This window comes from Nonomuraea sp. CA-218870 (assembly GCF_050936535.1).
In the GTDB taxonomy this organism is placed as follows: domain Bacteria; phylum Actinomycetota; class Actinomycetes; order Streptosporangiales; family Streptosporangiaceae; genus Nonomuraea; species Nonomuraea corallina.
On record NZ_JBNJMN010000001.1, the window covers coordinates 1,219,573 to 1,328,849 of the forward strand.

Annotated in this window: 115 protein-coding genes and 1 tRNA gene (2 of these 116 only partly in view); 52 read left to right on the plus strand and 64 right to left on the minus strand. The window is 71.9% G+C overall.

The window, feature by feature from the left end; all coding sequences use genetic code 11:
• On the plus strand, positions 1 to 544 hold the 3' portion of the coding sequence (locus ACQEUU_RS06180) for an aldehyde dehydrogenase family protein (RefSeq protein WP_433061469.1). Its footprint begins 302 nt before the window's first position; only the last 544 of its 846 coding nucleotides appear in the window; its start codon lies beyond the left edge, outside the window; its stop codon occupies positions 542 to 544.
• A 19-nt stretch (positions 545 to 563) separates the two neighbouring features.
• Positions 564 to 1,868 (plus strand): FG-GAP-like repeat-containing protein, encoded by a 1,305-nt coding sequence (locus ACQEUU_RS06185; RefSeq protein ID WP_433061472.1) that lies wholly within the window; start codon positions 564 to 566, stop codon positions 1,866 to 1,868.
• Positions 1,869 to 1,874: 6 nt separating this feature from the next.
• Here ACQEUU_RS06185 and ACQEUU_RS06190 read toward each other — a convergent pair whose 3' ends face one another.
• Genes ACQEUU_RS06190 through ACQEUU_RS06200 form a run of 3 tightly spaced genes read right to left on the minus strand, consistent with a single transcriptional unit; the run spans position 1,875 to position 4,357 of the window.
• Positions 1,875 to 3,317, minus strand: a complete 1,443-nt coding sequence (locus ACQEUU_RS06190; protein WP_433061475.1) for an amidase — start codon at positions 3,315 to 3,317, stop codon at positions 1,875 to 1,877.
• A 19-nt stretch (positions 3,318 to 3,336) separates the two neighbouring features.
• On the minus strand, positions 3,337 to 3,516 hold the full coding sequence (locus ACQEUU_RS06195) for a hypothetical protein (RefSeq protein ID WP_433061478.1): 180 nt from the start codon (positions 3,514 to 3,516) through the stop codon (positions 3,337 to 3,339).
• Entirely contained in the window at positions 3,509 to 4,357 is an 849-nt protein-coding gene (locus ACQEUU_RS06200) for an SPFH domain-containing protein (protein ID WP_433061481.1), read from the minus strand. Before ACQEUU_RS06200 ends, ACQEUU_RS06195 begins: the two co-directional genes overlap by 8 nt.
• 57 nt (positions 4,358 to 4,414) lie before the next feature.
• On the opposite strand from ACQEUU_RS06200, the gene ACQEUU_RS06205 reads away from it, so the two are divergent.
• Positions 4,415 to 5,629, plus strand: a complete 1,215-nt coding sequence (locus ACQEUU_RS06205) for a threonine synthase (RefSeq protein WP_433061484.1) — start codon at positions 4,415 to 4,417, stop codon at positions 5,627 to 5,629.
• On the opposite strand, the gene ACQEUU_RS06210 is transcribed toward ACQEUU_RS06205, so the two are convergent.
• The 3 genes from ACQEUU_RS06210 to ACQEUU_RS06220 are packed head-to-tail and all read right to left on the minus strand — an operon-like array spanning position 5,589 to position 9,035.
• Complete coding sequence (locus ACQEUU_RS06210; protein ID WP_433061487.1) at positions 5,589 to 6,239, minus strand: hypothetical protein; 651 nt, start codon at positions 6,237 to 6,239, stop codon at positions 5,589 to 5,591. The two genes, ACQEUU_RS06205 and ACQEUU_RS06210, sit on opposite strands and share 41 nt — an antisense overlap.
• Positions 6,236 to 8,707, minus strand: a complete 2,472-nt coding sequence (hrpB, locus tag ACQEUU_RS06215; RefSeq protein ID WP_433061490.1) for an ATP-dependent helicase HrpB — start codon at positions 8,705 to 8,707, stop codon at positions 6,236 to 6,238. Before hrpB ends, ACQEUU_RS06210 begins: the two co-directional genes overlap by 4 nt.
• Positions 8,694 to 9,035, minus strand: a complete 342-nt coding sequence (locus ACQEUU_RS06220; protein ID WP_433061493.1) for an ArsR/SmtB family transcription factor — start codon at positions 9,033 to 9,035, stop codon at positions 8,694 to 8,696. The genes hrpB and ACQEUU_RS06220 overlap by 14 nt, the downstream gene beginning before the upstream one ends.
• 88 nt (positions 9,036 to 9,123) lie before the next feature.
• On the opposite strand from ACQEUU_RS06220, the gene ACQEUU_RS06225 reads away from it, so the two are divergent.
• Positions 9,124 to 10,317, plus strand: coding sequence for an MFS transporter (locus ACQEUU_RS06225; RefSeq protein ID WP_433061496.1), 1,194 nt, complete (start codon positions 9,124 to 9,126; stop codon positions 10,315 to 10,317).
• On the opposite strand, the gene ACQEUU_RS06230 is transcribed toward ACQEUU_RS06225, so the two are convergent.
• Together ACQEUU_RS06230 and ACQEUU_RS06235 are read right to left on the minus strand one after the other, a co-directional pair.
• Complete coding sequence (locus ACQEUU_RS06230; RefSeq protein ID WP_433061499.1) at positions 10,274 to 11,104, minus strand: undecaprenyl-diphosphate phosphatase; 831 nt, start codon at positions 11,102 to 11,104, stop codon at positions 10,274 to 10,276. The two genes, ACQEUU_RS06225 and ACQEUU_RS06230, sit on opposite strands and share 44 nt — an antisense overlap.
• A 99-nt stretch (positions 11,105 to 11,203) precedes the next feature.
• Positions 11,204 to 12,019, minus strand: a complete 816-nt coding sequence (locus ACQEUU_RS06235) for an NmrA family NAD(P)-binding protein (protein WP_433061502.1) — start codon at positions 12,017 to 12,019, stop codon at positions 11,204 to 11,206.
• 74 nt (positions 12,020 to 12,093) lie between these two features.
• Here ACQEUU_RS06235 and ACQEUU_RS06240 point away from each other — a divergent pair, with 74 nt between their 5' ends.
• The 4 genes from ACQEUU_RS06240 to lipB are packed head-to-tail and all read left to right on the plus strand — an operon-like array spanning position 12,094 to position 14,439.
• The gene (locus tag ACQEUU_RS06240; protein ID WP_433061505.1) at positions 12,094 to 13,032 is read left to right on the plus strand and encodes an AraC family transcriptional regulator; all 939 of its coding nucleotides are present in this window, start codon (positions 12,094 to 12,096) and stop codon (positions 13,030 to 13,032) included.
• On the plus strand, positions 13,029 to 13,553 hold the full coding sequence (locus tag ACQEUU_RS06245) for an HAD domain-containing protein (RefSeq protein ID WP_433061507.1): 525 nt from the start codon (positions 13,029 to 13,031) through the stop codon (positions 13,551 to 13,553). The genes ACQEUU_RS06240 and ACQEUU_RS06245 overlap by 4 nt, the downstream gene beginning before the upstream one ends.
• Positions 13,554 to 13,603: 50 nt before the next feature.
• Entirely contained in the window at positions 13,604 to 13,786 is a 183-nt protein-coding gene (locus ACQEUU_RS06250; protein ID WP_433061510.1) for a PspC domain-containing protein, read from the plus strand.
• A gap of 17 nt (positions 13,787 to 13,803) precedes the next feature.
• Positions 13,804 to 14,439 (plus strand): lipoyl(octanoyl) transferase LipB, encoded by a 636-nt coding sequence (lipB, locus tag ACQEUU_RS06255; RefSeq protein ID WP_433061513.1) that lies wholly within the window; start codon positions 13,804 to 13,806, stop codon positions 14,437 to 14,439.
• A 1-nt stretch (position 14,440) separates the two neighbouring features.
• On the opposite strand, the gene ACQEUU_RS06260 is transcribed toward lipB, so the two are convergent.
• From ACQEUU_RS06260 to ACQEUU_RS06275, 4 genes are all read right to left on the minus strand, one after another.
• Positions 14,441 to 14,830 (minus strand): type II toxin-antitoxin system VapC family toxin, encoded by a 390-nt coding sequence (locus ACQEUU_RS06260; protein WP_433061515.1) that lies wholly within the window; start codon positions 14,828 to 14,830, stop codon positions 14,441 to 14,443.
• Complete coding sequence (locus ACQEUU_RS06265) at positions 14,827 to 15,054, minus strand: FitA-like ribbon-helix-helix domain-containing protein (RefSeq protein WP_433061517.1); 228 nt, start codon at positions 15,052 to 15,054, stop codon at positions 14,827 to 14,829. Before ACQEUU_RS06265 ends, ACQEUU_RS06260 begins: the two co-directional genes overlap by 4 nt.
• Before the next feature lie 98 nt (positions 15,055 to 15,152).
• Positions 15,153 to 16,685, minus strand: coding sequence for an amino acid permease (locus tag ACQEUU_RS06270; RefSeq protein ID WP_433061520.1), 1,533 nt, complete (start codon positions 16,683 to 16,685; stop codon positions 15,153 to 15,155).
• A gap of 151 nt (positions 16,686 to 16,836) precedes the next feature.
• Positions 16,837 to 17,382, minus strand: a complete 546-nt coding sequence (locus ACQEUU_RS06275) for a type 1 glutamine amidotransferase domain-containing protein (protein WP_433061522.1) — start codon at positions 17,380 to 17,382, stop codon at positions 16,837 to 16,839.
• Between the two features lie 119 nt (positions 17,383 to 17,501).
• Between ACQEUU_RS06275 and ACQEUU_RS06280 the strand changes: the two genes are divergently transcribed.
• From ACQEUU_RS06280 to ACQEUU_RS06305, 6 genes are all read left to right on the plus strand, one after another.
• Entirely contained in the window at positions 17,502 to 19,127 is a 1,626-nt protein-coding gene (locus ACQEUU_RS06280; RefSeq protein WP_433061525.1) for an ABC-F family ATP-binding cassette domain-containing protein, read from the plus strand.
• 120 nt (positions 19,128 to 19,247) lie between these two features.
• Complete coding sequence (locus ACQEUU_RS06285; protein ID WP_433061528.1) at positions 19,248 to 21,056, plus strand: ABC transporter substrate-binding protein; 1,809 nt, start codon at positions 19,248 to 19,250, stop codon at positions 21,054 to 21,056.
• On the plus strand, positions 21,053 to 22,099 hold the full coding sequence (locus tag ACQEUU_RS06290; protein ID WP_433061530.1) for an ABC transporter permease: 1,047 nt from the start codon (positions 21,053 to 21,055) through the stop codon (positions 22,097 to 22,099). Before ACQEUU_RS06285 ends, ACQEUU_RS06290 begins: the two co-directional genes overlap by 4 nt.
• The gene (locus ACQEUU_RS06295) at positions 22,096 to 22,980 is read left to right on the plus strand and encodes an ABC transporter permease (RefSeq protein ID WP_433061533.1); all 885 of its coding nucleotides are present in this window, start codon (positions 22,096 to 22,098) and stop codon (positions 22,978 to 22,980) included. Before ACQEUU_RS06290 ends, ACQEUU_RS06295 begins: the two co-directional genes overlap by 4 nt.
• Entirely contained in the window at positions 22,977 to 23,978 is a 1,002-nt protein-coding gene (locus tag ACQEUU_RS06300) for an ABC transporter ATP-binding protein (RefSeq protein WP_433061535.1), read from the plus strand. The genes ACQEUU_RS06295 and ACQEUU_RS06300 overlap by 4 nt, the downstream gene beginning before the upstream one ends.
• Complete coding sequence (locus tag ACQEUU_RS06305) at positions 23,975 to 24,979, plus strand: ABC transporter ATP-binding protein (RefSeq protein WP_433061538.1); 1,005 nt, start codon at positions 23,975 to 23,977, stop codon at positions 24,977 to 24,979. Before ACQEUU_RS06300 ends, ACQEUU_RS06305 begins: the two co-directional genes overlap by 4 nt.
• Positions 24,980 to 25,005: 26 nt before the next feature.
• On the opposite strand, the gene ACQEUU_RS06310 is transcribed toward ACQEUU_RS06305, so the two are convergent.
• The gene (locus ACQEUU_RS06310) at positions 25,006 to 25,644 is read right to left on the minus strand and encodes a maleylpyruvate isomerase N-terminal domain-containing protein (protein ID WP_433061541.1); all 639 of its coding nucleotides are present in this window, start codon (positions 25,642 to 25,644) and stop codon (positions 25,006 to 25,008) included.
• Between the two features lie 666 nt (positions 25,645 to 26,310).
• Between ACQEUU_RS06310 and ACQEUU_RS06315 the strand changes: the two genes are divergently transcribed.
• The gene (locus ACQEUU_RS06315; protein WP_433061544.1) at positions 26,311 to 27,081 is read left to right on the plus strand and encodes an SDR family oxidoreductase; all 771 of its coding nucleotides are present in this window, start codon (positions 26,311 to 26,313) and stop codon (positions 27,079 to 27,081) included.
• Positions 27,082 to 27,108: 27 nt separating this feature from the next.
• Here the strand turns inward: ACQEUU_RS06315 and ACQEUU_RS06320 are convergent, their stop codons facing one another.
• Both ACQEUU_RS06320 and ACQEUU_RS06325 read right to left on the minus strand, forming a co-directional pair.
• Entirely contained in the window at positions 27,109 to 28,050 is a 942-nt protein-coding gene (locus ACQEUU_RS06320) for a ribose-phosphate diphosphokinase (RefSeq protein ID WP_433061547.1), read from the minus strand.
• 20 nt (positions 28,051 to 28,070) lie between these two features.
• Entirely contained in the window at positions 28,071 to 28,712 is a 642-nt protein-coding gene (locus tag ACQEUU_RS06325; RefSeq protein WP_433061549.1) for an HAD family hydrolase, read from the minus strand.
• A 123-nt stretch (positions 28,713 to 28,835) separates the two neighbouring features.
• Between ACQEUU_RS06325 and ACQEUU_RS06330 the strand changes: the two genes are divergently transcribed.
• Positions 28,836 to 30,554, plus strand: a complete 1,719-nt coding sequence (locus tag ACQEUU_RS06330) for an alkyl/aryl-sulfatase (protein ID WP_433061552.1) — start codon at positions 28,836 to 28,838, stop codon at positions 30,552 to 30,554.
• Here ACQEUU_RS06330 and ACQEUU_RS06335 read toward each other — a convergent pair.
• Positions 30,493 to 30,831 (minus strand): hypothetical protein, encoded by a 339-nt coding sequence (locus ACQEUU_RS06335; protein WP_433061555.1) that lies wholly within the window; start codon positions 30,829 to 30,831, stop codon positions 30,493 to 30,495. The genes ACQEUU_RS06330 and ACQEUU_RS06335 overlap by 62 nt on opposite strands.
• A gap of 170 nt (positions 30,832 to 31,001) precedes the next feature.
• Between ACQEUU_RS06335 and ACQEUU_RS06340 the strand changes: the two genes are divergently transcribed.
• Entirely contained in the window at positions 31,002 to 32,375 is a 1,374-nt protein-coding gene (locus ACQEUU_RS06340; RefSeq protein ID WP_433061558.1) for an MFS transporter, read from the plus strand.
• A gap of 7 nt (positions 32,376 to 32,382) precedes the next feature.
• Here ACQEUU_RS06340 and ACQEUU_RS06345 read toward each other — a convergent pair whose 3' ends face one another.
• Together ACQEUU_RS06345 and ACQEUU_RS06350 are read right to left on the minus strand one after the other, a co-directional pair.
• The gene (locus ACQEUU_RS06345; RefSeq protein WP_433061560.1) at positions 32,383 to 33,360 is read right to left on the minus strand and encodes an NAD-dependent epimerase/dehydratase family protein; all 978 of its coding nucleotides are present in this window, start codon (positions 33,358 to 33,360) and stop codon (positions 32,383 to 32,385) included.
• A gap of 201 nt (positions 33,361 to 33,561) precedes the next feature.
• Positions 33,562 to 35,349 carry a bifunctional metallophosphatase/5'-nucleotidase gene (locus tag ACQEUU_RS06350; protein ID WP_433061563.1) on the minus strand — a complete coding sequence of 596 codons (1,788 nt, stop codon included), beginning with the start codon at positions 35,347 to 35,349 and terminating at the stop codon, positions 33,562 to 33,564.
• Between the two features lie 108 nt (positions 35,350 to 35,457).
• Between ACQEUU_RS06350 and mshD the strand changes: the two genes are divergently transcribed.
• Complete coding sequence (gene mshD, locus ACQEUU_RS06355) at positions 35,458 to 36,420, plus strand: mycothiol synthase (protein ID WP_433061565.1); 963 nt, start codon at positions 35,458 to 35,460, stop codon at positions 36,418 to 36,420.
• Here mshD and ACQEUU_RS06360 read toward each other — a convergent pair.
• The 3 genes from ACQEUU_RS06360 to dcd form a co-directional block, all read right to left on the minus strand.
• Positions 36,353 to 37,357 carry an anion permease gene (locus ACQEUU_RS06360; protein WP_433061568.1) on the minus strand — a complete coding sequence of 335 codons (1,005 nt, stop codon included), beginning with the start codon at positions 37,355 to 37,357 and terminating at the stop codon, positions 36,353 to 36,355. The genes mshD and ACQEUU_RS06360 overlap by 68 nt on opposite strands.
• A gap of 5 nt (positions 37,358 to 37,362) precedes the next feature.
• Positions 37,363 to 37,980: a DUF47 domain-containing protein gene (locus tag ACQEUU_RS06365; protein ID WP_270153475.1), complete on the minus strand. Its 618-nt coding sequence runs from the start codon at positions 37,978 to 37,980 to the stop codon at positions 37,363 to 37,365.
• A 158-nt stretch (positions 37,981 to 38,138) separates the two neighbouring features.
• Positions 38,139 to 38,714, minus strand: a complete 576-nt coding sequence (dcd, locus tag ACQEUU_RS06370; protein WP_433061572.1) for a dCTP deaminase — start codon at positions 38,712 to 38,714, stop codon at positions 38,139 to 38,141.
• An 86-nt stretch (positions 38,715 to 38,800) separates the two neighbouring features.
• On the opposite strand from dcd, the gene ACQEUU_RS06375 reads away from it, so the two are divergent.
• A tRNA-Gly gene (locus tag ACQEUU_RS06375) sits at positions 38,801 to 38,874 on the plus strand.
• Between the two features lie 7 nt (positions 38,875 to 38,881).
• Here ACQEUU_RS06375 and ACQEUU_RS06380 read toward each other — a convergent pair.
• Positions 38,882 to 39,307 (minus strand): type II toxin-antitoxin system VapC family toxin, encoded by a 426-nt coding sequence (locus ACQEUU_RS06380; protein WP_433061575.1) that lies wholly within the window; start codon positions 39,305 to 39,307, stop codon positions 38,882 to 38,884.
• The gene (locus ACQEUU_RS06385; protein ID WP_433061578.1) at positions 39,304 to 39,549 is read right to left on the minus strand and encodes a hypothetical protein; all 246 of its coding nucleotides are present in this window, start codon (positions 39,547 to 39,549) and stop codon (positions 39,304 to 39,306) included. Before ACQEUU_RS06385 ends, ACQEUU_RS06380 begins: the two co-directional genes overlap by 4 nt.
• Before the next feature lie 531 nt (positions 39,550 to 40,080).
• On the opposite strand from ACQEUU_RS06385, the gene ACQEUU_RS06390 reads away from it, so the two are divergent.
• Positions 40,081 to 40,527, plus strand: a complete 447-nt coding sequence (locus ACQEUU_RS06390) for a cytidine deaminase (RefSeq protein WP_433061580.1) — start codon at positions 40,081 to 40,083, stop codon at positions 40,525 to 40,527.
• Positions 40,528 to 41,401: 874 nt separating this feature from the next.
• Here the strand turns inward: ACQEUU_RS06390 and ACQEUU_RS06395 are convergent.
• The 9 genes from ACQEUU_RS06395 to ACQEUU_RS06435 all read right to left on the minus strand — a co-directional run bounded on the left by ACQEUU_RS06395 (position 41,402) and on the right by ACQEUU_RS06435 (position 47,900).
• Positions 41,402 to 42,010: a TIGR03086 family metal-binding protein gene (locus ACQEUU_RS06395; protein ID WP_433061583.1), complete on the minus strand. Its 609-nt coding sequence runs from the start codon at positions 42,008 to 42,010 to the stop codon at positions 41,402 to 41,404.
• Positions 42,011 to 42,329: 319 nt separating this feature from the next.
• The gene (locus tag ACQEUU_RS06400; RefSeq protein WP_433061586.1) at positions 42,330 to 42,605 is read right to left on the minus strand and encodes a hypothetical protein; all 276 of its coding nucleotides are present in this window, start codon (positions 42,603 to 42,605) and stop codon (positions 42,330 to 42,332) included.
• 80 nt (positions 42,606 to 42,685) lie between these two features.
• Positions 42,686 to 43,156 carry a hemerythrin domain-containing protein gene (locus tag ACQEUU_RS06405; protein WP_433061589.1) on the minus strand — a complete coding sequence of 157 codons (471 nt, stop codon included), beginning with the start codon at positions 43,154 to 43,156 and terminating at the stop codon, positions 42,686 to 42,688.
• A 118-nt stretch (positions 43,157 to 43,274) separates the two neighbouring features.
• Positions 43,275 to 44,495, minus strand: coding sequence for an NAD(P)/FAD-dependent oxidoreductase (locus tag ACQEUU_RS06410; protein ID WP_433061591.1), 1,221 nt, complete (start codon positions 44,493 to 44,495; stop codon positions 43,275 to 43,277).
• Complete coding sequence (locus ACQEUU_RS06415; RefSeq protein ID WP_433061593.1) at positions 44,492 to 44,689, minus strand: ferredoxin; 198 nt, start codon at positions 44,687 to 44,689, stop codon at positions 44,492 to 44,494. Before ACQEUU_RS06415 ends, ACQEUU_RS06410 begins: the two co-directional genes overlap by 4 nt.
• A 29-nt stretch (positions 44,690 to 44,718) precedes the next feature.
• Positions 44,719 to 45,501, minus strand: coding sequence for a 3-(cis-5,6-dihydroxycyclohexa-1,3-dien-1-yl)propanoate dehydrogenase (gene hcaB, locus ACQEUU_RS06420; RefSeq protein ID WP_433061596.1), 783 nt, complete (start codon positions 45,499 to 45,501; stop codon positions 44,719 to 44,721).
• A gap of 103 nt (positions 45,502 to 45,604) precedes the next feature.
• Positions 45,605 to 45,910: a hypothetical protein gene (locus ACQEUU_RS06425; RefSeq protein ID WP_433061599.1), complete on the minus strand. Its 306-nt coding sequence runs from the start codon at positions 45,908 to 45,910 to the stop codon at positions 45,605 to 45,607.
• On the minus strand, positions 45,907 to 46,497 hold the full coding sequence (locus ACQEUU_RS06430; protein WP_433061602.1) for a 3-phenylpropionate/cinnamic acid dioxygenase subunit beta: 591 nt from the start codon (positions 46,495 to 46,497) through the stop codon (positions 45,907 to 45,909). Before ACQEUU_RS06430 ends, ACQEUU_RS06425 begins: the two co-directional genes overlap by 4 nt.
• Positions 46,494 to 47,900 (minus strand): Rieske 2Fe-2S domain-containing protein, encoded by a 1,407-nt coding sequence (locus ACQEUU_RS06435; RefSeq protein ID WP_433061605.1) that lies wholly within the window; start codon positions 47,898 to 47,900, stop codon positions 46,494 to 46,496. Before ACQEUU_RS06435 ends, ACQEUU_RS06430 begins: the two co-directional genes overlap by 4 nt.
• 426 nt (positions 47,901 to 48,326) lie before the next feature.
• On the opposite strand from ACQEUU_RS06435, the gene ACQEUU_RS06440 reads away from it, so the two are divergent.
• The 3 genes from ACQEUU_RS06440 (at position 48,327) to ACQEUU_RS06450 (ending at position 50,833) form a co-directional block, all read left to right on the plus strand.
• The gene (locus tag ACQEUU_RS06440; protein WP_433061608.1) at positions 48,327 to 49,112 is read left to right on the plus strand and encodes an IclR family transcriptional regulator; all 786 of its coding nucleotides are present in this window, start codon (positions 48,327 to 48,329) and stop codon (positions 49,110 to 49,112) included.
• Between the two features lie 158 nt (positions 49,113 to 49,270).
• Positions 49,271 to 50,011: an SDR family NAD(P)-dependent oxidoreductase gene (locus ACQEUU_RS06445; RefSeq protein ID WP_433061611.1), complete on the plus strand. Its 741-nt coding sequence runs from the start codon at positions 49,271 to 49,273 to the stop codon at positions 50,009 to 50,011.
• 135 nt (positions 50,012 to 50,146) lie between these two features.
• On the plus strand, positions 50,147 to 50,833 hold the full coding sequence (locus tag ACQEUU_RS06450) for a TetR/AcrR family transcriptional regulator (protein WP_433061613.1): 687 nt from the start codon (positions 50,147 to 50,149) through the stop codon (positions 50,831 to 50,833).
• On the opposite strand, the gene ACQEUU_RS06455 is transcribed toward ACQEUU_RS06450, so the two are convergent.
• The 4 genes from ACQEUU_RS06455 to ACQEUU_RS06470 are packed head-to-tail and all read right to left on the minus strand — an operon-like array spanning position 50,830 to position 54,234.
• Positions 50,830 to 51,618, minus strand: a complete 789-nt coding sequence (locus ACQEUU_RS06455; protein ID WP_433061615.1) for an ABC transporter permease — start codon at positions 51,616 to 51,618, stop codon at positions 50,830 to 50,832. The two genes, ACQEUU_RS06450 and ACQEUU_RS06455, sit on opposite strands and share 4 nt — an antisense overlap.
• Complete coding sequence (locus ACQEUU_RS06460; protein ID WP_433061618.1) at positions 51,615 to 52,409, minus strand: ABC transporter permease; 795 nt, start codon at positions 52,407 to 52,409, stop codon at positions 51,615 to 51,617. Before ACQEUU_RS06460 ends, ACQEUU_RS06455 begins: the two co-directional genes overlap by 4 nt.
• The gene (locus ACQEUU_RS06465) at positions 52,406 to 53,206 is read right to left on the minus strand and encodes an ABC transporter ATP-binding protein (protein WP_270153447.1); all 801 of its coding nucleotides are present in this window, start codon (positions 53,204 to 53,206) and stop codon (positions 52,406 to 52,408) included. The genes ACQEUU_RS06460 and ACQEUU_RS06465 overlap by 4 nt, the downstream gene beginning before the upstream one ends.
• A complete protein-coding gene (locus ACQEUU_RS06470; protein ID WP_433061622.1) occupies positions 53,203 to 54,234 on the minus strand; it encodes an ABC transporter substrate-binding protein in 1,032 nt (343 codons plus the stop codon). Before ACQEUU_RS06470 ends, ACQEUU_RS06465 begins: the two co-directional genes overlap by 4 nt.
• A 482-nt stretch (positions 54,235 to 54,716) precedes the next feature.
• On the opposite strand from ACQEUU_RS06470, the gene ACQEUU_RS06475 reads away from it, so the two are divergent.
• Together ACQEUU_RS06475 and ACQEUU_RS06480 are read left to right on the plus strand one after the other, a co-directional pair.
• Complete coding sequence (locus ACQEUU_RS06475; protein ID WP_433061624.1) at positions 54,717 to 55,478, plus strand: class II aldolase/adducin family protein; 762 nt, start codon at positions 54,717 to 54,719, stop codon at positions 55,476 to 55,478.
• On the plus strand, positions 55,475 to 57,121 hold the full coding sequence (locus ACQEUU_RS06480) for a long-chain fatty acid--CoA ligase (RefSeq protein WP_433061627.1): 1,647 nt from the start codon (positions 55,475 to 55,477) through the stop codon (positions 57,119 to 57,121). The genes ACQEUU_RS06475 and ACQEUU_RS06480 overlap by 4 nt, the downstream gene beginning before the upstream one ends.
• A gap of 76 nt (positions 57,122 to 57,197) precedes the next feature.
• Here the strand turns inward: ACQEUU_RS06480 and ACQEUU_RS06485 are convergent, their stop codons facing one another.
• Positions 57,198 to 58,322 carry an alpha/beta hydrolase family protein gene (locus ACQEUU_RS06485; protein WP_433061630.1) on the minus strand — a complete coding sequence of 375 codons (1,125 nt, stop codon included), beginning with the start codon at positions 58,320 to 58,322 and terminating at the stop codon, positions 57,198 to 57,200.
• A 477-nt stretch (positions 58,323 to 58,799) separates the two neighbouring features.
• Between ACQEUU_RS06485 and ACQEUU_RS06490 the strand changes: the two genes are divergently transcribed.
• A complete protein-coding gene (locus tag ACQEUU_RS06490) occupies positions 58,800 to 59,027 on the plus strand; it encodes a hypothetical protein (RefSeq protein ID WP_433061633.1) in 228 nt (75 codons plus the stop codon).
• 3 nt (positions 59,028 to 59,030) lie between these two features.
• On the opposite strand, the gene ACQEUU_RS06495 is transcribed toward ACQEUU_RS06490, so the two are convergent.
• The 3 genes from ACQEUU_RS06495 to ACQEUU_RS06505 form a co-directional block, all read right to left on the minus strand.
• The gene (locus ACQEUU_RS06495; RefSeq protein ID WP_433061635.1) at positions 59,031 to 59,723 is read right to left on the minus strand and encodes a DNA alkylation repair protein; all 693 of its coding nucleotides are present in this window, start codon (positions 59,721 to 59,723) and stop codon (positions 59,031 to 59,033) included.
• A complete protein-coding gene (locus tag ACQEUU_RS06500; RefSeq protein WP_433061637.1) occupies positions 59,720 to 59,914 on the minus strand; it encodes a hypothetical protein in 195 nt (64 codons plus the stop codon). Before ACQEUU_RS06500 ends, ACQEUU_RS06495 begins: the two co-directional genes overlap by 4 nt.
• A gap of 104 nt (positions 59,915 to 60,018) precedes the next feature.
• On the minus strand, positions 60,019 to 60,837 hold the full coding sequence (locus tag ACQEUU_RS06505; RefSeq protein ID WP_433061639.1) for an oxidoreductase: 819 nt from the start codon (positions 60,835 to 60,837) through the stop codon (positions 60,019 to 60,021).
• A gap of 218 nt (positions 60,838 to 61,055) precedes the next feature.
• Between ACQEUU_RS06505 and ACQEUU_RS06510 the strand changes: the two genes are divergently transcribed.
• Both ACQEUU_RS06510 and ACQEUU_RS06515 read left to right on the plus strand, forming a co-directional pair.
• Positions 61,056 to 61,760, plus strand: coding sequence for a helix-turn-helix domain-containing protein (locus ACQEUU_RS06510; protein WP_433061641.1), 705 nt, complete (start codon positions 61,056 to 61,058; stop codon positions 61,758 to 61,760).
• Positions 61,761 to 61,832: 72 nt separating this feature from the next.
• Entirely contained in the window at positions 61,833 to 62,378 is a 546-nt protein-coding gene (locus tag ACQEUU_RS06515; protein ID WP_433061643.1) for a dihydrofolate reductase family protein, read from the plus strand.
• Between the two features lie 9 nt (positions 62,379 to 62,387).
• Here ACQEUU_RS06515 and ACQEUU_RS06520 read toward each other — a convergent pair whose 3' ends face one another.
• The 3 genes from ACQEUU_RS06520 to ACQEUU_RS06530 all read right to left on the minus strand — a co-directional run bounded on the left by ACQEUU_RS06520 (position 62,388) and on the right by ACQEUU_RS06530 (position 65,205).
• The gene (locus ACQEUU_RS06520; protein ID WP_433061646.1) at positions 62,388 to 63,395 is read right to left on the minus strand and encodes a 1-aminocyclopropane-1-carboxylate deaminase; all 1,008 of its coding nucleotides are present in this window, start codon (positions 63,393 to 63,395) and stop codon (positions 62,388 to 62,390) included.
• A 92-nt stretch (positions 63,396 to 63,487) separates the two neighbouring features.
• Positions 63,488 to 64,123, minus strand: coding sequence for a response regulator (locus ACQEUU_RS06525; protein WP_433061649.1), 636 nt, complete (start codon positions 64,121 to 64,123; stop codon positions 63,488 to 63,490).
• Positions 64,120 to 65,205, minus strand: a complete 1,086-nt coding sequence (locus ACQEUU_RS06530) for a sensor histidine kinase (protein WP_433061652.1) — start codon at positions 65,203 to 65,205, stop codon at positions 64,120 to 64,122. Before ACQEUU_RS06530 ends, ACQEUU_RS06525 begins: the two co-directional genes overlap by 4 nt.
• Positions 65,206 to 65,329: 124 nt before the next feature.
• On the opposite strand from ACQEUU_RS06530, the gene ACQEUU_RS06535 reads away from it, so the two are divergent.
• Entirely contained in the window at positions 65,330 to 66,106 is a 777-nt protein-coding gene (locus tag ACQEUU_RS06535; protein WP_433061655.1) for a lysostaphin resistance A-like protein, read from the plus strand.
• Between the two features lies 1 nt (position 66,107).
• Here ACQEUU_RS06535 and ACQEUU_RS06540 read toward each other — a convergent pair whose 3' ends face one another.
• Complete coding sequence (locus ACQEUU_RS06540; RefSeq protein ID WP_433061658.1) at positions 66,108 to 66,965, minus strand: amidohydrolase family protein; 858 nt, start codon at positions 66,963 to 66,965, stop codon at positions 66,108 to 66,110.
• A gap of 102 nt (positions 66,966 to 67,067) precedes the next feature.
• Positions 67,068 to 67,976, minus strand: a complete 909-nt coding sequence (locus ACQEUU_RS06545) for a LysR family transcriptional regulator (RefSeq protein ID WP_433061660.1) — start codon at positions 67,974 to 67,976, stop codon at positions 67,068 to 67,070.
• A 70-nt stretch (positions 67,977 to 68,046) separates the two neighbouring features.
• On the opposite strand from ACQEUU_RS06545, the gene ACQEUU_RS06550 reads away from it, so the two are divergent.
• The 7 genes from ACQEUU_RS06550 (at position 68,047) to ACQEUU_RS06580 (ending at position 75,569) form a co-directional block, all read left to right on the plus strand.
• Entirely contained in the window at positions 68,047 to 68,883 is an 837-nt protein-coding gene (locus ACQEUU_RS06550) for an SDR family NAD(P)-dependent oxidoreductase (protein WP_433061663.1), read from the plus strand.
• A gap of 193 nt (positions 68,884 to 69,076) precedes the next feature.
• Complete coding sequence (locus ACQEUU_RS06555; protein WP_433061666.1) at positions 69,077 to 70,504, plus strand: aldehyde dehydrogenase; 1,428 nt, start codon at positions 69,077 to 69,079, stop codon at positions 70,502 to 70,504.
• Between the two features lie 47 nt (positions 70,505 to 70,551).
• Positions 70,552 to 71,586, plus strand: a complete 1,035-nt coding sequence (locus ACQEUU_RS06560; protein ID WP_433061669.1) for an RNA polymerase subunit sigma-70 — start codon at positions 70,552 to 70,554, stop codon at positions 71,584 to 71,586.
• Between the two features lie 75 nt (positions 71,587 to 71,661).
• Positions 71,662 to 72,426, plus strand: a complete 765-nt coding sequence (locus ACQEUU_RS06565; protein ID WP_433061672.1) for an alpha/beta fold hydrolase — start codon at positions 71,662 to 71,664, stop codon at positions 72,424 to 72,426.
• A gap of 93 nt (positions 72,427 to 72,519) precedes the next feature.
• The gene (locus tag ACQEUU_RS06570; protein WP_433061675.1) at positions 72,520 to 72,918 is read left to right on the plus strand and encodes a hypothetical protein; all 399 of its coding nucleotides are present in this window, start codon (positions 72,520 to 72,522) and stop codon (positions 72,916 to 72,918) included.
• Between the two features lie 188 nt (positions 72,919 to 73,106).
• Complete coding sequence (locus ACQEUU_RS06575) at positions 73,107 to 73,433, plus strand: hypothetical protein (protein ID WP_270153414.1); 327 nt, start codon at positions 73,107 to 73,109, stop codon at positions 73,431 to 73,433.
• A gap of 3 nt (positions 73,434 to 73,436) precedes the next feature.
• Entirely contained in the window at positions 73,437 to 75,569 is a 2,133-nt protein-coding gene (locus tag ACQEUU_RS06580; RefSeq protein ID WP_433061678.1) for a carbon starvation CstA family protein, read from the plus strand.
• A 55-nt stretch (positions 75,570 to 75,624) separates the two neighbouring features.
• Here the strand turns inward: ACQEUU_RS06580 and ACQEUU_RS06585 are convergent, their stop codons facing one another.
• Both ACQEUU_RS06585 and ACQEUU_RS06590 read right to left on the minus strand, forming a co-directional pair.
• Entirely contained in the window at positions 75,625 to 76,194 is a 570-nt protein-coding gene (locus ACQEUU_RS06585; RefSeq protein WP_433061680.1) for a DUF305 domain-containing protein, read from the minus strand.
• Between the two features lie 33 nt (positions 76,195 to 76,227).
• On the minus strand, positions 76,228 to 77,142 hold the full coding sequence (locus ACQEUU_RS06590; RefSeq protein ID WP_433061682.1) for a MerR family transcriptional regulator: 915 nt from the start codon (positions 77,140 to 77,142) through the stop codon (positions 76,228 to 76,230).
• Between the two features lie 38 nt (positions 77,143 to 77,180).
• Here ACQEUU_RS06590 and rplK point away from each other — a divergent pair, with 38 nt between their 5' ends.
• Both rplK and ACQEUU_RS06600 read left to right on the plus strand, forming a co-directional pair.
• Positions 77,181 to 77,606: a 50S ribosomal protein L11 gene (rplK, locus tag ACQEUU_RS06595; protein WP_433061685.1), complete on the plus strand. Its 426-nt coding sequence runs from the start codon at positions 77,181 to 77,183 to the stop codon at positions 77,604 to 77,606.
• A gap of 57 nt (positions 77,607 to 77,663) precedes the next feature.
• A complete protein-coding gene (locus ACQEUU_RS06600; RefSeq protein WP_433061687.1) occupies positions 77,664 to 78,608 on the plus strand; it encodes a DNA polymerase domain-containing protein in 945 nt (314 codons plus the stop codon).
• Positions 78,609 to 78,710: 102 nt separating this feature from the next.
• Here the strand turns inward: ACQEUU_RS06600 and ACQEUU_RS06605 are convergent, their stop codons facing one another.
• Genes ACQEUU_RS06605 through ACQEUU_RS06625 form a run of 5 tightly spaced genes read right to left on the minus strand, consistent with a single transcriptional unit; the run spans position 78,711 to position 83,071 of the window.
• A complete protein-coding gene (locus ACQEUU_RS06605; RefSeq protein WP_433061690.1) occupies positions 78,711 to 79,316 on the minus strand; it encodes an energy-coupling factor transporter transmembrane component T family protein in 606 nt (201 codons plus the stop codon).
• A complete protein-coding gene (locus ACQEUU_RS06610; protein ID WP_433061693.1) occupies positions 79,313 to 79,987 on the minus strand; it encodes an energy-coupling factor ABC transporter ATP-binding protein in 675 nt (224 codons plus the stop codon). The genes ACQEUU_RS06605 and ACQEUU_RS06610 overlap by 4 nt, the downstream gene beginning before the upstream one ends.
• The gene (locus ACQEUU_RS06615) at positions 79,988 to 81,130 is read right to left on the minus strand and encodes a thiolase family protein (RefSeq protein WP_433061696.1); all 1,143 of its coding nucleotides are present in this window, start codon (positions 81,128 to 81,130) and stop codon (positions 79,988 to 79,990) included.
• Positions 81,127 to 82,464, minus strand: a complete 1,338-nt coding sequence (locus tag ACQEUU_RS06620; protein WP_433061699.1) for a class I adenylate-forming enzyme family protein — start codon at positions 82,462 to 82,464, stop codon at positions 81,127 to 81,129. Before ACQEUU_RS06620 ends, ACQEUU_RS06615 begins: the two co-directional genes overlap by 4 nt.
• Before the next feature lie 7 nt (positions 82,465 to 82,471).
• Positions 82,472 to 83,071: a biotin transporter BioY gene (locus ACQEUU_RS06625; RefSeq protein ID WP_433061701.1), complete on the minus strand. Its 600-nt coding sequence runs from the start codon at positions 83,069 to 83,071 to the stop codon at positions 82,472 to 82,474.
• A gap of 191 nt (positions 83,072 to 83,262) precedes the next feature.
• Between ACQEUU_RS06625 and ACQEUU_RS06630 the strand changes: the two genes are divergently transcribed.
• Positions 83,263 to 83,895 (plus strand): DedA family protein, encoded by a 633-nt coding sequence (locus ACQEUU_RS06630; protein ID WP_433061704.1) that lies wholly within the window; start codon positions 83,263 to 83,265, stop codon positions 83,893 to 83,895.
• A gap of 69 nt (positions 83,896 to 83,964) precedes the next feature.
• Positions 83,965 to 84,786, plus strand: coding sequence for a type IV toxin-antitoxin system AbiEi family antitoxin domain-containing protein (locus tag ACQEUU_RS06635; RefSeq protein ID WP_433061707.1), 822 nt, complete (start codon positions 83,965 to 83,967; stop codon positions 84,784 to 84,786).
• Here the strand turns inward: ACQEUU_RS06635 and ACQEUU_RS06640 are convergent.
• From ACQEUU_RS06640 to ACQEUU_RS06670, 7 genes are all read right to left on the minus strand, one after another.
• Positions 84,765 to 85,025, minus strand: a complete 261-nt coding sequence (locus ACQEUU_RS06640) for a hypothetical protein (protein ID WP_433061709.1) — start codon at positions 85,023 to 85,025, stop codon at positions 84,765 to 84,767. The genes ACQEUU_RS06635 and ACQEUU_RS06640 overlap by 22 nt on opposite strands.
• Entirely contained in the window at positions 85,022 to 91,912 is a 6,891-nt protein-coding gene (locus ACQEUU_RS06645) for a nucleotidyl transferase AbiEii/AbiGii toxin family protein (RefSeq protein WP_433061712.1), read from the minus strand. Before ACQEUU_RS06645 ends, ACQEUU_RS06640 begins: the two co-directional genes overlap by 4 nt.
• Before the next feature lie 129 nt (positions 91,913 to 92,041).
• Positions 92,042 to 92,392: a hypothetical protein gene (locus ACQEUU_RS06650; RefSeq protein WP_433061715.1), complete on the minus strand. Its 351-nt coding sequence runs from the start codon at positions 92,390 to 92,392 to the stop codon at positions 92,042 to 92,044.
• Positions 92,379 to 92,726, minus strand: a complete 348-nt coding sequence (locus ACQEUU_RS06655; protein WP_433061718.1) for a YbaB/EbfC family nucleoid-associated protein — start codon at positions 92,724 to 92,726, stop codon at positions 92,379 to 92,381. Before ACQEUU_RS06655 ends, ACQEUU_RS06650 begins: the two co-directional genes overlap by 14 nt.
• Positions 92,727 to 92,894: 168 nt before the next feature.
• Positions 92,895 to 93,299: a hypothetical protein gene (locus tag ACQEUU_RS06660; RefSeq protein ID WP_433061721.1), complete on the minus strand. Its 405-nt coding sequence runs from the start codon at positions 93,297 to 93,299 to the stop codon at positions 92,895 to 92,897.
• Positions 93,296 to 94,147: an SseB family protein gene (locus ACQEUU_RS06665; RefSeq protein ID WP_433061724.1), complete on the minus strand. Its 852-nt coding sequence runs from the start codon at positions 94,145 to 94,147 to the stop codon at positions 93,296 to 93,298. Before ACQEUU_RS06665 ends, ACQEUU_RS06660 begins: the two co-directional genes overlap by 4 nt.
• 355 nt (positions 94,148 to 94,502) lie before the next feature.
• Positions 94,503 to 95,108 (minus strand): dienelactone hydrolase family protein, encoded by a 606-nt coding sequence (locus ACQEUU_RS06670; RefSeq protein WP_433061727.1) that lies wholly within the window; start codon positions 95,106 to 95,108, stop codon positions 94,503 to 94,505.
• 69 nt (positions 95,109 to 95,177) lie between these two features.
• Between ACQEUU_RS06670 and ACQEUU_RS06675 the strand changes: the two genes are divergently transcribed.
• Positions 95,178 to 96,371 (plus strand): FUSC family protein, encoded by a 1,194-nt coding sequence (locus ACQEUU_RS06675; protein ID WP_433061730.1) that lies wholly within the window; start codon positions 95,178 to 95,180, stop codon positions 96,369 to 96,371.
• A gap of 8 nt (positions 96,372 to 96,379) precedes the next feature.
• On the opposite strand, the gene ACQEUU_RS06680 is transcribed toward ACQEUU_RS06675, so the two are convergent.
• The gene (locus ACQEUU_RS06680; protein ID WP_433061732.1) at positions 96,380 to 97,072 is read right to left on the minus strand and encodes a winged helix-turn-helix transcriptional regulator; all 693 of its coding nucleotides are present in this window, start codon (positions 97,070 to 97,072) and stop codon (positions 96,380 to 96,382) included.
• Between the two features lie 176 nt (positions 97,073 to 97,248).
• On the opposite strand from ACQEUU_RS06680, the gene ACQEUU_RS06685 reads away from it, so the two are divergent.
• From ACQEUU_RS06685 to ACQEUU_RS06720, 8 genes are all read left to right on the plus strand, one after another.
• The gene (locus ACQEUU_RS06685) at positions 97,249 to 97,500 is read left to right on the plus strand and encodes a MoaD/ThiS family protein (protein ID WP_270159785.1); all 252 of its coding nucleotides are present in this window, start codon (positions 97,249 to 97,251) and stop codon (positions 97,498 to 97,500) included.
• Between the two features lie 65 nt (positions 97,501 to 97,565).
• Positions 97,566 to 98,231, plus strand: coding sequence for an LmeA family phospholipid-binding protein (locus tag ACQEUU_RS06690; RefSeq protein WP_433061734.1), 666 nt, complete (start codon positions 97,566 to 97,568; stop codon positions 98,229 to 98,231).
• A 37-nt stretch (positions 98,232 to 98,268) separates the two neighbouring features.
• Positions 98,269 to 98,781 (plus strand): sigma-70 family RNA polymerase sigma factor, encoded by a 513-nt coding sequence (locus ACQEUU_RS06695; protein ID WP_433061737.1) that lies wholly within the window; start codon positions 98,269 to 98,271, stop codon positions 98,779 to 98,781.
• On the plus strand, positions 98,781 to 99,623 hold the full coding sequence (locus ACQEUU_RS06700) for an anti-sigma factor family protein (RefSeq protein ID WP_433061740.1): 843 nt from the start codon (positions 98,781 to 98,783) through the stop codon (positions 99,621 to 99,623). The genes ACQEUU_RS06695 and ACQEUU_RS06700 overlap by 1 nt, the downstream gene beginning before the upstream one ends.
• Positions 99,624 to 99,651: 28 nt before the next feature.
• On the plus strand, positions 99,652 to 100,104 hold the full coding sequence (locus tag ACQEUU_RS06705; RefSeq protein ID WP_433061742.1) for a thioredoxin family protein: 453 nt from the start codon (positions 99,652 to 99,654) through the stop codon (positions 100,102 to 100,104).
• 177 nt (positions 100,105 to 100,281) lie between these two features.
• Entirely contained in the window at positions 100,282 to 100,695 is a 414-nt protein-coding gene (locus ACQEUU_RS06710; protein WP_433061745.1) for a DUF4395 domain-containing protein, read from the plus strand.
• Positions 100,692 to 101,531, plus strand: coding sequence for a sulfurtransferase (locus ACQEUU_RS06715; protein WP_433061747.1), 840 nt, complete (start codon positions 100,692 to 100,694; stop codon positions 101,529 to 101,531). Before ACQEUU_RS06710 ends, ACQEUU_RS06715 begins: the two co-directional genes overlap by 4 nt.
• Positions 101,528 to 101,827 carry a DUF1416 domain-containing protein gene (locus ACQEUU_RS06720; protein ID WP_433061749.1) on the plus strand — a complete coding sequence of 100 codons (300 nt, stop codon included), beginning with the start codon at positions 101,528 to 101,530 and terminating at the stop codon, positions 101,825 to 101,827. The genes ACQEUU_RS06715 and ACQEUU_RS06720 overlap by 4 nt, the downstream gene beginning before the upstream one ends.
• Positions 101,828 to 101,882: 55 nt before the next feature.
• Here ACQEUU_RS06720 and ACQEUU_RS06725 read toward each other — a convergent pair whose 3' ends face one another.
• Positions 101,883 to 102,431, minus strand: coding sequence for a helix-turn-helix domain-containing protein (locus ACQEUU_RS06725; RefSeq protein WP_433061752.1), 549 nt, complete (start codon positions 102,429 to 102,431; stop codon positions 101,883 to 101,885).
• Positions 102,432 to 102,647: 216 nt separating this feature from the next.
• On the opposite strand from ACQEUU_RS06725, the gene ACQEUU_RS06730 reads away from it, so the two are divergent.
• Complete coding sequence (locus tag ACQEUU_RS06730; protein ID WP_433061754.1) at positions 102,648 to 103,871, plus strand: hypothetical protein; 1,224 nt, start codon at positions 102,648 to 102,650, stop codon at positions 103,869 to 103,871.
• On the opposite strand, the gene ACQEUU_RS06735 is transcribed toward ACQEUU_RS06730, so the two are convergent.
• The 3 genes from ACQEUU_RS06735 to ACQEUU_RS06745 form a co-directional block, all read right to left on the minus strand.
• Positions 103,858 to 104,472, minus strand: coding sequence for a hypothetical protein (locus ACQEUU_RS06735; RefSeq protein WP_433061757.1), 615 nt, complete (start codon positions 104,470 to 104,472; stop codon positions 103,858 to 103,860). The two genes, ACQEUU_RS06730 and ACQEUU_RS06735, sit on opposite strands and share 14 nt — an antisense overlap.
• Positions 104,473 to 105,687: 1,215 nt before the next feature.
• Complete coding sequence (locus ACQEUU_RS06740; RefSeq protein ID WP_433061760.1) at positions 105,688 to 106,323, minus strand: hypothetical protein; 636 nt, start codon at positions 106,321 to 106,323, stop codon at positions 105,688 to 105,690.
• A complete protein-coding gene (locus ACQEUU_RS06745) occupies positions 106,320 to 106,979 on the minus strand; it encodes a hypothetical protein (protein WP_433061762.1) in 660 nt (219 codons plus the stop codon). Before ACQEUU_RS06745 ends, ACQEUU_RS06740 begins: the two co-directional genes overlap by 4 nt.
• Before the next feature lie 168 nt (positions 106,980 to 107,147).
• On the opposite strand from ACQEUU_RS06745, the gene ACQEUU_RS06750 reads away from it, so the two are divergent.
• Both ACQEUU_RS06750 and ACQEUU_RS06755 read left to right on the plus strand, forming a co-directional pair.
• The gene (locus tag ACQEUU_RS06750; protein WP_433061765.1) at positions 107,148 to 109,088 is read left to right on the plus strand and encodes a hypothetical protein; all 1,941 of its coding nucleotides are present in this window, start codon (positions 107,148 to 107,150) and stop codon (positions 109,086 to 109,088) included.
• An 81-nt stretch (positions 109,089 to 109,169) separates the two neighbouring features.
• Positions 109,170 to 109,277 carry the start of an ATP-binding protein gene (locus ACQEUU_RS06755; RefSeq protein ID WP_433061768.1) on the plus strand. It continues 2,853 nt past the right edge of the window, so only the first 108 of its 2,961 coding nucleotides appear in the window; its start codon is at positions 109,170 to 109,172; its stop codon lies off the right edge, out of view.

Below are 109,277 nucleotides of genomic sequence, written 5' to 3' on the forward strand. Positions count from 1 at the left end.
GTCGGTGGACGCGGCGATCGACCGGCTGGTCTGGTACGCGGGCTGGTCCGACAAGATCGCGTCCGTGCACGGCACCGCCAACCCGGTGGCGGGACCGTACTTCAACCTGTCCACGCCCGAGCCGACCGGGGTGGTCGCCGTGGTGGCGCCCGGCGAGCCGCTGCTCGGGCTGGTCTCGGTGGTGGCCCCGGTGATCGTCACCGGCAACACGTGCGTGGTGGTGGCCGCGGAGCGCACCCCGCTGCCGGCGATCACGCTGGCCGAGGTGCTGGCCACGTCCGACCTGCCGGGCGGGGTGGTCAACATCCTCACCGGCCACCAGGCGGAGCTGGCCCCCTGGCTGGCGGCGCACATGGACGTCAACGCGCTGGACCTGACCGGCGTGACGGACCCCGACCTGGCGCTGCGCTGCGAGCAGGAGGCGGCGGAGAACCTCAAGCGGGTGGTCCGCCCGTCCGGCGACGACTGGGCGGCCGACCCCGGCACCGGGCGCATGACCGCTTTCCTGGAGACGAAGACGGTCTGGCACCCCATGGGGGTCTGAGGCGGTTAGGGTCGGTGCCGTGCCACGACAGGTGACGATCGTGCTGGCGCTGGGCCTCCTGGTCGCGGGATGCGGCGGCGACCCCCGCCCCGCGCCCGGCGCGGCAACCCCCACACCGGCCCCGTCGGTCACCCGGTCCGACGTCCCGTCCTCCCCGTCCACCCCGTCCGGCACCGCGGCCGTCACGCCCGGGGCGGCCGGACGGGGCTCGGGCGCCGACGACCTCGACGGTGACGGTCGCGCGGACCTGGTGGTCCAGGCCGAGGCGCCCGACGGGCGGCGGTATCAGGCGATCGTCCACGGCTCGGCCCGGGGACTGGACCTCCGCAGCCGCACGGTCGTCCCGCCGGAGCCGGCCTGCGCCCCGAAGCTCCCGGCGAGCGGCTGGGGGGCCGACCTGGACGGCGACGGCTTCGCCGACGTCCTCGGCATCCAGCCGGGCGAGGCCGGGCCGAGGCTGTGCGTCTTCTGGGGCCCGCGCGGGCTCACGGACGGCACGCCTACCCTGGTGACGTGGCCGGTGAAGAGCAGCCAGGCGGGCGGTTCGGTGATCCCGGGCGACTTCGACGGCGACGGCTTCGCCGACCTGGCGGCGTCGGCCAGGCCCGAGGGCGGCTTCTCCGACACGGAGCTGGTCGTCCTGTCCGGCCCCTTCCGCCGTGACGGCACACCGGCCCGGTGGACCGCCAGGCCGTCGCCGTCCGGTGAGGAGTTCTGGCAGCTGGCCGCCGACAGGATCGACGGCCGGCACGCGACAGGGCTGATCGTGTACGAACCCGGCGACGACGACCAGTCCGCCGGCTGGCTGCTCAGCGCCTCGCCCGGCGGGCCGGCGAAGGAGGGACGCAGGCTCAACGGCGGGCTGTCGGCCGCGTTCGGCGACTTCGACGGCGACGGCGCCAGGGACGTCGCCGTCGGTGACAGCGGCAGCCGCAACAACGAGCCCGGCTACGAGACGGAGCCGCCGTCGGTCGACCGGACGCTGACCGTCTACTACGGGAACGGCCGCACCGCGACGCACAAGGGGACGGCGGGCCCGGCGATCGCGGGGGACTTCGACGGTGACGGCCGGGACGACCTCGCCTTCGGCGGCGGGGGGCCGTACGAGCGGTACCGGCCGGTCCGCGTCTTCCGGGGCGGCCCCGGCGGCCTGCGCGCCGGAGCCGAGCTCGGCGGCGTACGGCCGGGCCGGCCGTACGCGGCGGGCGACTTCGACGGCGACGGGGACGACGAGTTCGTCCTCTCCCACGGCCGGGACCGCGTCGAGTTCATCGTGACGGACGGGAGGAGGGAGCTGTCCCGCTTCACGGTGGCGCCGGGCTGAGCCGGCTCAGCCGGAGAACCCGGGCGGGCGCAGCGGCGGGTGGGCGGCCTGGAGCTGGGCCGCCAGGCCGAGCAGGTGGGGTTCGCCGCCGGGCGGGGCGACGAGTTGCACGGCGATCGGCAGGCCCGTGGAGTGGGTGGCCACCGGCACCGCCATCGCGGGCCAGCCGCACATGTTCCAGGCGCCGGTGGCGGACGCGTACCGGACGTTGACGACGGCGTTGCGGACGAAGCCGCGCTCGCCCCACCGCTCGGCCTTCGGCGGGATTGCGGCCAGCGCGGGCGTGATGAGCACGTCGGCGTCGCCGAACCACTGGTCGGCGCCGTAGTCGCGCCACCGGTCGCGGCCCTGGTCGCCGTTCGCGCGCAGGCGGCCGAGCACCCGCCCGGCCCTGGCCAGCGCGCGGCTGCGGCGCTCCAGCGCGCGGGCGTCGTACGGGGCGGCCGACTCGGCGGCCCTGGTCAGCCAGGCGGCGATGGTGGCGGCGGCGAGCCAGGCGGGGAACCGGCTCGTCCGCTCGACCACCGTGTGCCCGGCCCGGCGCAGCGTCTCCGCGGCCCCGCGCACCGCCGCCCGGAACTCGCCGTCCATCGGCGCGCCCACAGGGAGCGGCTGCGGCGCGTACGCCACCCGCAGGTCGAACGGCTCGGGCCCGTTCTTCGGCGGCGGCGGCTCCCACACCGCCTCGTCGTCCGCCCACACCGACCGCAGCGGCGGCCGGCTGGGCTCGGTGCGCCGGCCGGAGCGCCACGCCTCGGCCAGCGAGGGGTCGGCGGCCAGCACGGACAGCATCAGCGCCAGGTCGGGGACGTTCGCGGCGATCGGGCCGTTCTCCGACAGCCCGCGCCAGTCGTCCGTCGGTGCGGGGACCAGGCCGGTGCCCGGCTTGAGCGCCGGCACCCCGCAGCACGCCGCCGGGATGCGCAGCGAGCCCATGCCGTCGTTGCCGAGCGCGAGCGGCACCATGCCCGCCGCCACCGCGGCGGCGCTGCCGGACGACGACCCGCCCGCCGTGCGCGTGGTGTCCCAGGGGTTGCGCACGGTGCCGTACGCGCTGTCGCCGAACCCCACCAGCGCCAGCTCGGGCACGTTCGTCAGCCCGATCACCACCGCGCCGGCGGCCCGCAGCCGTGCCACCGTCGCGTGGTCCGCGGCCCGCGGGGCGTCGGAGGTGGCCGCCGAGCCGAGCCGCATCGGCTCGCCGGCGACCTCCACGTTGTCCTTGACCGCGACGGGGACCCCGGCGAGCGGCAGCTCCGACAGGTCGTGCCGGTCCTGCACGGCCCGCGCCTCGTCGAGCGCGCGCTCGCGCACGGCGCGGAACGCGCCCACCCGGGGATCGCGCCCGGCGATCGCGCGCAGATGATCCTCGGCCACCGCCGTGGCCGGCACCTTTCCCTGACGTACGGCCGCCGCGATCTCCATGGCGGATCTGCCTGCCCACGACATGCCTAGAGTGTGCAGGTTTCTACTCTTCCGCGCGAGGTTCTTTCCCCGGCTTCTGCTCCCTGCCCGCCTGTTTGAGCGCGAGCCGCAACGCGTACTCGATCTGCGCGTTGACGCTGCGAAGGTCGTCGGCCGCCCACTTGGCGACGGCGTCGTAGACGGCCGGGTCCAGGCGCAGCAGGAGCTTCTTGCGCTCAGGCATACAGGCTGCCGGCGTTCACCACCGGCTGGGTCGCCCGGTCGCCGCAGAGGACGACCAGGAGGTTGGACACCATCTGAGCCCGCCGCTCCTCGTCGAGCTCGACCACGCCCTCGGCGGCGAGCCGGTTGAGCGCGAGCTGGACCATGCCGACGGCGCCCTCGACGATCCGCGCGCGGGCCGCCACGACCTGGCCGGCCTGCTGGCGGACCAGCATGGCCTGGGCGATCTCGGGGGCGTAGGCGAGGTGGGTGATGCGGGCCTCCAGGATCTCGATCCCGGCCAGCTCGGTGCGGTCGCGCAGCTCGGTGGTCAGCTCCGTGGCCACCTCGGCGCCGTCGCGCAGGCTGGTGCGCTCCGGGTCGTGGGAGTCGTACGGGTGCGTGGTGGCCAGGTGGCGGACCGCCGCCTCGGACTGGATCGCGATGTACTCCTCGTAGCTGTCCACCGAGAACACGGCCTTGGCGCTGTCGACCACCTTGTAGACCACGACCGCGGCGATCTCGACCGGGCTGCCGTCGGCGTCGTTGACCTTCAGCTTGGCCGTCTCGAAGTTGCGCACCCGCAGCGTGACCGTGCGCTTGGTGGTGAGCGGCAGCACCCACTGGAACCCCGCGTCGGACACCGAGCCGACGTAACGGCCGAGGAACTGCACGACCTTGGCCTCGTTCGGGTTGACGATCGTGAGGCCGGAGGCGGCGAGCATCGCCAGCACGCCCCAGACCGAGCCGAGCACGATCAGCAGCGCCGGCGACCTCAGGCCGGCGGCCAGGGCCGCGCCGCCCAGCACCACCAGGACGAGCACCACCACGAACCCGTTGACCCTGAACGCCCGTCGCTCCATCGCGTCTCCTTGCTATCGAAGTGATATCACTATGCTAGCTCATCTATCCTCGTCCGCGTGCCTCAGGAACCTGTTTCGCTCGCCACCGGCCAGCGCTCGCTCGGAGACCCCGAGATCGCCTATCCCCTCCGGCCGCCGCTCACCCGCGGCTGCCCGCGCACCGGCACCGCCGACCTCGCCTATCCCGTCGAAATCGACTACGCCTACGACCGCGTGCCCCCCGGGCTGTTCGACCAGCCCGCCGGCCCCGACATCGCGCGATGGGCGCCGCTGCTGCCGCCGCTGCCCGCGCCCACCCTCGGCGAGGGCGGCACGCCGCTGCTGGAGGCATGCGGCGTGTACGTCAAGGACGAGTCGCGCAACCCCACCTGGTCCCACAAGGACCGGCTCAACCGGGTCGCGGTCAGCGCCGCGCTCACCGAGGGCGCGCCGGGCGTCGTCGTCGCCTCCTCCGGCAACCACGGCGCCTCGGCCGCCGCCTACGCCGCCCGCGCCGGCCTGCCCGCGATCGTGCTCACCTCCGCCGCGTCGCCGCCCGCCGTGCAGTCCTTCGTCCGGGCGTACGGAGCGGACGTGTTCAGCGTGCCGGTCGAGCGGCGCTGGCCGCTGATGCGCGAGATCGTGGACCGGCTCGGCTATCACCCGGTCAGCAACCAGACCGTCACCCACACCGGCCATCCGTACGGGCCGGAAGGCTACAAGACCATCGCCTACGAGATCTTCGTCCAGCTCGGCCGGCCGCCCGCCGCCGTGTTCGCGCCGACCGGGTACGCCGAGCTGCTGTACGGGGTCTGGAAGGGCTTCGCCGAGCTGCGGCGGCTCGGCGTCGCGGGGACCGCGCCCCGGATGTTCTCCTGCGAGCCGGCCGCCGGCGGACCGCACGCGCGGGCCGTCGCCTCCGGAGCCCCGGCCGCGATCGTCGGCCTCGGCGCCACGGACGCGTACGCGATCGCCTCTCCGGTGGGCGGGCACCGGGGGGTTCGCGCGGTGCGCGACAGCGGCGGCGGCGCGGTCCTGGTCACCGACGACGAGCTGCGGGCGGCCCAGCGCGACCTCGGCCGCGAAGGGCTCTGGCAGGAGCTGTCCGGCGCGGCCGGGCTGGCGGGCTACCGGAAGCTGGGGGCGGCCTTCGACGGGCCGGTGGTGTGCGTGGGCACCTCCAGCGGGTTCAAGGACCTCGGCGTCGAATCGCCGCGGACCGTCGAGGCGACCACCTTCGACCAGGTGACGGCTAACCTCTCAGCCACACCCGCAGGGGGCCGGCGGGGATGAAGCCGTGCGCCACGGCCGGCCCCGGGTCGGTCTCGTAGCCGACCAGGTCACGGCCGGGGAAGAGGGCGGCGGCCAGCGCGACGGCGCCCGGCCAGGCGTCGTCGCCGAACAGGTTCGAGATCCCCACCGTCCGGCCGCCGGGGGTCTCGTTGAGCACGCACCCGCGTACCGTCTCGCCTCCCTCGCGGCCCGCGAGGACCCTGACGGACGGGTCGGCGAGCAGCGCGGCCGGGAACAGGCCCCGCTCCCCGGCCCAGGCCCGCTCCCAGGCCCGCAGCGCCCGCTCGTCCCGCACCACCTCCCACCCGCCGGCGGGCCCCGCCTGGGCGGCGCTCGGGCGGTGGAGCCAGGTGGCCTCGAAGAGGAGCTCGAAGCCGGGCGGGGCGAGGACGGCGAAGCTGTCCTTGATCGAGGCGCCCGGGGTCGCGTCGATGAAGGGGAGGACGTCGGCGTCCGTCGCCTCGGGGGAGAGGGTGACGGCGTCGGGGTAGAAGGGCGGGGTGCGGCGCGGGTTCGTCCAGGCCCGCTGGGTGAGGACGCCGGGCAGGCCGTGGGCGCGGCACAGGGCCTCGCACCAGGCGGCGTTGTTCAGCGCGGCTTCGGCGATCACTTGGTCCTCCGGGTGGGAGCGGCCGTCAGCGGGTCCTCCGGCCAGGGGTGCTTCGGGTAGCGTCCGCGCAGCTCGGCGCGCACCGCGCGGTAGCCGTCGCGCCAGAACGACGCCAGGTCCGCCGTCACCGCCACCGGCCGGCCCGCCGGCGAGAGCAGATGGATCAGCAGCGGCACGCCCGCGATCCGGGGCGCCTCCTGCCAGCCGAACAACTCCTGCAGCTTCACCGCCAGCACCGGCTGCTCGCCCGCGTAGTCGATCCGGACGCGGGAGCCGGTGGGGACCTCGATCCGCTCCGGCGCCACCGCCTCCAGCCGCTCGCTCCACGGCACCAGACGCCGCAGCGCCGCCGCCACGTCGATCCGCTCCAGGTCGGCGCGGCGGCGGGCCCGGGACAGCTCCGGCTCCAGCCACCGGTCGGCCAGCGCGACCAGGTCGCTCACGTCCGGCCACGGCCCGCCGGCGGCGCGGTGACAGAACGCCAGCCGGTCCCTGACCGCACGCGCCTCCTTCGTCCAGGTCAGCACGTCCTCGGTGCGCAGCCCGTACAGCAGCGCGTCGCGCACGTCGGCGTCGGGCAGCGGCGTGGCGGACAGCTCGATCGCGCCCAGCCGCTCGACCAGGCGGGCGGTCACGTCTCCCCGCCTGGAACCGGGCGGCGCCTTCCAGGCGACCTCCTCCTCGACCGTCACCGGGTACGCCCGCCTGGCGATCTCCTCGTCGATCACCACCGCCTGGCGGATCCTGGCCGACGCCGACCCGGTGGGCCGGTCGGCCACCGCGACGGCCAGCCACGGCGCGGACGCCAGCTTGGAACCCTCGGCGAGCTGCGCCTCGGTGCCGGACGCCATGAGGTAGCCGCCCCCGCGCCGCCGTGCCACCCTCTCGGGAAACGCCAACGCCACAGCGAGCCCGGCCACCTCGTCCGCGTGTCCCGGGTGAGCAGCGGAGGAGGAGTCCGCCTGCCGCGCGCGGCGGGACGAGCGGGCGTCCGTCTCCGGCGGGTGGCGGTCTGCTGCCCGCGGGTGGTGAGGTGTGGGGGTGGTGGCGCGGGTGAGGCGGCGGGTCTCGGCGCGCCAGCGGGCGGTGAAGGCGTCGCGCCCGCGCCGGGCCGTGCGCCAGACCTCCACGAGGTCGTCGCCCGCGTCGCGGGGAAGCTGCTCCGACAGCAGCGCGATCACCTCGGCCGCGTCGGGGCCCAGGTCGAGGAGGGCGCGGGCCAGCCGGGGGTGCACGCCCGCCAGCGCCATCCGCCGCCCCCTCCCGGTCACCCGTACGGTCGCGCCCGCGGGTTCGACCGCCCCGAGGGCGCGCAGGGTGGACAGCGCGGCGGCCAGGGCCGCGGGAGGCGGCGCGTCCAGCAGCGCCAGGCCGGAGGCGTCCGGCGAGCCCCAGCAGGCCGCCTGGAGGGCGAACGCGCTCAGGTCGGCGAGGGCGATCTCCGGGCGCGGATGGTCGGGCAGGCGGTCGTGGTCGGTGGCGGACCAGCAGCGGTAGACCGCGCCCGGCGCCTCCCGTCCCGCGCGGCCGGCGCGCTGGCCGGCCGAGGACTTGGAGACCCGCACCGTGGTGAGGGAGCCGAGGCCGCGGGCGTGGTCGGTGCGCGGCTCGCGGGCCAGGCCCGAGTCGACCACGACCCGTACCCCTGGCACCGTCAGGCTCGACTCGGCCACCGAGGTCGCCAGCACCACGCGGCGGGACGTGCCGGGCGACAGCACCGCGTCCTGGACCCGGGCCGGGGCCTGGCCGTGCACCTGGAGGACCTCGACGCCGTCGAGCGTCCCCGCCACCCTGGCGATCTCGCCGACGCCCGGCAGGAAGCACAGCACGTCGCCGTCCCGTTCGGCGAGCGCGCGCCGGACGACGGCGGCGACGTGCGCCAGCAGGGCGGGGTCGACGCGCAGCCCGTGCGGCGGCGCGACCGGGCGGGGAGGCGGCGCCCAGACGACGTCGACGGGATGGGCGACGGCGGACGCGGCCACCACCGGGCCGCCGAGCAGCCGTGTCCAGGGGTCGGCGTCGGCGGTGGCGGAGGCGGCGATCAGCCGCAGGCCGGGCCGGAGCGTCTCCCGCACGTCCAGCAGGAACGCCAGGGCGGTGTCCGCGTCCAGGTGGCGTTCGTGGCATTCGTCCAGCATGACCGCGTCCACCCCGGCCAGTTCCTGGTCGCGCTGGAGCCGCTGCAGCAGCACGCCGGTGGTGACGACCTCGACCATGGGGTTGGCGCCGGTGTGGCGCTCGCCGCGGATCGCGTAGGAGACGCCCATCCGCCGGGCCGCGGCGCGCACCGCCAGCCGCCTGGGCTCGGCCACCAGCACCCGCAGGCCCGACTCCGCCAGGGCGAGCGGCACCACCGTGGTCTTGCCCGTACCGGGCGGGGCCGTCAGCACCGCGCCGCCGTGCGCGTCCAGCGCGGCCAGCAGGTCCGGCACCACCCGCCGGATCGGCAGCGTGTCAGCCGGCGGCATGAACGGCGGAGGGGGCGGTCACGGCGGCGGCGGTGAGCACGGAGTCGAGCAGGCCGGGGAACCGCGCGTCGAGGTCGTCGCGGCGCAGGCTCATGAACTTCTGCCGGCCCTCCTGCCTGGTCATGACGACGCCCGCCTCGCGCAGCGTGCGCAGGTGGTGGGAGGCGGTCGACTTGTGCACGCCCACCTGGCCGCTCAGGCCGCCGCACGTCAGCTCCCCCTCGGCGGCCAGGCGGGCGACGACCGCCAGGCGTACGGGGTCGGCGAGCGCGCGCAGCACCTCGGTGAGCTCGATGTCCCGGATGGCCGGGTGGGGCAGGGCGCGCATGCCCTCACGATATCCAATCTCACTGTTTGACAACCATCCAACTATCCGTCAGTTTGATGGACATCCAACTGATCGCCCCGGAGGAACCGTGGATCGCCGGCTCTACCCCCTCGCCGCCGGGAACTTCGCCGTAGGCACCGGCATGTTCGTCATCGCCGGGCTGCTGACCCCGATCGCCGACGACCTGGACGTGTCCGTGGCCGCCGCCGGCCAGCTGATGACCGCGTTCGCGCTGGCGTACGCCGTGCTGTCGCCGATCCTCGCCGCCGTGACCGCGGCGCTGCCGCGCCGGACGCTCCTGCTGCTCGGGCTGGGCGTGTTCGTGCTGGGCAACGCGCTGACCGCCGTCGTGCCCGGGTACCCGCTGGTGGTGGCCACGCGGGTGCTCGCCGCGGCCGGGGCCGCCATGTTCACGCCGACCGCCTCGGGGGTGGCCTCCGCGCTCGCCGGGCCCGGACATCGGGGACGGGCGCTGGCGCTGGTCATGGGCGGGCTCAGCGTGGCCACGGCCGTCGGGGTGCCGCTCGGCACCTGGCTGGGCGGGGTGGCCGGCTGGCGGGCCACGATCTGGCTGGTGACGGGGCTGGCGGTGCTCGGCTTCGCCGGGATCGCCGCCCTGGTGCCCGACGTGCGGGTCATGGTCTCCGGCGGGCTGCGCGAGCGGTTCGCCCCGCTGGCCGACCGGGGCGTGCTCGCCGTGCTGGCGACGCAGCTGCTGATGTTCGCCTCCGCCTTCAGCGCCTACACCTACCTCGGCTCGCTCTTCGACCTGCCGCCCGCCGCCGTGCTGTGGGCGTGGGGGGTCGGGGCGGTCGTCGGCAACCAGCTCGGCGGCCGGCTCACCGACGCGTACGGGCCGCGCCGCATGGTGCTCGCCGGCCTGAGCGCGTCCACGATCCTCATGGCGCTCATCCCGGTGGCCAACCTGGCCCTGCCCGTCGCCCTGGTCTGGGCGTTCCTGTGGGGCGCGCTGGGCTGGCTGGTGGCGCCCGCGCAGCAGTACCGGGTGGTGGCGGCGCTGCCGGGCAACGTCGCGACCGGGCTCGGCCTGCTGTCGTCGGCGCAGTACGCGGGTCTCGTGCTGGCGGGCGTCGCGGGCGGCCTGGTCCTCGACGGGTACGGCCGGACCGGCGTGATCGTGCTGGCCACGGCCCTCGGTCTGGCGACCGTGCTGTTCACCCTGGTGACGTACCGGCCGGTCGCGGGCGGCTCCCCGGACGGCGGTCAGCGCGGCGCCGTCAGCCGACGGCGGGGATCCAGCCCAGCGTCACCGCGAGGATGACGAAGAAGCCCAGGGCGATGCGGTAGACGACGAAGCCGGTGAAGCTGTGGGTGCTGATGTAGCGCAGGAACCAGGCCACGGCGGCGTAACCCACCACGAAGGAGATCACCGTGGCCAGGATCGTCGGCCCCCAGGCCGGGGTGTCGGCGCCGCCGATCTCCGACAGCTCGTACAGGCCCGAGGCGAGGACGGCGGGGATCGCCAGCAGGAACGAGTAGCGGGCGGCCTCCTCGCGCCGGTAGTCGAGCAGGAGGCCGGCCGTGATGGTGCCGCCCGAGCGGGAGACGCCGGGGATGAGGGCCATCGACTGGGCGAGCCCGAACGCCACCGAGTGCGGCACGTTGAGGTGCTTGACCAGCGTGAGCTGGTTGCGGGCGGTGCGGTCGGCGAACCACAGGATCAGCGCGAACACGATCAGCGTGGTGCCGACCAGCCGCAGGTCGCGGAAGACGCCCTCGATCTGGTCCTTGAGAAGCAGGCCGAGCAGGCCGATGGGGACGCTGCCGAGAATCACGTACCAGCCCATGCGGGCGGCGAAGTGGCCGCGCAGGGCGGGGGTCCACAGGGAGCGGGTCCACGTGGAGGTGATCTGCCAGATGTCTTTCCTGAAGTAGATCAGCACCGCCGTCTCGGTGCCGAGCTGGATGACCGCGGTGAAGGCGGCGCCGGGGTCGTCCCAGCCGAAGAACGCCGACGCGACGCGGATGTGCGCGCTGGAGGAGATCGGCAGGAACTCCGTCAGCCCTTGCAGCAGCCCCAGCACCACGGCTTCCATCCAGCCGATCATGCCCGCACCTTCCCCCCAGGAGCGCATGAACGCAACGAGGCGAGGCTAGCGGAAACGGGGTCCCGGCAGGCGTGGTCGCGGTGAGCGTTCACCCGCCGGTCATCCGCCGGCCACCCACACCGCGGCGTTGTCCCGCGCGAAGCCGGTGAAGTCCCGCGCCGGGCGGCCCAGCGCGGCCCGCACGCCGTCGGTGACGTAGGCGTTGCGCCCGTCGAGGATCTCGGTGAAGAGCATGGTCAGCAGCTCGATCTCGCCCGGCGGCACGCCGTGGGCGGCGGCACCCGCCGCGTACTCCCCGGCCGTGACCGGCACGTACGTGATGTCGCGGCCGGTCGCCTTCGACAGTTCGGCCGCCACGTCGGCGAAGGTGAGCAGCCTCGGCCCGGTCAGCTCGTACAGCATGCCCGCGTGCCCGTCCTCGGTGAGGGCGGCCACCGAGACGTCGGCGATGTCGTCCACGTCCACGAACGGCTCGGCCACGTCGCCGGCGGGCAGCGCGATGACCCCGTCGCGCACCGGCTCCAGCAGGTAGCCCTCGGAGAAGTTCTGCATGAACCAGCCGCAGCGCACGATCGTCCAGGCGACGCCCGACTCCCGCACCACCTGCTCGCCGGCCTCGGCCAGCGCCTCGCCGCGGCCCGACAGCAGCACCAGCCGCGCGACGCCCGCCTCGACCGCCTGTTCGGTGAACGCCCGCAGGTCCTCCAGCGCGCCGGGGAAGGCCAGGTCGGGATAGTAGGCGATATAGGCGGCATGTGCCCCGTCCAGGGCGGGACCCCAGGTGGCGCGGTCCGCCCAGTCGAAGGGCGGGGCGCCGGTACGCGAGCCGACCCGTACGGCATGTCCGAGAGTCTGGAGCCTGGCAGCGATCCGGCGGCCGGTCTTGCCGGTGCCGCCTGTTACGAGAATCGTCATGTCCCCAGTAAGCCGTCTGAAGCTGAGACTCTCCATGGTTGAGAAGCGCGAGAGCATATGCGATCGTCTCAGGTATGGATCAGTTGGCGGCGCTTCTCGACGGCCCGCGGGCGCGCGGCGCGTTCCTGCTGCGCGTCGTCCTCGACCCGCCGTGGTCGATGCGGGTGCAGGACGAGGCCCCGCTCACGCTGGTGGCGATGGTGCGCGGCGAGGCGTGGATCGTCCGCGACGGCGTGAGGCGGGTCCGGCCGGGCGAGGTCGCCGTGGTGCGCGGGCCGGAGCCGTACGTGGTCGCCGACCGGCCGGACACCCCGCCGCACATCGTCATCCACCCCGGCGAGGAGTGCACCACCCTCGACGGCCAGTCGCTCTACCAGGAGATGCACCTCGGCGTCCGCACCTGGGGCAACCACCTCGACGGCGCCACCTCCATGATCGTCGGGACCTATCTGATGTCCGGAGAGGTCGGCAGGCGGCTGCTGGGAGCCCTGCCGCCGCTGCTCGTCCGCCCCGGCGGGCCGCTCATCGAGCTGCTGGGCGAGGAGATGAACAGGAACGAGCCGGGGCAGGAGGCGGTGCTCGACCGGATGCTCGACCTGCTGCTCATCGCCACGCTGCGCGGATGGTTCGCCACCGAGGAGGCGCCGGCCCGCTTCCGGGCACAGGGCGACCCCGTCGTGGGCAAGGCCATGCGCGTCATGCAGAACAATCCCGCGCACCCGTGGACGGTCGCCGCGCTCGCCGCCGAGGTGGGGGTCTCCCGGGCCTCGCTGGCCCGGCGGTTCACCGAGCTGGTGGGCGAGCCGCCGATGGCGTTCCTCACCGGCTGGCGCCTGGACCTGGCCGCCGACCTGCTGCGCGAACCCGACGCCACCGTCACCTCCGTCGCCAGGAAGGTCGGCTACGGCAGCCCGTTCGCCCTCAGCGCCGCCTTCAAACGGGCGCACGGCGTCAGCCCGCAGGAGCACCGCACGAGGGCGCTCCACGTCGCCGCGCGGGAGGCCGTACGGTGAAGCCGCTGCTGCTCCTCGACGTCGACGGCGTGCTCAACCCCACCGGCCGCCCGACCCCCGACTTCCGGCGCTACCGGTGCACGGTCGACGGCACGGCCTACACCGTCCACCTCAACCAGCGGCACGGCGCCCGGCTGCTGGAGCTGGCGCTGGCGGCCGGGGCCGAGCTGGTGTGGGCGACGACCTGGGAACACCACGCCAACGACTGGATCGCCCCCCGGCTCGGCCTGCCGTCGCTGCCGGTCATCGCGATGGGGCGGGACGACCGGGCCGTCAGCCGGCACGGCGAGATGTTCAAGACCCGCCGCGTGGCCGACTACGTGGGCGACCGGCCGTTCGTCTGGTTCGACGACCAGGTCTACCAGGAGGACGAGAACTACCTCAGGGCTCGTCAGGGTCTGGGCGAGTTCCTGCTCATCCACGTGCCCGGCGAAGTGGGCCTGACCAGCCGACATCTGGACGTCGCCCGTGAGTGGCTGACCCTTACGGGGTTTTCTCAGGGTCGCTCGTGGGAGAAGTAGGCGACGTTCGTACGTTGTACGGATAGAACGTCGTCACACGGAAGGAAATCATGTACCGCTCACGAGAGCACCGGATGCTCGCCGGCGTCTGCGGAGGCCTCGCCGACAGGTTCGGCCTGCCGCCGACCCTGGTCCGCGTCCTCTGGCTGATCCTCTCGCTCTTCCCCGGTCCCATGTGGGTCGTCTACATCGTCATGTGGATCCTCGTCCCCGAGGAGCCCAGGAAGTACTGAGGCTTATGCTCTGAAGCATGAGGGCAAGGCCGCTGACACTGATCCAGGACGATCTGGTCGACTACGACAAGGCGATGGAGCGCATGGCCGAGCTGGTCGCCGAGCGCCAGGGCGACGCCCGGCCCGACACGCTCTGGCTGCTCAGCCATCCGCAGGTCTACACCGTCGGCCGGCGCACCCCGCTGTCCCATCTGCCCGACCCGTCGCGCGGCATCCCGGTCGTGGAGACGGGCCGGGGCGGGCAGCTCACCTACCACGGCCCCGGCCAGCTCGTCGGCTACCTGATCGTCAAGCTGGGCGAGGAGGAGGGCATCGTCGACTACGTGCGCGAGGTGGAGCTGCGCCTGGTCGACGCCCTCGGCCGGCTCGGCCTGCCCGCCGAGCGGCGCGACACCCCGCCGGGCTCCGAGCTGCTCACCGGCGTGTGGACGGCCGGGACCGGCCGCAAGATCGTCTCCATCGGGATGCGGCAGAGCCGCGGCGTCACCAGCCACGGCTTCGCCCTCAACGTCGACGGCGACCTGATGCCGTGGGACTGGGCGGTGGCCTGCGGCATGCCGGATGTCGACATGACCTCGCTCAAGCGCGAGGTGGGGGAGGCGTCGATGGACGAGGTCCGCCCGGTCGTCGCGGCCGCCTTCGAGGCGTCCTGACTCACCCGCGCGGGAAGACCAGCACCTCGGCATCGTGGCCAGAGCCGACAAGCTTGCCGTCACACGTGTGCAGGGGCGCTTCCAGCGCTTCGGCGAGAGCCAGGTAACACGCGTCGTAGGCGGTGTAGTTGTGCCGCAGTTCCCAGATCCGCTCCGCGATCCCCTTCATCTCGTAGCGGGTGATGGTGAGAGCCAGATAGTCGGCCCGGGCCTGCTCGGCGGTCGCGGCGGGCAGTTTGCCGCCGAGCACGAGTCCGCGCAAGGTGGAGAGAACCTCGACGTCGAGCAGGTGCGGAGCATGGACGCTTGCCTGCAGTGCGCTGAGCAGCTCGGTGTCGGCGTCGCGACCCACGAGAGCCTCCACCATGGCGGAAGAGTCGATGACTATCATCGCCTTCCCTCGGCGACTGCTTGCAGGATTTCCTCACTCGACGGGCCTTGCGAGCGGTCGCGGGCTTTCAAACGCTTCACGATCTCGGCGTTGGTCGGACGAGCGGCAATATCTGCCAGTTCCCTGGCGACATATGCCGAAAGCGACAGCCCGGCTTCCGCCGCACGTGCCTTCAGCTGCTCGGCGACGGGTTCGGGCACATCGCGGATATAGAGAGTCGCCATGATGATGATGCTAGCAGGTTGCTAGCACATCCGTGGAGTGCTCGCCCCCGCGGTCGCCGCTGTTCGGCGTGAGGTGCCGCGGGGGCGAGGGTGGGTTGTCAGGCGTCGATGGGGATCTCGTCGATGGTGCGGCGGGGGCCGGTGAACCAGTGGCGGGCCGACAGCCACCACCACAGGCCGATGCCGATCAGCACCACGCCGACCGCGATCGGCGCGTAGTTGACCGACGTCCAGGTGAAGTCCTCGTCGCCGGGCACGCCGGCCGGGGAGAACGGCATGATGAAGTAGACGCAGACGATCGCGATCTCGATCACCGCGATCCAGCCGAGCACCTTGTACCTGCGGCCGAGCGTCCACGGGCCGGGCTCGAAGCGGTCGCCCATCCGCAGCCGGAGCCAGATCGGGATGAGGAACGCCAGATAGAGCCCGATGACGGCGATCGACACCACGGCGAAGAACGCCACCGGGGTGGTCAGGCCGGGAGGGGCGTAGAGGGCGGGCAGCGTGATGAGGGCGGCCACCCCGCAGCCGGCCAGGATGGCGTTGACCGGGGTGCGGTTGCGGTCCACCCGCGACCAGAGCCGCCAGCCGGGCACCGCGCCGTCGCGGGCGAACGCGTACGTCATCCGCGACATCGACGTCACGCAGCTCATGCCGCAGAAGAACTGGCCGATGGTGGAGATGGCGAAGATCGCGGTGGCCAGCGGCGAGCTGAGCGCGGTCTCGAAGATGGCGCCGACGAAGCCGCCCTGCTTGTTGATCTCGTCGACGTTCGTGGCCGCGAACAGGAACGCCAGCAGCACGATCCAGCCGCCGATCGCCGAGAAGAAGATCGACTGCCACAGGCCGCGGGCCGCGGCCTTGGACGCGCCCTGGGTCTCCTCCGACACGTGCGCGCAGGCGTCGAAGCCGGTGATCGTGTACTGGGTGAGCAGGAAGCCGAGAGGCAACACGTACAGCCAGAACGTCAGCCCGCTGCCACCGTCGCCGAACCCGGAGTTGTTGATCGTCTCGGTGAACACGAAGCCCACCGACTGGTGCTCCGACGGGCCGAGGACCAGGATCGCGACCACGACGGCGGCGCCGAAGACGTGCCACCAGACGGAGACGTTCTGCAGCAGCGAGATGAGCCGGTGGCTGAAGATGTTGATCAGCGCGTGCAGCGCGAGCACGATCACGAACAGCAGGAACGCCTGGCTGAGCGTGCCTTCCCAGGCTCCGCCGGTGAGCCGGGTGAGGGTGATGTTGAGGAAGGTGGCGCACCCGTAGTCGACGGACGCGGTGACCGCGATGAGGCCGATCAGGTTGAGCCAGCCGGTGAACCAGCCGTGGATCGGCTTGCCCATCTTGGCGGCCCACCAGTAGATGCCGCCCGCGGTCGGGTAGGCGGAGACCAGCTCCGACATGCACAGGCCGATGATCAGGATGAAGAGGGAGATCAGTGGCCAGCCCCAGGAGATGGCGATGGGGCCGCCGTTGTTCCAGGCCTGGCCGAAGGTGGTGAAGCAGCCGGCGAGGATCGAGATGATGGAGAACGAGATGGCGAAGTTGGAGAATCCGCTCCAGGTGCGGGCCAGCTCCTGCCTGTAACCGAGCTCGGCGAGTCGCCTGGAATCCTCTTCTGTGCTCATGAGGTCTCCCTGGGGGGCGCGGAGGACGCTCTTTTATGGCCTCTTTATGGTCTACGTCTAGACCATTTCCCGCGCGCGAGCAAGGAGTTACAGGTGGGTTTCGCCGAGCAGACGGAAGGGCGGGCCGCGCGGCCCGCCCTCCCGTCCCGCGTCAGCCGCCCAGCACGTCCACCGTGGCCTGGCAGAAGGCCTTGAGGTCGTCCGGCTTACGGCTGGTGACCAGCTTGTTCGGCCCGCCGTCGCAGATCACGACCTCCTCGTCGGCCCAGGTGGCGCCGGCGTTGCGCAGGTCGGTCTGCAGGCTCGGCCAGGAGGTCAGCCTCCGCCCGCGTACGGCGTCGGCCTCGATCAGCGTCCACGGCGCGTGGCAGATCGCCGCCACCGGCTTGCCGCCCTGGAAGAAGTCCTGGACGAACCGCACCGCCTTGGCGTCGGTGCGCAGGAGGTCGGGGTTGGCGACGCCGCCGGGCAGCACGAGCCCGTCGAAGTCGGCCGCCGACACCTCGTCCACCGTCGCGTCCACGGCGAAGGAGTCGGCCTTGTCGAGGTGGTTGAAGGCCTGCACCTGGCCGGGCTTGGTGGAGATCAGCTTGGGGGTGCCGCCGGCCTGCTTGACCGCCTTCCACGGTTCGGTGAGCTCGACCTGTTCGGCGCCTTCGGGCGCGACCAGGAACGCGATGGTCTTGTCCTGCAGCATGATGGCTCCCGATAGTCCGATGGTTTTCCACCCTCTATCCGAAAGGTCCCGATCTATACGCGTCGGGTGCGTACGGGGCGAAACTGGACATCCGGCTCGCCCTAGTAGCATCGCCGTCCATGAGTGCGACCATGGTGGTGCGAGGGCTGGCCGCCGGTCACGGGGAGCGGGTGCTGTTCTCGGGGCTCGACCTGGTGGTCGGCCCGGGTGACGTGATCGGGCTGGTGGGGGCCAACGGCGCGGGCAAGTCGACCCTGCTGCGCATGCTGGCCGGCCTCGACCGGCCGGAGGAGGGCGAGATCCGGCTCAGCCCGGCCACCGCCACCGTCGGCTACCTGCCGCAGGAGCCCGACCGCAGGCCCGGCGAGACCGTCATGGAGTTCCTGGCCCGCCGCACCGGCGTCGCACGGGCCCAGCGCGACCTGGACTCCACCGCGCAGGCGCTGGCCGAGCAGACGCCCGGCGCCGACGACGCCTACAGCCTGGCGCTGGAGCGCTGGCTGGCGCTGGGCGGCGCCGACCTCGACGAGCGCGCCGAGGCCGTCGGGCTGCCGGTGGCGCTCGACCAGCCGATGACCTCGCTGTCGGGGGGCCAGGCGGCGCGGGCCGGGCTGGCCTCGCTGCTGCTCAGCCGCTACGACCTGTTCCTGCTCGACGAGCCCACCAACGACCTGGACCTCGACGGGCTGGACCGGCTGGAGTCCTTCGTCAAGGGGCTGCGGCCCGGCACGGTCGTGGTCAGCCACGACCGCGAGTTCCTGGCCAGGACCGTCACCGACGTGCTGGAGCTCGACCTGGCCCAGCAGCGGATCCAGCTGTTCGGCGGCGGATACCAGGCGTACCTGGAGGAGCGCGAGGTCGCCAGACGGCACGCCAGGGAGCGCTACGAGGAGTACGCCGATACCCGCGCCGACCTGGAGGGGCGCGCCCGCAGGCAGCGGGCGTGGATGGAGAAGGGCGTCAAGAACGCCCGCCGCAAGATGCCCGACAACGACAAGATCGGCCGCAGCGCCCGGGTGGAGACGACCGAGAAGCAGGCCGCCAAGGCCCGGCAGACGGAGAGGATGCTGGAGCGGCTGGAGGAGGTCGAGGAGCCGCGCAAGGAGTGGGAGCTGCGCATGGAGATCGCCGTCGCGCCCCGGTCCGGCGCGGTGGTGGCGACGCTGCGCGGCGCGGTCGTCGAGCGCGGCGGTTTCACGCTCGGGCCGGTCGATCTGGAGATCGGCTGGGCCGAGCGGGTGGCGATCACCGGGGCCAACGGCTCGGGCAAGACCACGCTGCTGGGCGCCCTGCTCGGGCGGATCCCGCTGGACGAGGGACACGCCTCGCTCGGCTCCGGCGTGGTGGTGGGCGAGGTCGACCAGGCGCGCGGGCTGTTCGAGGGGGAGGAGGCGCTGCTCGACGCGTTCACCGCGCACGCCGGCCTGGCGCCGGGGGAGGCGCGCACGCTGCTGGCCAAGTTCGGGCTCAGGGCGCACCACGTGCTGCGCCCCGCGGCGACGCTCTCGCCGGGCGAGCGCACCCGGGCCGCGCTGGCGCTGCTGCAGGCCAGGGGCGTCAACCTGCTGGTGCTCGACGAGCCGACGAACCATCTGGACCTGCCCGCGATCGAGCAGCTGGAGTCGGCGCTGGCGGGCTATCCCGGCACGCTCCTGCTCGTCACGCACGACCGCCGCATGCTGGAGGCGGTCAGCGTCGGCAGGAGACTCCTGGTGGACCAGGGGCGGGTGTCCGAGTCGCGCTGAAAATTTACACCGCGAAAGGAAACGAAGATGAAACAATCCTCCGCAACTCGTTGACATGCGATGTTCCTATGGTGTGCCGTGCTCTACACAGATAACCCCCCGCCTGAAGGTGAGGCACACATGAGGAAATGGCTCGCACGCCTGGCAGTGATGGGCGTCGCGCTCTTGGTGGTAGGTCAGGGCCAGGTGGCGTTAGCGCAGGATCCTGCGGCGGGGAAGAAGATCGTCCGCGTGGGCGCGACCCAGGCCGTTGACTCGATGAACCCCTTCCTCGCCGTCCGCTTGGTGTCGACCTCGATCCACCGCTGGATGTACGGCTTCCTGACGGTCCCCGACCACAAGACGCTGAAGCCCAGCCCCGACCTCGCCGAGTCGTGGAGCAGCTCCGACGACGGCCTCACGTGGACCTTCAAGATCCGCACGGCCAAGTGGTCCGACGGTCAGCCGATCACCGCCGAGGACGCCGCCTGGACCTTCAACAAGATCATGACGGATGACGCCGCGAAGACCGCCAACGGCCCGGCCGTGGAGAACTTCGAAAGCGTCACCGCCAACGGCCAGGACCTGGTCATCAAGTTGAAGAACCCCCAGGCGTCCATCCTGGAGAACCCGATCCCGATCATGCCCAAGCATGTCTGGGAGAAGGTCACCAACATCGCGGACTTCTCCGGCGACCAGTACCCCGCCGTGACCAGCGGCCCGTACATCGCCGTCGAGCACAAGAAGGACCAGTACGTCAAGCTGAAGGCCAACCCCGACTACTGGCGGGGCGCCCCCAAGATCGACGAACTGCAGGTCGTCTTCTACGAGAACCCGGCCGCCTCCATCATCGGGCTGAAGAACGGCGAGATCGACCTGATCGGCCGGCTCAACCCGCCGGAGTACGAGTCGCTCAAGGGCGACCCGAACATCGTGCAGTGGAACCAGCAGGGCCGCCGCGCCGCCTACCTGCAGATCAACCACGGCGCCACCACCACCGACGACAAGGAGGTCGGCGACGGCCACCCGGCGCTGAAGGACCAGAAGGTCCGCCAGGCGCTGCACCACGCCATCGACAAGGACAGGCTCGTCGCCGAGGTGCAGAACGGCCTGGCCAAGCCCGCCCACGGCTCGATCGTGCCGCCCATGTACACGGACTTCTTCTGGGAGGCCGCCGGCGACGCCAAGGTCTCCTACGACCCGGCCAAGGCCAACCAGATCCTCGACGACGCGGGCTACAAGAAGGGCCCCGACGGCGTCCGCACCATGCCCGACGGTGACCGCAAGCTGGAGTTCCGCTTCAGCATCCACACCGACACCCCGATCGAGGACAAGCTCGCCGAGTACCTGACCGGCTTCTTCAAGGAGATCGGCGTCACGCTGACCACCAAGAAGCTCGACTCCAGCAAGTTCACCGAGGAGACCGGCGTCACCGGCCTGTTCGACATCGCGATCTCCGGCTGGTCGGTCAACCCCGACCCGGAGGAGGTCCTGGCGACGCACCTGTGCAGCAGGCGGCCGACCCCGTCGGGCGAGGGCGGCGGCACCGAGTCCTTCTACTGCGACGAGACCTTCGAGAAGCTCTACCAGGAGCAGCTCAAGGAGCTCGACCGGCCCAAGCGCGCCGAGCTCATCAAGCAGATGCAGGAGCGCCTCTACACCGACGCCCCGGTCATCGCGATCTACTACACCAACGACCTCGAGGGCTACCGCAAGGACCGGATCAAGAGCATCACCTCCGTGCCCGAGCAGGACGGCATCCTGTACGGCGCGAGCAGCTTCTGGCCGTTCTACTCGCTGGAGGCCGTCGAGTCCTCCGCCGAGTCCGAGGAGGGCGGCTCCAGTGCAGCCACCCTGATCGCCGTCCTGGTCGGTGGCGCGGTCGCCATCGGCGTGGGCGGATACTTCCTCCTGCGGCGGCGCAAGTCCGTGGCGGACGACCGCGAATGACCGCACCGCTCGAAGCAGCAGAGCCCGCCGCCGCGCAGGCGGCGGGCCCCGCTGGTGACGACCGCCCCGCCCGCCACGGCGTGCTGCGCTACGCGCTCACCAAGGCGGGCGGGGCGTTGCTCAGCATCGCGATGGTGATCATCGCGACGTTCTTCCTGTTCCGCCTCCTCCCCGGAGATCCGGTACGGAACCTCGCGCAGGGCCGCAACATGACCCCGGAGCAGCTCGACCTGGAACGACGCCGGCTCGGCCTGGACAAGCCGCTGACCGACCAGTTCCTCGACTTCGTCGGCCAGACGCTCCGCCTCGACCTCGGCACCTCCTACGAGTACAAGCGGCCGGTCCTCGACCTCATCGGCGAGCGCCTCGGGCCGACGCTGCTGCTCGCCGGGGTGGGCCTCTTCATCGCCGTCAGCCTGGGGCTCTGGCAGGGCACCCGGGCCGGATGGCGGCCGGGCAGCCGGTTCGACCGGTTCTCCACGGCCACCTCGCTGGTGCTGTGGTCGGTGCCGACGTTCTGGCTCGGCCTGCTGCTGCTCATGGTGTTCGGCGCCTGGCTCAAGATCTTCCCGTCGCGGGGCATCGAGAGCGTCGACGCGCCCGACGGCTTCGGCTACGTCCTGGACGTGGCCTGGCACATGGTGCTGCCGTGCCTCACCCTGGTCGGCGTGGTGTACGCGCAGTACCTGCTGGTCATGCGCTCGTCCCTGCTCGACGAGGTGGGCCAGGACTACGTCAACACGGCGCGGGCCAAGGGCATGCGCGACGACGAGGTGCGCCGCAGGCACGCGGTGCCCAACGCGCTGCTGCCCACGGTGACGCTGGTGTTCATGCGGATCGGGTTCGTCGTCGGCGGCGCGGTCACGGTCGAGACCGTGTTCAGCTGGCCGGGGCTCGGCAAGCTGTTCTACGACGCGATCTCGGTGCCCGACTTCACGCTCATGCAGGGGACGTTCATGCTCATCACGGTCGCGGTGATCGTCATGAACACGCTGGCCGACGTCGTCTACCACTTCCTCGACCCGAGGGTGAGGTCCGCATGAGCGCCATCACGTGGACCCGCAGGAAGCGGGCGCTGGGCCGGTTCTGGGACGGCTTCCGCCGTCAGCGGGCCGGCGTCACCGGGCTGGTGATCCTCGTCGTGGCCGTGGCGCTCGCGGTCGTCGCGCCGCTCTTCATCGACGAGGGCGTCACCAGCGTGGTCGAGAACACCGGGCCCGACTTCGCCCCGCCCAGCCTGGAGTACCCGTTCGGCACCGACGAGTCGGGGCGCTCCATCCTGCTCATGGTGTGGTGGGGCGCGCGCACGTCGCTCCTCATCGGCTTCCTGGCCGCGCTGGTCAGTATGGCCATCGGCACCGTCCTCGGCATCGCCGCCGGCCACTTCCGCGGCTGGATCGGCGCCGCCATCATGCGGGTGACCGACTGGTTCCTGGTGCTGCCCTCGCTCATCACCGCGCTGGTCCTGGCGGCCATCCTCGGCGGCAGCACGTTCACCATCATCATGGCGATCGGCGTCACCTCCTGGCCGTCGACCGCCCGCCTGATCAGGGCGCAGACCCTGGCCGTGGAGGCGCGGCCGTACATCGAGCGCTCCAAGGCGCTCGGCGGCGGCCACTGGCACATCACCACCCGCCACGTGCTGCCGAACGTCGCCCCGCTGCTCCTGGCCAGCACCACGCTGGAGGTCGCCAGCGCCATCGTCACCGAGTCGACGCTGGCCTTCCTCGGCGTGACCGCGAACAAGACCTCGTGGGGCACCATGCTCCGCGGCTCCTACGACTGGAACGCGGCCGGCCAGGGGGCCTGGTGGTACATCCTCATCCCCGGCCTGTGCATCCTCGCGGTCGTCATGGCGTTCACGCTCTGCGGCCGGGCGCTGGAGACCGTGCTCAACCCGCGACTCCGGGGGGCGAAGGCATGAGCCTGCTAGAACTGGACGACGTCTCGGTCACCTACCGCATCGCCGAGGGCGAGGTGCCCGCCGTGCGCGGCGTGTCGCTCACCCTCGACCGCGGGACGGCACTCGGGATCGCCGGCGAGTCGGGGTCCGGCAAGTCGACGCTGGCCATGGCGCTGCTGCGGCTGCTGCCGCGCGACGCCCGCGTCACCGGCCGGATCCTGCTCGACGGCGAGGACGTCCTCACCATGAAGTGGGGCCGCCTGCGCGCGGTCCGCTGGGCCGAGGCGTCGATCGTGTTCCAGGGGGCCCAGCACGGGCTCAACGCGGTGCACCGCATCGGCGACCAGATCGCCGAACCGCTCCTCGTGCACGGCCTGGCCAAGCCCGGGCAGGCCGGCAAGCGGGTGGCCGAGCTGCTGGAGCAGGTCGGGCTGCCCGCCTGGCGGGCCCGCAGCTACCCGCACGAGCTGTCCGGCGGCCAGCGCCAGCGCGTGATGATCGCGATGGCGCTCGCCTGCTCGCCCCGGCTCATCATCGCCGACGAGCCGACGACGGCTCTCGACGTGATGGTGCAGGCCCAGGTCCTCACGCTGATCAAGGAGCTGGTGGCCGAGCACGACATCTCCCTGATCATGATCTCGCACGACCTCTCGGTGCTCGCCGACGTGTGCGACCGGCTCGCCGTCATGTACGCGGGCCGCGTGGTCGAACAGGGCCCGTCGCACCAGGTGTTCCACGACCCCCGGCACCCCTACAGCCAGGCCCTGGCCGCCGCCTTCCCGACGGTCGGCGACCCGGCGTCCCGGCTGGCCCCGCGCGGCCTCGGCGGCGACCCGCCGGACCCGATGAACCTGCCCACCGGGTGCTCGTTCCACCCGCGCTGCCCGGTCGCGCTGGAGGAGTGCCCGACGCTCGACGTCGAACTGTGGCCCGCCGGCGACCGCCGCGCCGCCGCCTGCGTCCACGTACGGGACCAGGGTCGCAACCACGGGCGGGACCGCGTACAGGAGGACGCATGACAGAGACCCAGGCCCCGGCCGAGGAGGTCACCACGGCCCGCCGTACCCTCCTGGAGGCCCGCGACCTGCACGTGGAGTTCACTTCGCGCGGGCGGCGCGCCCGCGCCGTCGACGGCGTGAACCTCGCGGTCGGCGAGGGCGAGATCGTGGCGCTGGTCGGCGAGTCCGGCTGCGGCAAGACCACGCTCGCGCGCACGCTGCTCGGCCTCGAAAGGCCCACGTCCGGCACGGTCCGGTACGGGGGAGAGCCACTGAAGTACAGCTCCCGGGCGCTCAAGGAGTACCGCAGGCAGGTGCAGCTCGTCCTGCAGGACCCGATGGGCTCGCTGAATCCGCGCCAAACCGTCTACGAGGCGGTGGCCGAGGGCCCGCGGATCCACGGCCTGCCGGACGAGGCGGAGGTGGTGAACACCGCCCTGGGCAGGGCCGGGCTGCGGCCCCCCGAGCGGTTCCTGCTGCGCTACCCGCACGAGCTGTCCGGCGGGCAGCGGCAGCGCGTGGTGATCGCCGGAGCGCTGGCGCTGGACCCGAAGGTGCTGATCGCCGACGAGCCGGTGGCCTCGCTCGACGCGTCGGTGCGCGGCGAGATCCTCGCGCTCCTGCTCAGGCTCCGCGACGAGCTGGGGCTGTCGGCCCTGGTCGTCACGCACGACCTGGGACTGGCCTGGAACATCGCCGACCGGGTGGCCGTGATGTACCTCGGCCGGGTCGTCGAGTCCGGGCCGGTCGAGCAGGTGCTGACCGCGCCGCGTCACCCGTACACGCAGGCCCTGCTGTCGGTGCTGCCCGAGTCGCCGGAACGGGTGGTGCTGACCGGCGAGCCGCCGGACCCGACCAGGATCCCGGGCGGCTGCCGCTTCCACGCCCGCTGCCAGGTCCTCGCCTCCGGCAAGGCCGCCGAGGCGGGCGTGGACGGCCGCTGCCGGAGCGAGCCGCTGAACATCCTGCCCGCCGCCGCCGGAGCCCAGGCGGCCTGCTACTACGCCGAGGCCACCGGCTGACGCGGTGGAGCGGTCGGCGGTGATCGCTAGAAAGCGCTTATCGTGGCCGGGGCCCGTTCGGCCCGGCTCAGCGCGCGGATCACCGCCGTCGCGCCGTGACGCCGCACGGCCAGCCGTGCCAGCAGGTCCACCACCGGGTCGACGACGTCCGCCGGCAGCGCGGGCGTCGGCACGCCGACGCTCGCCGCCAGGTCGTCGGAGTGCACGACCAGCTCCGTCACCCGGGTGAGCAGGAAGTCGTCCAGCGTCAGCGACCAGCCCGCCCACGGCAGGTGGACCACCCGGCCGGACGGCTGCGCCGGCAACGCCTGCCGCTGGCTCCCCAGCAGCTCCGCGGCACGGTCGGCGAGCGCCGCCGGCCCAGCGGCGGCGACCTGCTCGCCGCCGCGCCTGACGCTCACGTTGCTCTCGTGGTCGAGGCCCGCCTGCACCCACGGCGAACGGGAGTAGTGCTCCAGCAGGGTGACCGGCTCGTCGGCCACGTCGTCCGCCGACTTCAGCAGGCCGTCCACCCTGACGAGCTGGTTCGCCAGGTGACCGGCCAGGCCGGCGACGCTGAACTCGATCAGCGCGCTCGGCTTGGCCCAGGCGCCGGCCACCGCGGGATCGCGCAGGAGCGCCACGGCCGACTCAGCGGCGGTTAAGTAGGACCGTCTGATTTCCATGGTCGATCACCTTTCGGTATGCCCGGAGCCACCCTAACCGTGGCCAGAACCCCCGGCACGAGCTCCCCCGCCCCTGCCTCCCGCCCACGCCATCAGACCGCCACCCTCGAACCCGAAGGAACCGCGCACCTGCTGCGCGCTCTGTTCGGACTGCGATGGCCGGCGGCTGGGCGTCATCACCGAGGTCCAGCTCCAGCCCGATGACACCGAACACCGGACCTGGCCGGCCTACATAGCCAACCTGCGTGCTCGAGACGCATGCCAAGCCTGCCTGGTCGTCATCTGTCCGGACCGTGTCACCGCCGAGTGGGCCTCCCGGCGCATCGAGACCGGCCATCCTCGCCACGCTGGTCGAAGCCCTGGACCACATCGACCCTGAGCTGGCGGGACGTTACGCTGCGTATGTCACCGTGGCCCTCCGGGGCGACGCACAGAAGGAGATGGAGCGGCTCATGGCCACTGAGACCTTCCTGTACCAGGGCGAGTACGCGCAGACCCTGATCGCTCGCCCTCACCGAGGAGGAGCGGGAGCGGGTGATGTCCTGCGCCGACACCGGGACGCTGGAGAGGCGGCTGCGGCGTGCGGCGCTGGTCGACTCCCTTGACCAGCTCTTCGACTGAGGAAAAGGCGTTGATCGGGGCACCCCGCTCGGAGACGATCTCCGGATGAGCACCGGGCAGAGCGCGCGGCCCGTGGCGCTGGTCACGGGGGTGGGCAGGACCGTCGGCATCGGGGCCGGGATCGCGAGGCGGCTGGCGGCCTCGGGCTGGGACATCGGGTTCACGTACTGGACGGCCTACGACGAGCGGATGGCGTGGGGAGCCGAGGAAGGGGCCGCCGAGGCGATCAGGAAGGCCCTGACCGCCGAGGGCGCGGCCGTCGTGGCGGTGGAGGCCGACCTGGCCGGGACCGACGCGCCGGCGCGGGTCTTCGACGAGGTGGAGAGCCGGCTGGCGAACGTCACCGCGCTGGTGATGTGCCACTGCGAGTCCGTCGACTCCGGGCTGCTGGACACCACCGTGGCGAGCTTCGACCGCCACTTCGCGGTCAACGCGCGGGCGAGCTGGTTGCTGATCCGCGAGTTCGGCCGCCGGTTCAGGGGCGCGCCAGGTTCGGGCCGGATCGTCGCGCTCACCAGTGACCACGTCGTCGGCAACCTCCCGTACGGGGCGAGCAAGGGCGCGCTGGACCGCATCACCCTGGCCGCCGCCCGCGAGCTGGCCCACCTCGGCGTCACCGCGAACGTGATCAACCCCGGCCCGGTCGACACCGGCTGGATGTCCGGCGAGCTGCGCGACACCGTCGTCGGCCACACTCCGCTGGGCCGTCTGGGCACCCCGCGCGACACGGCCGACCTGGTGGAGTTCCTGTGCTCGCCGCGCGGCCAGTGGATCAACGGCCAGCTGCTCAAGAGCGACGGCGGCATCTCCGCGTAGGGGCGGGCCGGGCTACGCCCGGGTGGGTCACGGGGTGGCGAACAGGGCGCTGACGGACTCGCCGTAGTGGATGCGGCGCATCGCCTCGGCGAGGGCGGGGGCGATGGACAGGACCGTGAGCTTGTCGCCGGCCTTGGGCGGCGGGGGGACGGTGTTGGTGCAGACGATCTCCCGGACCTCCGGCAGCGCGCCGAGGCGCTCGATCGCGCCGTCGGAGAACAGGCCGTGGGTGCAGGCGATGCTGACGGAGCGGACGTTCCGTTCGCGGAGGCGGTCGAGGAGCTCGATGACCGTGCTGCCCTTGGCGATCTCGTCGTCCAGGATGATCACGTCCTTGCCGTCGACGTCGCCGATCACCGAGCTGATCACCACGCGGTCGTCGCTGAAACGCTGCTTGGCGCCCATCGCGACGCCGGTCCCGATCAGGCGGGCGAAGTGGGCGGCCTCCTTGGCGTTGCCCAGGTCGGGGGAGACCACGACCGTGTTGGACAGGTCGTGGCGGGCGAAGTGGGCGGCCAGTTCGCGCAGCGCGTGCAGGTGGTCGACCGGGACGCTGAAGAAGCCGTGCACCTGAGGCGAGTGGAGGGTCATCGCCAGCACCCGGCCCGCACCGGCGGCCACCATCAGGTCGGCCACCAGGCGGGCGCCCATGGAGATGCGCGGGGCGTCCTTCTTGTCGGAGCGGGCGTAGGCGTAGTGGGGCATCACGACGGTGGTGCGCGCCGCCGAGGCGCCGCGGGCGGCGTCCAGCATGAGCAGCAGCTCCACCAGGTGCTCCTGGGTGGGCGGCACCAGCGGCTGGATCAGGAAGACGTCGCGCTCGCGGCAGTTGGCCTGGAGCTGCACCTCGACGACGTCGTTGGCGAAGCGGGAGACGCGCACCGGATGGAGGGGGACGCCGAGGTTCGCGCAGATCTCCTCGGCGAGGTCGGGGTGGGCGCTTCCGCTGAAAACCGTGATGTCTCGCACGATTCCTAGAGGATAGCGGGTCACCCGCCGAGCAGATCAGAGGTCAGCGCGTCCAGGTCGTCGACCACCCGCCAGGCGAGGGCGAGCGCGTCCCGGCCGGGCGGGTAGCGCGGATGGGGAACGGCGACGACCCGCATGCCCGCCGCGTCGGCCGAGCGCAGCCCGTTGGCGGAGTCCTCCACCGCCACGCACGCGCCCGGCTCGACGCCCAGCCGTCTGGCCGCCTCCAGGTAGCCGTCGGGTGCGGGCTTGCCGCGGGCCACCTCCTCGGTGGAGACGGTGGCGTCGAAGCAGTCGTGCAGGTCCCCGGACTCCAGGACCACGTCGATGAGCCGCCGGGGAGAGGAGCTGGCCAGCCCGAGCGTGAAGTGGTCGGCGAGCCGCCGCACGGCCTCCGGGGCGCCGCGCATCAGGGGCAGGTGGTCGCGGTAACGCTCGGCCATCAGGTCGACGACCCGCCGGGCGATCTCGTCCGGCGGGAGCCGGACGCCGAGCTCGTGCAGGTACGCGGACCATTCGCCGGTGCTCATGCCCATGAGGCGGGACTGGGTGTCGGCGCGCCAGGTGCCGCCGTGCTCGGCGACGAAGGCGCGGCGTACCTCCTCCCAGACCGGCTCGGAGTCGACCAGCACACCGTCGAGATCGAACACACAGGCTTCCACGCCCCAGAACCTACCCATGCCACCAGATGTCCACTATTTCCCGAAAAGTCAATCCAAGGGAGCTTCATGGTGTTTCGGACGTACGTTGACTGTGATTTCCCGCTTTCCGGGCACTTCTCATGCATGGCCGAGCTTCCATACGAGCCGGACGACGCGGGCGTGGGGTTCGTCGCGCCGCTCACCTCCACCGTGGTGAGGGACGCCGACGGCGCGGTGGTGTGGGACGCGGACTCGTACGGCGGCGGCGACGGGGAGTGTCCGGCCACCGCGCACCCCAGCCTGTGGCGGCAGGCCGGAGCGCGCGGCCGGCACGGCCTGTACGAGGTGGCCGAGGGCGTCTACCAGGTGCGCGGCCTCGACCTGGGTCACCTGACCCTCGTCGAAGGGGACGCCGGGGTCGTCGTCGTGGACCCGCTGCGCTCCACCGAGTGCGCCGCCGCCGGGCTGCGGCTCTACCGCCGGCACCGGGGCGAGCGCCCGGTCACCGGCGTCGTCTACACGGGCTCACGGGCCGACCGCTTCGGCGGCGCGCGCGGCGTCACCCCCGGCGGCGTGCCCGTGCTCGCGCCCGCCGGTTTCCTCGACCGCGCCGCCGAGGAGTTCCTGTACGCCGCCCCGGCCGCCGCCCGCCGGGCCGCCTACACGTACGGACCCGCCCTGCCCGGGGGACCGGGAGGACGGCTCGGCCCGGCCCGCTCGGCCGGGACGGTCTCCCTGCTCCCGCCCACGGCCGCGATCGAGCGGACCGGCCAGGAGGAGACGCTCGACGGGGTGCGGTTCGCCTTCCTGCCGCTGCCCGGCGCGGCGCTGGCGTTCCTGCTGCCCGAGCGGCGGGTGCTCTGCCTGCCGGTGCGCGCTCCCGACGACCCGCCGGACGCGTGCGACCCGCGCCGGTGGACGCGCTGCCTGTCCCGGGCCGTCACGCTCTTCGCCGGCCGCGCGGACGTGGCCTTCGCCGCCCACCACGGGACCGTACGGGGCGCCGGGGAGATCACCCGCCTGCTGGAGCGGCACCGGGACCTGCACGCCTACCTGCACGACCAGACCGTGCGCCTGATGAACAAGGGGCTGACCGCCGAGGAGATCGCCGAGTGCCTGCAGCCGCCGCCCGCCCTCGCGGCCCTGCCGGGCGCGCCCGGCGTCGTCAGGGCCGTCTACCAGCACTACCTGGGCTGGTTCGACGGCAACCCGGCACGGCTGTGGGAGCACCCGCCCCGCCAGAGCGCGATCCGCTACGTCGAGTGCCTCGGCGGCGGCCCCGCCGTGGTGGCGCTGGCCGAGCGGTACGCCGCCGAGGGCGACCTGCGCTTCGCCGCCCAGCTGCTCGGCCACGCCGTCTTCGCGGACGAGGGCAACAAGCGGGCCCGCGACCTGCTGGCCGAGGTGTACACCCGGCTGGGCCACGGGGCCCGCGACGCCGCCTGGCGCAACGCGTACCTCATGGGGGCGCTGGAACTGTCGGACGGGATCACCCCGGCGGCCGGCGGGGGCGTCGCCCCCGGCGCGCTCGCCGCGCTCAGCCCCGAGCGGCTCTTCGACGCGCTCGCCGTCCGGGTGAACGGCCCGAAGGCCTGGCACGAGCGCCTGGCCATCGACTGGCACCTGACCGACCTGGGCCGCCGCTACCGCACGGTGCTGTCCAACGGAGCGCTCATCCGGCAGGACGACCCGCCGGACGGGCCGGTGGACCTCACGCTCCGGCTCACCAGGACCCAGCTCGCCGCCCTGATCGAGGGCCGGGGCGTCGGCGAGGTGTCGAGGGACGGTGACCTGCTGGCGCTCAGGCGCCTGTTCGCCGCGCTGGACGACCCCGTCCCCGGCTTCGCGATCGTGACACCCTGACCGGGCGCGTCCACAGCAGCGTGGCCGCGACCGCCAGCAGCACCGGACCGAGCACCAGCGGAGCCGACGGCCCGCCCGCGTGCCAGCTCGCCATGGCGGCGCTCACACAGGTCAGGACGGTCACGCCGAACACCGCCGCCCACAGCGGCAGCACGTACAGGAAGCCGAAGAACAGCGGGAACACCAGCCAGACCAGCGGCGGCGCCAGCAGTGAGAGCACTGCCCACGTCAGCGTGGCCGCCACCAGCCAGAGCTGCTCGCGCGCGTCACGAGTCATCGACCCAGCGTAACCGTCCGGTCGCTCACCGGCGGCACGGCGCGGCGGCCGCGTGCCGGGCGTCCGATCGGTGGCCGGGGGATGGCGGGTGTCCGGATCGGGCAGAGATCTGGTCTGCGCGCTGGTGAGCCCGGAGACGTGCCGGCCGCTGACCGAACCGGGGGGAGTACGTGGCGGACATCCGCAAGCAAGCGCTGGCCGTCTGTCTTGCGGCCGCCTTCATGGCCGGGCTCGACGTGAGCATCGTCAACGTCGCCCTGCCCTCGATCCGGGAGGGCCTGCACGCCTCGGAGGCGGGGCTGCAGTGGATCCTGTCCGGGTACGCGCTCACGTTCGGCCTGCTCCTGGTGCCCGCGGGCCGGCTGGGTGACGCGCGCAGCCGGCGGACGGTGTTCATGTGGGGGGTCGGGCTGTTCACGCTCGCCAGCGCAGCGTGCGGGATCGCCGCCACCATGCCGGTGCTGATCGTGGCCCGGCTGCTGCAGGGCCTGGCCGCCGGGCTGATCAACCCGCAGGTGTCGGGCCTCATCCAGCAGATGTTCCGGGGCGCGGAGCGGGGGCGGGCGTTCGGCGCGCTCGGCGCCACCATCGGCGTGTCCACCGCGGCAGGGCCGCTGATCGGCGGCGCCCTGGTCTCCGCCTTCGGCGCCGATCACGGCTGGCGGCTGGTGTTCCTGGTGAACGTGCCGATCGGGCTCGTCCTGGTGCCGCTGGCGTACCGGCTGCTGCCGCGGCCCGAGCGGGGGAGCGGCCACCGGGAGAGCATGGACCCCGTCGGGGTGCTGCTGCTCGGGCTGGGCGTCACGGTGCTGCTGCTGCCGTTCATCCAGCAGCACCAGTGGCCGGGTGCCGGCAAGTGGCTGCTCGTCCCGGTGTCGCTGGGGCTGCTGGCCGGGTTCGTGGCCTGGGAGCGGCGCTACCGCCGGGAGCCGCTGGTCAACCTGGCGCTGTTCGGGGTGCGTTCCTACGGCCTCGGCACCGCCATCGCGCTGCTCTACTTCGCCGGCTTCACCGGCATCTTCTTCATCTTCACCCTCTACCTGCAGGCGGGCCTGCACTACAGCCCGCTGATGGCCGGTCTGTCGATCACGCCGTTCGCGGTCGGCTCGGCCTGCGCGGCGCTGGTCGGCGGGCGGCTGGTGAACCGCGCGGGCCGGCGGGTGGTGGTGGCCGGCCTGGTGACGGTGGTCGCCGGCCTCCTGGCCACGATGGGCGCCACCCTGCTCGTGCCCGGCCCTGACGTCGCGCTGGCGACCGCGCTGCCGCTGCTCGTGGCGGGCGTCGGCAGCGGCCTGACGATCGCGCCCAACCAGGCGGTCACCCTGTCGGAGGTGCCGCCGTCGGGCGGCGGGAGCGCGGCGGGCGTGCTGCAGACCGGTCAGCGGCTCGGCTCGTCCATCGGCATCGCCGCCGCGGGCTCGCTCTTCTTCGGCGCGCTCGGCCAGGGCTGGCCGGTCGCCTTCAGACACGGTCTCACGGTCGTCGTGCTGTTCGTGTGCGCGGCGCTCGCCGCCGCGCTCTACGACCTGCTGCGCCGCCCGTGACGGCCGCTCAGGCCAGCAGCGCGGCCTCCACCGCCGGATCGAGGCCGACGGCGGGCCGGTCGGGCCGCTGGGGCGCCTGCCCGCCGATGCTCCGCAGCCAGGCCCAGGTGTCGGCCACGGTCTCCTCGACGGGCCGGCAGCGCAGCCCCGCCGCCACCGCCCTGGACACGTCGGCGCCGTGCATGAACGCGTGGTCGTCGCCGGTCAGCCAGATGGGCAGCTCCACCCACGGCTGGACGCCCGCCGCCAGGATCGCCTCCTCGCTCGTCCAGCGCAGCTCGGCGTCGGACCCGGTGACCCGCACGCAGGTCTCCAGCAGCTCCCGCATGGTGGTGAATCCCGGCGGACTCACCACGTTGAAGGCGCCGCCGACCCCGTCGAGCGCGGCTTCGAGGCACCAGCGGGCCAGGTCGCGGGCGTCCACGTACTGCAGGCCGAGGCTCGGGGGCTCGGGCGCGAGCACCGGCCCGCCCCGCGCGATCCTGGACAGCCACCAGGGCAGCCGCCCGATGTTCTCGTGCGGCCCGAGGATCAGCCCGGCCCTGGCGAGCAGCGCCCGCTCGCCGAACGCCGCGGTCGCGGCCAGCTCGCCGCCCGCCTTCATCTCCGCGTAGCCCTCGTCGCCGCCGTCGGGTGAGCCCTCGACGACCGGGGCGCTCTCGTCGGCCCCGTACGGGACGGGCGCGGCGTAGACGGACCGGCTCGACACGTACACGTAACGACCGGCGCGGCCGGCGAGCAGTGAGGCGGCGTCGCGCACCGCGGACGGCGCCCACGACCAGGTGTCGGCCACCACGTCCCACTCGCCGGCGGCCAGCGCGTCGAGCCCTCCTGGCCGGGTCCGGTCGCCGCGCAGCGCCGTCACCCCGGGGGGCGGCTCGTGCGTGCCCCGGTTGAACACCGTCACGTCGTGGCCGAGGGCCAGCGCCTCCGACACGAACGCCCGGCCCACGAACTCGGTCCCGCCCAGTACCAGCAATCTCATCCGCTCACTGTCGCGCCGCCGGCGGCACGGCGGAACCCCGCGCAGCCGACAGCGGAATCGCTCACAGCGAAATCCGAGGATTAAGCCCGAGATCACCGGGCAGAGGCGGGTCGGAGGTTGTCGCGAAGAGGGACCAGGGCCCGCTTCCCGTAGGTTTCAGGGGCGTCAGTTACGGGAAGCGGGCCCTGCCGCGTCCGGAGGTCAGCCGGTCACGGTGATCCGGTTCGTGGCCGGAGGCGCGATCGGGTTGTTCTGACCGAGATGGTCGACGAACGCGTCGATGTCGAGCGGGCCGCTCCACAGCTCCGTGCCCTCGGTGAACACCGGGAACGCGTCACCGCCGCCGACCAGGAAGTTGTTCATCGCCACCCGGATCGTCTGGGTGTCGGTCACCGGCTGCCCGTCGATCATGAGGGCGGAGACCTTGGAGCCCCACGCGGCGCTCTGGCTGTAGGTGTAGGTCAGGTTCGCCGACGGCTGCAGGATCCGGTTGAACGGCTGGTTGTTCGGGCCGCCGGTGAACTGCTGCTCCAGCGCCGTCTTCAACTGCGCCCCGGTCAGGGTGATCACCTGCATCAGGTTGTTGAACGGCTGGACCGTGAACGCCTCGCCGTAGGTGACGACGCCGTCGCCCTCACCGGCCGGCGAGCTGGCGTAGCTCAGCGAGGCGCGCAAGCCGCCCGGGTTCATCAGCGCGACCTGCGCGTTGCCGCCGGTCCTGGTGGCCGCCAGCTGGGCGTCGGCGATCAGGTTGCCGAGCGGCGACTCCCCGGAAGGGGCCGCGGTGTTCGGGATGTCCGCGGTGATGGTGCCGACGGGCCGGTTGGCCACCTCCGAGACGCGGTCCTTCCACGTCTGGACGAACGCGCTGATCTCCGCGTCGGGGGTGACCGTGCGGGTCACGACGTGGTTGTCGGCCACGACCGAGGCCCGGTCGATGTCCCTGGTGCGGAGGTCGACCTTGAGGTCCACCTGGGTGATGACCCGGCCGAACGAGCCGCCCTGGGAGTGCAGCCGGTCACGGCCCTTCGGGTCCTTGACCGTGCACAGGTACGCCTGGTGCGAGTGGCCGCTGAGCACGAGGTCGATCTCGGCGTCCACCTGGGTGGCGATCCGGTTGCCCGCGCCCGGGACGGCGCTGCACGCGTCGGGCGACTGGTTCGGCGTCACCTGGTCGCCCTCGTGCACGAGCACGACCTGCGCCTTCACCCCGACCAGCTTGAGCAGCTTCGAGGCCACGTTCGCGGCCTTGACCTCGTCCACGAACTTGATGTCCTTGATGCCCTCGGCGGTGACGATCGTCGGCGTGGTCTGCGTCACCAGGCCGATGAAGCCGATCGGCACCCCGTTCATCCACTTGACGCTGACCGGGGGCAGCGCGGGCACGCCCCAGTCGGCCATCAGCTTCTTGATCTGCGGGCTGGTGCCGAGCGCCGACAGCGCGTCGGTGCGCTCGTGGCGGTTCTTGAAGAGCACGTTGGCGCCCACGTAGTCGAAGGCGGCGCCCTTCCACCTGCCGGCGGGGGAGCAGCCGTCCACCGGGTGGCAGCCGCCCTTCATGATCCGCCGGAGCTCGTCGTACCCCTCGTCGAACTCGTGGTTGCCGACCGCGGCCACCTGGAGCCCGAGCTTGCCCATCAGCTCGACCGTGGGCTCGTCGTGGTAGGCGGCGGAGATGAGCGGGGTGGCGCCGATGAGGTCGCCCTGGGCCACCGCGATCGTGTTCCTGTCGGCCAGCGCCTTCAGGTGCGTGGCCACGTACGCGGCGCCGCCGGCGTCGACGGTGTTGCCGTGCTCGTCGACCATCCGGCCGGACGACCCGGTCGGTGGTTCGAGATGGCCGTGGAAGTCGTTCAGGGCGAGCAGCCGGACGGGGACCGTCCGTGGCTTGGGTGCCTTGCTCGCGTCTGCCGGAAGCCCGGCGAGCAGAATGCCGCCTGCGGCGACCGCTCCGGCGAGTCCCAGCCGGAAGAGTGAACGGGACGTCATGGCCCTTGACGTTACGGCGACAACCAGTGGAGCCAATGTCGCAAAGGTAACGATTCATCGGGTCCCCGGCTGGCGGTATTTGCCAGTTGTACGCCTAGAGTTCGAGCTGTGAGTACGCACGTGAAGATCAGAGAACGGCTGGACGACCAGGAAATCGCCGATGTCCTGAGTGTCGTCGAAGCGGCGACGGAGACCGACCGCGTCCGTCCCCTCAACGAGCACGTGATGCTGCACCTGCGCTACGGCGGCGACCCGCGCGCCCGCTCGGTGCTGCTGTACGCGGACGGGCTCGTCGGATACGCGCACGTGGACCCCACGGACGAGGTTGAGGGTCCCAGCGGCGAGCTGGTGATCCACCCGGCCCACCGGGGCCGCGGTCACGGCGGGGAGCTGCTGCGCGCGGTGCTGGACCTGGCGGGCGGCAGGCTGCGGCTCTGGGCGCACGGCGGCCACGCCGGCGCCGAGGCGCTGGCCGCGTCGCTGGGGCTCGTGCGCGCCCGCTCGCTGTGGCAGATGCGGCGCTCCCTCTACGCCCCGATCCCCGAGGCCACCCTGCCGGACGGCGTCACGCTCCGCACGTTCGTGCCCGGCCAGGACGAGGAGGCGTGGCTCAAGGTGAACGCCGCCGCCTTCGCCCACCACCCCGAGCAGGGGTCCTGGACCGTGGAGGACGTGTCGCGGCGCGAGCGCGAGCCGTGGTTCGACCCCGCCGGGTTCTTCCTGGCCTTCCGCGGCGACCGGCTCGTCGGCTTCCACTGGACCAAGATCCACGGATCCGACGAGCACGGCCACGAGCCGCTCGGCGAGGTCTACGTCGTCGGCGTCGACCCGTCCCAGCAGGGCACCGGCCTCGGCAAGGCGCTCACCCTGACCGGCCTTGAGCACCTGCGCTCGCGTGGCCTCGCCCAGGCCATGCTCTACGTGGACGAGACCAACACGGCGGCCATCCGCCTGTACGAGTCGCTCGGGTTCGCCCGCTGGGACGTCGACGTGATGTACGCGGCTACTCCACCGCCCAGTGCAGGGCGTAGTACGACAGAGCCGCCACCAGGGCCGCAGCCGGGATCGTGAGGATCCAGGCGGTCACGATGTTGCCCGCGACCCCCCACCGCACGGCCGACAGCCGCTTGGTCGAGCCCACACCCATGATCGCCGAGGTGATCGTGTGCGTGGTCGAGATCGGCGCGCCGAACCCGATCGCGGCCCCGTACAGGACCGTCGCCGCCGCGCTCTCGGCGGCGAAGCCCTGCGGCGGGTCGAGCGCGATGATGCGGCGGCCGAGCGTACGCATGATGCGCCAGCCGCCCGCGTACGTGCCCAGGGAGATCGCGGCCGCCGCGGCCAGGATCACCCACTGCGGGATCGGGTCCGACGGCGCCACGTAGCCCCCGACCGCGAGCGACAGGAAGATCACGCCCATGGTCTTCTGCGCGTCCTGCAACCCGTGGCCGAGCGCCATCGCCGCGGCCGAGACCGTCTGCGCGTAGCGGAACCCCCGGTTGGTCTTGCCGGGCTGCGCGTGCCGGAAGATCCAGTAGATCGCGATCATGATCGCCGCGGCGAGGCTGAACCCCACCAGCGGCGACAGGATCATCGGGATGACCACCTTGTCCACCACGCCGTCCCAGTGGACGACGCTGGCCGACGCGAGCGCCGAGCCGATCAGGCCGCCGATGAGCGCGTGACTGGAGGAGGAAGGCAGCCCGAAGTACCACGTGACCATGTTCCACGTGATCGCGCCGATCAGTCCCGACGCCACGATCACCAGGCCGTGCGAGCCCTGAGGCGCGTCGATGATGCCCTTGCCGACCGTCTGCGCGACCTGGGTGCCCAGGTGGGCGCCGATGAAGTTCATCGCCGCCGCCATGAACAGCGCGGCCCTGGGGGTCAGGGCCCGGGTGGAGACGGAGGTCGCGATGGCGTTCGCCGCGTCGTGGAAGCCGTTGGTGTAGTCGAAGATCAACGCCACCACGACCACGCCGATGATGAGGGCGAGCGTGAGGTCCACCGGGCCTAGCTTTCCTTGACCGCGATGGACTCGACGGTGTTGGCGACGTGCTCGAAGGCGTCGGCCGCCTCCTCCAGCGCGTCGATGACCTCCTTCATCTTCATGACGGTGAGCGCGTCGTACTCGCCGCTGAAGAGCTTGGCCAGCAGCCGGCGGTAGACCTGGTCACCCTGGTTCTCCAGGCGGTTGACCTCGATCCAGTACTCGTTGAGGTTCTTCATCGACCGCAGCCGGGGCATCGCCTCGGCCGTCAGCTCCGCCGCCCGCTCCAGAACCTCCACCTGCCGCACCACGTCCTTGGGGAGGTGGTCGATCTGGTAGAGCACGATGAGGTCGGACGCCGCTTCCATGGCGTCCATCACATCGTCGAGGTTGGAGGCGAGACGGTAGATGTCCTCGCGGTCGAACGGAGTGATGAAACTCTCGTTGAGCCGGTTCATGATCGCATGAGTGCGTTCGTCCCCGGCGTGCTCGCAGGCCCGCATCTTCTCGGCCAGGGACTCCCGGTCCGATCCGTCGCTGATGATCTCTACGAGCAGGCGTGATGCGGTGACCAGATTGTTCGCCGAGTCGGCGAACAGGTCATAGTAGCTGTCCTCACGTGGCGTGAGCCGCAGGCGCACGTCGTTCTCCAGATGTGCGGGGATGGTCCGTGGAAAGGGTAAGGCTTACCAGGTGAAATGCGAACTTCATGTCCCCTTCTCCTAGTCGCTACCCTCCGTATGCTGTACGACACCGGGGCCAGAGTACTTCCACCGACATGTCGCCGCGCAGGCGGGTACTACACCTTCGTCCGATGGAACTTCTGGAACGACCGCGACGGCGTCGGCCCGCGCTGCCCCTGGTAACGCGACCCGTACTTCTCCGACCCGTACGGGAACTCGGCCGGCGAACTCAGCCTGAACACGCACAGCTGCCCGATCTTCATCCCCGGCCACAACTTGATCGGCAACGTGGCCACATTCGACAACTCCAGCGTCACATGACCGCTGAACCCCGGATCGATGAACCCGGCCGTCGAATGCGTCAGCAGCCCCAGCCGCCCCAGTGAACTCTTGCCCTCCAACCTCGACGCCAGATCGTCGGGCAGCGTGATCACCTCATAGGTGGAGGCGAGCACGAACTCCCCAGGATGCAGGATGAACGGGTCATCCCCATCCGGTTCGACCAGCCGCGTCAGATCCGGCTGCTCACTGGACGGATCGATGTGCGGATACCTGTGGTTCTCGAACACCCGGAAGAAGCGGTCGAGCCGCACGTCGATGCTGGACGGCTGGACCATGTCACGATCGAACGGATCCAGCGCCAACCGGCCGGCGTCGAGCTCGGCGAGGATGTCGCGGTCAGATAGCAGCACGAGGAGCAACCTACCGGGATGCGGCTATGGCTTGGTGAAGTGGTCACGGTTTCCGCTAGAGTGTTGGTCGCGGCCTCGGGTCGCAGGCGGGTGTAGTTCAATGGCAGAACATCAGCTTCCCAAGCTGACAGCGCGGGTTCGATTCCCGTCACCCGCTCCACCAACTCTCAGGCAAGTAGCTCAGGCAGCAGCCTGAACGCTGGTACGTGCCTGGGGCGGATGAGCGTGAAATCCCGCCGGTCGATCGTCGCGATCTGCGTGACGCCCAGACGTTCGGCAATAGCGACTACGGACACGTCAGCCGGGTCGAGGCGAGCATCCTTGTAGAGTCGGACGAGTTCGGCCATCCGCCTCACATCCACAGGAAGTAGCTCAACCAGCTCGAACTCCTCGATTACGAGATCAAGAAACTGGGCGTGTACAGCAGGTCCCATGTGCCTGTTGATCGTCCAGCCGGCTTCAATCAAGATTGTCGACGGAAGGAGCAACGGCCCCTCCAGACACTCAAGAAGCCGTACACATGAGACATGGTGCATGTCGTCTCGATCGACGACAGCGATCAATGGGCCGGTGTCCAGAAGTGTGGCGATCACACCGACCGATTGAACCGCTCCGCCAGCAGATCTTCGACCCGTTCTGACAGATCTCCCTCGCCAGATGCGCCGATTCCGGCGATCGACAGCCGACGACGCCGAACCGGCTCAGATGACTCCTCGTCGGCCGCCTCGGCCAATTCCGGATCTGTCTTGACCAAACGCAGCAGCCGACGTGCCTGCTCCGGAGACAGCCGGTCCACCAGATGGTGAAGCTCATCATGCGCATGCTCAGCGCTCATGCCCACGAGTCTACGCAAGCAGTTCCGCTAGCGGCAGCAGCACCACACCCAAGGGCTGTCGTACGACCGTAATCATCGCCTTCAGGCCCGCACGAGTCTCTCGACACGTAGGTTTTGTGCCAGATGCGTGCCAGAACGGACGGGGCGCTGCGGTCACTCACGGCTACTCACGAGCAGCAGATACCCTCTGGCCTGCACCGTCGCTTCCCAGCTCAGCGCAGCAAGATCAGTAGATGGTTCCCAAGCTGACAGCGCGGGTTCGATTCCCGTCACCCGCTCCAAGACTGAAGGCCCAGGTCGCGGAAGGTTTCCAGGCCCGATCCTTGATCGTTTTCAGGGCTGTTCGAGTTCTCGGGCCATTAGCACGATCACCACTGGCAACACGGCAGAAAGCCGAGCCAAGGGCGACCAAAGATCGGGGTGGCCCTCCCCATGCTCACCAGCGCATGTCGTTGATCGCGATACGAGCCCGGGAGATCTATCAGGTGGCCGGCGAGGCTCTGCCACGTCTTGATGTGTCACGATGCCGACATGCAGCTTGATCAAAACCTCGTCGACGCGGCCATTGCACAGATGGATCGGCGATGGCCCCCTGGCGAGCAGGGCGGTGCCGCGGCCGTCTACTTGAACGATGGGCAAATCCTGACCAGCGTCGGCCTGGACAACCTCAACGGCGGAGTATCCCTATGCCACGAGACCGGCGCCATCTGCCAGGCTTACACACTCGATAAGAAGATCACCGCCTCCGTATGCGTATATCGGGACCCCGAACGTGAGCGCGTCCTCGTCCTTCCTCCGTGTGGCATCTGCCAGGAGCGTCTGGCCCTGTGGGGACCTGACGTCCAGGTCGGTGTACCCGACGACTCCAGCGCGACGGGATGGAGGGCTCGCACTCTTCGCGACGTGAACCCGTTCTACTGGGGATCGCAGTTCACCGAGGACGGGACCTGGCCGGCCCCTGAAGTCCACTTCTCCTGACCGACGCAAGTACGGCCCGCAGTGACAGAGTCCTGGCCGACACCCCTCACCGGCCGGTGATCCCCGTGCCATTCGCGTGCCATCAGCCCCCGGTAACGAGGGGTCAACCACGGTCACTCACGACCAGTCCAACCCCCAGGTCAGCCGCCCTACATGAGGTGATCGCTGCACTTCCCGAGCTGACAGCGCGGGCTCGATTCCCGTCACTCGCTCTCTTGGAGAGCCATGCTCGCCGCTCCCTGTGGGTCGGCTTCGCCGGGCTTTCGTCCTGATCGGAGGGACGGCCCCTGAGGCCTCCGCGTGCCATCCTCATCGTGAGGCTTGTCGTCTCAGGGCGCGGTTGCTGTCGCCTTGCAGATCGGTCTCGCGTACGTCGGCGCCTCCGCAGGATTCCGCGTGCTCTTTCGCGGGCTAATCTTTCAGGGTGGATCACGATGAGCCTGTGATCGAGTTGTGGAGTGATGCCGAGCTTGCTGTCGGGGCCGGCTTGGCCGTTCTGTTGATCCTCCTGCCCACTGTCGTCTGGCTTGCCAGGGTCATGCTGTCCCGCCGCAGATAGTGCCGTCGGCGGCAATGAACCCGCGACCTCACGGCGCGCCGCTGCCCACGACGCTCACGATCAAAGTCGCATGAGACCGGCAGCAGCTGGTCGAACGCGTGAAGAGCTCTTCGAGGTGTGCCTGATAGTCGACGTACCACCATCTGACACCATGTCCGTCGATGAAGCCCGCCAGAGCCCTTTCACGATAGGCGGCCACTCGGCAGCGATCGATGCAGGTCCCAAGCTGACAGCGGATTCGGTTTCCGTCACCCGCTCCACCTGTGAAGGCCCAGGTCAGAGATCGATGCTTCCTGACCTGGACCTTGATCATTTCTAATGCCTTCTCGATGTATCCACGTCACTCGGACGCCACTGGGGGTCGCGGCCGAGGAGACCAAGGACGCGGTGCTGGAGTGGGGCGTCGTCGGGAACTTTGACCTCTGGGCCGAAGACGACGATGCCGGGACCGAGGGCGCCAGGGATGCGCATTTTCTCAGGGATCTGCTGGAGACCGGGCCACATCGCCTCGATCTCAGACGGGTCGATCGTGTCGTCCTGTCCGGTGGCGCGGGCGAGGTCCCAGCCGTGCAGGACCATGTCGGCACTGACCACCTGGTCGACATGCTGCTCGACGGTGAGCCGCCCTGCCGGAGTGCCCACCTCGCTCGCGGCGATGGCCCGGTCAGCGAGCAAGGCTTCCACGTCGGCACGTGCCGAGACGAAGGCGGCAAGCGGGTCCTCCTCTACGGTGGGCGCGGCGCTGAGCGACTTGCCGAGTGGGCTGAGCATCGCGCCGTGCATGTCGACGATGTGGCCGACGACGTCTCTGGCGTTCCACTCATCGCAAGGCGACGGGTTGGACCACTGATCGGGCCTGACGGCGGCGACCTTGGCCGCGAAGTTGTCGGCACGAACCCCGTAGCGGGCGGCGATCTCGTTCATGGGCGCTCCCTTTTTCCTCAGCCTGGCCAGGGACGGTATACGAGACGGGCGACAGAATCCCCACGGTCAGGCCGAATCGCGTGGACCGGGCGCGGGCCACGATCGGGGGCGATGTCTCCAGCCTGTTGCGCGGCGGTCAACCGTACGGTGAGGAAGTTCTCCAGCGCGTTGGGCAGGGTGAGCTCGACTGCGGCGAGCGGCGGGTCAGTGAAGGCCGCGGCCTGGCTGGGAAAGAGTGAGGATCCGCGCGGTGACCAGGTCCGGGGCTTCGATGGGCAGCGGGTGTCTGCGCCCGGCCGCCTGCCCGGATCGATCGGATCTACATCAGCAGGACTCGGTCGGCGTCGACATCGAACCCGAGATCTGGATGGTCGGGAGATCCTTCCGCGCTCAGCAACACAGACTTCCCGAGACGTCGTCCGAGCAGGTAGAAGAGTTCCACGAGGACGTCCAGCCGTTCCTGCCCCTGCAACTCTCTGAGATCGACGTCGAAGTCGATCGACTCGGTTTGATACATGCGGAAGATGATCAGCATGTCGGGGGCCAGCCAGACTCTGAGCTCAGGTACGCCGCCGGCATCGGCCGCTACGGCCATGTCGGCAGCCGAAGTGAGCTCCGTCGGTTCGCCACCCACCAAGTAGGTGCGATTTGCGCGACTTCTCCTGGAGTCACCCGTCATAGCGGGCCCAGTGTCTCCTCCGGGGTGGTGTCCAGGTCCAGGCTTTCCAGGACCGCGAGGAGTTGTCGTTCCTCGTAGCGGAAGTGGCTTTCCATGATCGCTTCGATCCCTTCCAGGTGGCGGTCGAGTTCGGCGGGGGTGGCCGCGCGTTCGACCGCGGCGCGGAGGCCGGCGACCAGGTGGGCGATCATCGAGTGGTCCTGTTGGAGGGAGCGCAGCACGGGTGCGAGGTGCGGGTGCGCGGCCTCGATCGCGGGGAACAGCTTCCGGTCCTCGCCCCGGTGGTGCCCGTCGAGCGCGGTGCAGAACCCGTGGCAGTAGAGCAGCAGGTCACGGGTGGCGCTCTCGCCCGGTGCCCCGTCGTCGAGCGCGGTGCGGGTGACGAGGAGGGCCTCGCGCAGGCGGGTGTGCACGCGGCGCAGTTCGTGGCTCCAGGCGACGAGCCTGGTGGTCTCGCGGTCAGTCACGGAAGACTGAAGGATGCGACGAGAACATCGTCAGGCTCCTTCGATCCGGCGCCTCCATGCCTGACACGGCCTGTCACCGGCACGCGACGCTGGCGCCAGCCTATCGGAAACCGCACCGCTATGCCCCGACCCGTCCGCCGGCGGTGTGCAGGTCGGACGCGAGGTCGCGCCAGGCGGCGGCCTCCCGCATCGCCTTGCGGCACCGCACCAGGGCTCGGGGCCAGTTGACGACCACGGCGCCGCGGAGCCGGTCGTGCTCGTCCGCGTACAGCGCCGCGAACCGCTGATCGGCCATCGGATCGCCCAGCACGGCCGTGGCCGCCGGTCCGGTCGCGTCGCCTATCACGTGGATCTTCCAGTCGTGCTGGTCGCTCCAGACGAAGTCGACGGGCCGGTACGGGCGGGGTGAGCGCGGTTCGATGATGTTGTGCGCCACGCAGGCGGCCTGGTCGACCGCGTTGGTCCAGTGCTCGGCGCGCACGTGACGTCCCCGGGTGAGGTCGAACCAGCGCGCGACGTCGCCGACCGCGTAGACGTCGGTCGTGCCCACGGCCCGGCAGTACTCGTCGCAGACGAGGCCGTCGTCCAGCTTGAGGCCGGACGCGGCGAGCCAGCCGTCGCCGGTGGCGGCGCCGATCCCGGCGACCACGGTCGCGGCCTGGAGCTCGGTGCCGTCGTCCAGGGTCACCGCCAGGTGCCGCCCGCGGCCGGAGACGCCGGACACGCCCACGCCCATCAGGCACCGGACGCCCGCGTTCTCGTGCAGGGCCAGGACCGCTCGCGCGATGTCCGGGCTCAGCGATCTGCTCAGCGGGAACGGCTGGACGTCGACCATCGTCACGTCCAGGCCGAGCCGGCGTCCTGTGGAGGCGACCTCGGCCCCGACGAACCCGGCGCCGATCACCACGAGAGGGCCGCCGGCCATGAGGTCGCGGCGCAGCCCGGCCGCGTCGGCGAGCGTGCGTACGACGTGCACCCCGTCCGTCGTCGCCCAGGGCGGGCGGCGGGCAGAACCGCCGGTGGCGACCACGAGCCGGTCGTAGCGGGCGGTACTCCCGTCCTGGAACGCGACCACGCGGGCCCGGGGGTCGAGTCCGACGGCGCGCAGGCCGAGACGCAGGTCGATCCGGGCCGCGCGGGCCTGTTCCGGCGTCAGCAGGCGGATGCCGTCCGGGACGGCCGATCCGGTGAGCAGCGCCTTGCTGAGCGGTGGCTTGTCGTAGGGCGCCTCCGTCTCCAGGTCGACCAGGACGATCTCGCCGTCGTACCCGCCGCCGCGGAGGGCCTGCGCGGTGCGGACGCCGCCGACGGAGGCTCCGACGATCAGGGTGCGCGTCATGCGCCGGTCACCCTGAGCGCGGAGACGGGGCAACTGCGCACCGCCTCCTCGACGCGCCGGCGGTCCTCGTCGGCCACCTCGGTCCTGAGGACCACCACGACTCCGTCGTCGTCGATGTCGAAGTAGCGGTCGGCGCCGACGACGCAGTTGGCGTAGCCCTGGCACGCTTCCGGATCGGCTTCTACGGCTGCCACGTGTATCACTCCTGTGAGAGGTCGAGGGTTCACCTGACGCGGATGCCGCCGTCGGAGTGGGCGACGTCCCCGGTGACGCCCCGGGCGCGCCGGGAGGCCAGGTAGACGTAGCTCCAGGCGTGGTCCGTTCCCGACATGGCGATCGCCAGGGGGACTCTTCCGGCGAGTTCGGCCGCGCGTCCCGGGGTGTCGTTCAGCCGCTTGTCACGCAGGCCGAGCGTGGTGGGGCCGCGCAGGTCGGTGTTCATGGTTCCGCCGGGCGCCACCGCGTTGACCCGGATGTCGGGTGCGAGCTCGTGCGCCAGCGCGGTGACGAGGCCGCGCACGGCGTGTTTCGAGCTGACGTAGAGCACGCCGCCGCGTCCCGGGTAGTAGGCGGAGGTCGACTCGGTCAGGATCACCGAGCCGCGCGACCTGCGGAGCTCCGGCAGCGCGGCCTTCACCGCGTGCAGGTTGCTCTTGACGTTGACGGCGAAGATCTCGTCGAAGGCGTCGTCGATCTCGTCGTCGTCGAGGTCGGCCAGCCCTCGGTAGAAGTCGAAGATGCCGACGCAGTGGACCAGGACGTCGAGGCCGCCGAACTCGTCCGCCGTCCGGCGGACCGCGGCGCGGTTGTCGGCAGGGGTGGTCGCGTCCCCGACGACGACGGGCACGCCGGGCAGTTCCGCGGTGAGAAGGCCGGCTTTGTCCGGGTCGCGTTCGAGAACGGCGACCCGGGCGCCCTCCGACAGGAAGGCGTCGACGACGGCGCGTCCGATCCCGGACCCTCCGCCGACGACGAGCGCGCGCTGGCCGTCCAGCCAACCGGTCATCGGGCGACACTCCTGACTGCTTGGGGGGTTCCGTGGCGAAGAGGGCCGGCGGCGGTGAGTCGTCCGCGCGGGCGGCCGCACCGGCCGCGCCGGGCAGGCGGGCTCACGGGGTGTCCGCCAGCAACGGCCTGAACGGATGCCCGACCATGGCCGACAACGTCGCCGTGTTCTGCCAGGTCAGGGCTTCGAGTTCGAGCGGGTCGACGGTGATCCACTGGCCGGTCTTCGGGGAGTCGATCAGCAGCCGGGTCCCGTTCCTGGTCTGTACGCACACGACGCGGATCTCGGCGAACTCGTTGGCGATCACGATGGGGTCGCCGACCGCGTGGTCGAGGAGGCGCCGGCGTCGCTCGGCGGCCTGCTCGGCGGCGCGACGGTCCTCTTCCTCTCCTTCCCAGGTCAGGCTCATAGGAAGATCGCCAGGTTCTGCATGCGGATCACCGACTCGTCGGCGGAGATCAGCCTGCGGGCCAGCTTCCACTCGCCGTCGCACTGCCGCAGGAGGTCTTCGCGGCCCGCCGAGACGAGCGCGGACTCCCCGACGTCGCCGCGGCTGCGGAACAGGAGCACGGCGGACTCGACGACGAGTTCGTCGTCCCGGTCGGTGGCGAAGGTCCGTACGTTGGTGACGAAGTGACGGAGCCGGGACGGCGGGTCCTCGGTCCAGGCGTGCTCGGTCGCGAACCGGGCCACTCGCTGGCGCAGGGAGTATCTGTTCTCGTCGAAGTGGGCCATGCCGGGGGCGGTGTCGTACCCGGCGCCCAGCGCCGTGGTCACCTTCACCGGCATGTAGTAGTGGATGTCCTCGGTCAGCAGGTCCAGCCAGGCCGGGTAGTCCTGCTCGTCGAGGAGGTAGGCCTCGTCGACGAGCCATCGGTGGGCGGTGAGGTGCCGGGTGTCGTCGAAGGCGAGCGTGGCGCCCACGCGGCTCGTGGTCGAGGCGTGCCCGCCGAGGGGCGACCGGCGGGAGTCGACCCGGAGGTGATGGGGGTTCATCGGCCCGCCTCCGTGAGGTCGTCGCCGAGGCGTGGTGAGGCGGGCGTCCCGACCTCGACGGGGGCGTGGCGGACGGCGGGTCGTTCCAGGTGGTCGGCCCAGTCCTTGAGCAGGAACCGCTGGTTGTACTCGCCGTAGCCGACCCTGGCCACCCCGGGTCCGGCGAACTCGTCGGGGGTCAGGGCGGGGACCACGGGGCTGTCGTCGGAGCGCAGCCCCATCCTGTTGTTGAGCAGCAGCCGGCGCGCCATCGACCCGGCCGCCGTGGTGGTGAGCGACACCCAGTTCTCCACGTCGTCCTGCTCGAACATCCCGGTGCTCCCGAAGCACATGAGGTAGGCCTTGTAGGACAAAGCCTTGAACTCCTCCGGCGCCTCCTTGTCGACGGCGAACCACGACAGCACCTCGGTCTCGTCCTCACTGATCGGCTGCCATTGGCGGATCGAGATGAACGGGAGCACGTCGTCGGAGTCTTCGATCTTCGGCCAGTTGTGCACGAAGCTGAGGTTGGGGAACACCGACGCCGCGGAGATCATGAAGCCGTTGTCGCCGATCACGGCCAGCTGCTCGGCCGACCAGTTCGCCTTCATCCGCTCGATCATGGCGTCCGGGTAGCCGACGTACCGGAGTCGCTCGTCGAGGGTTCCGGGGGGCAGCTTGTAGGTGGTGCCGCCGCCGCGTCCGGCCCAGTAGGTGCAGCCGTCTTTGCGCTTCTCCGCCTTGGGTTCGCGGAAGAGGCCGATCTCCACCACGCTGGCGTGGGTCTGCGGCGTGTGGTACATGTCCCCGGCGAAGTTCTCGGCGCCGATCTTCCAGTTGGCCTTGACCCGCCAGCGCTGCGGGCCTCTGAGCTCGATGCCGCTGGCCGACTGTTTGGTGTAGTAGTCCAGGTAGAACGTGAAGTCCCCGAGGTAGTCCCTGAGCGGCGGCGCGTCGGGGTCCAGGCTGATGAAGATCAGCCCGTTGTACGTGTCGAGCGCGGGCGCGGGCAGCAGGGTCTGTCCCTTGCGGCGGAAGCCCGCCTCCCCGCCGTACGCCTCCTGGTGGAAGGGCAGGCCGACGATCCGGCCGTCGTTGCGGTAGGACCAGCCGTGGTACGGGCATCGGAAGTGCGTGGCGTTGCCCATCTCCGCGCGGCACACCTGCATGCCCCGGTGCAGGCACATGTTGAACATGACCCTGACGTCGCCGTCGTTCCCCCGGGCGACGATGAAGGAGTCCTCCAGCACTCGGCGTACGACGTAGTCGCCGGGCTCGGGCACCTCCGACTCGTGTCCCACGAACATCCACGCCCTGCTGAACAGCCGCTCCCTCTCCAGGTCGAAGATCTCGCGGTCGTTGTAGATGTGGGCGGGGGTCATCCCGCGTCTGACGTCGTCGAGGACGGTTCCATGATCAAGCATGCCGCATGAGCCTCAGCTTCCTAGTTCTGTCTATCAGAGGCATTCTCTACAGGTAAGAGTAGAACGGCAAGCGATGGCGCGAACTTCGAGCCCGCGGCCGGGCTGGACCGGCCGCGGCGCGACCCTGCGCGGGCGGACCGCGATCAGGTGTGATCGCCGGGAAGCCCGGCGCCGGCTCAGGTTTCAGAGATATCCTCTGCACATGAGAATCTGTCGGCGCAGGGCGGGCCGGCGGGCTCCGGGCCGAGCCCGGCGGCCTTGAGGTGACGAGGTTCTCAGCCTGACGCCGTGGCGGGGAGCGGCCGCCTTTCGTATCGGGATGCCGCACGACACGTTCATGGACAAGCCGTGTGTGGGAGAACCGCATACACGTGAGAGGAGGGCGGGGGAAACGGCTCGTCAGAGCACCGCGCCCCCCGACGACGGATGGCGGACAAGCAGCAGCCGGGGCGGCCCAAGGGGACCCCGCAATATCCCATCGAGTCCGTGGACAACGCGCTGCGGCTCCTCCTGTGGTTCCGCGACCACCGCCAGATCCGGCTGACCGACGCGAGCACGCATCTCGGGGTGGCGTCGTCGACCGCGCACCGGCTGCTCGCGATGCTGCAGTACCGCGGGTTCGTGCGGCAGAACCCCGCGACCCGCGCCTACGAGCCCGGTCCCGCGCTGAGCTCGGTGGCCTCGGCGATCGTGCGCCACGTCGACGTGCGCACACGCGTGCGCCCGGTGCTGGAACGGCTGAACAAGGAGTTCGGTGAGACGGTGCACCTCGCCCGGCTCGAAGGGCACAGCGTCAACTTCCTCGACGCCGTGGAGAGCACGCGCGCGGTGCGCGTCAGCTCGCGGGCGGGCATGGTGGTCCCGGCCCACGCGACCTCCAGCGGGAAGGCCATGCTGAGCCGCCTGCCGATGGAGGATCTGCGCGAGCTCTACCCGGACGAGGCCCTGGAGCCGGTCACCAGGAACACCCTCGTGACGAGGGACGAGCTGGAGGCCGCGGTCGAGCAGGCCAGGCGGCGGGGCTACGCGACGAGCCAGGAGGAGAGCGAGGAGGGCGTCGCCTCCGTCGCGGTCGCGATCGAGAGCCCGAGCGGCACCCTCTTCTGTCTCAACGTGTCGGTGCCGACCTACCGGATGACCGCGTCGCTGAAGAAGGAGATCGCGCAGTCGCTGAAGAACGCCGCCGACGAACTGAGCGCCGAGCTCGTCTGACCGCGTCGGGGAGCCGCGCCCGTCCGTGCTCGCCGGCTCCTTGAACGGGTGTTCCCTCAGGGCATAAGCTAGCGATCGCTAAGTGCTGGAGGGCTGCCGCGGCCCCCGCCCGGCCGGAGGTGCCGATTGCTTCGCGCCCTTTCAGGAAGGAACGTCCCGTGACCGGTCGCCCGACCGCCCTGGTGACCGGCGCCTCACGGGGCATCGGCTTCGCCATCGCCCACCGCCTCGCGGAAGCGGGCCACGACCTGATCGTGTGCGCCCGCCGGGCCGGGACGGTCGCCGACGCCGCGCGGAGACTGGCCGCGACCGGGGCACGGGTGCACGCCGAGCAGGTCGACCTGGCCGTGGAGGAGGACGTGCGGCGGCTGGTCGAGGTGTGCCAGGAGAGGTGCGACCGGCTCGACGTGCTCGTGCTCGGAGCCGGGATCGGGACGGCGGGGCCGATCGAGGAGGTGCCGCTGCGCCGCTTCGACAAGGTGTTCGCGGTCAACGTCCGCGCCCCGTACGCGCTCGTACAGGGCCTGCTGCCCCTGTTGCGCAAGGGCGCCGCGGCGAATCCGCGGCGCGGCGCGAAGATCGTCGCGCTGGCCTCGATCACCGGCGTCTACCCCAGTCCCGGCCTGGCCGTGTACGGCGCCAGCAAGGCCGCGCTGGGGGCGCTGTGCCGATCGGTCAACGCGGAGACCTCGGCGTCGGGGGTGTCCGCCACGGTCATCAGTCCCGGCTACGTCGACACCGACATGACCGAGGGGGTCCGCGACGAGGTCGACCCGGCCGCGATGATCAGCACGTCGGACATCGCCGAGCTCGCGATGAGCGTCACCCGGCTGTCGGTCAACGCGGTCGTCCCGGAGCTGGTCGTCACCAGGCCGGGCGGGCAACTGCATCGAGCGTGACGGCGCGTGTGACGGCGGCGGGCCGCGGTTTGCCAGCCGTGACGGTCGATGAGAAAGTCTGTCTCCCGGCCTTGACGGCCTACCGCTCCCGACACTCCCGTCGTCTGAAGGCGACAGTTCCCTCGGCAGGCTGTGATGGTGAAGAAGAGCAACGAGGCGACGCCGGACGTGCCGGCGCGCGGGGACTGGCGGCGCTACGAGCCGGTCGAGCTGTCGCCCATCCTGACGCACGCGCTGGAGGCGTTCTACGAGCACGGCTTCCACGGCACCACCGTCCGCGACATCGCGCGACGGGTCGGGGTGACCGTGCCGGCGCTCTACTACCACCATGAGAACAAGGAAGCCGTCCTCGTGGCGCTGCTGGAGACCGCGACCAACGACGTGATCTGGCGGGCGAACGCGGCGGCCGAGGAGAGCGGCGACGACCCCGAGGCGCGGCTGGCCAACGTCGTCGAGGCGGTCGTGCTGCACATGACCCATCGCGTCCGGCTGGCCGCGCTGGACTCCGAGCTGCGCTATCTCCAGCCGGACAACCGCAGGCACTACGCGGCGACGCGCAAGAAGCTGGAGACGCTGCTCACCGAGGTCATCGAGGACGGGGTGGACCGCGGGGTGTTCGCCGTGACCCTGCCCGCCGAGACGGCCAGGGCGTTGCTGGGCATGTGCCAGGCGATCGCCAAGTGGTACCACGACGGCGGTCCGCTGCGACCGGAGGAGATCGCCGAGCGCTACGTGGACATCGCGCTGACGACCGTGGGTGTCCGGGGCCTGGCGTCGCGTACCGGCCTCGAACACCCTGGCGGAGCCTCTTCGGCCGGCTAGCCGGCCAGGCGCCGGTCGACCCGCAGCAGAACCGTGTTCACCACGGCCGCGACGATGACCGTCACCAGGACGATCGCGAACAGCCGCGCCGGTTCCAGCGCCGCGTACGCCCCGCTGAGCTCCACGCCGAGGCCGCCGGTCGAACCGAAGTACTCGGAGATGACGACCGAGACGAACGCGATGCCGAAGCCCAGGCGCATGCCGACGAGGAGAAGCGGCAACGCCCAGCGCATTCTGATCTTCACGGCCATCGCCCAGGACGCCAGCTCCACGCTGCGCCCGAGCCGGACGAGTGCCTGCGGCGTCGTCCGCACGCCCGCGATCACGTTGACGAGAATCGGGAAGACCGCGGCCAGGAAGCCCATGGACATCTTGGCCGCTCCGCCCGCGCCGAACAGGGTCAGCAGGATCGGCAGGAAGACGATCCGGGGGATGCTCCCGTACGCCTGCACGAGCGGGTCGAACACGCGGTAGGCGAAGTCGTTGACCGCGATGGCGTAACCGACCGGCACCCCCACCGCGAGGGCCAGCCCGAACCCGCCGGCGACGTGCAGCAGGGTGTCGGCGGTGGCCTCGGCGAGCCAGCCGTCCGCGAACCCCCGCCCCAGCGCCTCGACCGTGGCCAGGGGCGCGCCGAGATGGCTCGACATGAGCGACATGAGCTGCCAGATCAGGACGATCAGCGCCAGCCCGGCGAGGTGGAGGAGGGCGGGAGGCCGGCTCCGGCCGGGAGCGTCCGCCTGCCCGCCGCGGGCCCGTGTTTCCTGCTTCGATGCCACGGTCATGTCGTCACGTCCCGGCGGAGAGATCGTTCGATGCGCGTGAGAACCAGGTTGACCAGGATCGCCAGGACGCACACCACGACGATGTTGGCGTACATGCGGTCCACCGCGAAGGTGTGGTAGCTCTGCCCCACCCGGTATCCGAGCCCGGCGCTCGCCACGATGAACTCCATGCCGATCGTGGTGACCAGGGCCGCGAGGAACCCCACCCGCAGCCCGGGGAAGATCAGGGGGATCGCCGCGGGCAGGAACACCTTCCGGTACGCGGCGGACCGGCTGAGCATCAGGGACGTGGCCAGGCGCTGCAGCCCGCGCGGGATGGCGCCCAGGCCGGCCGTGGTGTTGAGCGCGACGGGAACCATGGTCACGGCCGCCACGACGATGACCGTCGGGCCTCGGTTGAGCCCGAAGATCGTCAGCAGTACGGGATAGAAGACGAGCAGCGGGACCGACTGGAGCGCGACGAGATAGGTGCTGACGACCGCCTGGACGCGCCGGAGCCGGGCGACCGCGATGCCGATGCCGACGCCGGCGGTCGCCCCGATCAGGAAGCCCGCGGCGAGCGTCGTCAGCGTGGCCGCGAGGTCGTTGACCGTCTCAGGAGTGCCGACGAGGTCGGCGAGCTCCGTCGCGATGACGGAGGGGCGCGACCACGTCAGCGGGTCGAGCAGGCCCGACGCGGCCCCTGCCTCCCAGAGCGCGAAGAACCCGACGACGAGCGCGGCCTGCGTGGCCGGCACCTGCCAGTCGGCGCGCGGGAGTCGGCTTCGCCGCGCCCTGAGCGTGGCGCTCAATCCGCGCTCCCCACGAGTTGCCGGTTGGCCTCGTCCCGCAGCAGTTTCCAGATGACGCCGTTGAGCTCCTGGAACCGCGGGTCGAGCGGAAGGTCGGCGCCCCGCGGGCGCGGAATGTCGATCACCACGCGCTCCTTGATGCGCGCCGGGCGCTGCGACATCACCCAGACCTCGTCGGACAGGGCGATCGCCTCGGGGATGTCGTGCGTCACGAACAGGACGCTGCAGCGGATCCGTTCCCAGATCTTGGTGAGCTCGGTGCCCATCATCATGCGCGTCTGCTGGTCGAGGGCGCCGAACGGTTCATCCATGAGCAGGATCTCCGGGTCCACCGCCAGGGCGCGGGCGATCGCGACCCGTTGCCGCATCCCGCCGGACAGATCTCCCGGGTGCTTGTCCCCGAACCCGTCGAGCCCGACCAGGTTGATCAGCGAGTCCGCGCGGTCGCGTCGCCGTTTCTTCGGCACGCCCGCGGCCTCCAGCCCGAAGGCGATGTTGTCCCGCACCGTGCGCCAGGGCAGCAGGGCGGCTTCCTGGAAGACCATGGCCGTCGTCCGGCGCGGTCCGCGGATCTCCTCCCCGTTCAGCCGGGCCGAGCCCGACGTGGGGGCCAGCAACCCGCCGGCGATGTCGAGCAGCGTGCTCTTCCCGCACCCGCTCGGCCCGATCACCGAGACGAAGCGGCCTTTCGGCACGGCGGCGGTGACGCCGACGAGCGCCTCGATGGTCCCGCTGGCGGTCCGGTACGTGAGAGCCGTGTCCTCGAACTCGAGCACCGCCTCGGTCGAGGTGGTCACAGGCTCTCCAGGAGGCTCGTGTCGAGCAGCCCGGACACGTCCGCCTGCTTCGTCAGGCCGAGGCTCACCGCCGCCTCGGCCGCCGTGCGGACGCCCTCCTCGTCGATGTCGACCTTCCAGGCCTCCTTGGGAACCGAGCCGAGGGCCTCCTGCGCGACGGCCGCGTCGAGCTTCAGCGCGGGTCCCCAGATCGAGGCGGCGCGCTGGACGTCGTCGGTGATCAGCGTGAGGGCCGCGCGTACGGCCTCCATCCAGCGGCGCAGGCCGTCGCGGTTGGCGTTGAGCGCCTTCTCGGTCACGCAGACGCAGACGTCGGCCCATCCCGGGTGGAGGTCGGCCGCGGTGATCGCGACCTTGCCGGCGCCGGTCGTGATGAGCTTGCTGGACGTCGGGGGGACGAGCGCGCCCAGGTCGACGATGCCCTTCTCGACGGACGGCCAGACCGAGGCGTAGTCGCCCACGCTCACGACCTCGGCGTCGGTGCCGGGCTTGAGCCCGCCCTTCGTGATGGCGAGGTTGGCGAAGAACTCCACCGGGCTGCCGGTCCCGGCGATCCCGATCTTCTTGCCCTTGAGGTCCTCCGGGGAGGCGATCGTGGTGTCGGGGAGTCCGACGAAGACGACGGAGGCGGCGTTGAACCCGCCGCCGATGATGCGCAGGTCCTTGGCGCCGCCCTGGTAGGCGAGAACGGTGGAGATCGTCGCGGCAGACCCGAAACCCGACCCTCCGCGGATCGCCCGGATCGTCTCCGTGCCGCCGGAGAGGTGGACGTTGGAGATGGACAACTGGTGCTGGGTGTAGAACTCCTGGGCGGCGATCACGTAAGGGGCCGCGGAGACGATCGTGTCCAGTCCGGAGATCGCGGCCTGGCCGCCGAGGTTCCCGCTCTCGGCGCTCTTGGTCGACGCCTCGTTCGATGAGGCGCAGGCGGACAGCAGGGCGACACCGCCGATCGCTGCTCCGACGCGGAGGACTTCGCGCCTGCTCAGGCGGGAAATGCGCAGAGCGTCGCCTCGAGGATTCGCCATGTGAGTCCTTCTCCTGTCTCAGGAAAGCCGAAGGTGCTCGGATGCCTGATTGTTTCGGTTGCGGGAGGCTAACAGAATACAGTTCTGCTGTCCAGAGTAGTTTTCTTGCGTCGCGGGCTCGGGCGGGGCGTCGGTGTGGTCGTGAAGGGGGCGGGCGTCCGGGGTCACCGCACAGTGCATCGCATGGGTGCGGGCCGGGACTCCCCGGGGTGTCCGGGCGGCTCGGTGACGTCGAAGTCCGCCGCTCCGGCGGGCCGGAGAATGCTTACTTATCGCTCGCTCAGAAGGTAGGGGGAGTCGATCGGCGGGTCAATCCCCTCCGGGGAAACGGCGGTGCGGAGGCGCATTGACCGGGCGACCTCAGCAGGGCAGAATCGTTTTCTGCTGAACAGAAGTTTGTCCGGCGGCGGGCCTTCCTCGTCAACCGTCGCGACGGGAAGGTCCGGCTGCGGGGCACCCCGCGATCCCAAGGAGAACCCGAGGTGTTCGAACCGGCCCCCGAACCGGACCCCGCCGGACTCGGCCCGCTGCGCCGGGAGATCGCCGAAGGCTGCCGGGTCCTCGCCGCACGGCGGCTGGCCCCCGGCATCCTCGGCCACATCAGCGTGCGCGTCGACGCGTCACGCCTGCTGATCCGGTGCCGCGGCCCGCACGAGCGCGGCCTGGCGTACACGACCGCCGAGGACGTCAGGCTCCTCGACCTGGCCGGCCGTCCCGGCGCCGACGGCGAGCTGGACGGCGGCTACACGCCGCCGTTCGAACTGCCCCTGCACACCCGGATCCTGGAACGCCGGCCGGACGTCGCGTGCGTCGTGCACGCGCACCCGCGCGACGTCGTCGTCGCCGACCTCGCGGGACTGCCGATCCTGCCCGTCGTCGGCGCCTACGACATCCCCGGCGCCGCCCTGGCGGCCGACGGGGTCCCGGTGTATCCGCGTGCCGTGCTGGTCCACACGCCCGGACTCGCCGACGAGGCAGCCGACGCGCTCGGCCCCCGCCACGCGGTCGTCATGCGCGGCCACGGCCTGACCACCGCCGGCGCCTCCGTGGCCGAGGCCGTGCTGCGGGCCGCGTCGGTCCAGGCCATCGCGTCGATCTCGCTCTCCATCGCCGCCGCGGGCGGCACCCCGCGGCCCATCCCCGAGGAGGACCGGGCCGAGCTGCCGAACCTCGGCTCCGGCCTCAACCTGGGGGCGGCCTGGCGCCACGAACTCGCCCGACTGAACGAGGGAGAACTGCCGTGAACCGCCCACCGATCAGCCCGCTGAGCGACATCGGCGACGGCGACCTGACCGTCACCCACATCCTGCGCCACGGCTCGACCTGGCACTCCGGGCGGTCGGTCCGGACGGTCGGCGACGACGCGTCCGAACTGTGCTACGGCGACCTCGCCGGGCGCGTCGCGGCGCTCGCGCACGGCCTGCACGCGCTCGGCGTCCGGGCCGGTTCCGTCGTCGGCTCGCTGATGTGGAACACCCGCGAGCACCTGGAGGCGTACTTCGCGGTCCCGGCCATGGGCGCGCTGCTGCACACGATCAACCCGCGGCTGTCGGCGGAACAACTGGTGTTCACCATCAACCACGCCGCCGACGAGGTGATCGTCGCCGACGCGTCGTTCCTGGGCCTGCTGGTCGAGATCGCCGACCGCCTGCCGACGGTGCGCACGGTCGTCGTGGTCGGCGCGGGCGCGGCGGGCGCGCCGGACGCCTGGCCGGGGGAGACGCCGCGCTACGAGGAGGTCGTCGCCGGGCAGCCCACCGCCTACGCCTGGCCGGAGCTCCACGAGAAGGCCCCCGCGACTCTGTGCTTCACGACCGGGACCACCGGCGATCCCAAGGGCGTCGCCTACAGCCACCGGTCCATCTGGATCCACGCGATGTCGCTGTGCACGGCCAACGCCGTCGCGCTGAGCTCCCGGGACCACGGCTACATCATCACGCCGATGTTCCACGCCAACGCGTGGGGCTACCCGTACGCGACCTTCTGGGCCGGAGGCGACCTGCTCCTGTGCAACCGCTGGGTGGACCCCGCGACGGTGGTCGAGGCGATCGGGCGTCACCGGCCGACGTTCTCCAACGGCGTGCCCACCGTGTGGAACGAGATCCTCAACTACCTCGACGCCGACCCGTCGCGGGACCTGGGGACGCTCGACCGCGTCGTCCTCGGCGGCGCGCCCATCCCGAGGACGCTGCGCACCGGGCTCAAGGAGCGCTACGGCGTGGAGGCGCTGCAGGGCTGGGGCATGACCGAGACCTCGCCGCTGGTCACGCTCAACCGCCCGCCGCGGGCCGAGGAGGACGCCGACCCCGATCGCCGCGCCGACAGCCAGGGCCGGGTCCTGGCCGGCGTCGAGATCCGCCTCGTCCAGCCCGACACCGGCGAACCGCTGCCCGCCGACGGCCGCGCCGTCGGCGAGCTCGAGCTGCGCGGCCCCTGGATCGCCGGCTCCTACCACCGCGCCGACGCCGGCGACAAGTTCCGCGACGGCTGGCTGCGCACCGGCGACGTCGGCACGCTCGACCCGCTCGGGTACGTGACCCTCACCGACCGGGCCAAGGACGTCATCAAGTCCGGCGGCGAATGGATCTCCTCCAACGAGCTGGAGCTCGCGGTCGCCCGGCATCCCGACGTCCTTCAGGCGGCGGTGATCGGCGTGCCCGACGACCGCTGGGACGAACGCCCCTGCGTCCTGGTCGTGATGCGGGACGGCGCCCGGACGACCCTCGCGGACCTGCGCGACGCGCTGCTCGGCACGGTGCCCAAGTGGTGGGTCCCGGAGCGCTGGGTGCTGCTCGACGAACTGCCGCTGACCAGCGTCGGCAAGTACGACAAGAAGCGCATGCGCGCGATCTACGCGGAGGGGAAGCTGGACGTCCGGCGCCCGTGACCGGGCCGCTCCGGGGAGCCCGTCCGATCCTGGACGGGCTCCCCGGCCGCCGTCACGGGGAAGGCGGCCCGACCGGTCACGGCCAGGAGACGGGGAAGCGCTCGGCGATCCACTGGGTGACGACGTCGGCGACCCGCGCGCGGGCCCCCGGCGGGCTCTCGAAGTAGTGGTCGCCGGGCAGGTCGATCCGCTGCTTGTCGTCGCTCGCGATGGCGGCGTACAGGCCGTCGGCGTCGCTCGGGTACACCCCCGCGTCCGCGTCCGGGTTGATCACGATCGCGGGCACCTTCACCTTGGCCAGATGCTCCTCGGCCCGGCACTGCGACTCGCTCAGGCTCCACATGCCCAGCCAGTTGCGCAGCGACGTCTCGTGGCCCAGACCCCGGCCCGAGCGGTTCGCGACGGCCGGATCACCCCGGTAGCAGGCGTTGTCCGGGCGGTCGGACGGGTCCAGGGACGAGTCGACCATGCGCGGGTCGGCCCACACCCGCTGCACGCTGAACGGGCGGTCATGGAAGCCCAGCGCCTGGATCCTGGCCAGTTCGGCCTTGGCCCAGGCGGTGATCCGGTGGTTGCGCGCGACCTGCGCGGCGCGATAGCGGGCCAGGAACTCCGCCGAGAACGGGGGACCGTTGTCCGGGTTGAACAGGTCGAGCTCCGGGTCGGTCAGCGTCGGGTCGTGCTCGTCGACGACCGCCGGGTCCATCCACGCGGTGATCACCTCCGGCCGGCCGAGGTGCGCGGCGAGGGACACGTACGCGTCGCCGGGGATCAGGTCGTCCACGCCGGGCGCCGGCGGCAGGCCGATCCCCGGGCGCACGGACGGCTCGACCGCCTGCGCGTGGTAGGCCGCCATGAGCGACCCGCCCCCGGAGTTGCCGAGCAGGACCACGTGCTCGACCCCGGCCTCCTCCTTGAGCCAGCGCACGCCGACGCCCAGGTCCACCAGGGCCCGGTCGAGGACGAACTCCGACTCGTAGCCGCGGTAGCGCGTGTTCCAGCCCAGGAAACCGATGCCCCGCTCGGCCATGTGCTCGGCCAGGTAATGCTCGGAGAAGTCGATCTGGAAGTGCGTGGCGATCATCGCGACGCGCGGCCGTACGCCTTCGGGCGCGTAATAGACGCCCTGGCACGGCCTGCCGCCCGCCCCGGCCCGTCGCGTGCCGGGGGATTCACTGCTGACGAAGGACTTGCTGATCATCGGAGAGAGACCGCCTTGTGGTTCTGTCGTACGGGGGTGGTGGGGTCGCGGTGCGTGGCTGTGGCGATGAGGTGCTGCGACGCTAATCCGGACCGGTCCACACGGTCAAGAGTGAGCGCTCGCTAAGTGGATCGTCCAACGTCTTGACGGGTGGTACGGCGTCTCTCTACGCTCGACTTAACGAGCGATAAGTATGCACGATCAGGCGTCGATCCAGTAAACGAATTCGGGCACGTGCCAGAGGAATTCGGGCAGCGCCTGCTCCGATCCGCGGAATTCCACGAGGAAGTCCTTCAGGAATTTCATGTGCCATCCATGGTCGGTAATGGATCCCGGATGAGCGCCCCTGACCGGCCAACGACGACGCCGTGGGCGCGGTTCCCTTTCCCCGGGTGAATCGGCAGCGGAGCCGTTTCGTACGGTAAGCGCAAGCCCTGCCCGGGGGGAAAGGGCGGACGTCGGCTAGCGTTGCCCCCGTTGACGTCGGAGATGGCCGTGGCCGAGGACGCCGGCTACTTCGAGGCCGCGAGCCGCTATGTCCCGCACCTGCTCGGCATGCTCCGGCAGGTGGTGGCGTACCAAGGCCCCACCGCCGAGGACCCGGCCGTGCTCGGCGCGATCTCCGCACTCACCCATCCCGAGGTGCTCGCCAGGACGGTCGCCGAGTTCTTCGCGGCCGAGTCATCCATCCGCGTCCCCGACTGATGGTCAGGCGCCGCGGCGCACCATCTCGTTGATCCAGACGGGCGCGAACGGGGACGTGCAGCCCGGGGAGGTCGGGTAGTCCTTGAGCACTTCCAGGCGCTCGCCGATGTCGATCGCGCGGGCGCGGTGCTCGGCGTGGTCGATCCCGATCCTGGCCAGGCAGGTGTTCATCGCCCACTGCAGGCGCTCAGGGGCGGCCTTCATCTCCGTCTCGATGACGTCGAGCAGCCCTCCGAGGTCGAGGCCGTCGGGCTTCTTCGCCACGCGTTCGGCGGTGAGCGCCCATCCGGCGCTCGCGACGACCGGGTCCGGATCGGCGGACCAGGCCAGGCGCAGGTCCTCGGCGTGCGGACTCTTCCGCACCACGTAGTTCACCAGCCAGTCGTGCACCTTGGGGGTGCCCGCCTGGCGCAGCATGGCGTCCAGCCGGTCACGCTCGAACGCCTTCGGGCGGCAGATCAGGATCGCCAGCAGCTTCGCGGCGGTGTCGTCCGTCTCCCAGAGCCGCAGGGCGAGGTCCTGCCGCGTCTTGAGGCGTTTGGCGAGCGCGCGCAGGTGGCCGAGGTTCACCCCGTGATCGTCGCCGTGTCGCTCGTTCACCTCGCGGACCCTGGGGTCGTCGAGCGCGGCCAGTTCGGCCAGCACCTCGGCCACCGTCGCCTCAAGGCCCGCCTCAGAGGGCTTCGTCCCGGTCACCGCGGCCTCCCGTCCATCACGTACGACTTCCGGCCTGCGACCGAGGGGACTTCAGGAGAGGCCCGGAAGCCGGACCCCGTGCCGCCCGCGTGGTACGCCGGCTCCGCCTCCGAGGCGCGCAGGGCGGCGAGCGTCGCCTCCAGCGCCGAGTTCACGTCCGGCGGCCGCGCGGCCGCCTCACCCGATCCCATGACCGTCACCGTACCGGCACCGTACCGGCACCGGCCCCGAAGCCCGGAACGCCCCAGGCGCGGCGCACGCGGCCGAGGCAGGGAGTTCCCGGAGCCGGCTCGGGTCAGGCGCCCGGTCCCAGAGGTCTGGGGAGTTCGCGGTCGCCGCCCCACAGGGAGCGCACGAGCAGGTCGGTGGTCTCCTGGCCGAACAGCTTGACGCCCATGACGTTCGCCGGGTCGCGTTCGGCGATGTTCCTGCGGATGGCCAGGTCGCGTTCGGCCAGCGCGGCCCGCTCCTCGACCGGCACGGGCTCGGCCTCGTCCACCCACCTCAGCCACTGGTCGACCCGCCGGTGCAGCACGTCGCGCACGACCTCGATGTTGGCCTGGGTGGCGGGGAAGGAGTAGCAGTACGCCGTCGGGGAGAGGCTGGCCCGGATGAACGCGGTGGGGCTGGTGAACCAGACGAAGTCCTCGTGCTCGCGCCGGTGCTCCAGCCAGTCCGCCTCGTTGGGGGCGTAGTAGCGGTCGTAGTAGTCCGTGTCGCCGACGAGGTCGCCGCGCGGGACGGCGTCGACGTAGAACCAGCCCTCGGGCCAGAGCAACAGCGCGATGCCGAGGTGCGGGACCCGGACGTGCGGGCCGAGCCAGACCGTCAGGTGCAGGTTGACGAAGCTCGCCTTCGGGTTGCCGATCCAGGAGTGGACCATCCAGTCGATCTCCGGGCCGCTGAAGCCGGCGAGCCTGCCGCCCGCGCCGTCGGGGTAGGTGCCGTACGACTCCAGGGAGGCGGTGGACGGGTCGCGGGTCAGCTCGAACCTGGCCTCGATCTTGGCTGTCAGCTCACCGAGCAGGTCCTGCCACTGCTGGAAGGCTTCGGTGACGTCGACGACCGGCGCCCGGCCGACCATCTCTTCGACGTTCTGGAGCGTTTCGTTCACGACGTGACTCCTGTTCGGCAGCGTTTCCCAGCGGGAGAACCCCGGCGCGGCCCCGCATAGACTGTTACGTCTGGAGAAACAACGTTTCCACTTCAGGATCTCGCGGAAACGCCGCACCTGTCCAGCGGATCGGGCCACGTTCCGCTCGCGGGCCGCGCCGTAAGGTGGGAAAGGTCCGCGCGCCGCGGCGTCCCACCCGGTGGAAGGGGATGAGTCGGATGGGTCTGGAGGTCGAGAGCCGATCGTCGGATTCCCCGTACGTCGAGCGGGTGTGGCGCAGCGTCAGCAGCGGCGGCCTGGACCGGATGACGTCGGTCGCCACGACCTGCGGGGAGCTGGTCATCTGGGAGCACCGCGGCCGGGTATGCGTCGCCGTGCGCGGGCCGGAGACGAAGGCGAGCGCGGCTCCGGTGCCGGAGGACGCCACGTTCTTCGGGATCACCTTCTCTCCCGGAAGCTGGATGCCGCACCTGCCCTTCCACCGGCTCGTCGACCGGTCCGCGGACATTCCTGACGCGACGCGCAGGTCCTTCAGCCTCAAGGGCTCCACGTGGCGGATGCCCGACTATGACAACGCCGAGGCGTTCGTCCGGCGGCTGGCCCGCGAGGACGTGCTGGACCGCGACCCGGTCGTCGCCGCGGTGCTGCGCGGAGAGTCGCCCGGCCTGTCGGAGCGGACCGTCCAGCGGCGCTTCCTGGCCGCCACCGGTCTCACCCGGGTCGCCATCCGGCAGATCGAACGCGCCCGGCGGGCGGCGGTCCTGATCCAGTCGGGGACGCCGATCCCCGACGTGATCGACCGGCTCGGATACTTCGACCAGCCGCATCTCGCGCGGTCGCTGACGCGCTACATCGGCCGCACCGCCACGCGGCTCGGCGACGGCGACCCGGTGGAGCCGCTGTCGCTTCTGTACAAGACCTGAGCGCCCCCTCCTGCCTAGGGTCGGCAGTCCGTACGACGGAGGCCGTACGGACCTGACAGAGGAGCCGGAGCGATGGCGAGAATCATCTCCAACTTTTTCATCTCCCTGGACGGCGTGGTGGAGGCGCCGGACCAGTGGCATTTCGCGTACTGGAACGATGAGATGGGCGCCGCGGTCGATGCGGGGATGCGCGACCAGGCGGCGATGCTGATGGGCCGCAAGCTGTACGAGGAGTGGTCCGCGTACTGGACGACGACCGGGGAGGACCAGGACATCGCCGCGATCATCAACAGCACGCCGAAGTACGTCCTCTCCACCACCCTGGAGAAGGCCGACTGGACCAACACCACCCTCGTCAACGGCGACGTCGCGGCCACGCTGCGCGAGCTGAAGGAGCGGCTCGACGGCGACATCCAGATGTCGGGCTCGGCCACGACCGTGCGCTGGCTGCTGGCGAACGGGCTGCTCGACGAGCTGCGCCTGCTCGTCCACCCGATCGCCGTCGGCCGGGGTCAGCGGCTGTTCGAGGACACGCCGACCCACCCGCTGAAGCTGGTCAGGTCCGAGACGTTCCAGACCGGCGTCCTCAACCTGGCCTACACCCCGGACACCGACTGAGCCGGGGGTTCAGCGGAAGACGCCGCTGTAGGCGTTGAGGGCCGGCTGGCCGCCGAGGTGGGCGAACAGGACGTTGGCGTCGCGGGGGAGGTCGCCGTCGCGTACGAGGTCGATGAGGCCGGCCATGGACTTGCCCTCGTAGACCGGGTCCAGGATGACCCCTTCGAGGGCGCCGGTGAGGCGGATGGCCTCGACGGTGGACCGGACCGGGACCCCGTAGAGGTCGCCCGCCCAGCCCTGGAGCAGGGTGATCTCGTCGTCGCGCAGGTCGCGGCCGAGTCCGATGAGCTCGGCGGTGGCGCGGGCGATCTTCTCCACCTGGGCCCGCGTCTCGGCGGGCCTGGCGGAGGCGTCGATGCCCAGGACGCGGCGGGGGCGGTCCTGGGCGGCGAACCCGGCGATCATGCCGGCCTGGGTGCTGCCGGTGACGCTGCACACCACGACGGTGTCGAAGAAGACGCCCAGCTCGCGCTCCTGCCGCCGCACCTCCTCGGCCCAGTGGGCGAAGCCCAGCCCGCCGAGCGGGTGGTCGGAGGCGCCGGCGGGGATGGCGTACGGGGTGCCGCCCGCCGCCCGGACGCCTTCGATCGCCTCGGTCCAGCTGTCCTTGTAGCCGATGCCGAACTCCGCCTCGACGAGCCGGACCTGCGCGCCCATGATCCGCGACAGCAGGATGTTGCCCACCTTGTCGTTGACCGCGTCGGGCCAGTCGACCCAGCTCTCCTGGACCAGGACGGCCTTGAGCCCGAGCCGGGCGGCGACCGCCGCGACCTGGCGGGTGTGGTTGGACTGGACGCCGCCGATGGTGACGAGCGTGTCGGCGCCCTGCCGGAGGGCGTCGGGGATCAGGTACTCCAGCTTGCGGGTCTTGTTGCCGCCGAAGGCCAGGCCGCTGTTGCAGTCTTCCCGCTTGGCCCAGATCCGCGCCCCGCCGAGGTGGTCGCTGAGGCGCTCCAGCGGGTGGACGGGGCTCGGGCCGAAGGTCAGGGGGTAGCGCTCGAAGTCGTCGATGGACACGCCGCGGCTCCTCGGATAGGCGATGTGCAATATATTGCATGCATCACGCCACCGACTGTCAAGAGCCGTACGCACACCAGGAAGGGCCCGCGTCAGCGGTCCGTGAGGTGGAGGGCCAGCTGGGTGCGGTCACGCAGGCCCAGTTTGCGCAGGACGCTGGAGACGTGGTTCTTCACCGTGCCCTCGGTGATGAACAGCCGGGCGGCGATCTCCCGGTTGGCGGCGCCGGCCGCGACCATCCGCGCCACCTCCAGCTCCCTGGCCGACAGCAGGTCCTGGCCGGGGAACGTGCCGCGAGCGGGGGCGCGGCGCAGGTTGGCGACCAGGCGGGCGGCCACCACGCTGCTCAGCACGGTCTCGCCGCGGCTCGCCCGCAGCACGGCCGACACCAGCTCGTCGGGCGTGCAGTCCTTGAGCATGTAACCGGCCGCGCCGCCGCGCAGCGCCCCGAAGACGTACTCGTCCTCGTCGAAGGTGCTGAGCACGATCGCCGCCACCGAGGGATGCTCGACCGTCAGCCGCTTGATCAGCTCCACGCCGTCCATCCGTGGCATCCTGGCGTCCACGAGGGCCACGTCGGGGCGGATCTGACCGATCACCTCCAGCGCGGCCTCCCCGTCGGCGGCCTCGCCCACGACCTCGATGTCCTCCTCGATCGCCAGCAGCTTGCGCAGACCCTGCCGCATCAGCTCCTGGTCGTCGACCAGCAGCACCCGCACCGGGCTCACGACGGCAGCTCCGCCCGCAGCTCGAAGCCCTTGGACGCGTTGCCGAAGGTGAGCGTGCCGCCGAGCGCCCTGACCCGCTCGGTCAGCGAGCTCAGCCCGAAACCGTGACTCTCTTCATGACCCTTGCCGTCGTCGGCGACCACGAGCACGACCTTCCCCTTCTCGAACGAGAGTGTGCCCTGTACGGATTCGGCCTCGGCGTGCCGGAGGGCGTTGGTGAGCCCTTCCTGCAGCACCCGGTAGAGCACCAGCTCGGCGTCCGGCTCCAGCGCCCGTTCGGCGCCCGCCACCTCGAAGGAGACCGAGACGCCGGTGCCGGCGAAGGAGGCGGCCAGCAGGCGCAGCGCGTCGCTGCCCAGATGGCCGTTGAGCGGGAGCGGGCGCAGCGCCCGCACCCACCGCCTGGCGTCGGCCAGCGCCGCGACCGTGAGCTCCTTGGCCTGGTGAACCTCCTCCCAGGCGGCTTCGGGACGGCGGTGGCGGAAGCGCTCGGCGTTCTCCAGCCCCACCTTGATCACGGTCAGGTGGTGGCCGACCGAGTCATGCATCTCCGCCGCCATCCTGGCCCGCTCCTCGGCGACGGTCAGCTCGCGCACCCGGTCGGCGAGCTGCCTGGCCCGCACCACGGCCGACGCCATGCCCATCGAGAAGGTGGCCAGCACGGCGATCAGCGCCAGCTCGGTGAGCGCCCGCACGAGCGTGGCGCCGTAGAAGAGCGGCCCGACGGCGAACATGATCAGACCGAACGCGACGAGGATGGCGGTGGCGACCCGCATCCCGTACACGAAGGCGAGGTTGGCCACGCCGATGAGCAGCAGGGGCGCGTGCGTGCCGACCGCCCCGGTGAGCCCGAGCGTGAGCGTCCCCAGCAGGAACGCGGGGGCCACCAGCCGCCGGCCCCGGCCGGGCCGCCACGGCATCACCAGCCACAGCCCGCCGAGCAGCACCACGGTGGCGAAGAACAGGACCCGGTCGAGCACGCTGCTGACCATCGCCACGTTGATCGCGACGGTGAAGGCGAGCACGACCCAGAACACCACGCTGAGGAGAACCGGGCGATCAGGGTCGCGCAACCACGCCATGGGTCGAATGTACGATCCTGCGGGGGTGCCTGTGATCCCACGCGAGTCACCATGACTTTCGTCATGGCGATCTCTATCTCCGGCTCGATGCGGCGCCCGCCCGCGCGTTCGTAGCCTGCACCGAGTGAAGACTCACTGGTCCGTGCTGCTCGCCATGGTCGTCATGCTCGTTCAGGCGTTCGTCGGAGCCGTCCCCGCGCTGCTCCTCCTGGACCGCGCCAACCCGCTGCGACCGTTGCTCGGCGCGCTCGGCGTCACGCTCGTCGGGCTGCTGCTGGTCTACCTCGTACGCCGCTTCCTCGACCGGCGGCCGTGGCGGGCGCTGGGCTGGCGCAACCCGTCGCACCTCCTGCTCGGCGTGCTCGCGGGGGCGGTGCCGGTGCTGGCCGCCAACGGGCTCTCCCTCGCCGTGGGCGCGTCCGCGTGGGCCCCGGTGGACCCCGCGATCTACGCCCAGCTGCCGCTGGTCGCCGTCGTCGTCCTGCTCGGCCAGGCCTTCCCGGAGGAGCTGCTCTGGCGCGGCCACCTCTACGACACGCTGTCGGACCGGCTGTCGCCCCGGGCGCTGCTCGTCGTCCTGTCGGCCGGGTTCGGCGTCCTGCACATCGCCTCCCAGAGCGCCGCCGACAGCATCGCCGAAAGGCTGCTCTACGTGGTCATGGCCGTGTCGCTGGGCTTCGCGTGCACGGCGGCGCGGGTGTGGAGCGGCGGGCTGTGGATGGCGGTCGGCGCGCACCTCGGCGTCCACCTGGGCATGCGGGCGCTGCCCCTGCGGCCGGAGGAGTTCGGGGTGATGCTGGTGCTGCAGACGGTCATGCTCACGCTGGCGGGAGTCGTGCTGCTCAAGGGCCGGGGGCTGCTGTCCTCCGGGGCCCGGACGGGCGACCGGGTGACCGCCTGACTCAGAGGCCGAGGAGACGGGCGGCGTTCTCCTTGAGGATGCGGGGCCGGACCTCCGGCTTGATGTCGAGCTTGTCGAAGTCGGCCAGCCAGCGGTCCGGGGTGATGACCGGGTAGTCGGAGCCGAAGAGCACCTTGTCCTTCAGCAGCGTGTTGGCGTACCGGACCAGCTGGGGAGGGAAGTACTTCGGCGACCATCCCGACAGGTCGATGTGGACGTACGGCTTGTGGGTGGCGACCGCGAGCGCCTCGTCCTGCCAGGGGAACGACGGGTGGGCCAGGATGATCCGCAGTTCGGGGAAGTCCACGGCCACGTCGTCGACCAGCATCGGGTTCGAGTACTTCAGGCGGATCCCGCCGCCTCCCGGGAGGCCGGCGCCGATGCCGGTCTGGCCGGTGTGGAACAGCGCCGGGACGCCGAGCTCCTCGATGACCTCGTACAGGGGATAGGCGACCGGGTCGTTGGGCGCGATGCCCTGGATGCTCGGGTGGAACTTGAAGCCGCGCACCCCGTACTCCTCGACGAGCCGGCGGGCCTGCCGGGCGCCGGCGCGGCCCCGCCACGGGTCGACGCCGGCGAACGGGATGAGCACGTCGGGGTGTTCGGCGCAGCTCTCCGCGACCTCCTCGTTCGGGATGGGCGGGTGTCCGGTGGCGTGTTCGGCGTCGACGGTGAACACGACCGCGGCCATCCGGCGTTCGCGGTAGTAGGCGGCCATCTGGGGGATGGTGGGCCGGGGGTGGTCCTTGAAGTACGCGGCGGAGGCACGCAGCAGTTCGGGGCTGAGTGACTCGTGCCCGTCCTTAGAGACCTCGGCGTGGGTGTGGACGTCGATCGCGACGAGATCGGCGACGTTCATGACGGCTCCGGGGCGGGGGTGGCGGTCGCGCGGGCTGTTCACCTTACTGCGTACCCGATCACGGACGGGGTGATCGCGGCCCTGCCGATCCCGGGGGGCCCGTCACGGCGTGAGCGCGGTCGTGCGCAGGGCGTCGGCGAGCCGGGCGGCGGGCTCCGTGAGCGGGCCGGGGACCCTGGCCAGCAACAGGCGCCGCTGCTCGCGCGGCCCGCCCCGGACCGGGAGGACCCGCACGCCGGGCGGGGCCGCCCCGGCGAGGACCGCGGGCACGGTGGTCAGGCCGAGACCCGCGGCCACCAGGCTCAGTTTGGCCAGCCAGTCGCGGGCGACGTGCGCGACGCGTGGCCGCTCGTCCAGGCCGGGCCAGACGCCCATCAGCGTGCTGTCACCCCGCGGGGCCGCGATCCAGGGCTGGCCGTGCAGGTCGGCGACGTCGACGTGGTCGCCGCGGGCCAGCGGGTGGGCCTCCGGGACGGCCACCCGCAGGCCGCGTTCGGTGAGCACCCGGACGTCCAGCGGCGGCGTCTCGTCGTCGAGCGGGCGGAACGGCGGGACCGAGGACACCAGGGCGAGGTCGAGGGCCCCGGCGCGGAGCGCGCGGACCAGCACGGGCGTGCTGCCCTCCCGGGTGGTGACGGTGATCGCGGGATGGGTGCGGCGCAGGCCGGCGAGGGCGCGGGGGACCAGCGCGGCGCCCGCGCTGGCGAACCAGCCGAGCCTGACCGTGGCCGGCTCGGCGGGCAGCCCGGCCAGCTCACGGGCGGCGGCGTCGACCTGCTCGACCACGGCGGCGGCGCGGCGGAGCACCACCCGCCCGGCCGGGGTGAGCCGGACGCCGTCATGCCGGCGCTCCAGCAGCGGAACGCCGGCGGCGCGTTCGAGCGAGGCGATCTGCCGGGAGACGGCGGACTGGGTGTAGCCGAGCGAGGTGGCGGCGGCGGTGAGCGTGCCGCGCTCGGCCACCTCGCGGAAGACCCGCAGCGCGGTGAGCGAGGCGTCGGTGAAGGCCATGACGACTACGCATACCACTGATGACAGACTCTCGCTGGTGGCATGGCCGTCGCCTTCCTAGCGTGAGGTCATGACCACTACCTCCAGGGTCGCCGTGGTGACCGGCGCCACGCAGGGCCTCGGGCTGGCTCTCGTCGAGGGCCTGGCCCGCCGGCTCGGACCGGACGACACCGTCTACCTCACCGGCCGCGACGCGGGCCGGGTCGCCCGCGCCGCCGAGGCCGTGTCCGGGCCGGGAGCCCGCGTGCGCGGCGAACTGCTCGACGTGGCCGACCCCCGGGCCGCCGCCCGCTTCGCCGGCCTGGTGCGCGAGCGGCACGGCGGCGTCGACGTCGCCTTCAGCAACGCCGTCATGCGGATCGGCCCCGGCGACGACCCGCCCGCGGTGATCGACGAGTACACCCAGGTGAACAACCTCGGCGCCACCCGGATCCTGCGCGCCCTCGGCCCGCTGGTGCGCGACGGCGGGCGGATCCTCGTGGTCGCCAGCACGCTGGGCACCCTGCACCACCTGGCGCCGGTGCTGCACGACCGGTTCGCCGACTCGGCCACGCTCGACGAGGTGGACGAGCAGGTCGAGACCTGGCGCGACGCGATCAGGAACGGCGACGGCCGCGCCGAGGCGTGGCCGGGCTTCGTCAACATCCCGTCCAAGATCGCACTGGTGGCGGCGGTACGGGCCCTGGCACGCGAGCGGCAGGCACAGGACACGCGCCGGGGCATCCTCGTCGCGGCGGTCTGTCCCGGAATGATCAACACGCCCACGTCCGGCCTGTGGTGGGACGTCAGCGGCGCGCCCAGCCCCGCCCGGGCCGCCGTGCCCCTGCTCGACCTGGCCCTCGGCCCGGTCGACCCGGAGCACTACGGAGCCCTGGTCCGGTTCGGCCGGGTCCTCCCCTTCCGCTGACGGCGGCGGGATTCCGCATGACCAGGGGGCCGCCCGGCCGAGCCGATCCGCGCGCCCATCTCCGACGTCACCGGAGCCGCCGTCGCCTCCGTCGGCTCGCGGAAAGGAGAGCGTCCGTGTGATCGTACGAGAGACCCCGTGGGCCCCACCGGGCCGCCGGGGACGTCACCATCGAGGAGAGGGGACCGCGCTCATGAGCGACTTCTACGGGCACGTCATCGACGGCGAGGAGACCGGGTCGCTCGACGGCCGGCGCATGCCCAGCGTGGACCCGTGGACGCGGGAGCCGTGGGCCGAGGTCGCGCTGGGCGGGGCCGAGGACGCCGCGCGGGCGGTGACGGCGGCGCGGCGGGCGTTCGACGAGGGCCCGTGGCCGCGCATGGGGTTCGCCGAGCGCGGCCGGATCCTGCACCGGCTCGCCGACCTGGTCGAGGAGCACCGCGCCGAGCTGGGCCTGGCCGACACCCGCGACATGGGCAAACCTGTCGCCCAGAGCGGCCACGACGTGCTGCGCGCCGCCGCCAACCTGCGCTTCTTCGCCGACCACGCCCGCCTGTCGACCGGCCAGGCGCTGCCGATGGACTCCGGCCACCACGCCTACACCCGCTACGAGCCCGCCGGCGTCGCCGCCGCCATCGCGCCGTGGAACTTCCCGCTCATGCTGGAGTCCTGGAAGATCGCCCCCGCGCTGGCCTGGGGCAACACGGTGGTGCTCAAGCCCGCCGAGGACACCCCCGTCTCCGCCACCCTCCTGGCCAGGCTCGCGCTGGAAGCCGGGCTGCCGCCGGGCGTGCTCAACGTCGTGCACGGCCTCGGCCCCGACTCCGCGGGCCAGGCGCTCACCGAGGACCCGCGGGTGGACCGCGTCACGTTCACCGGCGAGTCGGCGACCGGCCGCGCCATCACCCGCGCCGCAGCCGCCAACCTCACCCCCGTCAGCCTGGAGCTCGGCGGCAAGGGCGCCAACCTGGTGTTCGCCGACGCCGACCTGGACAACGCCGTCCACTGGTCCGCCGAGGCCATCTTCCGCAACGCCGGGCAGGTGTGCCTGGCCGGCAGCAGGCTCTACGTCGAGCGGGCCGTCTACGGCGAGTTCCTGGACCGGTTCGTCAAGAAGGCCGAGTCGCTGCGCGCCGGCGACCCCAAGGACCCGGCCACCGAGCTGGGCCCGCTCGCCAGTGAGACCCACTACGCCAAGGTCCGCTCGTACGTCGAGGAGGCGCCCGGCACCATGCTGACCGGCGGGCTCGGCGACGGCTGGTCGATCCGGCCGACCGTGCTCGCGGACGTGGACCCGTCCGCCCGCCACTGGCGCGAGGAGATCTTCGGCCCGGTCGTCGTGGTCCAGCCCTTCGACACCGAGGCCGAGGCCGTCGCCGCCGCCAACGCGACCCGGTACGGGCTCAACGCCATGCTGTTCACCGAGAACGTCAACCGCGCCCACCGCGTCGCCGCGGCGCTGCGCGCGGGCACGGTCTGGCTCAACTGCTTCTTCATCAGGGACCTGCGCGCCCCGTTCGGCGGCGTCGGCGACTCGGGCATCGGCCGCGAGGGAGGCGACTTCAGCCGCGAGTTCTTCACCGAGCCGAAGGCGGTGGTCATGCGGATCTCCGAGACCTGACCCTCGGCGGGACCGCGGAAGTTGTCGGAGGCCCCCGCTAGCCTCGCGTGCGTGCCCGCCCGGCGCGGGCTTCCCCGGCCACCCAGGAAAGGGCGGGCATGCCTGAGACAGACGGATCGGACCTGCTGGAGCGGCATCGGGTCGCCCTGACCGGCTACTGCTACCGCATGCTCGGCTCGCCGTTCGAGGCGGAGGACGCGGTGCAGGAGACCCTGGTGCGCGCCTGGCGGAGTCTCGACCGGTTCGACGAGGACCGGGCGCCGATGAGGTCGTGGCTCTACGCCATCGCCACCAACGTCTGCCTCGACCTGCTGAGGGGCGCGCGGCGCCGGGCCCGCGCGATCGACCTCGGGCCGTCCGCCCAGGCCGGCCCCGACCTGGGGCCGCCGCTCCCGCCCGACGCCTTCGTCCACCCCGTCCCCGACAGCCGCGTGCTGTCCGCCGGCGGCGATCCGGCGGACCTGGCCGCGGAGCGCGACACGGTCCGGCTGGCGTTCATCGCCGCGCTGCAGCATCTGCCGCCCCGCCAGCGGGCGGTGCTGATCCTGCGCGACGTGCTGTGCTGCCCGGCGGACGAGGTCGCCCGGCTGCTCGGCGTCTCCGTCGCGTCCGTCACCAGCGCGCTGCAGCGCGCCCGGACGAAGCTGAGGGCCGCCTCCTTGAGCGCGGAGGACCCCTACCAGCCGATGGACGAGGCGCAGCGGCTCCTCCTCGCCCGCTACTGCGACGCCTTCGAACGGTACGACGTCGACGCCATGATGGCCCTGCTGCACGAGGACGCCGTCATGTCGATGCCGCCGTTCCCGTGGTGGCTGCGCGGGCGGGCGGAGATCCGCCGGGCGCTGCTCTCCGCCGGGCGCCCCTGCGCGGGCGCGCGCCTGGTGCCGTGCGCGGCCAACGGCTCGCCCGCGTTCGCCCAGTATCGACCGGGACCGGACGGCAGGCCGGCGCCGTTCGCGCTCGGGGTGCTCATCCTGTCGGGCGGGCTGATCGCGGAGGTGACGAACCACCTCGACGCCGATCGGCTGTTCCCGCTGTTCGGCCTGCCCGGCGTGGTGGAGTTCCCGGCCCGGGTGCGATGAGTTCCGGGCCGCCGCTTCGTATGACCTGTGTACCCCGGTGACGGTCACCGGGACAGGAGATGAAGGGACGGCGGCATGGCCGACTACGCGGAGATCGACGGCGTGCGCATGTGGTACGACGAGCGCGGCGAGGGAGAGCCGGTGGTGCTGCTGCACGGCGGCTTCTCCGACAGCAGGGACTTCGACGGCAACCTCGGCGGCCTGGCCGGCCGGTTCCGGGTGCTGCTGCCCGAACGCCGCGGTCACGGTCACACGGCCGACGTGCCGGGGCCGATCACGGCCGAGGTGATGGCGCGGGACACCATCGCGTTCCTGGACCAGGTCGTCCGGGGGCCGGCGCGGCTGGTGGGTTTCAGCGCGGGGGCGACGGTGGCGCTGTGGGTCGCCGTGCACCGCCCCGACCTGGTCGAACGGCTGGTCCTGATCAGTGGCGCGTTCGACACGGCGGGCATGATCATGCGGCCCTCCGCCGATGGGCCGCTGCCGCCGCCCCTGGTGGAGAGGTACGCGGAGGTGTCGCCCGACGGCGCCGACCACCTCCCGGTCGTGGTGGCCAAGGTCGCGCGGGCGGTGGAGGAGGAACGCGGGCTGAAGCCGGACGAGCTCCGCGCCGTGGCCTGCCCGGCGCTGGTCATGGCCGCCGACGACGACATCGTCACGCTGGAGCACACCCTGGAGCTGTACCGGAGCCTTCCCGACGGCTATCTCGCCATCGTCCCCGGCGCTTCCCACGTCCTCCTGCACGAGCAGCCGGCGCTGTGCGCGAGACTGGTGGAGGACTTCCTGACCACCGGTCCCCAGCCCACCTGGATGCCCGTGCGCCGGGCCGCCGGGCAATGACGGTGAAATGTCGTACGGGTGTGACAGCCTTCGGGCGTGATCAAGAGGAATGATCAAGAACCGCCGCCGGATGACGCGGGGACGGCGCGGACGATGCGCGAGCTCGCGGAGATCTTCGTCGCCCACACCCGCGAAGACGGGTACGCCTTCGACTGGGATCCGGCGTGCGTCCACGCGCTCGACCACTACTGCGCCGCCTTCGCCGCCGGCCGGGCGCCCGCCGACGTCACCCACAGCGTGATCACGGGCGCCGGCGCGTACCTCGGCGAGCTGCTGGTGCGCACCCGCGGGTGGCGGTGGCGGTACGACTCCGGCCGGCGGGCCGCCATCGTGGAGAGCCCTGACGGCAGGCGGGCCGGCTGCCCGTACGACCAGGTCGCCGAGCGGGTCCGCCAGGGCGACCCCCACGACCTGGCGGCCTTCTACGCCTCCACGGCCGGCCTCCCGGCCGGCACGGCCGGGCCGAACCGGGGACGGGACGCCGGAGAGTGACGACCTGCCCGGGGCCGGGCAGGTCGCACCGACCGCACGGACTCTGTACGGGACGGCACCGATGAATCGCCGTTTCTAACGGCTCGGTTTCGGAGCGATTACCCCGGTCAGGTGGGTGTTTCGGTAATCGACAACCCGGGTAAAGCCGTCGTTAGCTTCCTGAGCACCATGACTTTCAGGAGCCCCAGATGTCTCGCATCACGCTCACGACCGCCGCACAGGCGTTCCTCCGCGACGACGAAGTGATCTTCTTCGACTGGCACGTCACGGGCCTCTGCTGTGCGGACGCGGGGGAGTTCTCGGTCAGGCCGCTGCGGCGGTCCCGGTTGCCTCGCAGGGCGCGCAGGCTCGGGACCGATCTGGTGTACGCCCACCCCTCCGCCTGGGTGCATCTGGTCGAGCTGCCCGTGACGATCGACTGCCGTCCGCTCTGGCGCTGGCGGCGCTTCACCTCCGATCTGCCACCGGACGCCGGTCTCCGCTGCTGCCTGGGCCGTCCCATATATGGGAGGTAATCGGTGAAGGTGCGCTCCATCATCATCTGGACGGCGGTGGCCCTCGTGGGCGCCGCCGGGTGGGCGGTGCTCGCCCTGTCCAGAGGTGAGAACGTCAACGCGGTCTGGCTGCTGGCCGCCGCTCTCGGCTCGTACGCCATCGCGTACCGCTTCTACGCCCGGTTCATCCAGCGCAAGGTGCTGCGTGCCGACGACCGGCGGGCGACGCCCGCCGAGCGGCTCGACAACGGCATCGACTTCCAGCCCACGGACCGGCGGATCCTGTTCGGTCACCATTTCGCCGCCATCGCCGGCGCGGGGCCGCTGGTCGGGCCGGTGCTGGCGGCCCAGATGGGCTACCTGCCGGGCACCATCTGGATCGTCGCCGGTGTGATCTTCGCCGGGGCGGTGCAGGACATGGTGATCCTGTTCTTCTCCATGCGGCGCAACGGGCGCAGCCTCGGCCAGATGGCGCGTGACGAGATCGGTCCGGTCGGCGGGGTGGCGGCGCTGGTCGCGGTCTTCGCCATCATGATCATTCTGCTGGCGGTGCTGGCGCTGGTCGTGGTCAACGCCCTGGCGCAGTCGCCGTGGGGTGTGTTCTCGATCGCGATGACGATCCCGATCGCCCTGTTCATGGGCTTCTACCTGCGGGTGCTGCGGCCGGGGAAGGTCGTGGAGGTCACGGTCATCGGCGTCGCGCTGCTGCTGCTGGCCATCGTCGCCGGCGGCTGGGTGCAGGATTCGAGCTGGGCCGGGTTCTTCACGCTGAGCCCGTCGGCGCTGGCGCTGTGGCTGATCGCCTACGGGTTCGTGGCGGCGGTGCTGCCGGTGTGGATGCTGCTCGCGCCGCGCGACTATTTGTCGACCTTCATGAAGATCGGCACGATCGTGCTGATGGCCGTCGGCATCCTCGTCACCATGCCGGCGATGCAGAACACCGCGTTCACCGAGTTCGCGTTCAACGGCAAGGGGCCGGTCTTCGCCGGGTCGCTGTTCCCGTTCGTGTTCATCATCATCGCCTGCGGCGCGTTGTCCGGGTTCCACGCGCTGATCTCCTCCGGCACGACCCCGAAGCTGATCCAGAAGGAGTCGCAGGTACGGATGATCGGCTACGGCTCCATGCTGATGGAGTCGTTCGTGGCGGTCATGGCCATCACCGCGGCGTCCATCCTGAGCCCCGGCCTCTACTTCGCGATGAACTCGCCCGCGGGGTTGCTCGGCCCCACGCTCCAGTCGGCGTCCGAGGCGGTCACCAACCTGGGCTTCGTCATCACGCCGCAGGAGTTGCAGGCCGCGGCGGCGTCGGTGCAGGAGTCGACCCTGGTCGCCCGTACCGGCGGGGCGCCCACGCTGGCCGTGGGCATCTCGGAGATCTTCTCCGGGTTCCTCGGCGGGGCCGCGCTCAAGGCCTTCTGGTACCACTTCGCGATCATGTTCGAGGCGCTGTTCATCCTCACCACGGTCGACGCCGGCACCCGCGTGGGCCGGTTCATGCTGCAGGACACGCTGGGCAACCTGTGGAAGCCGGTCAGCAGGGTCAGCTGGTGGCCGGGGCTGCTGGCGACCAGCGCCATCGTGGTGGCGGCCTGGGGCTACTTCCTCTACCAGGGCGTCAACGACCCGCTGGGCGGGATCAACCAGCTCTTCCCGCTGTTCGGCATCGCCAACCAGTTGCTCGCGGCGGTGGCGCTCACCGTCGCCACCACGTTGCTGATCAAGAGCGGGCGGCTGAAATGGGCCTGGGTGACCGGCGTGCCGCTGGCGTGGGACGTCGCGGTCACGCTGACGGCGAGCTACCAGAAGGTGTTCTCGCCCGACCCCGGCCTCGGGTTCTTCGCCCAGCGTGACCGCTACCAGGCCGCCCTGGACCAGGGTCAGGTGCTGGCCCCGGCCAAGTCGATCGGCGACATGGAGCGGATCGCCTTCAACTCGACCGTCAACGGCGTCCTGGCCGCGCTGTTCGCGATCCTCGTCATCATCGTGCTCGTGGACGCGGCCCGGGTCTGGATCACGGCCATCCGGTCCACGGCGCCGCTGCCCGACACCGAGGCCCCGTACGAGGAGTCGAAGATCGTGGCGCCGTCCGGGCTCATCGCGACGCGCGAGGAGCGCGAGCTGATGGCGGGGGCGGGCGGCCCGGCGAAGCCGGACTGATCGGGCCGGGCAGGGCGGGCGTCCTACCTCGTGGCCGCCCGCCCTGCCGGTCCGGTCAGGCCAGCAGCTCGGCTATCTCCGCGATGGTGGCCCGCTGGTTGACGATCATCTCGTCGGCCAGGCGCAGGGTCGGCCGGTGGGTGCCCTGCGCGAGCACCCTCTCGGCCATCTCGACGCCGGAGGCCAGGTGCCTGGAGAGCACCGGCAGCCACGACTCGTCGAACGCCGCGCCGGACAGCCCTTCCAGCACGCCGAGCTGCTCCGCCGACACCATGCCGGGCATGGCGTGCGCGGCCTTCGCGTCGTTGGGCGGCACCTGCCGCCTCCACCCGCGCAGCCAGGAGGCCAGCGCGTCGATGTCGGCCTGTTCGACGGCGATCAGTTTCATGCCGAGTTCCTGCACGTACAGGTTGTGCGCCCGGCCCTCGGCCAGCTCGGCGAGCCGGATGGTCTGCCGGTGGTGCGGGATCATCTCCTGGGCGAACCGGATGTCGGCCTCCCCGTACGCGGCGTCCCGCGACGCGGCGGTGGGGGCGGGCTCTCCGGTGGCGGGCGCGCACGCGGCCGACACGGGCACGCACAGGGCCAGGGCGGCGATCAGCAGGCGGGTCCGCACCCGCACCATCTCCCCTCGGTGGCTCCCCTCGGCGAAGCTCGATCATCCAGAGGTACGCGCCGCCCGCGGGGAAAGTTCAGGGTGCGCGCGCAGCGCACGGTGGATCCAGTCGTACGCGACGGCCATCGGCCACGGCTCGGGCTCCAGCCCCCGGACGATCGCCACCAGCTCCCAGTAGCGGGCGGCGCGCGGATCGTGCTCGTCGAAGGCGCGCAGGATCGCGTCACGGTCGCCGCCCATGTGGACGAGGACGCGTTCGAGCAGCGGGACCACCTCGGGCGCGCCGGGCGGCGTCCCCGCCTCCATCGCGCGCAGCGCCTCCTGCGCCACGGCGGTGTTCTCTCGCTGCCAGGCCTCCGGGTCGTACGGTCGGGCCCAGAAGTCCGCCGACGCCTCCCGCAGGCCGCGCCGGAAACCGTCGTCGGACAGCAGGTCCAGCAGCTCCAGCCACGCGTCGAGCTGGGCGGCCGTGGGGTCCTCGGGCAACTCGGGGGCCATGCACGCGCGCATGCCGAGCAGCCACTCGCGCTGGGCCGGGGCGCCGCTCACGTCGTCGATGAACGCGTCGAGCAGCATGCCCATCTCGGTCGCGCCCAGCCGGCCGAGCGTGTGCAGCCGGCGCAGGTCGTCGTCGTCCGGGTCGTCCTTGGCGAGCGTGGCGCGCAGCACGGCGCGGGTCCGCTGCAGCGCGGTGAGCTGGGTCTCCACCGCCCGGAGGTGGAGGGCGAGCACGTCCTTGAGCCCGCGCCTGTCCAGCGAGCGGATCGTGGCCAGGTCGACGCCCATCTCCCGCAGGGTGTGGATCAGCTCCAGGTGGACGCGGTGCTCGTCGGTGTAGCGGCGGTAGCCCGCGGGGGTGCGGCCGGGGGCGGGCAGCACGCCCTCGTCGGAGTAGAACCGGATCGTCTTGACGGTCAGGCCGGTCAGCTCGGCCAGCTTGCCGATCGAATAATCCATTTGAGTCTCCGGTTACGGGAGACTTTAGCTTAGCCCGCATGGCGAAGAAGAAGGTGACCAGGGTCGTCACCATGCACCTCCAGGCGGGCGAGGCAGGCCCGGCGACCGTCGGCAAGGACCTCGGGCCGCTCGGCATCAACCTCATGCAGTTCTGCAAGCAGTACAACGAGCTGACCTCCGGCAGGCGCGGCCATGTGGTGCCCGCCGTGGTCACGGTCTACGAGGACCGGGCCTTCGACATCACGGTCAAGCAGCCCACCACGGCCTCGCTCATCCGCCAGGTGACCGGGCTGAGCGGCGGCAGCCCCCGGCCCGGCCACCACAGCGGCGGCGTGGTCACCACGGCCCAGCTCCGGCAGGTGGCCGAGGCCAAGCTGCCCGACCTCAACACCGACGACCTGGACCAGGCCGTCAAGATCGTGGCGGGTACGGCCAGGTCCATGGGACTGCAGATCAAGGACTGATCAGGGCGGTCGGCCGGCGGCCCGATTCTGTCCGTGCCGCCGGTTATCGTGGGCGAGGTGACCAGCGATGAGACGCGCGACGGAGTGGCGCTGACCAACCTCGATCAGCCGCTGTTCGACGGGGCCGACGCCACCAAGCGCGACCTGGTCGACTACCTCGACGCGGTGCGCGAGCGCATCCTCCCGGCGCTGCGCGGGCGGGCGCTGTCGGTCATGCGGGTGCGACCGGGCCAGCCTCCGTTCATGCAGAAGAACCTCCCGAAGTACGCTCCCTCGTGGATCCGCACGGTGACCATCTGGGCGGAGGCGTCGCACCGGCAGGTCACCTACGCGCTCTGCGACGACCGGCGCACCCTCCTGTGGTTCGCCAACCAGCGGGCGGTCGAATACCATCCGGCCCTGCTGGCCGGCGACCACTTCACGCACCTGGTGCTCGACCTCGACCCGCCGGAGGGCGGCGACTTCGCGCTGGTGGTCCGGGCCGCCGAGCTGATCAGGGAGGCGCTCGGCCAGGCCGGGCTGGCCGGGGCGGTCAAGACCTCCGGGGCCAAGGGCGTTCACGTGTTCGTGCCGGTCGCGGCCGGGCCGGGCCTGGACGACCTGGCCGCCGCCACCCGCGCCGTCGCGGCGCGAGCCGAGAGGCTCGACCCCGCCCTGGCCACCACCGCGTTCATCAAGGAGGACCGCCAGGGCAAGGTGTTCCTGGACTCCACCAGGGCCGGCGGGGCGACCGTGGTGTCCGCCTACAGCCCGCGGATCCGGCCGGGCGTGCCGGTCTCGTTCCCGGTCCCCTGGGACGAGCTGGACCGGGTGACGCCGCGCGACTTCACCATCAGGACCGCTCCTGGCCTGCTGGGCGACGGCGACCCGTGGGCCGCCTGCCTGCCCGCGCCGCAGCCGCTGCCCGCCGACCTGGTCGAGGAGGGGCACACCATCCCGGTCGCCCGCGTCCAGGCCATGCACGAAGGCAAACGCCGGGCCCGCGCCCGCCGCGGCGACTGATCAGCACCGCGGGTGGTCGCCGTCCACCACCCAGCCGTCTCCCGAGATGAAGGCGTCGACCTGGCCCCGGAACTCCTCCGCCGGGCGCGGGAGGAGCGGCCGTCAGTCGTCCAGGCCGCGGGCGCTGAGCGCCTCCCCCAGGGCGTCGGCGTGCCGGAGCGCGCCCACCACCAGCGGCACCGCGAACGCGCGCACGCTCCACTCGACGCCCCTGGCCCGCTGCGCCTCCCGTACGCGGGTGGCGAGCAGGGTGATGACCGGGACGCTGCGGATGGTGAGCGAGAGCAGCAGCGACATCCGGAACGGGTCCAGCCCCACCCGACGGCCGGGGCCCATGGCCCGCTCCAGCACGGCCATCATGGCCGAGGTCCTGGTCGTCAGCGTGACCAGCCCGGCCAGCGCGACGGCCAGCACGATCCTGGACGAGACGAGGAACGCGGCCTGCGGCCCGGCGATGACGAACTGGATGACGAACAGCGCCGCCGCGAACCAGCGGACCGGCCGGACCTGCGCCCACGCCGCCGCCGCGCCCACCCGCGCGACCGCGTACAGCAGCGCGACCACGACGGCGGCGACCGCCATCGCCCACAGGCCCGGCAGAAGGAGCAGCGCGGTGCAGGACACGGCGAGCGCCGCCAGCTTGGCCCCGGCCGGCAGCCGGTGCAGGACCGAGTCGCCCGGCACGTACGCGCCGGTGAGACCGTTCACGCCATCAGCCCGCGGTAGTGGCCGATCGCCTCCTCCGGCGGCGCGTCCGCCACGACCCGGCCCTCGTCCAGCACCAGCACCCGGTCGAAGTCCGCGAGCAGCGGCAGGTCGTGGGTGACGACCACCACCTGCTGGGGCAGCGCGCGCAGGTGCTCGGCCACCAGCCGGGAGTGGCGCAGGTCGAGCAGCGTCGTCGGCTCGTCCATGATCAGGATCTCGGGCTCCAGCACCAGCACCGAGCAGAGCGCCAGGAGCTGCTTCTGGCCGCCGGACAGCTGGTGCGCCGGATGGTCGGCGTGCCCGGCCAGCCCGTGCCGCTCCAGCACGGCCGCGACCCTGGCCCGCACCTCCTCGGCGGGGAGCTTGTGGCGGCGCAGGGAGAACGCCACGTCCTCGGCCACGGTCGGCATCACGATCTGCGCGTCGGGGTCGGTGAACAGGAACCCCACCCGCCGCCTGATCCTGGCCGCGTGCCGCCGGGTGTCGTGGCCGAGCACGGTCACGGCCCCCGACGTGGGCAGCGCCAGCCCGTTGAACAGCCGGGCGAGCGTGCTCTTGCCGGACCCGTTGGCCCCGACGACGCCGATCCGCCGCTCGGTCAGCGTGGCGGTCAGGCCGCGCAGCACCTCGCGTTCCCCGAGCCGGACGTGCACGTCAGCGAGCTCGATCACTCACACCACCTCGAACAGGGCGGCGACGCCGAGCCCGCCGCCGACCGCCGCCGTCGCCAGGCCGAGCGTCCCCGCCGGCGCCCCCGCCCGCACCAGCCGGGTGAACAGCCGCGTCACCACGACCGCGCCGCTCGCCCCCCACGGGTGCCCGAGCGCGATCGCGCCGCCGTCCGCGCACACCCGCCCGGCGTCCGCGCCCAGCGGGTCGAGCCCCAGCGCGTCGGTGACGGCCAGCGTCTGCGCGGCGAACGCCTCCACGATCTCCACCGCCGCCACCCGCTCCAGCTCCACGCCGGTACGGGTGAGCAGCCGGCGCACCGCGGGCACCGGCCCCCACCCGGGCAGTGCCGGGTCGCACCCCACCACCGCCCCGGCCACCAGCCGCAGCCCCGGCCTGCCGTCCCGCAGCCGCTCCGGCACCAGGGCGACCGCGGCGGCGCCGTCGCTGTTGGGCGAGCAGTTGCCGGCGGTCACCGCGCCGCCGGTCACGAACGCGGCGGGCAGCCGCGCCAGCGACGCGGCGCGCAGCGGGCGGGGCCGCTGGTCGCGGTCGTGCCCCTCGACGGGGACGGTCTCCGCCGCGAACCGGCCCGCCGCGCGGGCGGCCACCGCCCTGGCGTGGCTGGCGGCGGCGTAGGCGTCCTGGCGCTCGCGGCTGACGCCGCGCGCCGCGCCGAGGGCCTCCGCGGCTTCCCCCATGTCCGGGTCCGGATGCCCTTCCGGGGCGAACGGGGCGCGCGCGTACGGTGACCCGCCCCGATGCGCGCGCACCGGCGCGGTGGACGCGCTCTCGGCCCCCCCGGCGATCACGCGGTCCGCATCCCCGCTCCGTACGGCCTGGGCGGCGATCAGGATGGCGGCCAGGCCGCTGCCGCACTGCCGGTCCACCGTGACGCCCGGCACGGTCCGGCCCAGTCCGGCGCGCAACGCCGCCACCCGGGCCACGTTCCCGCCGGGGCCCATGCAGTTGCCCAGCACGACGTCGTCCACCGGGAGGTCCTCAGGCCCGGCGAGGTCGCGGGCCACGGCGGCGAGCACCGGGGCGGCCAGGGCGTCGACCGGCGTCGCCTTGAAGGCGTGGCCGGCCGTGCCGATCGGGGTCCGGCGGGCGGCCACGATCACCGGGTCGAGCCGCGCCGTCACGGCAGCCTGCGCAGCTCGGGGTCGCCGCCGGCCAGGCGGGCCGCCAGCTCGGCGCGGGCGGGCTTGCCGGTGGGGGTGCGGGGCAGCGCCGCGACCGCGTACCAGCGGCGGGGACGCTGGGCGGCGGCCAGCCCGCCGCGCGCGACCCTCTCCAGGGCGGCCCTGGACGGGAGCGGCCCGCCGCCGGTCTCGACCACCGCGGTCACGACCGCGCCGAGACCGGGGTGCGGCGACCCGACGACCACGACGTCGCCCACGCCGGCCGCGCGCCGCAGCACCGCCTCGACGTCCTCCGGCACCACCGTCGCGCCCCCGGTCTGGATCGCGCCGTCGCCGCGCCCGCGCAGCCGCAGCGGCTCTCCCGGCGTGTACGGGTGGGCGAGGTCGCCGACGCTCATCCACTTGTCCTCGGCCTTGAGCGGGCCCGCGACCGCGCCCAGATAGCCCTCGGCCAGCCACGGGGAGCGCGCCCACACCTCGCCGCGCGGCGGCCTGACCTCGATCTCGACCTCGGGGAACGGCCGCAGCCCGCCGCCGTCGGCGTCCACGGCCACGAAGGACAGCTCGGTGGCGCCGTAGTAGGCGACCACCCGCACGCCCGCGTCCTCGGCGCGTTCGCGTACCCCGGCCGGGAGCGCGGCCCCGCCCACCACGGCGACCCGCAACGGCCCGCCGTCGGGCAGCGCGTCCAGCAGCTCCGGGAGCAGGTGCGGCACCAGGTGCACGGCCGTCGCCCGGCGCAGCAGCCCCGGCAGCGGTCCCGGCGCCCACCGGCCCGGCGCCAGAACCGTCGCGCCCGCGGCCAGCGCGTGCACCGCCGCGAACCCGTACAGCGAGGACACCAGCGGCCCCGGGACCAGCACCGTGTCATCCGCGCCGATCCCGGTGATCGCGTTCAGCGGCCCGAACGAGCCGGTCCAGGACGCCCGGGTGCGCACGACGGCGCGCGGCCGGCCGGTGCTGCCGGAGCTGAAGCACGCCCACGCCAGGTCGCCGGGCGCGGGCGCGAACGGCGGCGCGTCACCGGACCCGGAAGGGAGGGTCTCGACGCGGAGCTCCGCGGGGACGCCGTCGCGCAGCGCCGGCTCGTACAGCAGCGGAACGAACCCGGCCAGGTCGGCGGCCAGCACGGCGATCACCTGCTCGACCGGGTCGGCCAGGCAGATCCCCACGACCCGCGGCCCCGCTGTGGGCGGGTCCGACGGGAGGGCCGCCGCCGTCGCGCGGGCGCGGTGGGCCAGGTCGCCGTACGTGATCTCGCCGTGAGGGCCGGACACGGCGATCCGGCCGGGACGGACGGCGGCGTGCCGGATGACCTGCGCTGCGACTGGCATGTCCGGGTCAGTCCTCCTCGCCGGATCGGGGACGCTCGGCGTGGACGGCGGGGATCGCGCCCGGGTAGGCGCGCTGCACCCCCCGCGCCACCACGGCGGCCAGCACCGCCTTGGCCAGGTCGCCCGGCACGAAGGCCAGGGTGAACAGGGCCGCCTCGCCCAGCGAGAGACCACCGGCGATCGCGTACACCGGGATGCCGCACAGGTAGACGACCCCCATGCCGCCGACCAGGCACGCTACCAGCAGCCGGATTAGACTCGGGGCCCGCCCCCCCGGCCCTCCGCGCTCCGCGATCCATCCGGTCACGAACGCGCCCGGCAGCCACCCGAGCAGATAGCCGGCCGTCGGCGAGGCCAGGACGGCGAGCCCGCCCCGCCCGCCGGCCAGCAGCGGCAGCCCCACCGCCACCAGTGCGATCAGCACCGCCACCGCGAGCGCCGCCCGCCGGGAGCCCAGCAGCAGCCCGGCCAGCATGACCCCGAAGGTCTGCAACGTGATGGGCACGGCGCCGCCGAAGACGTACAGGCCGGGAGCCAGGCCCAGCACCGCGATCAGCGCCGCGAAGACGGCCACCCGGGCGACGTCTCCAGGGGGGAACCACTTCATCGCTGCTCCTAAAGATCGCTCTCGTGAGTGGCTGCGGACTCGATCCCACACCACCCGGACAGCCCGCGCGCATGGAGGGTTGCCACAACGTTCGTCGCCGAGGAATGTCTCAGGTGGATGGGGGTGTGACGGACCGGGAGGAATAGGCGTCCCCGTACGGGCTAGAGACTACGTGCGACGAAGGGACGCGCATGACATCCAGCGGTATGGGCGCGATGGTGGAGTGGGTCACCGGGCTCATGGAGACGCTCGGCGCGCCCGGCGCCGGCATCGCGGTCGCGCTGGAGAACCTGTTCCCGCCCATCCCCAGCGAGGTCATCCTGCCGCTGGCCGGGTTCACCGTGAGCCAGGGAGACCTGGTCTTCTGGCACGTCCTGCTGTGGACCACGCTCGGCTCGGTGGTGGGCGCGCTCGCCCTCTACGCGGTGGGGGCGCTGCTGGGCAAGGAACGGGTGCACGCGCTGTTCTCCAAGGTGCCGCTGCTCAAGCCGGAGGACGTGGAGAAGAGCGAGGACTGGTTCGCCAGGCACGGCCGCAAGACGGTGTTCTTCGGGCGGATGGTGCCGCTGTTCCGGAGCCTGATCTCCGTCCCCGCCGGGTTCGAGCGGATGCCGCTGCCCACGTTCACGCTGTTCACCACGATGGGCAGCCTCATCTGGAACACCGCGCTGGTGACCGCCGGATACTTCCTGGGCGAGCAGTGGTCGGTCGTGGAGACGTACGTCGGGATCTTCACGTACGTGGTGATCGGGCTGGTCGTGCTGGCCGTCGCCGTGTTCGTCTGGAAGCGGGTGCGCGAGCGCCGCGAGTCCCGGCAGAGCTGATCCACCCCGACCATCCGGGACCGCCTGCGGCTAGATTGGCCAACGGTGATCTCTCGGGTGGAGGCATGGATGTGGGAAGAGCAGTTCGCCGACCTGTCGGCGGTCGCCGCGCGGCAGAGCGGTCTGATCACCACGGCGCAGGCCGCCGGCGTCGGCGTCGACGAGGCCGCTCTGGCCCGCTTCGCGGAGACCGGGCTGCTGACCGAACTCGACTGGGCCGTCCACCAGTTGCCGTGGAGCAGGCTCGGCCCCCGATACGCGTACCCGTACGCCGCGTGGCTGGCTCTGGCGCCGTCGAGCTTCGCCTGGGAGAGACGGGCGGCGGGCGTGGACGCCGCGCTCTCCCATGAGTCGGCCTGCCGTCTGCACGGGCTCGGCTCCGTCCCCGGCAACTTGATGATCTTCACTGCGCCCGTCGCGCTGGAGGAGCCGCGGGCCACGAGGGTGCACCTCGCGCCGCTCGCGCCGGAGGACGTCACGGTGGTCGAGGGCGTGCCGGTGACGACGGCCCAGCGCACGATCGCCGACCTCCTGGCCGACTGGACCGACCACGGAGTGGTGCGCGGCATCCTCCTGGACGCCGTGCTGAAGGACCTGGTCGACCTGCGGTCCGTGCACGAGGCGGTGGCACCGCTGGCCGTGCGGCACGAGTTCCCCTCTGACGGCGGCGACTTCGTACGCTATTTCCTGCCGGACCTGGCGCCGTCCCAGCTGTCGCCGCGCAACCTGCGGAGCTGGGCCGCCATGGTGCTCCCCGACCGGGTCGCCCGGGTGCAGCGGGAGGCGGCCCGGCTCCTCGCGGAGGCGGGAGGGGAGGCGGACGCCCGGACGAGCTGGGAGCTCGCCGCGGACATCGTCGGGCGGTCCGGTCAGACCGGCTCCCCGGGGTAGAGGTCCTCCCAGAGCCGCCTGAGGAACGCCTCGGCGCTCCCGTCGGGATAGCGGACGGCCAGGAACAGGCCGGCCGGCACGTCCCCGCTGGAGAGAGCCCGGCGCAGCTCCATCCGGAAGCGCGTCATCTCGGCGTCGTCCTGCCGCCGGGCCAGCCGCCGCAGGCTGCCGTAGGCGTCCGCGTCGGCCTCCGGGTGGCAGTACGTGCCGCACACCCGCACCAGCACCGGCTCGCTCATCCGTCGTTCCTCCGCGCGGGCGGGTCCACGAACATGGTGGAGATCTCGTAGCCGTTCCTCTCCCTGGTGGGCTGGAAGAACAGCTCGACCGTGCCGCCGGCGAAGCTCTCCATGGGCGCGGCGAGCGGCTCCGGCCCCTCATGGCGGCGGTCCGGATCGCGGCGCGCCAGCACCCACTGCCAGCGGTTCGCCACAGCGGCCTCGGGGCCGCCCTCCCCGGACACGATGCGGTATCCGGAACAGTAGAGGTGCCCGTCGGGTCCCAGCAGTTCGCTGATCGGCAGCGACACCCGTCCTGGACGCCGGTCCGGGTCGAACGGCGCGGTGAGGGCCCGGCGGACGTCCGGATGCTCCACGGCACGGGCGAAGGCGACCGCGAAGGCCACCGGATCGTTGATGGCGGTCGCCGTGTCGGGGGCTCGATGCGGCGCGTCACCGGGGCGGAAGGCGTCGGTCGAGCGCGCCCGCAGGGAGGGGTCGGTCTGCGCCGGATCCTCCAGGCGCGCCACGCGACCCTCCAACCGGCCGTCGGCGGCGTAGCCCTCGTGACGCGCGAGATGGTGTCCCTGCCCCAGGTCCACGGCGACGAGCACCCGCTGGACCGCGGGGTCCAGGTTCGCCGCCGCGGCCAGCCAGGGCCGCCGGGCCGCGTTGCGCGCTATGTGGTCCGCCGCCTCCTCCGCGGTCACCGGGGTCAACCCGGCGGCGGAGGCGTCGAACCGTTCCAGCACCTCGCGGGGCGTCGGCCCGCCCCCGGCCGGCGGCGTGTCCAGGCGCGCGGCGTACGGCTCGGCCGCGGGTGCGGTGACACGGCTGACGGCCTGACGCAGCTCGGCGATCTCCGGCTGGTCGAGCTGGAAGACCCGGAGGTCCGCCACGCCTCGGCGGATGAAGTCGGGCGTCGCGAGCAGGGACTTCAGGACCTCCGCGACGGCCGTCGACCGCCGGCTCAGGTCCGTCGCGTACGCCTGGGAGATCCGGATGGCGGTACGGTCGATCTGGTTGCGCTCCCGATGCAGCACCGTGTACGGGTGCACCACGGAGACACCCTCGTACTCCTCGTCGGTGGTGAAGCGCGGCTCCAGCACGCCCAGCAGGGTCAACCGGATGGCATGCCATTTGCGGCCGATCTCCTCCGGGGTGCGGGCGTCGGTGCCAAGCCAGCGGCGCAGCTGCTCGGCGTAGTACGCGCTGCGCCGCCAGTCGGCCTCTGACCAGGGCATCCAGATCTCTCCACGCATGGCGACGCTGCGGCCGAGCCGCTGCGGCCATCGGTCCATCTCGCCACTGCGCACGAGCCGGTCGATCCGGTCCATGGTGACCGCGACCCGCGCCGCGTCGTAGACGGCGACCGGCTGCCCGCGGCGGTTCTCCGGATCCGGCAGATCGGGGCCGAACAGCAGCCGTCGCATCGCGGGCAGGGCCGCGGGTACGGAGTCCGAGCCCTCGTAGGCCCAGCGCTGCCAGTAGAGCAGCCACCGGTTGCCCTTGTTCCCGTCGTGCTCGCGCGCTTCGAAGTACACCGTGGGCACGCCGAGCATCGCCGGGATCTCCAGCGCGCCGCTCTCCATGCCGACCTGGACCACGTCATGGCCGCTGTTCAGCTCGTGGAAGAACAGGGCCTGCTCGCCGTAGCCCAGTGTCTCGCCCCCGTTGCGCGCGGCCTCCCAGAACCGCACCAGGGTCTCGGTGTCGACGCCGTCGAGCACTCCCGCGTCCCGCCACGCCTCCGCCAGGCCGGGACGTCCGGCGAAGACGTCGTCACCGAGGAGGACGATGCGCCGTGCCGGGTGCTCGGCGCGGATGGCCTCGATGGTCTGGCGCAGGATCTCCGGCCGGGTGTCGAGGTGCGGACCGTGCCGCCCGCCGACCGGCTGGCCGCGCGTGTCGCGTACCCACAGCAGGGCGTACGCGTCCGCCTGGTCGTTGGCGGCGCGCAGCCGTTCGACGACCGCCCGGGCCCGGGACGACCGCCGCTCGGCCGTGGCCGGGTCCGGCCCGAGCATCCGGTCGATCATGCGCTGCCTGGCCCGCACGGGATCCGCGCGGATCGCCTGCAGCGCGAAGTACTGGGCCCGCATCCACTGCGTCGCGCTGTAGTGGAGCTTCTGGCTGGAGTTGGCGAACGCCAGCCGGACCCTGTGCGGCTCGATCCCGTAGTCCTCGATCAGCCGCTGCCGCAGCCCGAGCGCGTCACGCAACGGTTTCGCCTGCAGTTCGACGAGATCGTCGACCAGCGTCGCCGGGTCGGCGTCCGCGATGCTCTCGCCCCGGACCAGCCGTCGCATGACGGCGGCGTCGGCCTGGTAGGCGGGGACGCCCGCGGGGACGGGCCCCAGGTGCGCGACGTGCGCCTGGTGGGCGTCCCACTCGTAGGTGGCCCTGCCGCGGTCCGGCTCGAAGGCGATCTCGATGGTCAGCTCCGGGTCGGCCATCAGGGCCGCCGCGTGGCTGTAGAGCTCGCCGCGCTGGTGGGAGTAGAACCGCAGGTGCTTGAGGTTGGCGTTGTCCGGTCCGGGGATGGAGGTCAGCAGGACGTAGGCGTTGTCGTACATCATCCGGCCCACGATGTGCTGCAGCTTCTCCGCGGGCGAGAGGTCGACACGTGCCTTGAGCGCGCCCAGCTGGGCGTCGAGTCCGCCGGCCGACAGGTCGTCCCAGCGGGAGACCATGCCGGGCTCGGCGTGGACGGCCGACGGGGGCGCGCTCCTGGGGAGCCGGATCGGCGTCACGTCGGAGCTTCCCGTGCGAGCGGGGATGCCGTCGTCGGCGGCCGCGGGTTCCGGCGACCCCTCCGCGGGCACCCACTGCCGCCGCTCCGGATCCCAGCGGCTCGGTGGAGGCGGTTCCTCACGCAGCAGCGGGTCGAGGAAGGCCTGCGCCACCGGCACGGCGTCGGACAGACCGGCGTAGGGGAGGCCGGGCGTCGTCCTGGCGTACCCGTCGAACTTGCGGAACCAGTCGGGGCTCGGCACCTCGAACGCCGGCGGCACCTTGAGGTTCTCGCCCTGCTCCAGCCGCCAGGCGAACTCCCGGTGCAGCATGTCGTGCGTGGCGGGCCCGTCCCAGGGCGAGTTGATGATGATCATCAGGACGTCGACCAGGTCCTGCGTCCGGTAGGGCAGATCGCCGGACTTGCAGCTGAACAGGCCGCCGCCGCGGGAGATGCAGTCGTCGCAGCGGGTCTCCAGCGTCCTGATGCCGTGCGTGTACATGCCCGAGACCTTGTGCGCCAGCGTGTCGTCGAGGGAGATGACCCGCAGGGGAGGACTCTCGTCGGGGTGACCGGTCGTGAGGATCTGGCGGGGGAACGGGATGACGTCCGGTTCCTTCCATACCGGGCGCGTGCGCGGCGGGGCGAGGTCCGCGCTGAGGCTCATGATCTCCATGTCGCCGCAGTAGACCTTGTGCGAGATCCGTACGGCCTTGCCGTGCAGGATGTAGGCCATCGACTCGCGTTCGAACCTGAGATGGTCGCCGTGGTCGCGGGCGAGCGCCGCCTCGTACTCGGCGGCCATGACGTCCGGGCGCGCGTCGCCTGACATGCGGACGAGGTCGACGTCCGTGCTCGCCCGGCCACCCGGGTTCCGGGAGAGCATGGCCTGCCCGCCCTTGAGCATCCAGTCGTCCGGATTGGCGACGAAGATCCGGGCGAGGGCGCGCTGCAGCGCGAACTGCTGCAGCTCGTCGAGCGGGGTCGTACCGCGGCGATCCGCCTCGACCCTGACCTCGTTCATGAGGTGACGCCAGAACCGGAGGAACTGCCGCGGACTGCCGTCCTGCGGGTGCGGGCTGTGGCTCGCGCGAAGCCCGCCGGCGGCGTCCGGCGCGGATCGGGCCGGAGCCTCGCCCGCGGCCGGGAGCGGGCCGAGCTGATCGCGCACGCCTCGGAGCAGCGCCGAAGGGCCGGGCTCCCCGGGTACGGGAGTGACCGTCGCCGACACCGAGGCCAGCGCCTGCACCTGCGCGGGGGTCACCGGGGCCGAGGGATCCCGGGACAGGAGCACGTTGATCCGCTGTCGCAGGACGTCGGGCCCCGGTGGCTGGTCACCCAGCAGCAGCGTGGACAGCCGCCGCAGATCATGGAGTTCCTGGGCGGAGAAGGAGTATTCAGGGCCGGTGCCGAACAGCAGGCGCGCCGTCGTGACGAGCGCGTCCGTGTACGTCAGATGATCCCGCGTCACCCGCTGCCCGTCGCCGAACAGGAGGTTCGTGCGCTCCAGGAGGCGCAGGTGCTCCATCAGCGGGCGGTCGCCCGGCGGGAACCTCTCCAGGAGGCCGCGCACGTCTCCGGGCAGGTGCGCGGCGGGCTCGTACGCCGGGCGCGACCACTCCTCCGGGTTCACCGGCGCGGCCGGCCGGTCGAGGGGGACCTTCGGCCGTGGCAGGTCCAGGACGAGGGCATGCAGGTGGAGCAGATGGCGGTCGCGCAACGACGTCGCCTCGGCCACCGTGCGGCCGTCGCGATCCAGTACCGGCCTGCCCTGGGCCCAGAAGAGAGTCGCCTGGCCGAGCAGGTTCGCGTCGACGTGGACGGCGCTGTCGGCGAGGTGCCGGCGATCGGCGGACCGGGGATCCACGTACTCGTCGAACATGCCGAACAGGTGCAGCGTCTCGTGCGCGAAGACGACGGGCTCCATCTCCGCGTACCAGCTCATGAAGTGGATGGGCGGCCGGCCGCGGTAGGCCGCCAGCTGGTCCAGCGGTGTTGTGATCACCTCACCCTCGCCATGCCAGCGGTCCCTGTCGGCGAAATCGACGGCGCGATGACCGGTCCCTGGGTACAGGAGGACGACCCGGTCGTCCGGGACCGACGGCGGTGCGGGCTCGAACTCCATCCTCACGTGCAGTTGCGAGCCGTCGGGCAGTTCGTGCCGGTAGTTGTAGTACAGGTCCACGCCCTTGAGCAGGTTCGCGTGCGCGGTCGCGATCTCCGCCTCGGTCATGCCGGGCGCCGCCCGGTACGGGACCCGGACCGTGAACTCGGTGACGAGGCGCTGCGAGCCTCGCCACGGGACCAGTAACCTACGCGCCTCGACGGGGACCGCCCCGGGTGCGGGCAGGCCCGTCACGGTGACGGGGGCGGCGGCCGCCGAGCTCCGCAGTCCCTCCCAGTGGGGGGCCAGCGGGACGGCGCGCGCGTCCAAGGCGTTGGCGAGCTGCTGGGGAGGGCCGGGCGCGGGCTCCACGTTGAGCACCGGTGTCCTGATCGCATGGTCCAGGCTCGCGGCGGCCACGCCGACGGCGGTCGTCGTGCCGTCGCCCGGCGTAGCGCCCCGGGAGGCGGGCTCGACGCCCGCCGGCTCGCGGGCCGGGGCATCGGCGGTGCCGGGGCCCGGGGTTCCGGTGGTGGCGGGGCCCGGGGTATCGGTGGCGGCTTCCGCGGCAGCCGGTTCGAGGCTGCCGGGTTCGGTGGAGCGGACGGGCGGAGCCGGCTCGCGGAGCTCGGACCGGCCGTCCGCAGGGGCGTTGATGAGGTCGTCGATGCGGGAGGTCGGCTCCGGCCTGCGGCCGGCGTCCGGCTCCTGGCCGCCGGTGGGAGGCGAACCTTGCCGCCCGCGCTGTTCCACGTCCCCCGGTGTCCTGGTGGCGGGCTGTCCCGGGTCCGGGTTCGCCGGCGGCTGGAAGGACGCGGGCGCGGATGGCACGGACCGGGTCCCGCCTCCGGGATTCGCGGCGATGTTCGGGGGCTGGGCGAGGGTGCCGGGCTGCCGCTGGGCGCTGTTGTCGGGCCCGGTGGCCTGCCCCGGCCGCCCGCTTGACGGCCCGGTGTCGTTCAAGGACGACTGCAGGCCGGCCGGTGCCGCCGTCGTCCCGGCCCTGGCCAGGTCGGTGGCCGCGGCCGTGGTGGTCGCGTGGTCCAGCGCGGCGACGGGGTCGAGGAGTGCCCCGGCCACGCCGGGGTCGAACGGGCTGATGCTGTTCGTCCGCCCGGCGCTTCCCATGAAGCCGCCGAGCAGTGAGTCGGCCGTCGGCGGGCTCCATTGCCCGTACACCAGCCCGTTGGCCACGAAGCTGCCGGCCGGTGAGGCCACCATGTTGTTGAGCCCGGTGTTGAGCGCCCGCCCGGGGAAACGGCGGAAGGCGTTTCCCCAGCCGGGCAGGTCGGCGGCGGTGCGGTTGAGCCGCCCGATGCCCGGAATCGCGTTGGTCACCGCGGACACGGGATTGGCCAGCTTGGTGCCGACGACGGCGCCGGTGCCGGCGCCCAACGCCGCCGCCAGGCTCTTGTCCCAGTCGTAGCTGGACCGGGTGCCCATCTTGATCTGCTGGAGCTGGGTGTAGGCGTCGATGAACACCTCTTCGCCGATCTCCTCCACCAGCTCCCGCGCGATCACGGCCGACCCCAGCCGGCCCGCCAGGGAAGAGCCGGCCAGGGTGGTCAGCCTGGTCGCGGCCGTGACCGCGATCGGACGTGAGGCCGCGAGCCCCAGACGGGAGAGGATGCCCGCGATCGTGGCGCGCAGGCCCGCCGCGGTCGTGCCCACGGCGGCGGTGCTCGCGCCGGCCGAGAAGAACGCGGAGATCAGCGCGATGCTGATGGCGATGACGGCCACCCAGAAGGCGACATTGATGGAGATCTTGGAATACTGCGTCTCCAGCGCGAAGGCGTCGACCTGGCGGGCGTACTGGGTGTGGCCGCCCATCTTGGCCAGGACACCGGTCTTCTCGTCGTACATGCGCCCGATCCGGGTGAAGGAGGTGGGCCTCGCAGGTGAGTTCCACTCCGACGCGATCGTGCGCAGCGCCTTGCCCGCCGGATCCAGGGAACCCGCGTACACCTGGACGCCGTCCCGGTGCCCGTCCCTCAGCCGCCAGAGCGCGCTCTCGCTCGCCTGGGGCCAGGCCTGGCCGGCTGAAAGCATCGGGATCAGCCAGTAGACCACCCAATCAGGCAGCGCTTCGGTCTCCCAGACCGGTTGTACGTCGGTCGTCGCCGCTCGTCCGAAGCCTTCGTCGGACGCCAGACCTGCCGAAGTCTGGGAGTTGACGTCGCCGCGGCCCCCCGCCACGGGTCAGTTGTCCAGCACGGTCGGCCGCCGGCTCAGGCCGGACTCGATGGCGGCGTCCGTGGCCCGGGAGGTGGCGATGGTCGTGCGCAGCCGAGATCCCGCGTCCACGATGTGCTCCACCAGTTCGCTGCCGGTCTCGACGAGTCGGCTGGGGCCGTCGTTCATCAGGTAGGCCCGGGCGAAGGCCCGGCCTTCCGGGCCGTCGCCCCACGGCGCGGTGTCATGCAGCTCTTTGATCGTCGCGGCGGCTGTCGCCCATTCCCTCCGCAGTGAGCTGGACATCGTGTCCCATTGCGAGATCCCGTTCTCCAGCACCGGGCCGAGATAAAGGACTTCCCGGTCATTCCGTTCCACGGGAGTGCTCCTTTCCGGCCGTCTGGTCCGCCAGCTGCTTCATCACGGTGTCCAGGTCGCCTTCCAGGTGCGCGCGCATCTGGTCGGCGGGGATCAGTGGGTCGAAGATCTCCAGGACCCGCTGCCGCGATCGGGCGGCCGCCCGGCGCACCGTGTCGGTGATCACGTCGGCCAGGCGCCGGGAGTCGGGCTGGCGGTAGATCCGCGGGTCGATGTCGAGCCTGATCAGCTCGCCGCGGGCGTCGACGGTGGCGGCCACGAGACCGTCACGCGACTTCTCGGTCGTTCGTACGGCTTGCGCCTCCCTGCGCAGGGAGTCGGCCTCGTCCTGCATCCTCAGGAAAGTCCGGCGCAGCTCTTCTTCATAGGCCCGCAATTCGGATACATCATGATCAACAGCCTTATTCATCCCTTTAGCCCCCCAAGCGACAGGAATCTCTGCTCTTTCCGTAAACTAGCAAAAACCATGGGAAAGCGCGTTCGAGTTGTCGTACGCCGGTTGTCACACGCACGTGACGGGGGTGATCTCCTCGCGCAGACCGGACACCTCGTCCCGGGGCACCGGACGCCGGTGCACGCCGCGCTCGACTCGGCCGAACCCCAGGTCAGCGGCCACGGGAGCCAGGCCGCCGACGTACTCGACCAGCAGGTCGCCGTTCTCGTCACCGTTCTCGTCGCCGAGCACGACGCAGGGCACGCCGCGCCACTCGCACACCGTGGTGACGTATGTCACCTGCTCGCATTCGGCCGCGGGCACGGGAAGGACCCACCGGCCGGGCGCCACCTCGTCGAAGCCTTCCAGCGGAGTGCGGCTACGCAGGCGGAGCCACACCCCGTCAGCGCGGGACTCCGGAGAGGCGGGGTAGTCGGCGCCCCGCCACCGGGCTTCGTAACGTGGCCGGCTCATGGCGTCTCCCGCACCAGCAGCCAGGTTTCCAGATCGCCGTCGTAGACGGCACGCCTGCGGGACACGCCGTCGGCGCCCAGCTCGACGATCTCGGCCCCGTACGGCAGCAGGACAGAGTCGATCTTGTACTCGCGGATCGTGTGATCGACGTGAGGCACGAGCCCCATGCCGACGAACGGGGCCTCCTCGATCACGGAGCCGGCCACCGCGAGCATCGCCTCCTCGGTCTCCCCGCCGTAGGGGGTGCGGTAGAGCTCGAAGCCGATGGCGGGCCAGCGGAGGATGTTCACGGCGCCCACGTCGGTCAGGACGTCGTCCCGCAGCAGCGCCTCGGCGAGCAGGTCCGGCGTCGCGATGTGCGCCACGTCGAGCGCGTGGTGACAGTAGCCAGAAACCCGCGGCCTGCCGTCGTCGAGCAGCCCCCGGATCTCCGAAGGATGCAGGAGCTTCTGCACCAAGGGGATGCCCGGGTTCATGAGGTGGTCCTGCTGGAGCGTCGGCACCGCGACCCTCGCCACGGTGCCGGGCTCCAGGAGGAACTCGGGTTCCAGGCCGGCGTTGATCGCCAGACCCCAGCGCGGGTCGGGATAACCGGCGGCCAGCTCCACCATCGAGCTGATCCTGTGGTGGCGCACCGCGCCGTTCGTGGCAGCCTGGAGCGCGGCCTCGGAGGTGTAGGCCAGCAGCCAGGTCCGACCCCCGGCCGGCAGGGTGGCCCAGGCCGGCGGACCGTGCTCCTCGACGGGGAGGGCGAGATCGGCCGCGCGCAGCAGGCTCAGGCAGAGGCCGACCTCGCCACGGGTGCGCGCCTCCAGCAGCCGCTGCTCCAATAAACTCAGCTGCCACACACGCCCCACCTTAGCCAGCCCGCGAAGGCTGGGCGCGCACCCGATCAGGCGGAGGCTTCCGCCCGGCGCGTACGCTGCGGCGGCGAGCTCGGCGGCCGCTACCGCCTCTTCCCCCGCATGAACTACAAGCTGCTCGGCACGACCTGGGATCCGGGCCAGGCCGATCACACGATCGGGCGCCTGATCGGGTGAACGGACGACGGCGATGACCGATCCGCTGCGACGCCTGCACGACGCGGGTCTGGTCCTGCCCGAGGCGCCCGCGCGCCACAGCAGGCTCGCCTTTCGGCTCCGCCTCGCTGCCCGCCGGCATGCCCGTCGAGCTGGACGTCGTCGCGGCCCTGCGCTGAGCCCGTCAGGGGGTGAGGTGCGCGGTGAACCAGTGGCCGGCCAGGTCGGCGACCTGTTCCAGCGCTCCGGGCTCCTCGAACAGGTGGGTGGCGCCGGGGACGACCTCCAGGCGGGTCTCGCCGCCCAGCTCCCGCTGGGCCTGCCGGTTCAGCTCCAGCACCTGCTCGTCGTGGCCGCCCACGATGAGCAGGGTGGGGGCCCGTACGGAGCCGAGACGGGGGGCGGCCAGGTCGGGGCGGCCGCCGCGGGAGACGACAGCCGCCACGCCGGAACCCGGCTCGGCCGCGGCCCACAGGGCGGCGGCCGCGCCGGTGCTCGCGCCGAAGTAGCCGAGCGGCAGCCGCGCCGCGGCCGGTTCCTCGAGCACCCGCTCCGTCGCCAGCAGCAGCCGGGCGGCCAGCAGCTCGATGTCGAACACGTTGGCCCGGTCGGCCTCCTCCTCCGGCGTCAGCAGGTCGAACAGGAGCGTGCCCAGCCCGGCCTCGTTCAGCGCGCCCGCCACGTACCGGTTGCGCGGACTGCGGCTGCTGCTGCCGCTGCCGTGCACGAACACGACCATGCCGCGCGCACCCTCCGGCACCACCAGCTGTCCCGAGATCTCGGCGTCCATCCGCGCCACCTCCGCTCCAGCAGGGTGTCTACCCAGCTCAGGCGGGATTCTTCCTGCGACGATGCCGGGGTGGGGGAGCGATCGCGGCAACTGCTGCCGCCATTCGAGCGCATCGGCAGGACCGGCAGGCTGATCCTGGAACGGGCCCGCCGGCTGGGCCCGGGCGGATGGCTGCGGGCCGAACGCGACCCGCTGCTGCAGGGGGTGAAGACGACGGCCGCGTGCGTGCTCGCCTGGTGGATCGCGGCGCGGCTGCTGGAGGCCAGGATGCCGGTGCTGGCCCCGATCGGGGTGCTGCTCACGATCTCGGCCACCGCCTACAGCACCGTCGTGCGGGGCGTGCAGCAGGTCGGCGCCGTGGTGGTCGGGCTGGCCGGCGCGGGCGCGCTGATCTACCTGCTCGGGGTGAACGCGATCACCCTGGCCATCCTGGTCGCGGGCGGGCTGGTGCTCACCCCGCTGCTCAACCTGCCCAAGCAGAACGTGCAGATCCCGATCACCGGCCTGCTGGTGTTCGCACTGGGGGCCGGTTACAGCCTGGAACGGCTGATCGACCTGCTGCTGGGCGCCGTCATCGGCATCCTGGCCAACCTGGTCGTGCTGCCTCCCCGGTACGTGGAGGACGCGCGCAAGGAGCTGGCCGAGCTGGCCGGCGACATGGCGTCGCTGACGGCGGACATGGGCAAGGGCGTGCGCGGCACGTGGGGCGAGGACGAGGCGAGAAGCTGGCTGGAGCGCTCCCGCGAGGTGGACGCCCGTCTGCGCGAGAGCCAGGAGGTGGCCGAGCAGGCCGCCGAGTCGGTGAAGCTGATGCCGCTGGAGCGCCGTCGCCAGGACCAGCGGCTGGACCAGGTGTCCGAGGCCATGACCTGCCTGGACCACGCCGGTCTGCAGTTGCGCGCCCTGGCCCGGTCGCTCACCGATCTGGCGGCCGGGGTGCGCGGGCTGCCCGCCGAGGACGTCGACCGGGTCCCTGCGGCGCTCGGCGACGAGCTCATGGCCATCTCTCGGGCCTTCGCCGCGTTCGGCCGGCTCCAGCTGGGCCGGGGCAGCGTCAAGGACCTGGGCCGGCTGCGGACCGCGCTGCGCGAGGGCGGCGAGCATCAGACGCTGGCCGCCGAGCGCGTCCCCGACACCGAGAACGTCCGGCTGTGGTCGCTGCACGGCGCGATGCTGGACCACTGCGCGGCCATCAGGCACGAGCTCGACCCGGAGGGCGGGCCGCACCAGGGGGCGTTCCCGGCCCGGCTCATCCCCGGCTGAGGAGCGGGTCAGACCGCCGCGGTGTCGGCCCTGTCGGGGACGAAGCGGTAGCCGACGTTGCGGACCGTGCCGATGAGCGACTCGTTCTCGGTGCCGAGCTTGGCCCGCAGCCGCCGCACGTGCACGTCGACGGTCCTGGTGCCGCCGAAGTAGTCGTAGCCCCAGACCTCCTGCAGCAGCTGGGCGCGGGTGAACACCCGGCCGGGGTGCTGCGCGAGGTACTTCAGCAGCTCGAACTCCTTGAACGTCAGGTCGAGCACCCTGCCCCGCAGGCGGGCGGTGTAGGTGGCCTCGTCGATCGACAGGTCGCCGCTGCGGATCTCGTCGGGCACGTCCTCGGTGGAGGCCTGCGTGATGCGGCCCACGGCCATGCGCAGCCGCGCCTCCACCTCCGCAGGCCCGGCGCCTTCGAGCAGTACGTCGTCGACCTGCCATTCGGCGGTCATCGCGGCGAGGCCGCCCTCGGTGACGATCACCAGCAGGGGACAGTCGATGCCGGTGGTGCGGATCAGCCGGCACAGGCTCTTGGCCTGCACGAGCTCCTTGCGGGCGTCGACCAGCACGGCGTCCGAGGGAGGGGCGTCGATCAGGGCGGAGGCCTCCGCCGGCGCGACCCTGACGGAGTGGAGGAGCAACCCCAGGGCGGGCAGCACTTCGGCGGACGGTTCGAGCGCGTTGGTGAGCAGCAGCAGGTTGCTCATATGGGCCTCCCTCAAACACGCAAGGACCCGGGGGCTACGTCGCCCGAGTCCTGTAGGTGAGGATATCCCACGAGTAACTGACGTCTATGGGGCGTCCGTCAGATGAACGCCACGTCTCGTGCGACGAGCGGATGAACAAGAACGCACAATGGTGGACGACGAAAAGTGAGGTGGCCATGGCCTGCGGGAAAGTGCGCTATTGGGCGGCGGCGAAGGCGGCGGCCGGAGTGGCCGAAGAAGAATTCGAAGCCGCCACGCTGGGCGAACTCATGACGAAAATCACAGCTGATCGTGCCGAACTCGCCAGGGTGGTCGGCAGATCGTCATTTCTGATCGACGGCTCTCCCGTGGGCCGACGGCCGCACGGAGAGGTGGAGCTCCGCGACGGCGTGACGGTCGAGGTGCTGCCGCCTTTCGCCGGCGGGTGATCTTCCGGCTTGTTGGGGAATGAGCCGATAAGCTTCATGACCCCCGGCCCGAGACAGGGAGTGCGATGCGCAAGCTGCTCGTTTTCCTGATCCTGCTCTTCATCCTCCTCGCCGTGCTCGACCGGGTGGCGGTCGCGGGGGTGCAACGCGACCTCGCCAACAGGATCGCGGCCGCCTCCGACCTGCAGCGGACGCCGGAGGTGGAGATCACCGGCATCCCCTTCCTGACGCAGGCGGTCTCCGGCCACTACCAGGAGGTCCGCTTCGACCTCGGCACGCTGCGTTACGGCGGTGTTCCGATCGAGGATCTCAAGGGGGCGGCGTACGACGTGACCGCGCCGCTGGCCGACCTCCTGCAGAACCGGGCCGACATCCGGGCCGGCCGGGTCGCCGTCAGCGGCACGCTGACGAACGCGACCATCGACCGGTTCGCCCCGGAGGGTGTGAAGATCAGCGGCAGGGGCGACCGGTTCGTCGCCTCCGGTGAGCTGATGGTGGGCGCGCAGAAGGTGAAGTTCGACGCGGAGATGAAGGTCGAGATGACCGAGGCGGGCATCCGGCTGCAGGCGGAGAAGATCGAGGGGGTGCCCGTCCAGCTCGCCCGGCTCGTCGGCTACACGATCCCGTTCAAGGGGAAGCTGCCCTTCGACGTGAAGGTGACCGGGGTGAAGAGCGTGCCCGGAGGGCTGCAGATCTCCGCCGAGGCGTCTGACGTGCCGATCCGTGGATGACCGTGAACCACCTCCGTCCTCCGTACGTGATGAGGGCGTGAGCTCAGCTGGCACCGCCGACGAGGAACTCGTGAGGACCCTGTTCGACGAGCATGCCGGGCCACTGTACGGATACGTACTGCGACTGACAGGTGACTCGGGACGGGCGGAGGACGTGGTGCAGGAGACGCTGCTGCGGGCGTGGCGGCATCCCGGCGCACTGCGCGACCGCCCGATCCGCGCCTGGCTGTTCACCGTGGCCCGCAATCTCGTCGTCGACCAGCACCGCGCCCGGAGGTCCCGGCCTCCGGAGACGGGTGACGAGGCGCTGGCCGTGCTGCCCGCGGACGACGAGCTGGAGCGCGCGGTCGAGTCGTGGGCGGTCGCGGAGGCGTTAGCGGCGCTGCGGCCCGAGCACCGCGAGGTGCTGATGGAGGTCTACTACCGGGGGCGGTCGGTGAAGGAGGCCTCGGCGAGGCTCGGCGTCCCGCCGGGCACGGTCAAGTCGCGCACCTACTACGCGCTGCGGGCGCTCAAGCTCGCGCTGGAAGAGCGGGGGCTGGCGCCGTGATGACGTGCGAGGAGGTCCGGCAGGCGCTCGGCGCGCACGCGCTCGGCGCGCTCGAACCGCACGAGGCCGAGGAGGTCGACCTCCACCTGGCCACGTGCGAGGAGTGCGGGGGCGAGCTGGCGGAGCTGGCGGGGGTCGCCGGGTTCCTGGGCAAGGTGTCCGAGCGGGACGTGGCCCTGGTCGCCAGCCCGCCGAAGCGGGTGCTCGAACGGCTGCTGAAGGAGCGGGCCAGGCGGCGCGGGCGGGTCCGCGCGCTCATGGCGGTCGCGGCCGCCGCGGCGGCGGTCGTGGTGGGCGGCGTGGTGTGGGCGGGCCTGCCCGGAGAGGCGCCGACGACCGCGTCCGCTCCGGACACCGGGCCGGCGGACCAGTCCAGCGCCGGGGACGACGCTGCCCGGTCGACCGAGGCCGAGGACGCGGAGGAGTTCTCGACCCGGCAGGAACGCGCCGAGAAGGCCTCGCCCGCGCCCACGGCGAGTCCCATAGCGAGTCCCACGGCGAGTCCCATGGCCTCCGCGTCGCGCTCTTCCCTGGGCCGCGCGTTCACCGGCTCGGCCGCCCGTCACCGGGTGACCGTGACCGCCGTGCCCACCGGCCCGCGCACCGATCTGACGGTGCGCATCGAAGGGGCCCGGGTGGGCACCGAGTCCAGGCTCGTCATCGTCAGCAAGGACGGCTCCCGGGAACGGACCGGGCCGTGGCGGATCAACCGGGCGACATACGAGGACGGCGCGGTCTTCCGGCACGAGACGCGCACCGCGCTGGCGGACATCGCCGCGTTCGAGATCATCGGGGACGGCGAGGTGCTGGTGCGGATCCCGGTGACCGGGACCGGGAAGTAAACGGCGGGGCCGGTGGTTGCACCGGGGGATGACGGGACTGTGGGTCGCGCTGGCCACGCTGGCGCTCGGAGCGGCGATCGGAGTGATTCGGCTGCACACGGACGGACGTGTGGGCGACCGCGTGGGCGACCGCGACCCCGGCCCCCTGCTGGGCCCCGGCGAGCTGGGCGCCGAACTGGGGGAGCGGGCCACGCTCGTGCAGTTCTCCACCGCCTTCTGCCAGCCGTGCCGGGCCACGCGCCGGGTGCTCGCCGACGTGAGCGCGCTGGTGCCGGGCGTGGCGCACGTGGAGATCGACGCCGAGTCCAGGCTCGACCTCGTACGGCGGCTCGACGTGATGCGGACGCCGACCGTGCTCGTGCTCGACGCCCGCGGGGCGGTCGTGCGCAGGGCGTCAGGGCAGCCCACGAAGGCCGCCGTGCTGCACTCGCTCGCGCAGGTCGTGTCTCAGGATTCGTCTCACAAGCCGGACGACATGTGACAGATGTCGAGACGCCGAGTAGTCTTCTCGGCATGAACCCATCGACGGAGCTGCTGACGAAGCGGCGCGCGGTTGATTTCTGCCGCGTCGCGACCGCGCTCTGTCGCGCTGCCTGAGGACGGTCTCGCGCGGGCTTGCGGCCCGCCCCCTTTCCGAATCCTTCAGGAGCATCCCACGATGCGTGCCGACCCCAGGGCGCTGCGCTTCGGCGCGGCCATCACCACGTTGATCCTCGTCCTCGTCCTGGTGACGGGCAGCGCTTGGCTGCTTGCCGCCCAGGCCGTGGTGTTCGCGTTCGGCATCGCGGGCAGATCACCGTACGGGATGCTTTTCCAGGCGCTCGTCAAGAGCGCCCCGAAGGAGACCGAGGACTCCCGCCCGCCGCGTTTCGCGCAGGGGGTGGGGCTCGTCTTCGCGGTCGTGGGGGTGGCCGGGTTCGCCGCGGGGATCACGCCGCTGGCCCTCGGGGCCACGGCCGCGGCCCTCCTCGCCGCCTTCCTCAACGCAGCCTTCGGATTCTGCCTTGGCTGCGACATGTATCTGCTGATTCGCCGTATATTGCCCGCCGCCAACATGGAGGTACCACAATGAGCCGCTCCGCCGTCCTGGTGGATGCCGACTGGGTCGAGGCCAACCTCGACACCCCGGGTGTCGTCTTCGTCGAGGTCGACGAAGACACCAGCGCCTACGACAAGGGCCACATCCGTGGCGCAGTGAAGATCGACTGGAGGCAGGACCTGCAGGACCCGGTCCGCCGCGACTTCGTGGACAAGACCGGTTTCGAGGCTCTGCTCTCCGACCGGGGCATCTCCAACGACGACACCGTCGTCCTCTACGGTGGCAACAACAACTGGTTCGCGGCCTACGCCTACTGGTACTTCAAGCTTTACGGGCACGACGACGTCAAGCTCCTCGACGGCGGCCGCAAGAAGTGGGAGCTGGAGTCGCGCGAGCTGGTCAAGGACGTCCCCGAGCGGGCCAAGACCCAGTACGTCGTCAACAAGGAGAACACCGCGATCCGCGCCTTCCGCGACGACGTGGTGGCCGCGATCGGCAAGCTCAACCTGGTGGACGTCCGCTCGCCCGACGAGTTCACCGGCAAGCTGCTCGCCCCCGCCCACCTGCCGCAGGAGTCGGCGCAGCGCGGCGGCCACGTGCCGACCGCCCGCAACATCCCGTGGTCCAAGGCGGCCAACGACGACGGCACCTTCAGGTCCGACGACGAGCTGCGCACCCTCTACAGCGAGGCCGGCGTCGACTTCGGCAAGGACACCATCGCCTACTGCCGCATCGGCGAGCGTTCCGCCCACACCTGGTTCGTCCTGCACGAGCTGCTCGACCAGGAGAACGTGAAGAACTACGACGGTTCGTGGACCGAGTACGGCTCGCTCGTGGGCGTGCCGATCGAGCTGGGGGAGGCCCGATGACCACGCAGGGTTGCGGAGCGCCGGAGCAGACCATCGCGCTGCCGGCCGGGATCGATCTGTCCAACCAGGCCGTGATCCAGGGCCGGGTCACCGGCGCCGGCACCGCCTACGCGCGGCTGCTCGACCACACCGGCGAGTTCACCGGCGAGGTCGTGGTGTCCGACGAGGGAGTCTTCCGCTTCTTCGCCGGTCCCGGCGACTGGACCGTACGCATCATCGCGGGCGGCGGCGTCACCCGCGACATCCGGGTGCAGGCCCGGCTCGGTGAGGTGGCCGAGCTGGCCGTCGCCGTCTGATCGTCGACCGCAAAAGGGCCCGCGTCCTTCCCGGACGCGGGCCCTTCGCGCGCCGTCAGAGCCTGGCCGGATAGCGCATGAGCAGGGTGGCGTGGACGACGTCGGTGCCCGTCGCGTGGTAGATGTGCGGGACGTCGGAGCGCCACGAGATGTGCTCGCCCGGCCCCGCCGTGAGCGGCGCGTGCGGCGGTCCGGCCGCGAGGACGCCGCTGAAGACCGTGACGTGCTCGGTCGCGCCCGCCAGGTGGGCGGGCGAGCTCTGGGTGATCCCCGGCGGGACGCGCAGCCGGTAGAGCTCGTAGGTGACGTCGTCGTCCTCGAAGAGCTCCAGCAGCGCGGCCTCCACGGCGGTGCCGCGGACGTTCCTGGGCTCGGGCGGCGCGTCGAGTATCGCCCCGATCGGCACGCCGAGCTGGGCCGTGATGGCCCAGAGCGTCTCCAGGGTGGGGTTGCGGGTGCCGGTCTCGACGCCGGAGAGCGTGGCCTTGCCGATGCCCGCCCGCCGGGCGAGCTCCGACAGTGAGACCCCGCGCGACTGGCGCAGCTGCCGCACCCGCTGACCGATCACGCGCGGATCGGTGTCCGGCGCGGGCCGCGAGTCCATGGGGCCATGATGCATCGTCCGCCGCCCCCGTGCCGGGCGTCTCGCCGAGCCGTCCCGGGCGGGCGTACGTCGGCCTGCCCTGACTGCTTGCCGGGATGCGGCTGCGGCCGGTGAGGGCAGGCCGCTACGATTCCACCGATGTCCGGAACGTCTGGTGTGATAGCACCGAACCGGCCCGGCCCCGCACCGGGTCAGCGGCTGCCGTCGCCTTTCTCGTTGCCCCTGCACACCATGCGGGTCGCCGGGAAGTGCGCGCTGCCCCTGATCCTCTGGTTCGCCGCCGGCGATCTGGCACGCTACGCGCTGCTGTACGCGGGCACCGAAGTCGCGTACGGCGAGTGGCGGCAGGTCCGCCTCGTCGCCGTGATGACGCTGCTCACCCTGGTGGTGCTGGCGGCGATGACGGTCACCACCGGCATGCTGCACAGCCTGCGCGGCGCGCTCTGGGAGATACGCGCCCGAGCCGCCGAAGGAGTCCCGGACGAGCGGTTCTTCCGCACGCTCGACCGGATGGCTCCCGCGTTCGCCGTCCTCTACCTCGCCTGGGGCTTCCACGCCGAGGACGCGCGCGACTTCCAGCAGATGGACCTGCTCCACCACTTCTACGACATGACGGAAGCCCAGTGGTTCGGCGAGGAGACCAACGTCGGCATGAGCCTCGCCGACCTCGACTGGCGGGTCTCACTGGGCGCGATGGCGGTCATGTTCCTGCTGAAGACGCTCTTCGCCAGGCTGGTGGAGAAGGGCAAGGGCCGCTTCTACGGGTTCGCCGCCGCCTTCTCCGAGTTCGGCTTCGTCTTCTACGGGCTGAACGCCACCGTCGCCTTCGCCGACGCCCGCGCCGAGTGGACCGACACCCGCGCGGTCGTCGTCGGCACCAAGCAGACGCTGGACAACGCCAAGGAGACGGTCCCCGCCTGGGAGGCGTTCACCGAGGCGTTCGGCGCCTTCTGGCCGCTGTTCCTGGACGCCGTGGCCATCCCGCTGGCCTGGCTCACGGTGGCGATGCTCGTCTTCGGCGCCTTCTCCGACGACAAGCGCACCCTGGTCAAGGGCACCCGCCTGGAGAAGGGCGTGGACCGGCTGGAGAGCAGCCACGACCTCACGCGGAAGTCGTTCGACCACGTCACCAGCGGCTTCACGGACCGCTGGCTGCCGCTGGCCAACTCCCTTCGCATGATCATCAAGGGTGGCGCGCCGCTGTTCGGCATGATGTGCCTGTGCTACGTGGCCATCGAGGTGGGCTCCCGCTACGCCGACCGCGCCGTCCGCACCCTCATCGGCTCCGAGGCCGAATGGACCTGGATGTACGTCGGCGTGCCGGTCGGCTTCGTCCGCGACCTGCTGGTGACCGCGCTGACCATGGCGCTCCTGGCCGCCACCTTCGACCTCGCCGCCACCCGCGCCCGCCTGCGCGGCCGGCCGCTCAACGCCTCCTGAACGTCAGCCGGACCAGATTGTCGATCCTGACCGCCTCCGAGTCCTTCTTGAAGTAGTCCTCGGTGGGGGTGTCGGAGCGGTACGAGCTCGGCCTGAACGAGAGCTCCACCTCGTCCTTCACCGCGGTCGGCACCACTGCCAGCCCCTGGATCCGATACTCCTCGCCCACCTTCAACCGGTCGTTCGGCCGGTCGCCCGACGACAGCTCCACCACCCACGTCCGGCCCGCCCGGTCGGCCAGCTCCGGTTCCTCAGGCAGACCCGTCATGGTCGCGCTGCCCTCGTCGAGGACCTTCTGCCTGATGTCGATCGCGAGCCAGGTGACGTCCGGGCCGTGCCCGTTGTCCTGCGGCGGATCGGTGACGGCCACGTCGGCCTTCCACTCGGTGTCGTAGACCTCGTACGAGCCGCCGGCCGGGACCGTCACCTCCTTCGGGTACAGCCCTCTGGTGGTGACGGACTCGTGGAACCGGTAGCCGTCGAACCCGTACGCGGCGACGGAGAGCAGCGACACCACCACGGCGCCCACGGCGACCAGCGCCGTCCGCTTCCTCCGCGCACCCCTCCCCGGCCCGGCCTCCGCGCCTGGCCCTGCCCCCACGCTCTGCCCGGCCTCCATCGCGCCCGGACCGCTCGCCCCCGGCTCGGACCCTCCGACCGCACCGGTACCCCTGTGGTCCCCGGCCGTCCCACCGACTCCCGCGGACCCCGCACCGCGCCCGGTGGTGGTTCCGGTGGTCGTCACGTCGCCGGTTCCGGTGGCGCCCGCCGGGCCGCCGGGGCCCGTCGCCCTCATAGCGCCGCCGGGTCCCGCGGCGCCTGTTGCCCCGCCCGGTCCCGTGCCCCACGCTTCGGCAGGTCCTGCTGCCGTGCTGGGGACACCGGGATCGGCTCCCGGTGCGGCCGTCCTCGGGGCGGGTGTGGCAGCGCCGGTTCCCGGGGCGTGTTCCGCGGCCCCCAGGAACGGTCTGCCGCTCTCCCGGACCCCGGCGGGAGGCAAGGGCAGGCTGTCGCGTACGGCCGGGATGGGTTGCGTGGAGCCCATCGCCTCGTGGCGGCGCGGCACCGGCGGCCAGACCTGCTGGTCAGGCGGAAAGTCACGTCCTCGGACAGGCCGCATCATGGGTGGCTCCCTCCGCCCGCCGAGGGTGCCCTGCCCGCCAGGAACGGCCGGTCCATCGGGGGTGCCCTGTCCACCCGGAGCACGCCCGTACGGTTGCGCGCCCGGACCGCCCCGCCCGTGCGTCTGGTCACTTTCCTGGCCGGCCCATCCCGATGGCCCCGGTCGCGGCTGCCCCGATCGGGAGCGGTCAGGTCGCGCTTGGTGTCCAGGCCGGTTCGTCCGCCGCTCCGGATACGCGGCTTGTCCGGCAGCTGCTTGTTGCCAGGGGTCGGTTGGTTGCGGCAGGTGCGGGGCCTGGCCGGGCGTGCTGTGGTCCCCGGGGTAGGCGGACTGGCCGGGGCCGGTGGCCGGAGTCGCGCGCCGATGGAGGGGCGGCTGTCCGGCTGGTCGGCTTCCGCCCGGCGACGCCCCGCCCGGGTCGTAGGCCGCGCCGGGTTCGGGCGGGGTGTCCGGGTCGTAGGGCTGGGCGTCGGATGGCGGGTGGGTGGTGTCCGGGTCCTCGGGGCGCCGGTGGCTCTTCTTGGGCGCGAACCAGTCGCGGTCGTTGCTGCTCATCGGATTTCCTTCGCTGGGACCCCGGTCGTCACCCTGGGGGAAAGCGAACCTGCCGCGGGACGGGAAGCGGGCGGAGTCGACGGCGGGCGCGATCCGCGGGGTGCCGCCTGCCGGCGTGGGGAGGAAGTCACCGTCGGATCACTTCGCGTCGGTGGAGTGGACGTCCTGGGCCGAGCCGGCGAGCTTGCGCGCCGCCGCCTCGTCCAGCGCGAGGTCGATCTCGGCTTCCGGCTGGTAGGGCTCGATCAGCGCCGTCGGCGGCAGGCCGACGACCACGCGGGCGCCGGGGAGCGCGGAGGCGGGCACCTCGAAGAAGTAGGGGCCGCGGGCCCAGATGTCGGGCTGCACCCATTTGCTGGTGATGGAGATGGAGCTGTCGACCCGGTCGGTGGTGGAGAACTTCTTGCCGTCGGCGGTCAGCAGCATGGCCGGCCCGAGTTTGTACGGCTGGAGCTTGGACTTGGCGGAGACGTTGACGATGAGGAACAGGTGGTCGGTCTTGACCGTGTCGGAGAGGTGCTGGACGGCCTTGGCGGCGGTGACCGAGTTGACCCGGACGACGAAGCGGGTGGCGTCGATGTCCTTGCCCAGTTCGCCGGTGTAGGTCAGTGGGGCGGTGTACTCGTTGTGGCTGAGGTCCATGGACTGCAGGCCGATCGCGGCGCCGACGAGCACGAGTCCGACGGCGGCGTTGAGCAGCCGCGACTCGCCGGGTCCGCGCGGCGGACGGGCGCGGCGGCCGGGGGCGCCGGGGCGTCGCTCGGTGGCGGTCATGCCGTGTCTCCGGCCTTGACGGGGAGCGTCACCTGGGCCTGGACGGTCGGCACAAATGTCTCCCCGGCGGCTTCGCGGATCAGCTGCCATCTGACGGTCTCGTCCTGGAAGCCGGGGGAGTACTCGAAGGACGCCACGTCCAGCGTGATCTTGTCGGGCGGCTGCTCGCCCGGGTCGAGCCGATAGCGGACGATGACCTTGGTCTTGAGGCCGGGATGGAGCTGGTTCGTCTGGTCGTCGCCGGCCAGGGCGAAGGCGAACGGCCCCTTGTCCTTCTTGATCGCCGGCGAGATCCTGACGAGCGAGTTGGCGAAGGAGTGACCGAACCCGGCCTCCTCGGGCTTGGCGGGCGGCAGGCCGACGCTCACGGTCTCCTCGCCGAGGTTGGTGACGTCGAAGACCATCTCCACGAACCGCTTGTCCTCCTCGAAGGACAGCTCGGCCTTCTCGACGTTCACCCGCGCCTCGACGAAGGCGGTGGAGTAGAGGCCCTGGTCGAGCACCGCGCCCTGGCCGAGCGGCTTGGGCGGTGCCTCGGCCTCCTCCAGCCCGCCGAGCAGCGTGATGATCCCGACGACGGTCACGATGAGCAGACTGGCGACGGGCACCGCGACCGGACGCCGGGGAGTGCCGCGGCCGTCGAGGGGTTCCGTCATGGCTAGTGATGGTAATAGGTGAGCCTTGTCCCACCCACCCCAATACGCCCATCGGGCTGGCGGAATTGCCGAGAACCCTGCCGCAGCAGGGGTTGTAGCTCATACGCTGTCACGGAGTGAAGGGGAACAGGGCCCTGCTAACGACATAGCGCAGCCGGAGGGGGTCACGTGGCGGACGTGCATCCCGATCACGCGCAGCTCCAGGCCGATCGCATCTACCTGGGCTGGCAGTACATCCTGCCGCACCCCGACCCAGGCCCGCCGCCGAAACGGCCGTCCCCCGCCGAGGAGCCGCAGGTCACCGAGCGGGACGAGGAGGAGCGGGCCGCGCTGCTGCGCCGCGAGCGGCTCCAGGAGGACATGCTCAACCGGCCGGTGCGGCTGGTGCGGATGTTCATGCTCGTGCTGGCCGGGCTGATCGTGGTGTCGGCCGTGGCCGGCTATCTCGCCTGGCAGTTCGCGCTGCTCGGCGTGCTCGCGGCCGGCGGCGTGGCCGGCATCTGCGCGTACGCGCTCGTCCAGGGCGACCGGGCGGTCCGCTACCGCGTGTCGGAGCAGCAGGCGAGGAACGACCGCCAGCGTCAGGAACGTGACAGGGAGCTGTTCCAGGCGCAGGAGGAGCACGCCCAGCGCTACCGCGAGTGGCAGGAGGAGAAGGAGCGCTTCGACCGCCAGCTCACCTGGTACGCGGTCGCGGTACCCGACGAGATCGACCGGATCGACGTGGCGGGCGGCACGCTGCCCGGCTGGTCGGCGCTGATCACGCTGGTCGGCGCGACCCGCCTCTACAGCGGCGGCCACCTGACCGTGCTCGACCTGTCGGAGGGGGCGATCGCCAAGGACCTGATCGAGCTGGCCCGCAAGGGCGGCGACGACCCGCTGGTGTGGGTGCTGCCGGTCGACCTGCCCCGGCTCGACCTGGGGGCGACGCTCAAGCCGGAGGCGTTCGCCGACGTGCTCGCGCACGTGGTGAGCGTGAGCGAGGAGCACCGCACCACCCGCGACCTCAGCTTCGACAACGCGATCCTGGAGCGGGTGCTGGAGGTGCTCGGCGAGAACGCCACGATCAGCCAGGTGACGGCTGCGCTGCGGGCCCTGGCGCAGGTCGGCGACCCGCGCGAGGACCTGCGGTTCGGCCTCATCACCGCCACCCAGCTGGAGCGCATCGGCACCCTGTTCGGGCGCGGGGTGAGCGACCGGGTCGTGATCGAGCGGGCCTGGGCGCTGGAGTCGCAGCTGCGCAAGCTGGAGACGCTCGGCACGCAGGCCGTCCGGCTGCCGCCCGCCCGGCTGCGGGTGGTCAGCATGGACCGGCAGGCCGGGGTGTTCGGCAACCGGGTGCTCGGCACGTACGTGGCGACCGCGCTCACCCACATCCTGCGCCAGTCGCCCGCCGCCGACCGGCCGTGGTACCACACGATCATCGTGGCGGGCGCCGACAAGCTCCGCGGCGACGTGCTCGACCGGCTCATGGACGCCTGCGAGACGTCCCGTACCGGGCTGGTGCTGACCTACCGCTCGCTCACCCCGACCGTCCGCGAGCGGCTCGGCCGGGGCCACGCGGCGGTCGCGTTCATGCGGCTGGGCAACGCCGAGGACGCCCGGGTGGCCAGCGAGCACGTCGGGACCGAGCACCGGCTGGAGCTGGCCCAGCTCACCGAGACGATCAGCGACTCGCTGCCGCGGCTGGACGGCGGCTACACCTCCACCATCGAGCAGCTCGACGACACCGCCGAGCGGCCCGACGAAAGCGGCGCGGACCTGGCCGAGGACATCACCGAGTCGACCGAGTGGGGCCGCACCGCCGACAAGATCTCGGAGAAGGAGCGGGTGCTGCAGCGCTCGCGCGAGTTCCTCGTCGAGCCCCACCAGCTCCAGCAGCTCCCCACCACGTCGGTGATCGTCACCGACGCCACCGCGCACGGCCGGCGGGTCCGGCTGGCCGACGCCAACCCGGCCATCCTGACCTTCCCCAAGACGACGCTGGCCGAGCTGGAGGACGTCCGCGACACCCCGCTCGCGCAGCCCGACGAGAACGGCAGGCCCGACCCCCCGCCGAACCTCGGACCGCCGCCGCCGCGCCTCGACTGGCGCAAGGACAGGCAATGACAGGCAAGGAAATGGTCAAAGCCCACGTGGTGCGCTGGCTTTCGGCGGGAGTTTACTGACAACCGTCTGTGGGGGGATGAGATGCAGCCCAGTGTGTCGCTGAGCGGGCCGTGGTACCGGATCCAGTCGATCGCGGCGCCCTCACGCAGCTCGTCGGCCGAGTGGGACTTCGTCACCGTGCTGCCCGCC

Coding starts and splice junctions, on each gene's coding strand:
- ACQEUU_RS06550 (WP_433061663.1), top strand. CDS start 68,047: ATGACCACTACCTCCAGGGTCGCCGTGGTGACCGGCGCCACGCAGGGC.
- ACQEUU_RS06715 (WP_433061747.1), top strand. CDS start 100,692: ATGAGCCGCTCCGCCGTCCTGGTGGATGCCGACTGGGTCGAGGCCAAC.
- ACQEUU_RS06725 (WP_433061752.1), bottom strand. CDS start 102,431: ATGGACTCGCGGCCCGCGCCGGACACCGATCCGCGCGTGATCGGTCAG.
- ACQEUU_RS06250 (WP_433061510.1), top strand. CDS start 13,604: ATGTACCGCTCACGAGAGCACCGGATGCTCGCCGGCGTCTGCGGAGGC.
- ACQEUU_RS06710 (WP_433061745.1), top strand. CDS start 100,282: ATGCGTGCCGACCCCAGGGCGCTGCGCTTCGGCGCGGCCATCACCACG.
- ACQEUU_RS06640 (WP_433061709.1), bottom strand. CDS start 85,025: ATGAGCGAGCCGGTGCTGGTGCGGGTGTGCGGCACGTACTGCCACCCG.
- ACQEUU_RS06315 (WP_433061544.1), top strand. CDS start 26,311: ATGAGCACCGGGCAGAGCGCGCGGCCCGTGGCGCTGGTCACGGGGGTG.
- ACQEUU_RS06350 (WP_433061563.1), bottom strand. CDS start 35,349: ATGACGTCCCGTTCACTCTTCCGGCTGGGACTCGCCGGAGCGGTCGCC.
- ACQEUU_RS06310 (WP_433061541.1), bottom strand. CDS start 25,644: ATGGAAATCAGACGGTCCTACTTAACCGCCGCTGAGTCGGCCGTGGCG.
- ACQEUU_RS06660 (WP_433061721.1), bottom strand. CDS start 93,299: ATGAGCCGGCCACGTTACGAAGCCCGGTGGCGGGGCGCCGACTACCCC.
- ACQEUU_RS06435 (WP_433061605.1), bottom strand. CDS start 47,900: ATGCTTGATCATGGAACCGTCCTCGACGACGTCAGACGCGGGATGACC.
- ACQEUU_RS06585 (WP_433061680.1), bottom strand. CDS start 76,194: ATGGTGCGGGTGCGGACCCGCCTGCTGATCGCCGCCCTGGCCCTGTGC.
- ACQEUU_RS06195 (WP_433061478.1), bottom strand. CDS start 3,516: ATGCCTGAGCGCAAGAAGCTCCTGCTGCGCCTGGACCCGGCCGTCTAC.
- ACQEUU_RS06285 (WP_433061528.1), top strand. CDS start 19,248: ATGAGGAAATGGCTCGCACGCCTGGCAGTGATGGGCGTCGCGCTCTTG.
- ACQEUU_RS06720 (WP_433061749.1), top strand. CDS start 101,528: ATGACCACGCAGGGTTGCGGAGCGCCGGAGCAGACCATCGCGCTGCCG.
- ACQEUU_RS06500 (WP_433061637.1), bottom strand. CDS start 59,914: ATGGGATCGGGTGAGGCGGCCGCGCGGCCGCCGGACGTGAACTCGGCG.
- ACQEUU_RS06630 (WP_433061704.1), top strand. CDS start 83,263: ATGACATCCAGCGGTATGGGCGCGATGGTGGAGTGGGTCACCGGGCTC.
- lipB (WP_433061513.1), top strand. CDS start 13,804: ATGAGGGCAAGGCCGCTGACACTGATCCAGGACGATCTGGTCGACTAC.
- ACQEUU_RS06345 (WP_433061560.1), bottom strand. CDS start 33,360: ATGAGATTGCTGGTACTGGGCGGGACCGAGTTCGTGGGCCGGGCGTTC.
- ACQEUU_RS06265 (WP_433061517.1), bottom strand. CDS start 15,054: ATGGCGACTCTCTATATCCGCGATGTGCCCGAACCCGTCGCCGAGCAG.
- ACQEUU_RS06275 (WP_433061522.1), bottom strand. CDS start 17,382: ATGCTGCAGGACAAGACCATCGCGTTCCTGGTCGCGCCCGAAGGCGCC.
- ACQEUU_RS06455 (WP_433061615.1), bottom strand. CDS start 51,618: ATGACCGTGGCATCGAAGCAGGAAACACGGGCCCGCGGCGGGCAGGCG.
- ACQEUU_RS06425 (WP_433061599.1), bottom strand. CDS start 45,910: ATGAGCCTGACCTGGGAAGGAGAGGAAGAGGACCGTCGCGCCGCCGAG.
- ACQEUU_RS06620 (WP_433061699.1), bottom strand. CDS start 82,464: ATGCCAGTCGCAGCGCAGGTCATCCGGCACGCCGCCGTCCGTCCCGGC.
- ACQEUU_RS06295 (WP_433061533.1), top strand. CDS start 22,096: ATGAGCGCCATCACGTGGACCCGCAGGAAGCGGGCGCTGGGCCGGTTC.
- ACQEUU_RS06515 (WP_433061643.1), top strand. CDS start 61,833: ATGGCGAGAATCATCTCCAACTTTTTCATCTCCCTGGACGGCGTGGTG.
- ACQEUU_RS06470 (WP_433061622.1), bottom strand. CDS start 54,234: ATGGCGAATCCTCGAGGCGACGCTCTGCGCATTTCCCGCCTGAGCAGG.
- ACQEUU_RS06745 (WP_433061762.1), bottom strand. CDS start 106,979: ATGACGGAACCCCTCGACGGCCGCGGCACTCCCCGGCGTCCGGTCGCG.
- ACQEUU_RS06450 (WP_433061613.1), top strand. CDS start 50,147: ATGGTGAAGAAGAGCAACGAGGCGACGCCGGACGTGCCGGCGCGCGGG.
- ACQEUU_RS06635 (WP_433061707.1), top strand. CDS start 83,965: ATGTGGGAAGAGCAGTTCGCCGACCTGTCGGCGGTCGCCGCGCGGCAG.
- ACQEUU_RS06570 (WP_433061675.1), top strand. CDS start 72,520: ATGCGCGAGCTCGCGGAGATCTTCGTCGCCCACACCCGCGAAGACGGG.
- ACQEUU_RS06510 (WP_433061641.1), top strand. CDS start 61,056: ATGGGTCTGGAGGTCGAGAGCCGATCGTCGGATTCCCCGTACGTCGAG.
- ACQEUU_RS06390 (WP_433061580.1), top strand. CDS start 40,081: ATGCAGCTTGATCAAAACCTCGTCGACGCGGCCATTGCACAGATGGAT.
- ACQEUU_RS06705 (WP_433061742.1), top strand. CDS start 99,652: ATGACGGGACTGTGGGTCGCGCTGGCCACGCTGGCGCTCGGAGCGGCG.
- ACQEUU_RS06740 (WP_433061760.1), bottom strand. CDS start 106,323: ATGACCGCCACCGAGCGACGCCCCGGCGCCCCCGGCCGCCGCGCCCGT.
- ACQEUU_RS06270 (WP_433061520.1), bottom strand. CDS start 16,685: ATGAGCACAGAAGAGGATTCCAGGCGACTCGCCGAGCTCGGTTACAGG.
- ACQEUU_RS06385 (WP_433061578.1), bottom strand. CDS start 39,549: ATGAGCGCTGAGCATGCGCATGATGAGCTTCACCATCTGGTGGACCGG.
- ACQEUU_RS06655 (WP_433061718.1), bottom strand. CDS start 92,726: ATGCAGGACGAGGCCGACTCCCTGCGCAGGGAGGCGCAAGCCGTACGA.
- ACQEUU_RS06330 (WP_433061552.1), top strand. CDS start 28,836: ATGGCCGAGCTTCCATACGAGCCGGACGACGCGGGCGTGGGGTTCGTC.
- ACQEUU_RS06690 (WP_433061734.1), top strand. CDS start 97,566: ATGCGCAAGCTGCTCGTTTTCCTGATCCTGCTCTTCATCCTCCTCGCC.
- ACQEUU_RS06430 (WP_433061602.1), bottom strand. CDS start 46,497: ATGAACCCCCATCACCTCCGGGTCGACTCCCGCCGGTCGCCCCTCGGC.
- ACQEUU_RS06565 (WP_433061672.1), top strand. CDS start 71,662: ATGGCCGACTACGCGGAGATCGACGGCGTGCGCATGTGGTACGACGAG.
- ACQEUU_RS06235 (WP_433061502.1), bottom strand. CDS start 12,019: ATGACGATTCTCGTAACAGGCGGCACCGGCAAGACCGGCCGCCGGATC.
- ACQEUU_RS06625 (WP_433061701.1), bottom strand. CDS start 83,071: ATGAAGTGGTTCCCCCCTGGAGACGTCGCCCGGGTGGCCGTCTTCGCG.
- ACQEUU_RS06260 (WP_433061515.1), bottom strand. CDS start 14,830: ATGATAGTCATCGACTCTTCCGCCATGGTGGAGGCTCTCGTGGGTCGC.
- ACQEUU_RS06555 (WP_433061666.1), top strand. CDS start 69,077: ATGAGCGACTTCTACGGGCACGTCATCGACGGCGAGGAGACCGGGTCG.
- ACQEUU_RS06240 (WP_433061505.1), top strand. CDS start 12,094: ATGGATCAGTTGGCGGCGCTTCTCGACGGCCCGCGGGCGCGCGGCGCG.
- ACQEUU_RS06700 (WP_433061740.1), top strand. CDS start 98,781: ATGACGTGCGAGGAGGTCCGGCAGGCGCTCGGCGCGCACGCGCTCGGC.
- ACQEUU_RS06335 (WP_433061555.1), bottom strand. CDS start 30,831: ATGACTCGTGACGCGCGCGAGCAGCTCTGGCTGGTGGCGGCCACGCTG.
- ACQEUU_RS06230 (WP_433061499.1), bottom strand. CDS start 11,104: ATGATCGGCTGGATGGAAGCCGTGGTGCTGGGGCTGCTGCAAGGGCTG.
- ACQEUU_RS06300 (WP_433061535.1), top strand. CDS start 22,977: ATGAGCCTGCTAGAACTGGACGACGTCTCGGTCACCTACCGCATCGCC.
- ACQEUU_RS06590 (WP_433061682.1), bottom strand. CDS start 77,142: ATGGATTATTCGATCGGCAAGCTGGCCGAGCTGACCGGCCTGACCGTC.
- ACQEUU_RS06305 (WP_433061538.1), top strand. CDS start 23,975: ATGACAGAGACCCAGGCCCCGGCCGAGGAGGTCACCACGGCCCGCCGT.
- ACQEUU_RS06190 (WP_433061475.1), bottom strand. CDS start 3,317: ATGTCGTGGGCAGGCAGATCCGCCATGGAGATCGCGGCGGCCGTACGT.
- ACQEUU_RS06200 (WP_433061481.1), bottom strand. CDS start 4,357: ATGGAGCGACGGGCGTTCAGGGTCAACGGGTTCGTGGTGGTGCTCGTC.
- ACQEUU_RS06395 (WP_433061583.1), bottom strand. CDS start 42,010: ATGAACGAGATCGCCGCCCGCTACGGGGTTCGTGCCGACAACTTCGCG.
- ACQEUU_RS06400 (WP_433061586.1), bottom strand. CDS start 42,605: ATGGCCGTAGCGGCCGATGCCGGCGGCGTACCTGAGCTCAGAGTCTGG.
- ACQEUU_RS06545 (WP_433061660.1), bottom strand. CDS start 67,976: ATGGCCTTCACCGACGCCTCGCTCACCGCGCTGCGGGTCTTCCGCGAG.
- hcaB (WP_433061596.1), bottom strand. CDS start 45,501: ATGACCGGTTGGCTGGACGGCCAGCGCGCGCTCGTCGTCGGCGGAGGG.
- ACQEUU_RS06410 (WP_433061591.1), bottom strand. CDS start 44,495: ATGACGCGCACCCTGATCGTCGGAGCCTCCGTCGGCGGCGTCCGCACC.
- ACQEUU_RS06685 (WP_270159785.1), top strand. CDS start 97,249: ATGGCCTGCGGGAAAGTGCGCTATTGGGCGGCGGCGAAGGCGGCGGCC.
- rplK (WP_433061685.1), top strand. CDS start 77,181: ATGGCGAAGAAGAAGGTGACCAGGGTCGTCACCATGCACCTCCAGGCG.
- ACQEUU_RS06440 (WP_433061608.1), top strand. CDS start 48,327: ATGGCGGACAAGCAGCAGCCGGGGCGGCCCAAGGGGACCCCGCAATAT.
- ACQEUU_RS06670 (WP_433061727.1), bottom strand. CDS start 95,108: ATGGACGCCGAGATCTCGGGACAGCTGGTGGTGCCGGAGGGTGCGCGC.
- ACQEUU_RS06220 (WP_433061493.1), bottom strand. CDS start 9,035: ATGCGCGCCCTGCCCCACCCGGCCATCCGGGACATCGAGCTCACCGAG.
- ACQEUU_RS06290 (WP_433061530.1), top strand. CDS start 21,053: ATGACCGCACCGCTCGAAGCAGCAGAGCCCGCCGCCGCGCAGGCGGCG.
- ACQEUU_RS06485 (WP_433061630.1), bottom strand. CDS start 58,322: ATGATCAGCAAGTCCTTCGTCAGCAGTGAATCCCCCGGCACGCGACGG.
- ACQEUU_RS06575 (WP_270153414.1), top strand. CDS start 73,107: ATGTCTCGCATCACGCTCACGACCGCCGCACAGGCGTTCCTCCGCGAC.
- hrpB (WP_433061490.1), bottom strand. CDS start 8,707: ATGCCGCCGGCTGACACGCTGCCGATCCGGCGGGTGGTGCCGGACCTG.
- ACQEUU_RS06680 (WP_433061732.1), bottom strand. CDS start 97,072: ATGAGCAACCTGCTGCTGCTCACCAACGCGCTCGAACCGTCCGCCGAA.
- ACQEUU_RS06530 (WP_433061652.1), bottom strand. CDS start 65,205: ATGGCGTGGTTGCGCGACCCTGATCGCCCGGTTCTCCTCAGCGTGGTG.
- ACQEUU_RS06540 (WP_433061658.1), bottom strand. CDS start 66,965: ATGAACGTCGCCGATCTCGTCGCGATCGACGTCCACACCCACGCCGAG.
- ACQEUU_RS06280 (WP_433061525.1), top strand. CDS start 17,502: ATGAGTGCGACCATGGTGGTGCGAGGGCTGGCCGCCGGTCACGGGGAG.